Genomic DNA, 110,158 nt, shown 5'->3' on the forward strand with positions numbered 1-110,158 from the left:
GTTTTGCGCGGTGATCACCGCATGCGCGCAAGCGACGGGCTCCGCCATTCGCCGAAACAGGTCGTACTCGCCGTCGCCCAAGGTGTGGTGCATCAACGCCCGGGCGTTCTGCACCTTCAGGTTCGGCGTGCCGACCAGATGAAACACCGGCAGGTGTTCGGCATAAGCGCCGGCGATGCCATTGATTGCGCTGAGTTCGCCCACGCCATAGGTGGTGCACACCGCCGCCATGCCCTTGATGCGCGCATAGCCATCCGCCGCGTAGGCAGCGTTCAGTTCATTGCTGCAACCCACCCAGCGCTGTCGCGAGGAGGTGCAGACAGCATCGCTGATGGAGAAGGAATAATCGCCCGGCACACCAAAGACATCGGCAATGCCAAGATCGGCCAAGCGGCCTAATACATGCTGGATGACGGTTGTGGTCATGGGATAGAAACCTGAAATTGCTGCGTTTGAGGGAGGCGAGCCCGGTCTGTCCGGGCCAACCTTCTCGCGTCGTCAAACGGTTGAGCGGTAAATCAGGAAATGCTCATCCGTTCGATTTCCGATTGTTGCTGCGCGCCAAAAACATCACGTTCATTCATGGACCCCGAAATGATGGGTCGATCAATGGTGATCTTGATCGCGTTGCAACTGTGCACCGCAAAAGTGCCGACCACGTTTTTCTCATCCAGCCTGAGCGTGCCGGCAATGGCCGGCGGGCTGAAAGCGTTCGAGCGCAGTGCCCGATCGAATGCCTGGTGGTCATTGAATATGATGTCGAACGTCAGTCTGTTGATGCCGGCATCCTTACTGCGAATGACCGAGGCGATGTCCATCAACTTGACGTTTTTATCGGCGCCGGGCGGCACTGCAACTTCAGCGATTACCGACAGTTTCCGCTCGTCAATCAGCCCGGCGTAGTTTTTGATGCCGATGTCGGTGTATCGGGCTCTGTCTTCGCCCGCCGGTGACCAGTGGGAACCTTCGGCCAGAAAATAATGAATGGGAAACAACTGCTGCTTAATGAAATCTTCATTGGTGAACAAGTGATACAACGACCACTCATAGGCGTCATCCGTGTCCAGATTGATCAGTGACGCTTCACCGATGTCTGCAACCGTGCGGATCGCTGCTACCTGTGCGTCATGATCGGCCGTGATGGATTCGGCATTTTGCCCCGTGGTTCTGATGAGAACGACGGGCGCGGAGGCTGTCGCATCGACAATGGTGAAGGCCGCATTGGTCAGGGCGTCGGGGAATTCCTCGGTGATCAGTTTGATCACTGCCTTCTTTATCATGTCGTAGTTTTTAAAAAACACCGGGTCCCGCGTGCCACTGGGGACCACCGCCCCAAAGGAACCATCGGCTCTTCGGAAACTGATCAAGTTGGGTGAAATGGGGTAGGCAATGTTGCCCGCCGTTGCCTTGCGACCGGGATACCCGTAATGCACCAGGTAATGGGTCAGCAGGCTTGCCAACTCGATGGCGGCATCGGCGCTATCGGCGGTTGTTTCGATAATGATGCCCAGCTCGGCTTCACCTTCTTCCACATGGCGTGCCTGGACGCCATTGCGGCCATAAACCATTACATCGTCAGGAATACGAGAAAGTGCCGCTGGATCGATATGGAGCAGTGAAACCCTTCGAGCGCCCACCCGGGTCGAGCCTTCCAGCTTGATACTCAAAGGCCACGGCTTTCCAGCGTGGACGAACTGACTGCCGCGTATGCCCGCGGTAAAAGCATCGTTGGTAAAGAATTCCGTACCCTCCATGGCCAATACACCCTCTGGGTAATATTGCAGTTGCGGGTGACTTTCTTCGTAGAGTGAATGGGCTGCAATTGAATCAGCGGTACAGCGCCGTTCCTGATTGGGCGCGATGAAAATGGCTGAATTATCGTCGTATATTTCTGCAATCAGGCAATCGGACGGTGATCCCGGCGTACAGGCCAGTGCGCCACATTCCAAAACATGTCCCACGTGATAGGCCAGACCCGGGTCGATCTTTTTAAGAATCATGTCGGCGGCAAACAGCGCAACATCACAGGCGCGCCCTGCAAAAATATATTTCGCGCCTGCTTCAATCGCGCACATCAAGGGATGAATGCCCAGTTGGCCGACTATCGTACTGTTGCGCAGGGCCTGTTCATTCAGGGTCGGCCCATCACCCGTTGGCAAAAGTTTGCCGGCCTTGAATTCTTTAATGACAATCTCGGGGTCAAGTTCGGAAGAGATAGTCGCCACCTTTACACCGCTGATACCCAGCTCTTCAAACACTTCTTTGGCAACGTCGAGCATCCATTGCAGATTCTTATCGCCGCCCGCCATGCCACAACTGCCCAGAATGACCGGGCCAGCAATTTTTTGGCCGGCTTGCGCCATATGACGGAAATCCTGTTTGACCGCCTCGCGCTCGAAATACTGTTTACCCGTTCCCAGGTAATAAGGACCGGCGTCCATTGAGCCTGCGTCGGAAACGATGGCATCCAGGCCACCTTCCAGGGCCTTATCCAGAGATTCTTTGGGGAAGCCATAACCAAGAGCCCCACAGGCCGAAACTACGCGATAGATTACTTTGCCCATTCCAATTTCGCCCCTATGACAAAACGAAATAACTTTGGCCGAACCGCACCGTTTTTAAATCCGGATATACGCTCCGCGAGTTTGTCAGGCCTGTCAAAGCACTTTTTACTATATGTAATACCGGAGTGATGAAGGCTTTTAATGGTTATTAATCGTTGTGCCAAATATCTAGTGAAAGGTGCGCGGCATTCTTAATGCCAGACCACCAGCCATTGCATTAAATAGCGTTATTAATCCTGCTGTTAGTTTGCAGTCATGGCGGACTTTGTTTCGCACGTACAACAATAGCCGCCATTCCAATCGCTCTATCACGCACCTGTCGCCATTGGCGAGAAGGTGCGTGGGTCGAAGCTTTTAGCCCAGATCATCCGCCTGATGCCGTTCGGCTACCTGGCTCGCCTCATCGCCCCAGGTACGGTTGACGCGCTGGCCACGGATGACCGCCGGCCGGTCGGCGATAGCCTGCGCCCAGCGCTGCACGTGGGTGTATTGGTCGGCGGAGAGAAACTCGGCCGCCGAGTACACGTTGTTACGCACCAATTCGCCGTACCAGGGCCAGACCGCGATGTCGGCGATGGTGTAGCGGTCACCGGCCAGATAGGGGCTTTCGCTCAGGCGGCGGTCGAGCACATCCAGTTGACGCTTGGTTTCCATGGTAAAGCGGTTGATCGGGTACTCCAGTTTCTCCGGCGCATAGGCATAGAAATGCCCGAAGCCGCCGCCCAGGTAGGGCGCGGCACCCATCTGCCAGAACAGCCAGTTCAACGTTTCGGTGCGTCCTGCCGGGTCGGCAGGCAAGAAGGCGCCAAACTTTTCCGCGAGGTACAGCAGGATCGAACCGGACTCGAAGACGCGGATCGGCGGTTCCACACTGCGGTCCAGCAGCGCCGGGATTTTCGAGTTCGGGTTGATCTCGACAAAGCCGTTGGAGAACTGGTCGCCGTCGCTGATGCGGATCAACCATGCGTCGTACTCGGCGTCGGCATGCCCCAGCGCCAGCAGTTCCTCCAGCAGGATGGTGACCTTCACGCCATTGGGCGTGGCCAGCGAATATAACTGCAACGGATGCTTGCCGACCGGCAGCACCCGGTCATGGGTCGGCCCGGCAGTCGGGCGATTGATGCTGGCGAACTGGCCGCCAGACGCGGCGTCATTTTTCCAGACCTTGGGCGGAACGTAAGGGGCGTTGCTCACAAGTGGAACCTCCTGATGGGTTTGATGGCGAAGATTAGCCAGTGCGATGTTCACGCGGCGCGCGACGGTTGGCAGGCCAGCAGCGGGGGCAACATAAACGGCTCAACTTTTCGTCCCGGTGGCGGCCACTTCCTGCTCCAGCCAGTCAAGAAACTCGCAAAACCCGGTTGAACGCTTGACCCGCTTTGGATAAACCATGGTGTAACGTGCGCCGGTCACGATGCTGCCGGCATGCACGCGCACCAGCTGGTTTGTCTGCAACTCATCGCGTGCGAGCACGGCGTCGACCAGCGCGATGCCCTGGCCACATTTGACCGCGACGATGGCGGACTCCAGCGTATCGAAGGTCAGGTGCGCGTTATCGGGCCCGGTGGTGTCCGGGTAGCACTCGTCCCAGCGGCGCCAGTCCAGGCGGTCCATGCTCGAATCCACCAGCCGCGCGGTCTTGAGCACGTCTTGCGCGGTCGTATCGACGAGCAATTCGGGCGAGCACACGGGAATCAGTTCCTCCTCCCACAATTCCAACGCTTCGAAGTCGGGCCAGGTGGCGGTGCCGTAGGCGATCATCGCGTCGACGGATTCAAACGCAAAATCCGGAAAGCGGTGATACACCGTGTCGACAGTGACGGTCACCTGCGGGTTCAACCGATAAAACGCGGTCAGCCTTGGAATCAGCCAGCGCGCCGCCATGGTCGGGTGCGCGCGCAGGCTGACGCTTCGGCCCACGGTGGCGAGCATGTGCGAGGCGTCCGAGAGCAGGCCGATGACCTGTTCCGCCACGGGCACCAGTGACCGGCCTTCGGTGGTCAGCACGATTTTGCGCGTGTGGCGCTCGAACAGGCGGCTGTCCAGCCGCGCTTCCAGTTGCGCGACCTGCCGGCTCACCGCGCTCTGGCTCAGGTTCAGTTGCTCACCCGCCTTGCCAAAATTGCCCGTTTTCGCAACGGTCAGGAAAGCCTGTAAAAGCTCGATGGATGGCAGTTGGCGGCTCATGTTTCTATGCGCTCCTCGCATGGGATTAATGCAGATACATCGCTGTTCTTTCGAATGTTCGGGGCACATTCTTAGCTCAAACCCCGACGCTGCGCTACGCGTCATTCATAACTTGACGGTTCCCCCTCATGAATAATCCTGCAGCGGCATTTGCAAACGGGTCGGCGTCGCGCAATGACCTCCTGCCTCGTGAAGTCGACGTGGTGATCATCGGCGGCGGCCTGATGGGGTGTGCGTGCGCCTATTACCTGAGTAAAGCGGGCGCCAAAGTGCTGCTCCTGGAAAAAAGCGTGTTGGCCGGCCAGCAGTCGTCACGCGCCTGGGGCTTTGTTCGCCAGCAATCGCGCGACGAGGCCGAAGTGCCGCTGATGCAAGCGAGCATCGAACTCTGGCGCTCGCTGGAACACGAACTCCAATCTGACCTGGGCTGGCGCAATGACGGTTGTCTGTTCGTCGCCGGCAATGAGGTCGAGCGTGACGGCTACGAATCGTGGCTGTCCGTCGCCCGCAGTTTTTCGGTCGACACGGTGATGCTGTCGCCGCGCGAAGTGGCCAAGAAACTGCCGGGTTACGCCGTGCCGCAACTGGGTGGCTTGTTTACCGCCAGCGACGGTCAGGCGGAACCGACTCTCGTGGCGCGCGCCTTTGCGATGCGGGCCCGGGAACTGGGCGCGCACATTGTTGAGCAGTGCGGGGCCAAAGGCATCGATGTCGCCGCCGGCCAGGTCATTGGCGTTGAAACCGAACGCGGCTACGTCAAGGCAAAAACCGTGGTGTGCGCCGCAGGCGTCACCACCTTCCGCCTGCTGAAGATGCTGGGTATTTCCTTGCCGCAGCAACTGGTCAGGGGCACGGTGGCGCGGACCACGGCCGGGCCAACCCTGAGCGGTATTTCCACCATCGCCAACGGTGTGGGCTTTCGGCAACGGCTGGACGGCAGTTTCAATATCGCCGACGACGCCCATGTCGATGTCGACATGACGCTGGGCCATCTGCGGGCGCTTCATTGGTATGCGCCTTCGCTGTGGGCGCAACGTAAATCCTTTCGCTTTCACCTCAACGGCGCGTGCCTGACCGATCTGCACCAACGCATGCCGTGGTCGCAAGCGTCGCGGCTCGGTCCGGGGATTCACGAGCGTGATCCGCAGATCCACCCCAATGAAAAGGGTTTGGGTAACGCCATGCGCGCACTCAAGGCCGCGTTCCCCGATCAGGTGAATACACAGATTGCCGATCGCTGGGCCGGCGCCATCGACGTGTTGCCGGACGGCATTCCGGTCATCGACGCGCAAACGTCACCGCGCGGCCTGGCGGTCGCTACCGGTTTCTGCGGCCACGGCTTTGCCATGGGCCCCATCGTCGGCAAGACCCTGGCTGACTGGATCCACTCCGGAAATCCCGGGCTGGATATGCACCAGCTGCGCCTGGCGCGATTTGCCGAGGGTGACGTCAAGCCGCCTTCTTCACTGTTCTAGCCGACACCCGCTTTTCAACGCTCACGCCTCAACGCTCACGCCTCAACGCTCACGCCACACGGGGGGAAACACGGTGAAACGACCGAATACACCAAACACCTATTACGATCCTGCGTCGGTGGCCGGTAAAGCGCCGCCCATCAGCGACGAAACCGATATTCTCATCGTCGGCGCTGGCCCGGCGGGCCTGGCGGCCGCATTGAGCGCCGCTGGCCGGGGCCTGCGTGTCACGCTGGTGGACGAAAATCCAGTGCCGCTCGACACCATGGGCGAAGATGTGCCGCTGCATTTTGGTGGGCGAATGGGCGCCGCCGTGTCGAACCGCAACAGCGTGTTGCAGTCCTTGCTCGACGCCCGGCCGGAGATTGCCGATGCGCTCGAAGCCGGTGTCGACGTACGCCTGGGCACAGCGGTCTGGGGTCTGTTTCCACAGCAACGCACCACGGCGTGGATCGAAGGTCCGGTCGCTGGCCTGGCCGATGACGAAAACGCCTCGCTGCTGCGTTTCAAGCAGGTGATCGTCGCCGCTGGACGGCGCGACATGGGCCTGGCCTTTGATGGCTGGGACCGTCCCGGCGTCATGGGCGTGAGTGCCGCGCATCGGCTGGCAACGGTTTACGAAGCGCTGGATTGCAAGCGCGCCGTGCTGGTCGGCAGCGACACGCAAGCGTTGGTGTCGGCTCATGCGCTGATCGGCAAAGGCGTACAGATCGCGGCCATCATTGAACAAGCCTCAAGCATCAGCGGTGATCCCGCGCTGCTCGAGCTGCTGGTCGAGCAGGGCGCTCAGATCCTGACGGGGCATGTGGTGCGCGAAGCGGTGGGCGATGCCTTCGGCGTCAAGCGCATCAGCGCTGTCGCCGTGGACTCGGCAGGACGTCCCGTCAGCGGGTCGTCGCAGGCGATCGAGTGCGACACCGTGCTGCTGGGCGTGGCTGCCATTCCGGCCATCGAACTGGTCGAGGCCGCGGGCTGCCGCACATCCTTTCAGGCCGACCGTGGCGGCCATGTCACCGATACGGACGCCGCGCAACGCACGTCGTTGCCGTTCATTCTGGTGGCCGGTGACTGCGCCGGTGTCTGGGCGTCGAAAAGCCTCGACGAAAACATCGCTCGACGTGAAGGCCGGATCGCCGCGCACACCGCATTGACTGCGTTGGGTGTCGAGATCGCCCAAGAGGAAATTGCGCCGCTGCCCGACCAACCTGCCGGTGATGTGGCCGCCAATCGCGCCGCTTGGGTGCTTGCGTCCACCGTATACGCACAGAACGAACCCTTCGTGTGTCAGTGCGAAGAGGTCACGGCCAGCGAAATTCTGGACCAGCAGCCGCCGCGTTACCTTGAGTGGACGCCCACCGACGCTGCGTTGCAGAGCACGATGATCAACGCCTCGCCCAACCCGGACGTGACCAAGCGCCTGACCCGCGCCTGCATGGGCCCTTGTCAGGGACGCCGTTGCCGCGAACAGGTGGCAACGTTGCTCGGCATCGGCGCCGGTGTGAGTGTCGCCGACATTGCGCTGGCCTCGTTTCGTCCGCCGGTGCGGCCACTGTCCTTGCACCAGGTTGGTCAGGTCGAGGAAACACCGAACCTGCAAGGCCACTGGGATGCCTGGTTTGACATGCCGTCGCAATGGACGCCGTTCTGGCTGTGCACCGGGCAGCAGACCGTCGCCAAGCGCCCGCTAGACGCGGCCCTTCCTACCCCTGCGCCGCATAACGAGGGCTGACACCATGGCAATTACCAAATCGTCTAATCATGCTTCTGTCGTCATCGTCGGCGGTGGCGTGACCGGATTGAGCGCCGCCTGGTGGCTGGCTCGCGATGGCGTCGATGTGTTGGTGCTCGACGCAGGTCTGATCGGTTGGGGCGCTTCGGGCCGTAACGGCGGAGGTTGCTCGCATCACCACAGCCCGCTCTTTCTCGAAGAACAGCGGCTCTGGCCATTGATGGACGAATTGCTCGGTTACCCGACCGAGTATCGCCCGGACCGCATCAGTATCGACCTCACCGAACACCAGGTTTCGATCGATGAAAAAGTCGTCGACGAAGTGACCCACTACGGGTCGCGCGTTGATCGTCTGGACCCGCAACAAGTTCGGGATCTGGTGCCCTTTGCCGGTGATAACGTGCTGGCCGGCTACTACTACCATTTCGGCGGCCACGCCAACCCGCACCGCACCCTGCAGGCCTATGCGTGGGCTCTGAAAAATCTGGGCGGGCGTGTGCTCGAACACACCCCCGTGATCACCATCGAACGCCAAGGCGACCGCGTGACGGGCGTGCGCACCGCACAAGGCTTGATTTCCTGCGACCACCTGGTGATTGCCGCCGGTCCGCATACCGGTGAATTGGCGGCCCAACTCGGCATCGACATTCCGCTCGTCACCGCACGCGCCGAGATGATCGTCACCGAACCGCTGCCGTTGTTGGAAGTCGGCGGTGTCGATGGCAACGGCTTGTATGGCCGGCAAACCCTACGTGGCAACCTGGCGTATGGCGGCGGTCCGCACGAATGGGTCGATCTCGCCGATGTGCGTGGCACGCGGGCGCACTCGACGCCTTTGCAGTGCAGCATCGCCAAACGGCTCGCCGACCTGTTCCCCAAGGTCGCGCACAAACGGGTGATTCGCAGCTGGGCCGGGTTCATCGAAAATACGCCGGACGGGCGCCCGGTCATTGATCGCCCGGCGGCGCTGGATAACGTTACGGTGGCGACCATGTCCGGTGTCGGTTTCGGGCTGTCGCCAGCGAGCGGGCATGCCATTCGCGACCTGGTCGTCGACGGCACCTGCAGTTTCACCGACTTGTCGACGTTCTCGCTCTCGCGTTTTTCGGCGCTGGAGTCTGACTGGCAAGCCATCCAGGGATGGGTTCCATTGCCCGTGCCGGGCGCCTAGAAAGCTGATTTAAAGTGATGCACGCAGTAGAACCGTTACAGGCAACCCTCCTACTAAAAAGAAGGCATTGATCATGAAACGAATGTTCCGCAATTTCGCTTTGCTGGCCACTATCGGCATGACGTTGTGTTCCCTTGCGACGCCCGCCAGCGCTGCACAGGAAAAGTTGCGTTTCGGCGTCGCCGCCGAACCGTATCCGCCGTTTCTGGTCAAGACTCCCACTGGTCAATACACCGGCTTCGAGCCTGACCTGATCCGCGCACTCTGCGATCAGCTCAAAGCCGAGTGCGAGATCAAGGAGGTGGCGTGGGACGGCATTATTCCAGCGCTGCTCGCCAACAAATTCGACGTGCTTTTCAACTCGATGGGCATCAGCCCGGAACGGCAGAAAGTCATCGCCTTCTCGCGTCCTTACTATGAAACCACTGGTATTTTCGTCGCCCAGAAAGACGCGAAGCTGACGCTGACCCCGGAAGGCCTGGCCGGTAAATCCATCGGCGTGCAGGGCTCGACCACCAACGCCGAGTTCGTTCGCACCGCTTACGGCGCCACGTCGAACATCCGTATCTACACCACGCAAGACGACTGCAACGCCGATTTGCTGGCGGGCCGCATCGACGTCATGTTCCTCGACAAACTCGGCGACATCGACTTCCTGAAATCCAAAGAAGGCCAGGATTACGCGGAAATCGGCACCGGCAGCGTCAAGATGGACCCGCTGCTGTATGGCTTGGGTGTCGGCGCGGGCCTGCGTCCGGGTGATACCGCGCTCAAGGCGCGCATCGATCAGGCTCTGACGCAGTTGTATGATTCGGGCAAGTACACGCAACTGTCGCAAAAGTATTTTGAGAAAGATCTCTGGCCACATTGATATCGGCCACACAGGGTGATCGCGGGTGAGGGTGGAAGGCGCCAGCACCCGCTGAGGTCAATGCTTTGAACACGCGACAGGCGAACGGGCCTGTCGTGCTTCTGCCCGTACCACCAGCCAGATGCCGACGCCGGACACCGCCATCCCCGAGGCCATTTGCCAGGACAGCGGTTCGTCGAACATGGCCCAGGCCCACAGCATGGTAATGGGCGGGCTCAGGTACAACACGCTGGCGACCCGGGTCGCTGTCGCGCGGCGCAGGCAAATCCAGTAGAGCCCATAACCGCCCAGGGTCGACAAACCCACCGTCCATAAAACGCTTAAGGCAAACCCGGCGCCGGGTATCGGCTCCAGGCTGCCTTGCGCACCTTCGACAACTGCGAAGACCACGCTCGACACGCAACATTGCAGCCAGAGGTTGGGCAGCAGGCCCATTGCTGCCGAGGCGGGCAAATGCTTCTGCCACAGTGTCGCGACGGCGAGCGACAGCATGCCGAGCAACGGCAGGCCATACGCCCATAAAGGCGCATGACCCCACGCCAGCGCGCCATGCGTTACCAGCATCACCCCAGCCAGACCGATGCTCAGCCCGATCCAGATTTGCCAGCCCAGGCGTTGCCCCAGGACCACGGCTGCCAGCAATGCCATGCCCATCGGCAGCAGGTCGGCGAACAGCGCGGCAAGTCCGGCCGGCACACCCAGGGCGATGCCTTGTGTGACACCCGCCAGGTAGCCCGCCATCGCCAGCAGGCCGATGCCGGCATTTTTCAGCAGTACGGCCAGCGGGGTCCGCCGTAATGATTTGGCGACGAAGGGGAACAGCAGGAGCGTGACCACCACGCAGCGCCAGAACACCACCAACAAGGCCGGCGCGTAATCAATCGAAAATCGTGCGCCGATGAACCCGGAACTCCAGGTCAGCAGCAAGCCTGCCTCAAGCAGCGGCAGTGGCAGTGTCTGGCGCCAGTCAGGCGGGGTTTTCTGGTCGCTGGCAAGCGTGATGGGCAAGTTCATTGCCACAGACTACGAAGTTGCCGTGGTCTAACAAATCAAAATATAGTGCAGCACTCATTCATGAAGATTGAACAATGGCAGCGATCCTCGACATCGAGCTGGTACGGACTTTTCACGCGGTGGCGCGTATCGGCAAATTCAGTGCGGCAGCCTTGCAGCTGCACAAGAGCCCGGCGGCTGTGAGCGTGCACATCCAGCGCCTGGAAACCATCGCGGGCGGCCGTTTGCTCAACCGCGATAATCAGTCGGTGTCCCTGACAGCGCTGGGCAAGCGATTGCTGGTGTCCAGCGCGGAACTGCTGGCCACCCATGACCGGGTGCTGGCCGACCTGCAGGGCAAGCATTTGGCCGGACGCATCACGTTGGGGGTGCCCGATGAATACGCCACCCATGTCATCCGCGACATCCTCCCGACCTTTGCGGCCGCGTGGCCCAACGTGGTGCTGGAACTGAAAACCGAACCCAGTGACGCACTGCGTGATCTGGTACAGCGTGGCAAGCTGCAAGCAGCGGTGATTGCCCAACCCAAAGGGCAACTGACTGCGGATGCCCTCGTGCTGGTCTCGACCACACCGGTCTGGGTCGGGCCCGCCAACGCGACACTGGCCTCGATGGACCCGCTGCCATTGGCCGTGCATGCGGCGCAATGCCCTTATCGGCAAGCCATGCTGGCGTCCCTCCAGCACAGCGGCCGCCGGACCCGCGTCGTGCTCGAAAGCCCCTCCAACCAGGCCGTCAAGGCGTGCGTGGAGGCCGGTCTGGCAATCAGCCTGATCGACCGCGCCGGTGTGACCGCAGACATGCAGATACTCGACGGATTACCCGCCATTGCCGAGCATGAAGTGCTGTTCTTGCGCTCGCCGTCAGCCGCGGACGACGAGGCGGTGAACCTGCTTTCGCGTGCCATGCAGCACGCTTTCCGGTTGTAGGCTCGGGGGCTGCTTTATACGGCCAGTTGCCGGTTACCGTCGTGGATGAAGTTCACCAAGGCGCGCAGCGGGTAGGGCAGGCAACCGTGTCCCGAATCAGTGCCCGACCACCATGTGCGTGAACGGTGCTACGTAGGCCTGCAACGTCACCAGCCCGCCAACCAGAATCGCCAGGATGATCGAGTGGAAGAACACGTACCGCAGAATCTCCCCCTCGTGCCCATACCAACGCGTTGCCGTTGAAGCGACGACGATGGATTGCGCATCGACCATCTTGCCCATGACCCCGCCGGAGCTGTTGGCCGCCGCCATCAACACCGGGCTGATGCCCAATTGCTCGGACGTTACCCGTTGCAAGCCGCCGAACAGCACGTTGGAGGCGGTGTCCGAGCCGGTCAGTGCCACGCCGAGCCAACCGAGGAGGGTGCCGAACATCGGATAGAAAATACCGGTCGCGGCGAATGCCAGGCCCATGGTTGCGTCGAGTCCCGAATAGCGCGTGAGGTAACCCAGGGCCAGCATCGCGGCAATGGTGATCAGCGAGTAGCGCACCACCCATATCGTGCGCAGGTATTGGCGCGCCAGTTGCGGGATCGAATAGCCCATCAGCAGGCCGCCGAGGATCGCGGACAGCAGGATGCCGCTGCCAGTGGCGGTGAACCAGGTGAACTTGTAAATCGCCTCTTCGGTTTTCGGCGCAGGCACCACCGGCGGCACTTTTTCGACTTGCAGGTGCAGGGTGGTGAAGGTCACGGCCGGCGAGAAGATTGGGTTGGCCTCGCGCATCGGTTTGCCCTGCGGGTCGAGCTTGGCCGAACTGGTTTGCGGGTCGATGGCCGGGCGCGTATCGAACATGTTTTTGAAGCCTTGAGTGCCCCAGGCGAAGACGAAAATGGTGAGGATGATCCACGGCATCCAGGCGCGCATCACCGCCGGTTTTGCATCGCTGGAAAAGGTCGCGCTGGCCTCGGTTTTCTGTTCGTGCTCCGGGTCGATTTTCGAGTTGTCGACGCGCCCCGACAGCGCGGCGGAGGTGTGCACCGTGGCGGGTTTCCAGACTTTGAGGAACAAGGTCAGGCACGCCATGGAAATCAGCGCGGCAATCACGTCCACCAGCATCGGCCCGTGGTAGTTCGAGACCAGGAACTGTGGCACCGCGAAGCTGACCCCGGCGACGAGGATCGCCGGCCAGATCTCCAGCATCTTGCGCCAGCCGGCGAACGCCCAGATCAACCAGAACGGGACGATTACCGAGAAGAACGGCAACTGCCGCCCGACCATCATCGACAGCTCCATCTCGTCCAGCCCGGTCACTTTGGCCAGGGTAATGATCGGCGTGCCCAAGGCGCCAAATGCGACTGGTGCGGTGTTGGCGATCAACGCCAGGCCCGAAGCGGCCAGCGGCGAGAAGCCGAGCCCGATGAGGATGGCGCCGGTCACTGCCACGGGGGTGCCGAAACCCGCCGCGCCCTCGAAGAACGCCCCGAAGCAGAAGGCAATCAGCAGCAATTGCAGACGTCGGTCGTCGGTGATGCGCGCCAGGGAATCCTGCAACACCTTGAACGAACCGTTCTCGGTGGTCAGGCGGTGCAGGAAGATGATGTTGAGCACGATCCAGCCAATCGGCAGCAGCCCGTTGACGGCGCCGAACAGCGCCGCCGAGCCCGCCATGTTGGCCGGCATGCCGAACGCAAAAATCGCGATCAACAAGGCGGACGCCAGCGCGAGCAACGCCGCCATGTGCGCCTTGATATGGAAAAATGCCAGGGAGGCCAGCATCACCACCACCGGCACGGCGGCCATGACGGTTGAAAGCACTGGGTTATTGAACGGATCGTAGATTTGCTGCCAGACCATGTTCCACCTCTGCTTTTTATTGTGGGTAGCGCAGGCCCCGGGCGGGGTTGGTGGAATGGAGTATAGGTGGCATTACGCCGCTGTCTTGTCGGTCCTCATCGACCGGGAAATCCTCAAAAAGGCGCGCAGGCCACTTCAACGGGGTGAGCCGCCATCCACTCTTTGAGATGCGCGACAAAACTGCGCACGGTGGGCGCGATATTTTCTCGGGAGGGATAGACCGCATAAATGCCGCTCTGCGGCTCAATGCTCCAGTCGGCTAAAGCCTCCACCAGCACGCCCGAGCGCAGGTCATCGCCGACATGCCAATCCGCAAGCAGCGCCACGCCATGGCCGGCGACGGCCATCTGGCGGACGACTTCGCCCATGCCCGATTCGAAACGGCTGCGCATCTTCACGGTTTTTTCGACGCCAGCTCGGGCGAAACTCCAGCGATTTTCCTTGCCGATAATCAGCCCGTCACACGTCGCCAGGTCCTTGGGCGAAGTGGGCATGCCGTGTTTTTCCCAATAAGTCGGCGCCGCGCAGATCAGCCGTCGCGATGGCGAAATCTTCTGGGCAATCAGTGTCGAGTCCGCCATGACGCCGTGGCGAATGGCGAGGTCGATGCCTTCTGCTACCAGATCAACCATGCGGTCTGTCGGGTGCAGCTCGACGATGACTTTCGGGTAGCGCGTCAGGTAATGGCTGAGCGCGCTGGATAAATAACCTCGGGCAAACGTTGCCGAGGCGGTGATTTTCAGGCGACCGGTGATCTCGGTGGCATTGGACAAACCGCGTTCGGCATCCTGCACGCTGGCGAGAATGGCTTGTGCGTGTTCGTAGAGGGTCTGGCCATCCGGCGTCGGGCTGAGCTTGCGCGTGGTGCGATTGAACAGCCGTCGCCCGAGGCGATCCTCCAGCGACAGCAGGCGCTTGCTGCCACCGGCGGCGGTCATTCCCAGGCGTTCCGACGCCGCCCGGATGGAGCCTTCTTCAAACACCGCGCTGAACAAGCGCAACTCGTCAATGGAATCGAGCATTCAATTAGCAACCAATAGGACCGAAAGATTCAATAACTATCGCCTATTACATTCTTTTTTTCGATGATAAATTTTGTTGATCTTGCAATGTCATCGAATGGAAAGAGGATCGACCCATGAGTAATTCCCATGTAGCGCTGGTGGTAGGCTCCAGCGGCATTATTGGCACCGCGCTAGTGGAAGCACTGGTCAGCGCGCCGGGCTGGACCGTGCGCGCGCTGCGCAAGACGTCGGTCGAAGGCGTCGAGACGATTGATTGCGATCTCAGCGATGCGCAGGCGACCCGCGCCGCACTGGCCGCCGCTGCCGACACCACGCACGTGTTCTACGCCGCGTTGCAGGCTGATCCGGACCTGGCGCGCGAGTCCGAACTCAATACCGTCATGCTGCGCAATGTGCTCGATGGCCTGAAAGCCGTCGGCGCACCGCTTGAGCGCGTGGTGCACTTTCAGGGCGCCAAGGTCTATGGCGTGCATTTGGGGGCCGGCGTGGCGCCGTTTTATGAGGACGATGCGCGGCACATTGCGCCGAACTTTTATTACGCCCAGGAAGACCTGTTGCGTGAACGTCAAGCCAGCGAAGGCCTCGATTGGACCATCCTGCGGCCGGACGTGGTGGTGGGCGATATCGCCGGCAACCCGATGAACATTGCGCTGGTGATCGCCGTGTTCGCGGCATTGAGCAAGCAGGCCGGCGTGCCGTTGCGCTTTCCGGGCTCGATGCGCACCTATCGCGAAGTGATTGCGCAATTCACCGATGCCCATTGGCTCGCACGGGCCAGTCTGTGGGCCGCCCTGGCCCCGACGGCGCGCAATGAAGCATTCAATCTGGTGGGCGAACCGTTCCGCTGGGAACGCCTGTGGCGCACTGCGGCCCAAACACTAGGCATGGACGTCGCGCCGCCGCAGCCGTTCTCCCTCGCGCGGCACATGCCCGGCAAAGCGGCGGATTGGGAACGCCTGGCCAAAGCGCACAACCTGAGCACCTTGCCGTACGACAAGCTGGTGGGCTGGCCGTTTGGTGATTTCATCTTCAACACCGAGTTCGACATGATCTCGGACATGAACAAGATTCGTCGTGCGGGGTTCACCGAAGTCGTCAACAATGAAGAGGTCATGATCAACGCATTGAAACGGCTGGTGGAGAAGGGGGTTATTCCGGGTTAACCCTTGTCGATCTGTTAACGATCAGAGGAATACGTGATGACTGAGCGCCATATCGAGCACAAGGAAACGCTGTCCAACGGCTGCACCATCGAGGTGAAAGCCGAGATTTTGCGGGATGGCTCCCTCAAGATGTTCATCGGCGTGTACAAGCCCGATGGCTCGGTCATCGAAGAAGACCACAACCCGTCCCCGCATTTGCTGGACATGGAAGACGCGATGCAGTGGGCCATCGAGAAAGGCAAAACCATCGGCAACACCCAGCAGACGTTGTAAGAGCGGTGCAGCACCGCTCTTACCGTTGTTCTCACTGCGTGCCGAACATCGCGGTCCAGTAGATGCCGGCGTCGCTCTTCGGATCGGTCGCGTAGGCGGCGCCCAGTTCGCGGAACTGCGGGTTCATCAGGTTGGCGCAATGACCGGGGCTGGCCAGCCAGCCATCCACCACTTTGCGCACGGTGTCCTGGCCGGCGGCGATGTTCTCGCCGATCTGCTGATAGGTGTAACCCGCCAGCTCCGCCCGGTCGCCCGGCGTATGCCCATCCTGGTCCTGATGATCAAAGTAGTTTTTGTTGGCCATGGCCCGGGAGTTGGCTTCGGCGGCGGACGCCAGTGTCGCGTTCCAGGCCAGCGGGGTCGTCGCGGCAAACGGCTGGCCGCCGCACTGACGCGGTTGGGTACGAGCCGCGTTCAGCGCTTGCAGCAACTTCTGGCCTTCCTCGGCGGTGCTGCCCAAACGTGCCGCCAACAGCGGACGCGCCAGCACAATGCGCCAGTCGCGGCCTTCGTGGCTGATGCCGACATCGATAAATTGCGGGTTCAACACGACCTGGCAGAAGCTTTCCTGGATGGCTTGCATGGCGGACTGCGCATCACGCGGGCCGTTCAGGGTGATCGCTTGCACATGGGCCATCGGGTACGACGCCCGCGCCATCGCCTGTTGCAAGTCGACGGCGCCGGTGGCCGCCAGAATCAGTCGCGGATCGCTGGTCAGCGGCGGCAACTCCGGCGAGGCCTGGCCGGCGCAACGCTGCACCTGGCTGCGATAGACGTTGATCGAGTCGGCCAGCTGCGTGTCTTCGGACGCGATGGCCGTGGCGGCAACGACCAGGCCCAACGACAACGCCGTAAAACGCAAAACGGATGATAAGACGTGCATGAAAACCCCCTAGGACGGACTGCGCCCATGATGCGCGAAATCACCCCGTGGATGGCAATGCCTTTTTGCACGTTGTCACGGAACCTCTGACATGATTTGGCTACTACACTGAATCGACCTTCCCAGAGTGCTTCCACCATGTCCGTTAAATGGATAGCTGCCTTCCTCGCCATCAGCGTTTTTGCCGGATACGCCACCGCCGACGACCTCGAGCAAAAAAAAGAAGTGGCTGAAGACAAGGCTCAAGTGCTTGAGCAAAAAGCCGCGGAGAAAGGCAGCGACGTGCCGGTGCCCAAATCCCAGGCGATCACCCAATCCGAAGTCCAGGCCGTCGACCCGGCCGGCAAGGCACCGCTGGACGATGCGATCACCTGCATGGCCCGCTCCATTTACTGGGAAGCCAAAGGCAAGGACACCGCCGACATGGAAGCGGTCGCCAACGTGGTCATGAACCGTCTCGGTCACGAAGGTTTTCCCGACACCGTGTGCGCGGTGGTCAAACAAGGTTCGGAAAAACATGCCTGCCAGTTTTCATGGTGGTGCGATGGCAAAGCGGACACGGTCCAGGAAGAAGCCGAATATGCGCTGGCCAAGGAAATCGCGCGCAAGGCCCTGAACAAACAACTGCCGGATCACACCGGTGGCGCGATGTATTTCCATGACCGGACCGTGAGGCCGGACTGGGCCGACAAATACACCAAAACCGCGAGCATTGGCAGGTTCCAGTTCTACAAGCCGCGTGATGGGGCGGCGAAGTAGCGACGGTGCTGCGCAAGCGCCATTCTGGTGCTGTTCGTGCGCCGACGAATCACCCCGCAGAACCGTGATGTTCGTTTAAAAACAATCAGATACGGGCTTGCCGAGTGCCACGAAGCGACGTGGCACGCACCTTGCTAAATTTCCGATGCACCGCTTCTGGTGCGCTTGATCCGGGACGACCCGGAGGCCTCACGGCTCTGCGATATCTGGACGACCAGGTGACATTTTGACTAATCATCAGGAGGTTACTTATGGCGCCCACGCCTCGAATTACCCCTCACGCAGCGTTCGATTCCTTGCCCCTCGTGGACATCCACGGGTTGTTTTCGAGCGTCGAAGCTGAACGCCTGACCGCCGCCGATGCGCTGGGAGCCGCCGCCTCGCAAGCCGGTTTTTTGTATGTGACCGGTCACGGCGTCGACCCGCACATCATCCAGAGGCTCAAGCAACGGACGGTGGAATATTTTGCGCAGTCGACCGAGCAGAAGATGCAGGATTACATCGGCCTTTCGAGTAACCACAGCGGTTATGTGCCCGAAGGCGAAGAGCAATTTGTCGAGGGCAGCATCGATCACAAGGAAGCGTTCGACGTCGGGTTCGACTATCGACGGCTGGGCGGGCAGCGGCCGATGCTCGGCGCCAATCGCTGGCCGACGCTGCCGGGGTTCAAGGACGACATCAAGGCTTACTACGACGCCGTGTTCAATCTCAGCCTGACCCTGTTTCGAGGCTTCGCGCTGGCGTTGGGCTTGCCGGAAGACGCCATCAGTCAACGGGTGAATAACCCACCCAGCCAGTTGCGGCTGATCCATTACCCGTTCTCGCCGGACGCGCCGGTCGACCGTCCAGGGATCGGCGCGCACACCGATTACGAGTGCTTCACCATCCTGCTGCCGACTGCGCCGGGCCTCGAAGTCATGAACGGGGCAGGGCAGTGGATCGACGTGCCACTGGTGGACGGCGCGTTTGTGATCAACATCGGCGACATGATGGAAGTGTTGAGCAACGGCACCTACGTCGCCACCGCGCATCGCGTGCGCAAAGTCGGCCAGGAGCGGTATGCGTTTCCGATGTTTTGCGCCTGTGATTACGACACGGTGATCGAGCCCATCGCGCAACTGGTCGACCCGGCGACACCGAGCCGCTATGGGCCGGTTGTCTGCGGCGATCACCTGTACGCGCAAACCCTGCAAACGTTCCGCTACCTCAAGCAACGCTTGGCGGCCGGCGAGTTGCGCTTGCCTGACGGCGCAAAAGGGCTGTCGTCGTTTGGTCGTGTCGCCGTCGCGGAGGAGGTCTGACATGCACTTGCTTGAGCTCGTTGCCCGCCACCCACAACAGCCGACCCACGGCGTTCCGGACTGGATGCTCGGCTTCTACAAACGCCGTGCGATCAGCTTCGCCAACGGCCTGACCGATACACAAACCCACGTCTGCTGGTTTCAAAGCCGCACGTTCACCATCGACCTGCGCCTGCCACTGGAAGACCGGCAAGTGCCGGCCAGAGCATTGCCGGAATACAGCGCGCAAGAGTTGCAGACCCTGGCCAATTACGAAGGCTGGGAGGCGTTGTGTTCGTGGGAAGGCGAGGTGTTGAGTTGGCACACCGATACCTCGTTGCAGGTGCACAACCGCTGGCCGGAACCCGGAGTGTTGAAGCGCATCGGCAATTGCATGATCGAGTTCGCGCCCAGCGGTGCCTATGTCGAAGACTGGCGATTGCAGTCATCGGCGCCGGGCGCTTTGATCGGTCTTCGTTTGATCGAAGACAAGGCGCTGGAAAGCGGCATCGTTCAGCACCGTGGCGGTGGTCTGATTGTCTGCGGCGAGCATGCGGCCATGGTGCTCGGGCGCGCCGACCCACTGCCGGCCAGCCCGGACGGCGAACCGTTACGCGACTTGGTCGCCCGCCACGCCGACGATCCGACGTGGCTCAAGCGCGCTTTCAATTTCGAGACCTCGGTGGCTCAGGGTGCCCTCGAAACAGGCTTCGGCGTGACGCTGTCGACCTGCGCCGGACGGCTTGGACAACCCCTGACCCCACTGGACGGTTTCGAGGTGTTGGCCGACGGCAAACACGTCACCCAAAACCTGATCATCGACGGTGTTGCCCGACAACGACTGTTCGTGATCGACACGCTGGAACCGACCGTCAGTTTTGCCCAGGCCACCGGTTTCACTTGCGGCGCCGCGCAGTGGTACGAGCGTGAATCCCCGACCTTGAGCCGCTACACCCAGCCGCTCGTTTGATTTCAACGCGTCACCCATTTCATAACCCGTGAGGTTTCCATGAAGGCATTTTCGTGCGTGTTTTACCGTATCGCAGCGGTGTTGCTGGCCGTTTTCTGTCTCGCGTCCGGCGCTTCGGCGGCCGAGAAGAAACAGGAGTTCAAAGTCGCCTGGTCGATCTATTCCGGCTGGATGCCGTGGGGCTATGCCAGTGAGCACGGGATCATCGATAAATGGGCGAAGAAGTACGGGATCAAGATCGAGTTGGTGCAGCTCAACGATTACATCGAGTCGATCAACCAATACGCTGCCGGTGCGTTCGATGCCTGCGGCATGACCAACATGGATGCCCTGACCATCCCGAGTGCCAACGGGGTCGACACCACCGGGCTGATCCTCGGTGACTACTCCAACGGCAACGACGCCATCGTGCTCAAACACGGCAAGACCTTCGCCGACATCAAGGGCCAGCAGGTCAATTTGGTGGAGCTGTCGGTCTCTGATTACCTGATGTCCCGCGCCCTGGACATTCACGGCTTGTCGCAGCGTGACATCAAGATCATGAACACCTCGGATGCCGACGCGGTGGCCTCGTTCACCACGCCCGGCGTGACCGCCGCCGCGTTGTGGAATCCGCAACTGAGCATGGTGATGAAGCAGTCGCCGACGGCGGTTCAAGTCTTCACCTCCAAGGAAATCCCGGGCGAGATCATCGACATGATGGCGGTGAACACCGAGACCCTGAAAGCCAACCCGGAGCTGGGCAAGGCGTTGGTCGGCGCCTGGTTCGAGACGCTGCAATTGATGTCCGGTGACAACGGCCAAGCCATTGCCGCACGGACCTCGATGGCGGAACGTTCCGGCACCGACCTTAAAGGCTACGAGGAACAACTGACCCAAACCATGCTGTTTTACACGCCGACCACCGCGTTCGCGTTCGCCAACTCCGACGCCATCCGCCACACCATGGACAAGGTCCGCACCTTCTCCTTCGCCAAAGGCCTGCTCGGTCAGGCAGCGACCAGCGCCGATGCCGTGGGCATGCAGTTCGCCGATGGCTCGACGCTGGGTGACGCGAACAACATCAAGCTCCGGTTCGACACGCGGTTCGTGAACATGGCGATGGCTAACCAGCTCTGATCGGGGAGCTACGCATGGGCGTTCGACCGAACGCCCATGGGCTTAGAACTTCGCGTAGTTCAAGGCGTCGACAATCGCCGAACCGCCGATCCCGGTCAGTGAAAGCAGGAGCGCCCTGATCAGCGGGTCTTCGGAATAGCGGGAAAAAGAGCCGGTGTTCAACGTCGCGATGCGGTCGCGGATCATGCGGAATTTGTCGTAGTTCGGTGTCGTCTCCGGTGTCTTCAGCAGATAGGCATCGACGCGTCGCAAGGCAACGGTGCGCGCCTTTTCTGCGGCGCGGCGCAACGACAGCGCGGAGCCGAGCAAGATCAGCGCGGTCAGCAGGAAGGTAATGACGATGCTCGGCGGTGTCGGCCAGTTATCGAACAGACTGCTGCGCGACGCCAGCAGGATCAGCATCACTACAGTGGGTGCGTAGATGAGGCGATTGACGGCTGACGTGCGCTTGGCAATCAGTTGCACATCCACCCATTCATCGATGCAGGGATGTTTAAGCACGCCGAAAATTTCCTTGTGCTCCAACTGCAGGCTGCCGGGCCAGATCGCATAGTGCGCGCTCAAGTGGCGAATGAATCGTGTCAGTAGCAGATTGGCGTCCACCACCCAGAACACCAGCAGTTGAAACAGCAGGGTGGGCACCAGCCAGCTCGTCCTCCAGATATCCGATTCGCCGCGTACGGGGATACCCTCCATGGGCCAGACGACAAAGAGCACGCTGGTGACCACCAGGAAAACCCAGGTGGCCAGCAACGCCCGCAGCATCCGCGCACCGAACGAGCCGCAGATGCAGTGCTCGCCCCAGAAGCGCGCGATGGAGATCATCTTGCGACCGTCCATGCAACTCGCCTGGGCCGACGTGCCACGCTTCAACCAGTCTTCATTGGCATTGAGCAGCGGAAAAAAAATCTGCATCAGCCGTTGCCCCAGTTCGTTGCTCCAGCGACGAAAGTTCCAGTCTTTCCCTTCACGGTGAAAACGCTGGATCTGCCCCCACAGACTCATCTGATACCGGCGCATGTGCAGGCGCAGGTGGTAGGAGGCTTCGATCTCGTCCCGGTTGACGCGCAGGTTGCGCCACCCCCAGGCCAGCGCTGCAACGCAGATCAGCGCCGCCAGCAGGCGCAGCGCCACGGTTGGCCAGGCGCTGATCCCTTCAAACAGAAACATCGGCTCACCCAGGCCGTTGTCCGTCAAGTCGCTGCGCATTTGATACGCCAGCATCAATGCAAGGATAAAGAACACCAACGGGACCACGACATACCACGCCGACGCGGTCGGCAAGACTTTCAGGTCGCTGCCGGTTTTGCCATCGGTGCGCGCCAGTTGCCGGTCGGATCGGCGGATGAAATTCGACGAGGCAATGCCCAGCAGGATCATCGCGAACGTGATCCAGAAAAACTCCACGCGCCAGAAACGCGTGGCGATGTAGGCGCACAGCACGGCCACCATGTACAACGTCATCGGTATGCCGCGTACCCAGTCCAGCGCCGATTCGCGTTTGCTGTCCTGCGGGTTTTGCAGAAGCCTGGACGTTGGCGGGACCGCTTGAGGGATTTCTATTCGCCGCCAGACGATGAATGCCGCGATCAACAGCAGCGTGAAGGTCAGTGGCCCGGCCCAGAAGAATGATTGCATGTTCCGGAATTGTTCCCGTGCCGATGGCGAAGCCTCAGGGTAGGGCGGTGGCGAGGGATCCTGCAGGCAGCGCAGTGCCATGAGGTCGTGTGGACGCACACCCCGATCAGACCGCGACAGCAGCGTCGGGGCTTCGCAGTTGGCGGGACGCGATTCGGTGAGCTTGCTGGCCAGGGGAATAAAGCCGCTGATGCCCACCTCGTAGATGCCGGGTGAGAGCATTTCGGATTTCGAGTAGTCGAATTTTGCGCGCTTGGCGTCGAAGGACTGCGGCGCCAGCGCGGCCAGCACCGAGACAAACACCGAGGTTTGCAGGCTGTCGCGAAACGGCGGTACGTCCTGTTGCAAGGCGCGCGTCAGCGTCAGTCCGTAGGGCGCGGCCAACACCAGGTTGCGTGTCGTTTCGGCCTGGCCACGTTGCAACATCCGTGCGTCGAGATCAGTGGAAAAGTACACCTTGTACGGCAGCCGGCTTTTCAGCGCCTGCAACACCAACAGTTTGTCGTAGGCATCCACGCCCAGGATGCCGATGGCGCCAATGCCGCTTTCACCGTTTCGTCGATACCTCGCGTCCTCGCTGGCGATGTGGTCGGCCAGGCGTCGCAAGTAATCGAGTTGAGAGTTGCCGTCGGCCTTTTCCAGCGGACTGAGGTCGATCTTGTTCGCGTCGGCTTTGTTTTTGCCGGTATCGACCGTTGCCGATTTGTCACTGCTGGCGGCTTCCTCTGGCAGACGGCCGTCCAGGCCGCGCAAATAGCTGAAGCGCAGGATCCACTGGTTGACCACTGCTTTTTCCTTGTCGTCGCGCAAATTGGCGTCGTCGACCACCTGGGCCTTGAAGCTTTCGATCAGCGCGCGGCTGTAAAAACTGTCCCATTCCGAGATCAGCGCGACGCGGTCGGCCCGCGGAAAACCGGACTCTGTGCACGTCGACCCGACCCGCTGCAAGCTGCCTTTGTTGCAACGCAGCCCGGTTGCCGGATCGACGTGGCGCAGTTTCAGTTCTTCCAGGAGTAATTGCATCATCGTGCCGTCGTCGCTGACGGTGCGCAGCAACTTCATTCGTTTGCGGTCGGGAAGCGATGAGGAGAGGGTTTTCAAGCCGCGTTCCAGGGTCTGGTTGTCGGCCGTGGCCAAGGGCGAGTAAATCTCGATATTGGCTTTTGCCCCCCCATGGCTCTCTTCCTTGAACATGTCCCGCAGCACCGTTGAAGTGGCGGGGCCGATGACTTTCAACTCGGCATCGTCGGCATCGTCGGCGCGCTCAGGGCAATCACCGGGGGTGCACCCCGAGTGCAGTTGGGTGTTCAAAGTCTTGTTCAATCGATCGAGCATCTTCAGAGGCTCGGTATTCAGCGCGTCCTGTTTCAACCACAACACCAGGGTTCGACGGGGAAGCCCTGTGGTGTTTTCCACATTTAGCGGTGGATCGAGTGGGTTATCGACAAACGTTTCATAGGGGATGTCGATGAAGTTGGTTTTTGTTGGCAGGTCAGTGGAAAGATCGCCGGCAAGTTTCAGGCACTGTATGAATTGCTCTTGGTCGGGCACCCGGTTGGAGTTCTTGAAACCCGCCAGCAAGGCATATCGAATCCGTCGCCGCCGTTCAACTTCATCGGCATAAGGGCCACCCTCAACGAGCGCCACCATGATGTCTGGAGTGTCTTCATTCGGATGCTGCACGATGGCTGAGCCGCACAGTTGGTCGGCCTGATCGCTCTTACTGTCGACGAGTTTCTTGCGATAGCGCTCCAGCGCATCAAAAGGGTCTTGCCATAACCGCGCCTCGATAGGCAATTGCGCTTGAAACTGCGCGCCAATCGGTCGTGGTTCGAGAAAAGGTTCGCGGGTCAGTGCGAATGTCGATATCACGAGGCTGAGAATGACTGCACTACCTGGCAACCAGAATGCGAGGTTGGCGCCTGAGTCCTTATTGTTATCCATGGCCTTTCCCTCGAATGGCCGTCGATCAGAAGTTAGTTATAGACCCAAATAACAAGTGTGTTGGAGTTCAATGCTTAGTTATTTGATTGGCTGTTGTTATTGCAGCGGTAAGTTGTAACGCGGGTAAGACACAATCCGCCAATGATATTAACCGTTGATCTTGCCATTCTTTAAAACAGGGCGCGTTGGCGTAGAGTGGCTTGAAAATCGTCATGACACCTTTTCGGCCATAGCAGAGGCAACCCGTGCATCACATCGGACTTATCGTTTACCCCGGCTTCCAGGTCCTCGGCCTTGCGATGTGCGCCACGTTCGAGTTGGCCAACAGCGTTGCCGAGGAACCGGTGTACCGCATTTTCTTGTTGTCCGAGCACGGCGGCACGGTGCAGACCTCCGCCGGGTTCGGCGTGGAAACCACGGCGTTCGACCAGCGCCCGTTCGACACGCTGCTGGTGATGGGGGATAACCTGATCCGACCGGTTTCACCGGGCCTGGTGGCGTTTCTGCGCAACGCCAGCCAGAGCACCCGGCGTGTGGGTTCGATTTGTACCGGCGCGATTGCCTTGGCCGAAGCCGGTTTGCTGGATGGTCGGCGGGCGACCACGCATTGGTGCCACGCCCCGGCGTTGCAGCGGGCGTATCCCAAGGTCAACGTCGAAGAAGACCGCATCTTCATCAATGACGGCAACGTCTGGACGGCTGCCGGCATGAGCGCGTGCGTCGATCTGGCCCTGGCGTTGGTGGAAAAGGATTGCGGCGCCGAAGTGGCGCGCAATGTCGCCCGGCAACTGGTGGTGTATCACCGGCGTGCGGGCGGCCAGTCGCAGTTTTCGGTGATGCTGGCCCTCGAACCGAAAACCGACCGTATCCAGGCCGCGCTGACCTACGCCAAACAACACCTGAAATCGGCGTTGTCGGTGGAAGAGCTGGCCGGCGCCGCCAACCTCAGCCCTCGGCAGTTCAGCCGGGTGTTCCATGCCGAAACCGGACAATCACCGGCCAAAGCGATCGAAAACCTGCGGGTAGAGGCCGCGCGGCTGATGATGGAGACCGGTCGGCATTCGATAGATGTGGTCGCCACCGACACCGGTTTTGGTGACCGTGAGCGCATGCGCCGGGCGTTTATCCGCGCGTTCGGCCAGCCGCCGCAGGTGATTCAGCGCGCCAATCGAGCGTAGAAGGCGTATGTCCTAAAAGGTGGTGTATTCGGCATTTGAGACAAAATATGATTGGCGTAATCTTTATCTCGTCGAAGCCCAATCCCTCAATGAGATCACCGCCATGACCATCGTCAAAGCCGCTGCCGTTCAAATCGCCCCTGTGCTCTACAGCCGTGAAGGCACGGTAGAAAAGGTCGTTAACAAGATTCGCGAACTCGGGGAAAAGGGCGTGCAGTTTGCCGTTTTCCCGGAAACCATCGTGCCGTACTACCCCTACTTTTCTTTTGTGCAGAGTCCGTTCGAAATGGGTTCCGAGCACTACAAATTGCTCGATCAAGCCGTGGTTGTGCCGTCGGCGACCACCGAGGCCATCGGTCAAGCCGCCAAAGACGCGAATATGGTGGTGTCGATCGGCGTCAACGAGCGCGATGGCAGCACCCTCTACAACACGCAGTTACTGTTTGATGCCGACGGCACGCTGATTCAGGCCCGGCGCAAGATTTCACCGACGTATCACGAACGGATGATCTGGGGCATGGGCGATGGGTCCGGCCTGCGCGCCACCGACAGCGCGGTCGGCCGTATCGGCCAACTGGCTTGCTGGGAACATTACAACCCGTTGGCGCGTTACGCCTTGATCGAAGACGGCGAACAGATTCACGCCTCGATGTACCCAGGCTCGTTCGCCGGTGATTTGTTCACCCGCCAGATGGAAGTCAGCATCCGCATGCACGCCCTGGAATCAGCTTGCTTCGTGGTCAACTCGACCGCCTGGCTGTACCCGGAACAGCAGGCCCAGATCATGGCCGCCACCGGTTGCGACATTGGCCCGATCTCCGGCGGTTGCTACACCGCGATCATCGACCCGCAGGGTGAAGTCGTCGGCGCATTGACCGAAGGCGAGGGTGAAGTGATTGCCGACATCGACCTGTTCCAGATCGAAATCCGTAAACGTCAGATGGACGGCCGTGGCCACTACAGCCGCCCGGAAATCCTCAGCCTGAACATCGACCGCACGCCGCATCGCCACGTGCATGAGCGCAACTCGCAGCCGAAACTGGCCGTGACCGATCCATCGCAAGCGTAATCCTGTCGACGCTACACACAAAAAAGGCACCTGGTTCAGGTGCCTTTTTTTGCGTGGACGGGGCCTTACAGCTCCATGCCCAGGAAGATCAACGTATTGCCATGGGCCTCTGCCGCCGCGCGCTGGTTGTAGCTTTCGCGGTGGGAGCAGTTGAAACCGTGTTGGGCTTCCGGGTACACGACTATTTCCACGTTGTCGTTGGTGTCGAAACGTTCGGCGATTTTCTCCACGTCTTCCAGCGAAATGTGGCTGTCCTGTTCACCGAAGTGCATCAGCAGCGGCACCTGGATCTCGTCGGCGCGGTCGAGATGGTTCTGGATGCCGCCGCCGTAATAGGCGATGGCCACTTCCACCAGGCCGTTGGCGGCCGTGAGGTAGGACAGCAAGCCGCCGAAGCAATAGCCGATGGAGGCGATGCCGCCGTCCAGGCCCGGTTGAGCGTCGAGCGCGTCGATGGCCAGTTTGATATCGGCCTGGGCCTTGGTGATGTCGGTGGCGTTCATCAACTCGACGGCGCGTTTCCAGCCGGCTTCGTCGTAAGTCAGTTCGATGCGATGGCCGCTGCGCCAGAACAGGTCCGGCACGATCACCAGATACCCGTCGGCGGCGTATTGTTCGGCGACGGAACGGATGTGCTCGTTGACGCCGAAGATCTCCTGGATCAGTACGATCCCCGGGCCTTTCTGGGTGTGCGGAATGGCCAGGTAGGCGCCGAATTTACCTTCGTCGCTGTCGATTTCGATCCATTGGGTGGTCACGCTCATGGTGGCTCCTGTCTACGCAAGTGAGGTGGAAGGTGAAGGTTGCCACGGTAGCATTTCAGCGGTTGTTGCGGCGCCAGAAAAATTGGCCCAGCCATGCATCAAGGCTCAACTTGCCGGCACCCGAGAGCAACAGCGGCACCAGCGCGGCGAGGTAGATCAGCGGCAGTTTGAAATTACCGTGGCCCTTGTTGCTGATGGCATAACCCTGGGCAAGTTCACTCAATGTAGACCAATCGGCCGGCCAGTGAACGGCAGCGGTGGCGACCACCGTGACCACGATCAGCACGATGGCCGACAGCCGCGTGCCCAGGCCGATGAGGATGGCGAGGGCACAAATCAGCTCGGCCCACATCGACAGCTCCCAGTTCAGCGTGGCTGGCACATGGTTGAAGGGAAACGGAAAGCGGTCCTGGATGTCGGCGAACCAGTTTTCACCCTGCCATTTCTCCAGGCCCGACTCGAAAAACTCCCAGGCGATAAACAACCGCAAGGTCATGGGCGCGAGCCAGTTGCCGGCGCGGTCGAGGTTCAGGTGCAGGCTTTTCAGCGCCGATGAGAACGCAATGTTCATGGTGTGGATCTCCGATCAGTCAGTGGGCTGGACAGGCACAGTTGACCCGGCGGGTGTATCGGCGATGTGTCATGGGTGCGCCGGTTGATGGGTCTATTGTGTCGGGGAGGCTTCGGTACACACACCGATACACATCCAACACCAATCAAAGTGTGGGAGCGGGCTTGCTCGCGAAAGCGGTGTGTCATTAGCCATCAGTGTCGGCTGATACGCCGCTTTCGCGAGCAAGCCCGCTCCCACAAGGCCGCTGGTTTCAGCAATCTGTGATTCGCCGGCGGCCAGCGGCGTCTAGCGTCAGTGCCCCGCAATCCCATGGGGCGAGACTTCGGAAGCCCGCATGCAAGCGCTGTTGAACGAGATCCTTGACGCTGTCCGGCCGCTGATCGGTCAGGGCAAGGTGGCTGACTACATTCCGGCCCTCGGCACAGTGCCGGCCAATCAGTTGGGCATTGCCGTGTACGGCAACGACGGCGAGTTGTTCTGCGCCGGCGATGCCCAGACGCCGTTCTCGGTGCAGAGCATTTCCAAGGTGTTCAGCCTGGTGCAGGCCATCGACCACTCCGGCGAAGCCATCTGGGAGCGTCTTGGCCATGAACCGTCCGGCCAGCCGTTCAACTCGCTGGTGCAACTGGAGTTCGAGCGCGGCCGCCCGCGCAACCCGTTCATCAACGCCGGCGCGCTAGTGATCTGTGACATCAACCAGTCACGCTTCGCCGCGCCGGCGTTGTCGATGCGCGATTTTGTCCGCCGACTGTCCGGCAACCCGCAAGTCATGGTGGACGGCAAGGTCGCCGAATCCGAATACCAGCACCGTGCGCGCAACGCGGCGATGGCCTACCTGATGCAATCGTTCGGCAACTTCCACAACGACGTCGAAGCGGTGTTGCGCAGCTATTTCAGCCACTGCGCACTGCGCATGAACTGCATCGACCTGGCCCGCGCGTTCTGCTTCCTGGCCAACGACGGCTTCTGCAAACACAGCGGCGAGCAGATCCTCACCGCACGCCAGACCCAGCAGGTCAACTCGATCATGGCCACCAGCGGCCTGTATGACGAAGCCGGCAACTTCGCCTATCGTGTCGGCTTGCCGGGCAAGAGCGGCGTAGGCGGCGGGATTGTCGCGGTGGTGCCGGGGCAATTTACCGTGTGCGTCTGGTCTCCGGAATTGAACGCGGCGGGCAACTCGCTGGCGGGCATGGCGGCGCTGGAACTGCTGAGCCAGCGGATTGGCTGGTCGGTGTTCTGACAGTGGTCTGCCAGACTTTCGTCCGATTGGAGCTTTAACCCGGCGCCGCAGATTCGTATCTTCCGCGCTTTGACGCACTGCGTCGGGCTTGGTCGGGGGATGGGGATGAAATTGATATGGCGCAGGAAAACCCGCGAGCACGCCGCCGCGCCGCCAGCCTTGGTCGCCAGCGCGCCGGTGGCAACCGTTGCGAACGACGCGTTGCTGGCGACCCGTCACGCGGAGTTGCGCGAGCGTGACTTTTACCGTGGCCTGGCGCAGCACTTGCTGACCTGCGGCAAATCGATTTCGCCGGTCAGCGACGCATTTTCGATGCTCAACCAGCGCCTCAAGCGTAATCACCAACGAGCGGAAACCGTCGCTCGCGCGGCCATCGACAACCGTGAGCAGGTCAGCCATCTGCAGGAACAATCGCGAGTCATGGCGGCGGGGCTGGACGCGCTGGAAGACGTCATCACTCACCTGGTCGGACGCGCCAGTGAAATTGACCGCATCGTCGACCTGATCAGCGACATCGCCCGCAAGACCAACCTGTTGGCGCTCAATGCGGCCATCGAGGCCGCGCGCGCGGGCGACACCGGGCGCGGCTTTGCGGTGGTGGCCGGGGAAGTGCGGCTACTAGCCGAAAAGACCGCCGAAGCCACCCGGGAAATCGTCAAGGAAACTTCGGCCATCCAGCAGGAAATCGGTAACGCCAAACAGGCCATTTCGCAACAGAGCCAGGTGTCCAGTGCGTTCGGTGCGGTGATCGACAAAACCGCCGACGCCATGGCCGGCATGTACGGCGAAGCACAGCAGATGCAGCGCGACATCGACCAGTCGCACCTGTTGTCCAACGTTGAACTGGCCAACCTGCAAGAGCTGACGTTGAAAGTCACCGTGTATGACCGCTTGCTGAACCCCAAACCCCATTCACCCCTGACGCTGCCGGATGAAACCGAGTGCCTGTTCGGCCAGTGGTACTACGCAGAGCAGAACCAGAGCCGCCAGCGCGACGCCGATTTTCGCCGCATGGAGGTGCCGCATCGCCTTGTGCACAGCAACGGCCAGGCCGCGCTGGAGGCGCATGCCAAGGGCGAGCTGGAAGCGGCGCTGGTGCACGTCGGCCAGATGGAGGAGGCGAATGCGACGGTGATGCGCACGGTCAAAGGGCTATTGCAGGCGCGCGTGCAATAGCCGGCCTGGCGCGTGACGCTCCAGGGAAATTGCTATACATTTTCCGGCCGCCCACTGCATGGTGAAACCGCTTCATGTCTCTTGCGCTCGAACGTCTAGTCGCTGGCACGCCGATCCCTTTTGCCGGTAACCGTGTCACTGTCGTCAGCCCCGAACTGGCCGAGCGCTTTCAGCCCGGAGACCATCTGCTGGTAGAGCAGGTCAGCGGCGAATTGTTGCTGATTCCGGTGGCGGATCAGCACGCGGCAGCGGTTGCCATCGAGCGCGCTGAAGCGGCGTTCACCGCGATGTCCGCTGTCTCGGATCAGGCGATCAGCGCGTTCTTCGATCACTTTGCCCAACGCCTGGAAAACCCTGATTGCTGGGCGTTGATCGAGGCGGCGAACCTGGCCGATATCGAGCGCGCCAGATTGCGCGGGCGCTCCACCACGCGGTTGCTGGCCGATGAGCGCATGCGCCGCGACATGATCGCCGGCCTGCGAGCCTGGCGCGATGCGCTGGCGACTCGCGGCAAAGTGATCAGTTGCGTCGAGCACGAGGGCTGGAAAGTCGAACAAGTGGTCTCGCCGTTGGGCATTGTCGCGTTCGTCTTCGAAGGTCGGCCGAATGTGTTCGCCGACGCTGCCGGCGTGCTGCGTACCGGTAACACGGCGGTGTTGCGCATTGGCAGCGATGCGTTAGGCACTGCGCAAGCCATCGTCACCCATGCCTTGAATCCGGCACTGAGCGACGCGGGATTGCCGGCGGGCGCGGTGTCGCTGGTGGAAAGCGTCAATCACGCTGCCGGTTGGGCAATGTTCGCCGACCGGCGCCTGTCGCTGGCCGTGGCGCGCGGTTCGGGCCGCGCGGTCAGCCAACTCGGCAGCATCGCCCAACAAGCGGGTACGGCCGTCAGCCTGCACGGCACCGGTGGCGCCTGGCTGGTCGCCGACAAGGACGCCGACGCTACGCGTTTCGCCGCCGTGGTGCGCCACTCGCTGGACCGCAAGGTCTGCAACACCTTGAACGTTTGCCTGATCCAGCGCGAGCGCGCCGCCGAACTGGTGCCGTTGTTCCTCGATGCATTGCAACAGGCCGGCACCGCGCGGGGCCAGGGCTGCAAATTGCACATCGTCGAAGGCAGCGAACAGTGGTTGCCGAGCGAATGGCAAACCGCGAGCGTCGAGGTGTATCGAGCCGGCGGCTATCAAACCGAAGCGTTGGCCGAGCCGCTGGCCGAAGCTCAGCTGGGTCGGGAGTGGGAATGGGAAGAAACCCCGGAAGTCAGCCTGAAGATTGTCGATGACCTGGACAGCGCCATCGCCTTGTTCAATCGCTACAGCCCGCAGTTCACCGTGTCGTTGATCAGTGAAAAGGCGGAGGCTCATGAGCGCTTCTATAACGCCGTAAACGCGCCATTCGTGGGCAACGGGATAACCCGTTGGGTCGACGGACAATACGCGCTGAACAAACCGGAACTGGGCCTTTCGAACTGGGAAAGCGGCCGGTTGTTTGCCCGCAGCGCAATTCTCTCGGGTGACGGCGTGTTCACTGTTCGCAGCCGCATGACGCAGACCGATCTCGCCGTCAAACGCTGAGTCTTGAGCATCAGCGGCTGCCGCGAGCGGGTTGCAGGGAAAGGCGCCGACGCGAGGCGCTGCGTTGCTTCGACGCAAGACAACTGCCACTGCGCGGCGTCGGTGGCGTTTATGGATTAAATGTTGGGGACAACCGCGCCTTGCTCGGTGCCGTCAGTCATCCACGGATTGGCAGACGCCTTTGCTGCCCTTGCTGGTCGCGGTGACGGTAAGGGAGTCGTCCTCTTTGACGCTGATCGCGAGCGTCACGCCCGGGCCTTTGGCTTCGAAGGTGCGATCATCGATGGCTTTTGTTTCAGCTTCTTTGCCGTTGATCGTTACCGGGCCTTCCTGATCCGCATGTGCGATAACTTTTCCGGGACAGTCGACATCAAATGAAGGCAGGTTGGGAATGCTGTCTGCCTGGGCGGCGCCCACCATGCTCAACAACAGCAACAATGTCAGAGTATTTTTCATCGAACGGCTCCATTGCCCAAAAATGAATACGGATAACAATAGCTTCATTTGCCGCACAGAAGACAAACAAAAAAAGGCCCCGCTCGGTTAAACGAGCGGGGCCTTTTTAGTGTTGAACGATGGGTTAAACCCTTTCGGAATATCAGTAGAGGCGATCAATCACCCGAACTTCATTCTGATTCTGCAACGAGGCCCAGGCCTGTTTCAGCGTTTGCAGAACATTGCCGATGAAGTCCTTGTCGGCGGCAGCTTTCTTGCCGACATAACCCTGGCCGCGACGATACATCTTCAGGCGGGCCAGCAGGTTCTGGTGGTTCTGGTCGAACTCGGCTTCATGAGCATGCGGCGACAGGCAATCGATATGAACCTGGCCCGATTTGCTGATCCACAGAATGTGGCTGTCGTGGCTGTCTTTTTGCGCGGCGAACAGGTGAGCCAGTTCATCGACAGTAGGTTGATTGTTCAGATTCATAATGTGCCCCTTGACCATTTGGTGATCTTTCAAAGTTGGTTCGCTAATACAAGTAGCCCATCGGTTAGTTGATCCCTGGCACCGAAACCAGGACGTCAGCGGTCGGCCATCGAATTCGACGGGGTCTCGCGTCTGTTGCATGTAGTCGTGTTGAATAACTGCTACGCGTTAGCGTCACAACGAAGAGAAGCGGCGAAAACCTGGAGGCCACTGCCGACTTTTCAGGGTCGGCCACAAGCTTCATGAGGATTGATCGCCAGCGCTTCTCGTCCTTGTACTGGACGTTCGGGCCAGGTCAGCTTCTTCAATCTGCCTTGTGGGCAGCGTGTATCCGGGAAAAACAGCTCGGCGGTCAGACGAGCTTGCTCAAACATGTTGCTGTACTCCCGATCGGGGAGATGTCTGCATCATGCAAGGGCAAATCGAAGGCGTCAACCGTTATGTAGTGATTATTTTTAGTCACTACATATTGTCGGACAAAGCCGTTTGGAATTAAAAATGGGGATCGAAACGCGCCAGTCAGGACGATGGCGGCCAGCAATGAAAGCGGTAGAAGGTGCAGGGATATCCGTCTACCGAGCGTTGATGCAGGCTGAAATTAGCGCCGACGAATTCGGGAATTACCTTGGCCCAGAACAACCGTGCAGGCGGATTCGCGTCGACGTGGAAAATTTGCCATTGACCGGGGAATCGGCTCAAGAGGGTAGAAACGACAAACCTCGCGACACCTTGGCCACGAAAGCGGCGGCTGACGAACAAGTAGCCGATGTTGTACTCGGCGCCGTCAAGGTGCGTGACGTCGTCGACGGTGACGAAACCGGCAAGCTCGTCCTTCACGCGGATCAGAAACGCTCGTGTCCCGGGGCTGCGCCAGTAATCGGGCGATGGCCGAATATTGAAGAAACCATGCTCGGCGAGTGGCAGCGGCAGCCACTCACTGAAGTCGTACGTGTAGAACTGCATCAGGTTTTCGAGAGTGTCCAGATCGTCGCGGTGAGCGACGTGCAGTTCTACCGAGGGCATGCTGGGTTCGCTCCGGGTCGCAGGGCCGTCCGTGGCCCCTCAGGCATCACTCAGTGAGGTGCGAAGTCGTATTTCCCACCTTTTTTCAACGCGGCGATGTAAGCCGGGCGTGCCTGGAAGCGTTGAATCCATGCCGCTACGTGAGGGTAGCTGGCCAGCTTGCCCTGGGCTCGGGCGATTTCGCCAATGAAGCTCATCTGGATGTCGGCGGCGCTGAACTCATCACCGAGCAGGTAATCGGACTGGCTCAGCGCGTGGTCAAGGTAGGCGAGGTAGTTTGCCACTTCCGACTGGATGCGCGGTTGCAGCGGCGCACCGGCTTCACCCAGCCGCCCGACATACAGGTTCAACATCAGTGGCAGCATCGCCGAGCCTTCCGCGAAGTGCAGCCACTGCACGTACTCGTCGTAGGCAGCGGTGGACGGATCAGGTTGCAGCCGACCCTGGCCATGGCGGCGAATCAGGTAGTCGATGATGGCGGCGGACTCGATCAACGTCTGCGCGCCGTCTTCAATTACCGGCGATTTGCCCAAGGCGTTGATTGCTTTCAATTCGGGTGGTGCGAGGTTGGTTTTAGGGTCGCGCTGATAGAGTTTCAGTTCGTACGGGATGGCCAGTTCTTCCAGCAGCCAGAGAATCCGCTGGGAGCGGGAGTTGTTCAGGTGGTGCACGATAATCATGATCAAAATTCCTGTAGCGGCTTTCGACTGGAGCGAGGCAGCGATGGCTGTTCAGATAAAGGGCCGTCGCCGGGCTTGAAGAACACTAGACCATTGAGGTCCAGGCGAAGTGCCCTCAGACGTTGCTGGCCGGTTTAGCCGTGCGTTTGGCACTGGCGGCGGGTTTGCGTTGGGCGGGCTTGCGTTTGTTCTTCCAGGGTTTGGCGCCACGCCCGGCGGGGCTGGCGGGGCCGCTGATGGTCAGGTTCAAACCGGCGCAACGAGCGATGTGCTTGCTCATCCATGCGGCCTGTCTGGTGACGAACTCTTCCAGGCTCATTTCCCCGCTTTGCACCATGTCCAGCGCCTGCTCCCAGATGGCGGTGGTGCCGGGATCGGCGATGGCACGTGGCACGGCATCGATCAGGCTGAACGCTGCGGGCGTTGCTCCCAGGGCTTTGCCGTTCTTGATCAGGTAACCCCGGTCGAGCAGGCCTTGAATGATCGATGCACGGGTGGCTTCGGTGCCGATGCCGGTGGTGTCCTTGAGCTTTTGCTTGAGCAATGGGTCTTGCACTAGCTTGGCGACGTTTTTCATCGCCTTGATCAAGTCGCCTTCGGTGAATGGCTTTGGCGGTTGGGTCCAGAGGTCTTTGAGCTTTACGTCCGCCACCGTGCAGTCACGGCCTTCGGCCAGCCTGGGCAGCGTTTGCGGCGCCGGTGCTTCGCGGCCCTTGGCCGGGGCAAGGGCTTCAGGAAGGGCGCGCTTCCAGCCCGGCTCGATAATCTGCTTGCCGACGGCACGCAGCGCTTCACCGGCGCAGTCGAAGTCCACCTGGGTCCGGTCATATTCATGAGTGGGCAGGAACTGCGCGAGATAACGCGCGCGAATCAACGTGTAGACCGCTCTTTGCTTGCCCGCCAACCGGTCGAGGTTTTTCGTCGCTGCGGTCGGAATGATGCCGTGGTGCGCCGTGACCTTGGCGTCGTTCCACGCCCTTGAACGCTGCTTGGGGTCCAGGAATTCATTCAACGCGTCGAGGGACGGATCGGCTTGGCGCAACGCGGCGAGGATGCTCGACGCTTCGCTGTGCTGACTCAACGGCAGGAAGCCGCAATCGCTGCGCGGGTAGGTGATGACCTTGTGGGTTTCGTAGAGGGCCTGGGCAATGTCGAGGGTTTCCTGGGCGCCGAGCCCCAGCTTCTTCGAACAGATTTCCTGGAGGGTGCCCAGATCGAAGGGGAGCGGGGCCACTTCGCGCATGCGTTCGGTGCGCAACTTGATCACCCGTGCGATCGACGCGCCACGCATGGCCTCGGCCGCGTCCTGCGCCGTTGCCTGATTCAGGCAACGCTCCTGGTCATCGCAAGCATCCGCGGGCGCGCGCCATTGTGCGGTGAACGCGGTGCCCTCGCTCAGCAGTTGCACGTCGATGGCCCAATAGGCAACCGGCACAAAGTCGGCAATGCTTCGATCCCGATCCACCACCAGCCGCAAGGTTGGCGTCTGCACCCGACCCACCGGCAACACGCCTTGATAACCCGACTGTCGTCCCAGCAAAGTGAACAGCCGGCTCATGTTCATGCCGATCAACCAGTCGGCCCGCGAGCGTCCCAGCGCCGAATGATAGAGGCTGAAGGTCTCGGCCCCCGGCTTGAGCGCCGCCAATGCCTTGCGGATCGATGCGTCATCCAGCGCCGACAGCCACAATCGGCGGATCGGGCCACGATAACGGCAATGCTCCACCAACTCACGGGCGATCATTTCGCCCTCACGGTCGGCGTCGGTGGCGATCACCAGTTCATCGGCCTCGCCCAGCAAGCGTTTTACCGCTTTGTACTGGCTGGCGGTGCGCGGTTTGACCGTCATCTTCCATTTGTCCGGGATGATCGGCAGGTCCGTCAGCACCCAGCGCTTGTAACGGGCGTCATAGGCATCCGGCGGGGCGGTTTCCAGCAGATGGCCGATGCACCAGGTCACCGTGACGTCCGTCCCCAGCCAGCAGCCGTCCCCCCGGCGCCTGGCGCCGAGCACTGCTGCAATGTCTTTGGCCTGGGAAGGTTTTTCACAGAGGTACAACTGCATAGCCACCATCGTTCATCAAGTGCGCAAGAGGTGCACAGAATGGCCGGAGCAGCGCAATGGAGCAACCTTTATCTGTATGGATGTACAGCAAAAGCTGTTGCGGATGTTTGCAAGCCCGTTCAGCTGTAGAGCCGTCATCAATGCAAAATCTGCGTTATACCTGATAGTTCGTGGTCTCGGTTTTCGGGACCGCTGCGCGACCCATCGCGGGCAAGCCACGCTCCCACCGGTCTATCACTGTCATGAGGAACGTATTCCATGAAAAGCTCAGGTCCCAGTCCTGTCATTACCATCGCAGAGCAACCGGGCTTCCTGCTGGTGAAGTTCCACGGTATTCAAGTCGCTGCGTCTTCACACGCGTTGATACTGCTGGAGGCCAATTACCCGCCGGTGTATTACGTGCCGCGTGAGGACATCGACGAAAAATACTTTGCCCGTACCGACCACACGAGCTACTGCCCGTACAAGGGCGATGCCAGTTATTTCAGCCTGCAGGTTCCGGGACACGAAGGTGCCAATGCCGTGTGGAGTTATGAAAATCCCAAGGTCTCGGTCGAACAGATTAAGAACCACGTGGCTTTTTATCCGGATCAAGTGAAGTTCGAGATCATTGAAGAAGTGGTCTGACCCCAGCCAGAACGCCGCGCAATGACGCGGCGTTGTTCATGGCGGCTGTTGGTTCAGCCGAGTGCCTTGACCAGCGTCGATTCATCAATCTGACCAATCGACGTCACCCCGGTCAGCGTCATCGCCACGCGCATTTCCCTGGCGAAAATGTCCAGCATGTTTTCCACCCCGCGCTGGCCATCGGCGGCCAGTGCGTAGGCCATCGACCGCCCGAGCAACACGCCTTTCGCGCCCAGCGCCAGCATCCGCACCACATCGAGGCCCGAGCGAATCCCCGAGTCGACCAGCACGGTCAAATCGTTGCCCACCGCCTGCATGATCGGCGGCAGGGCCTTGGCCGTGGAAAGCACGCCGTCCAGCTGCCGTCCGCCGTGGTTCGACACCACAATCCCGTCCGCGCCAAAGCTCACAGCGTCTTTTGCATCCTGCGGGTCGAGAATGCCCTTGATGATCATCGGGCCTTTCCAGAACTCACGAATCCACTCCAGATCGCTCCAGCTGATCGACGGGTCGAAGTTATTGGCCAGCCAGCCCATGTAATCTTCGAGGGTCACGGCTTTGCCCAGGTACCTGGTGATATTGCCCAGATCGTGCGGGCGGCCCATGAGACCGACGTTGAATGCCCAGTCGGGTTTGGTCATGGCCTGCAGCATCCGCCGCGACGACGCAAAAGGCCCGGACATGCCCGAGTGCGCATCCCGATAGCGGGCACCGGGCGTGGGCATGTCGACGGTAAATACCAGGTTTTTGACCCCGGCGGCCTGCGCACGCTCAAGGGCGTTTTTCATGAAGCCCCGGTCTTTCAGCACGTACAGCTGAAACCAGATGGATTGCCCGGTCTGGCTTGTAACTTCCTCGATCGAACACACCGACACGGTGGAGAGACACAGCGGGATGCCCTTCTTTTCCGCCGCTTTGACCGCCTGCACTTCGCCACGGCGGGCGAACATGCCCGTCAGGCCGACCGGCGCCAGTATCACGGGCATTGAAAGCGGCTGATCGAAGAGGGTGGTTTCCAGACTCAGGGTTTCGACGTTTTTCAGAATCCGCTGGCGCAGGCTGATGCCCGCCAGATCGGCGCTGTTGGCTCGCAACGTATGCTCTGCATAAGCGCCGCCGTCGATGTAATCAAACAGAAACCGGGGGAGTTTGCGCCGTGCCGCTTCGCGATAGTCAGATGCCGATGAAATGATCATGGTGCGCTGGTGCCTCGTTCTGGTCAGTGGCGGGGCTGCTGGGTGCTGTGCCTCAGGTTAACGAAAACGCCCCGCGTGTGCGGGGCGTTTTTTCGGCGGTGGCGATCAGTTTTTATCGAGGTCGACGTTTTTGGTCTCTCGCAGGCAGATCAATCCGACGATGAGGCTCACCCCGGTAATCACCACCGGGTACCACAGCCCATAGAAGATGTCCCCGGTGTACACCACCAACGCAAACGACACGGTCGGCAGGAATCCGCCAAACCAGCCATTGCCGATGTGGTACGGCAACGACATCGAGGTATAGCGGATGCGCGTCGGGAACAGTTCGACCATCAGCGCCGCCAGCGGGCCGTAGCACATGGCGGAGATGATGATCAGCGCGACAATCAGCGCGACGATCATCGGTTTGTTGATTTGTTGCATATCGGCCTGTGACGGGTAGCCCGCCAGAGTCACCGCGCCGCGCAGGGCCGCTTCGTCGAAGCCGTCGATTTTCACGTCGCCGACACTGACCTGCACGCCACTGCCGGCAGGGGCCGTTGCGCTGGAATAGGGCAGGCCCTGCTTCACCAGGAAGGTTTTGACCTTGTCGCAAGGGCTGTCGAATTTCGCCTTGCCCACCGGGTCGAACTGGAAGGTGCAGGTCGCCGGGTCGGCCATGACGGTGATCGGTGCCTGGCGGCTGGCCTGATCAATCGCCGGGTTGGCGTAGTGGGCCAGGGTTTTGAAAATCGGAAAGTACAGCGCGGTGGCCAGCAGCAGGCCGAGCATCAATACCGGTTTGCGCCCGACCTTGTCCGATAGCCAGCCGAAGAAGATGAAGAACGGCGCGCCAATTATCACGCTGACGATCAACAGACTGTTGGCCAGCGCCGGGTCCATTTTCAGGAACTGCGTGAGGAAGAACAGCACATAAAACTGCGCGGCATAAAAGGTCACCGCTTGCCCGGCGTTGATGCTGAACAGCGCGATCAGCACCACTTTGAGGTTTTCCCATTTGCCGAAGGAATCGCGCAGCGGCTGCTTGCAGAGCTTGCCTTCCTCTTTCATTTTCACGAAGGCCGGCGACTCGTGCAGGCTCATGCGAATCCAGGTCGAAATGCCCAGCAGCACGATGGAAAACAGAAACGGAATCCGCCAGCCCCAGACTTCAAACTGGTCACCGGTGAAGTAACGGCAACCGAGCACCACCAGCAACGACAGCAGCAGGCCGAGGGTGGCGGTGGATTGAATCCAGCTGGTATGGAAGCCGCGCTTGCCCATCGGCGCGTGCTCTGCCACGTACGTTGCGGCGCCGCCATATTCGCCGCCCAGGGCCAGGCCTTGAAGCATGCGCAGCACCACGAGGATGATCGGCGCGGCAATGCCGATGCTCGCGTAGGTCGGCAGCAATCCGACGCAGAACGTCGCCAGGCCCATCAGGATGATGGTGGCGAGGAAGGTGTATTTACGCCCGATCATGTCCCCCAACCGACCGAACACCAACGCGCCAAACGGCCGCACGATGAAGCCGGCAGCAAACGCCATCAGCGCAAAGATGAACGCCGTGGTGTCGTTGACCCCGGCGAAAAACTGCTTGCTGATCACCGCCGCGAGGGCGCCATAGAGGAAAAAGTCGTACCACTCGAACACCGTGCCGAGTGACGAGGCGAAGATGACTTTGCGGGTGTCATGGCCGACTTCGGCGCGACCCACAGTGTTCAGCGGCTGAACATGTTCTGACATATCGGTATCCCTCACAGTGATTGTTTTTGTTGTTCCACTGGTGTTGCGTGTCCGTGAATCAGTTGCAGAACCCTAGTGGGAAATGCGATCCCCCTGTGGGGGCGGGCTCGCTCGCGAAAGCGTCGGCTCAGCCGACATCTGCGTCGACTGACCGGACGCCTTCGCGAGCAAGCCCGCTCCCACAGGTGTGGCGTGTACAGAAGGATTAAGGATCAGCTGCGCCGCTTTCTCGGCAATCATCAGCGTAGGCGAACAAGTGTTGCCCGAGGTGATGCGCGGCATGATCGAGGCATCGGCGATGCGCAGGCCGGGAATCCCGTGGACTCTCAGGTGTGCATCGACCACCGCATCGCCATCGTTGCCCATCCGGCAGGTGCCGACCGGGTGGAAAATGGTGGTGCCGATTCGCGCGGCGGCTTCGTGCAACTCTTCTTCACTTTGCAAACGGTCGCCAGGCAAATACTCCACCGGTTTGAACGCTTGCAGGGCCCGCGCGGTGACGATGCGCCGGGTCAGGCGAATGGCATCCGCCGCAATACGCAAATCTTCTGGATGGCTCAAGTAGTTGGGTTGAATCAGCGGCGCTTCCTGTGGATTGGCCGAGCGAATCTCGATTCGGCCTCGGCTCTGCGGCCGCAAATCACACACCGACGCGGTGAACGCCGGGAAGGCGTGCAACGGCTCGCCAAAGCGCTCCAGCGACAACGGTTGCACGTGGTATTCGAGATTGGCTGAGGTCTGCTCAGGCCCCGAGCGGGCAAATGCGCCGAGCTGACTTGGCGCCATCGACAGCGGACCACTGCGGTCATAGAGGTAGCGCAGGCCCATGCCCATCTTGCCCCACACGCTGCCGGCGATCTGGTTCAGGGTACGGGCGTTTTCCAGTTTGTAGATCAGGCGCAGTTGCAGGTGATCCTGCAAATTGCCGCCGACACCCGGCAGTTCGTGAGCCACGCCAATGCCGAGTTTTTCCAGCAGCGGGCGAGGGCCGATGCCCGAACGCTGGAGAATGGTTGGCGAACCGACGGAGCCGGCGCAGAGCACAATTTCCTTGCGCGCCTTGAAGGTTTTCGCCTGGCCCTGATAACGCGTGACGACCGCCGAGGCGCGTCCGTTGTCCAGCAACACGCGATCGACTTCGACTTCGGTCAGTACCGTGAGATTAGGGCGATTACGGATCGGTTTGAGAAAAGCCTTGGCCGCGTTCCAGCGAATCCCGGCCTTTTGATTGACCTGAAAATAGCCGCAGCCTTCGTTGTCGCCCTGGTTGAAATCGTCAACGCTGGCGATGCCGCTTTGCTCGGCGGCCGTGCGGAACGCATCCAGAATCGGCCACGACAGGCGCTGGCGTTCGATCCGCCATTCACCGGCGGCGCCGTGAAATTGCGAATCGCCGGCAAAGTGGTTTTCGCTTTTCTTGAACAGCGGCAGCACGTCGTTCCAGCTCCAGCCCGGATTGCCGTCGGCCGCCCAGCCGTCATAGTCGCCGGCCTGGCCACGCATGTAGATCATGCCGTTGATGGACGAACAGCCACCCAGGACTTTGCCGCGCGGATAGCTCAGGGCGCGACCTTGCAGGCCCGATTGTGCTTCGGTCTTGAAGCACCAGTCGGTGCGCGGGTTGCCGATGCAGAACAGATAGCCGACGGGGATGTGAATCCACGCATAGTTATCGCGGCCGCCGGCTTCGAGCAGCAACACCCGGTGTTGCGCATTGGCCGACAGCCGATTGGCCAGCAAACACCCGGCCGGCCCGGCGCCGACCACGATGTAGTCGAATTCATCAAGGGCAGTGTGCATCCCTTACCTCTTATTGTTGTTCTTGTTCTCGGTCATCCTAGTTGTTAGCTTTCGTTAAAAGAATGTTAGTTTTTACGCAGCCGCTGTGCGTTTTCACACAGTGCTCCAAACAGCGTAGACCCAAGGATGACCTATGTTCGACTGGAATGACCTGCGGTTTTTTCTCGAATTGCAGCGTAGCGGGCGTTTGCTGACCGCCGCCCGGCGTTTGAACACCACCCATGCCACCGTGGCGCGGCACATCGAGGCCATCGAGAAGAGCCTCGGCACCGCGTTGTTCGTGCAGCATGCCCAGGGCTACGAGATGACCCCGGCCGGCGAAGCGCTGCTTAAACATGCCGAAGCCATGGAAAACGTCGCGTTGCTGGCGCAGGAAGAAATCACCCAATCCACCGCGCCGCTGGGCAAGATCCGCGTCGGCGTGACCGAAGGGCTGGGCATCATGTTTCTCGCCAGCCGCATGAACGGGCTGTTCGAACGTTATCCGGGGCTGGAAGTGGAATTGGTCGCGGTGCCGCGCTTTGTCAGCATCCTCAACCGCGAAGCCGAGATCAGCATTCATCTGGAACGCCCGGCCGCAGACATGCTGGTCACGCGCAAACTCACCGACTACCGGCTGGCGCTGTATGCCAGCCAGACTTACCTGGACTCGGCGCCAGCGCTGCGCAGCCGCGAGGACCTTGGCCGCCATGCGTGGATCGGTTACGTCGATGACTTGCTGTTCAGTCAGGAGTTGATGTTCCTCAACAGCTTCTGCCGCAACCCGCGCGTGGTGTTTCACAGCACCAGCGTCATCGCCCAGCAACAGGCGGCGCGGTCGGGATTGGGGATTGCAGTGTTGCCGTGCTACATGGCCAATGCCGATCCTGAATTGGTGCCGCTGCTGCCGGATGAAAACATCCTGCGCAGTTACTGGATCAGCACCCGGCGAGAGCTGCACAAATCGGTGCGGCTGCGGGTGATGTGGGATTACGTGGTGCAGTTGTGTGAGCGCGAGCAGGGCCTGTTGCTTGGCCCCAATCCCGAGTAAACGCCAATCCTTTGTGGCAGCGGGCTTGCTCGCGAAGGCGTCTGGCCTGACAAATTGCATCATCGCGCTTCGCGGGCAAGTCGGATCGGCGCTTGCTCACTTACGCCTCAGAACGAGCCGACGCTCGATGTTTTGAACGTCAGCTTCACTTTGTTGTTTGGGTCGGGCTGCCAGTTCGGTGCATTGGTCGGCACGGCGTCGTTACGCTCGATACATTTCCATTCCACGTCTTTGCCGTCGTCCGCGCCCGGGAACAGTACTTTGCCAGTCCAGGTTGAGTCGGGATTGCGGTTGAGCTTTACGGCCTCGGCCGGACGCCAGTTGCCCAGCGCCGGATGGCTGCCGACCACGTACACGCTCTCGCCCATCTTTGGATTGGTTTGGTTGCACTGAAAAGTCACCTCGTCGCTCAGGGGCTGCCATTGGACACCGGCACCCCCCACGGCATCGCGCAACGCCGGCAGCATCGCCAACACGACAACGCCCAGCGGCAACAGGTATTGATTCCGAAACATGATAAACGCCTCAATTCGCTCCAGTGGGGGCAGCTTAGGGCGGGCGAATGTGAAAGTGACCTGTTAGAACTGACAGTTTTTTAGAGTTTTTGGCGATACCTCCAATCGTTGTGGGTTGATTGCAGGCTAGCCATGTATTCGGGGTCGTTCTCCGGGTGATGTGGGAAGAACCCGTCAGCTCGGAGATGCCAGGGGAAGGGGCACTTTGGGTGCCCCTTTGTTGGCGTGAGGTTGCGGTAATTCTGGCAACTGAGCGCGGCTCGATGGATCAGCGCACCAGACAAGGTTGCTTGTTGTTGTAGCTCCAGCCAGGAATCAGGAACTGCATCGCGACACTGTCATTCCGCACACCGAGGCCCATGCCTTTGTACAGTTCGTGCGCCTTGGCCACGGCGTCCATGTCGATGTCTACCCCCAGGCCATGCCTGGTTGGCACCTTGACGTAGCCGCCTTCAATTTTCAGCGGCGCCTTGGTCAGGCGCTGCCCGTCCTGCCAGATCCAATGCGTGTCGATGGCGGTGATCTCTCCCGGCGCGGCGGCCGCCACTTGCGTGAACATGGCCAGGGAGATATCGAAGTGATTGTTGGAATGTGAGCCCCAGGTCAGACCCCATTCGTGGCACATCTGGGCCACCCGGACTGAACCCTGCATCGTCCAGAAGTGCGGGTCGGCGAGCGGGATGTCGACCGACTGCAATTGAATCGCATGGCCCATTTCGCGCCAGTCGGTCGCGATCATGTTGGTGGCGGTTTTCAGCCCCGTGGCGCGGCGGAATTCAGCCATGACTTCGCGACCCGAATAGCCGTTTTCTGCGCCGCATGGGTCTTCCGCGTAGGCGAGGACATGATGCTGATCCCGGCACAAGCGGATGGCTTCTTTCAGCGACCAGGCGCCATTTGGGTCGAGGGTGATACGGGCGTCAGGAAAGCGTTCCGCCAGCGCAGTGACCGCTTCGATTTCTTCATCGCCGCTCAACACGCCGCCCTTGAGCTTGAAGTCGTTGAAACCGTATTTCGCTTTGGCGGCTTCAGCCAGGCGCACAACGGCTTCGGCGGTCATGGCTTTCTCGTGACGCAGTCGGAACCATTGGTCTTCAGCATCGGCTTCGTTGCGGTAGGCCAGGTCGGTAACATTGCGGTCGCCGATGTAAAACAGGTAGCCGAGCATTTTCACCGCATCGCGCTGTTGCCCTTCGCCCAGCAATGCCGCCACCGGAACCTCAAGGAATTGACCCAGCAGATCGAGCAGCGCGGCTTCCATGGCGGTCACGGCATGAATGGTGATGCGCAGGTCGAAGGTTTGCAGGCCGCGCCCCGCCGCGTCACGGGAGGCGAAGGTCGTACGCATCTGATTGAGAATGCGTTGGTATTGGCCGATGGGCTGGCCGAGCACCAAGCCACGCGCGTCTTCGAGCGTCTCACGGATGCGCTCGCCACCCGGTACTTCGCCCACGCCGGTATGACCGGAACTGTCCTTGAGAATGACGATGTTGCGGGTAAAGAACGGCCCGTGCGCACCGCTCAGGTTCAGCAACATGCTGTCGTGACCCGCTACGGGTATGACCTGAAAACTGGTGACGACGGGCGACTTGGTGGTGTTGGCAGTGTGTTCAGCGTTCATGGCAAGTTCCTAAAAATAAGGTCGTTCAGCGATCAATAGGGTCAGTGGGACTTGCTGACGGTCGCACCCGTTGGAGCGACGACCGGCGGCGTTATCAGGGGGGAGGCTTTTGGCGAAGTCTTGGCAAAGAACACCAGGATCGCGGCGAGTACCGAGGTGCCGGCCAGGCCATAGAGACCACCCTGGATCGACCCGGTTGTCTGTTCCAGGAAGCCGAAAGTCGTCGGTGCCACGAAACCACCCAGATTGCCGATCGAGTTGATCAACGCGATGACGGCGGCGGCGATTCGGGCATCCAGATAGCCCTGGGGAATTGGCCAGAACAACGAAGACGCGGACTTGAAGCCGATGGCAGCAAAGCAGATGGCGACGAACGCGAAGATCGGCCCACCGCTGGTGGACATGAACATGCCGGCTGCTGCAATCAACAGCGCGGTCGCGACCCAGGCCTGCTGAAACTTGAATTTGCTCGACAGCGAAGCGAAGGCGTACATGGCGATGATGGAGATCAGCCAGGGAATCGAGTTGAAGAAACCCACCTGCACATCACTCAGGTCGCCCATCTTCTTGATGATGCTGGGCAGCCAGAAAGTCGCTGCGTAGATGGTCAACTGAATGCAGAAGTACAAGGCGCAAAACAGCAGGATCTGGCGATCTTTAAGCAGCTTGCCAATGGTCGGTTTGACCGTGGTCAGCGCTTCACGCTCACGCTGTTCCTGATCGATGGCGCCCACCAGGGCATCCTTTTCTTCAAGGATCATCCATTTGGCGTCATGCGGTTTGGAGTCAAGCCAGAACCAGACAAAGAACCCCAGCGCGACAGAGGCCAGACCTTCGATGGCGAACATCCATTGCCAACCATGGAAGCCGAACCCTTCGATTTGCAGCAGGGCGCCTGACAGTGGGCCTGAAATCAGTGAAGCGACGGCTGAGCCACTGAGAAAAATGGCAATGGCTTTACCGCGTTCGACGCTTGGCAACCAGCGCGTGAAGTAATAGATCACACCAGGGAAGAAGCCTGCTTCGGCGACACCCAACAGAAAACGCAGAATGTAGAAATGGGTTTCGTTCTGGATGAAGGCCATCATCGTGGCGATGATGCCCCAGGTGAACATGATGCGGGTCAGCCAGATGCGTGCTCCGACTTTTTGCAGCAGCATGTTGGAAGGTACTTCGAAGAGGGCATAGCCGATGAAGAAGAGGCCTGCGCCCAGCCCGTAGGCGGCGGCGCCGATACCCAGGTCGTGTTCCATGTGCGTGCGCACGAAGCCGATATTGACCCGGTCGATGTAGTTCAGGATGAACATGATCACGAAAAGAGGCAGGACATGCCTCTTCACTTTGCTCACGGCGCGCGCGAGAACCGAATCACCTTCTGGAACGACGGATGCGTTGCTTGAATTGTTCACAATTCAAATCTCCCACTGATTATTTTTATGCGGGTTTGAGCGTGACGCCGGCGATTTGGCCGCCGGTTGGAGCAATCGAATGACTGAGTGCCGGGCTCCTTGGGCGAGGCATTCAGTTCTTCCATTTCATTGGCCAGCAGATCGGCCACTAGCGTTTTGTTGACAGACATCATACAAGTGCTTTTGCGACGTTCGCAATGCGGTAACTGGTATTTGTTTTCATAGCGAACGCGTGCGCCTAACGGATTTGGTTATTTTTGCCAATGTTTACTGGGGTTTTTAGCGGCTGTTATTGGATTTTTTCAGGGTTGTGTATCGGCTTGATGGAAATAGACTCGAGCGAGATGTAGTTTTATAGATGTGTTGTCATACAAGTTGAGGCGTTCAATCTACGAACGGAGTGCGTCCACGTTGGTCAGCGAGTGTCTGGCGGGTGGTAAGCTCTTCAACGCGAAATTCGGTGGACTCAAACCTATGCAAATTGAAAGTGGAATTCCTGTCCGTAGACGATCCAATAATCTGGCCCAGGGCGTGGTTGAAGCGCTGACCCAGCGAATTTTGCTCGGACAATTGAAGCCAGGCGAAAAGCTGCCTTCGGAATCCACCATCGTTCTCGAGCAGGGTGTGAGTCGCACCGTTGTCCGGGAGGCTATCTCCAAGCTACAAGCCTCGGGTTTGGTCGAGACACGACACGGCATTGGCACTTTTGTGTTGGCGCAACAGCCGCAGCTTGGGCTGCGCCTTCATGTGGATACCGTCGCCAGTGTCAGAAGCATGCTGGAACTGAGATTGGGCCTGGAGGTGCAGGCCGTGGCGCTGGCCGCTGTTCGCAGAACTGACGATCAGCTCACTCGCATGCGTCAGGCGTTGAGTGATTACCAGGCGTCGCTGGCTAACAACGACAGTTGCGTCGAGGAGGACAAGCGCTTTCACCAACTGATTGCCGAGGCTACGGGCAATACTTTTTTCACCGAAATCATGCAGCACTTGGGCAACGCCATGATTCCTCGTGCCCAGGTAAAGGGCGACGAACGTGGCGGCGCGGACTTTTCGCAACTGGGGTATTTGGCGAATCTGGAGCACGAAGCGATATTCAACGCCATCAAGCGGCAAGATCCCGATGCGGCTCGGGCTGCCATGGTCCTGCACTTAACGAATAGTCGGGACAGGTTTTCGGGAAGCTGAAGGTTGTCGCGGCAGCCTTTACGGATAGGGTCACTGACCGCTTCTGGTCAATCGGTGCTTGTCGCAAGCCCTTCCATCTGTCCGAAACGGACGCCGCCGCGCGCGGCACGTCACGCGAGGATTTCGAATGAGGTGCTGGCCAGGCGTTCGCCGTTTACCAAAATGTGCACGGCATGCACCCCCAGATAGTGCTTGCGAGTGGTCAACTCCTTGATCTGCTGCCCTCGGCTGACGAAGTCTTGCGCATGGCCGGGCAACGTCAAGGCTTTGAGCTTGAACACCTTCGCCGACGTGCCGCCATTGGCCTTGACGTAATCGATCGCATAGTCGATCACCAGTCGCTGACTGCCCGGCACCGTGGATTTCACGGTGAACGACAGATTGATTTTCTCCCCCAGACGAATCACCGCCGGCTCGACCTTGAGCCCGACAATCTCGACCTCGGCCTTGCCACTCGCGCCAATGATCGCCAGTGCCCGCTGATTGCCCTGTTTGATCAAACTGCGCAGCGCATGCTTGGCAATCCACGCGGTGTGTTTGTTTTCCAGCGACCAGCCTTCGATCAGGTCCAGCACCCAGTCGGGGTGGTCCTTGGTGATGTCGTTGAGGTGATTGGCCACGGACTTGCGTACGTAAAGGCTTTCGTCGGCCTTGAGGTTGTCGAGGATGCTGGCGGCGAGTGTCGGGTCGCGCTGAATCTGCTCCAGTCGAAACGACCACGGCAGGCGCGGGCGGCTGCCTTCGCTGGCCAAGCGCCGTACGTGTTCGTTGTCATCCCGCGACCATTGCTGCATCAGCGCCAGCGAACGCTTCAGGTCGCTGCGCAGAAAGTACCGGATCGCAAACTCCGCAGAGCCGAACGCGGTGAAGTATTTGAGCGCCGCCATCGATTGCTCGAAATCATGCGCGCCATACATCGCCACGTAGTGGGGCAGCGAGATGCTGACGAAACCGCTGTTCAAGCGAGGGGCGAGGGCGCGCAACACGATGAGCGACTCGTCATAGTCCAGCGGCAGCACCGCGTGCAGGCACTCGCTGACCCGGGCCATGCGCTGCATGATCGACAACTCGTCGAGGCCGTCGTTGGCCATTTTGAGGAAGGCTTTGGCGTTGAATGGCGGGTAAACCGCAGTCATCTCGGCCGCGATGTGCTTGAGGCGCTCGGCGTTGAAGATTTCCTTCAGCGCCGGGGCAGGTTGTTCGGCAGCGGTCATGGTCGGGTCCGTTCGAGGAGGCCGCTCAGGTTATCGGGGTGTTGATGAACGCCTCAAGCTTTTCCGCCTGCGCGGTGAATTGAGCGATGTGCGGGAAGCGCTCGGCATCGACCTGATCCGGCACGACCAGATGGGTGAAGCTCCAGGCGATAGCGACGCTGATGCCGTCTTGAGCGATCGAGGCGCCGTTCGCCAGAGGCTGCTTTTCCAGCTCGCGCTCAAGTGCTGAGTAAGCCGCCGCCAATTGGCCTTCGACCCGCTCCACCCAGGGTTGGTATTGAATTTCGGCCGGACGCAGGTTGCGCTCGTAATAAAGCTGCACCGATTTTTCGCAGGCGGCCAACGCAAGGCCAATCACGCGCAGGCTGCGCAAGCGTTGTTTGGGATCGCTGGGCATCAAGCGGTTGGCTGGCCCGGCGAGGGCCTGGAGGTAATCGATGATCAGCGTCGAGTCCATCAACACATCGCCGTCGTCCAGCACCAGCGTGGGCGCCTTGACCACCGGGTTGATTTGCTGGAATTGCTCGAAGTGGCGGAACACCGACACCGATTCGTGCTCAAGGTCGATGCCCAGGTATTTGGCGCAAATAGCGACGCGCCGCACGTAAGGCGAATCCAGCATGCCGATCAGCTTCATTGAACCGCTCCTTCAGATGTCCATGTCGGGACGAGCTACCTTAGCTGAGGTTCTGCCGCCTGCAAACGGGGCATCAGTCCTCGAAACCCGCTTGCTCGTGAATCTCGTCAACGTTCAGTTCCAGTCGCGAGGCGACGGCGATAAATAATGCCTGGCACAGGCACAACGTCGCACTCAAGGAGCGGAATGCAAACGAACTGCCTTCATTGACCAGCAACACGGCGTTGGCGCGTTTGGCCAGCGGCGACAGGTTGCTGTCGGTGATGATCAAGGTATGCGCCTGTTGCTGCCGGGCGATGCGCAGGCAGTGCTGCGTTTCCTTGGCGTATGGCGTGAAGCTGATCGCGATCACCAGGTCATTGCCGCGCACGCTGCGCATCTGCTCGCGGTAACTGCCACCGAGGCCCGAGACCAGGTGGATGCGTTTTTGAGTGTGTTGCAGGTTGTACACCAGGTAATCCGCGACCGCGAACGAACGGCGCACGCCGATCACATAGATGTTGTCGGCGTTGACCACCAGCTCCACGGCCTTGTCGAACGCCTGGTCGTCGAGCTCTCGTCCCAACCGCTCGATCCCCGACAGGGTTGCACTGATGCACTCGCGCGCCAGATCGCCGCCGATGGCCGGCGACTTGCTGGCGATCATGCTGCGAATGCGCTGCTGGTAATTCTGCACTGGCGTGGTTTTGTGCGTGTACGCCTCGCGAAACAACGCCTGCATCTCGCTGAAACCGCTAAACCCGAAACGCTGGGAGAAGCGCACGATGGCCGAAGGGTGCACTTCACACTCGCGGGCGATGTCGCTGATGCGGTCGACCATGATCCGGTCACTCTGCTGGCTCATGTAGCTGGCGATGCGTTTGAGCTGGCGTGGCAGGCTTTCGTATTCATGGGTGATCAGTTGCAGCAGGCGTTCGGCATTGATCGGGGGGCTTTGGAGGTCGCTCTCGGGCGTGCGCTCGGTGGTAGCCGGCTGATCGGTGTGGGGCATAAGTGATCCTTCTGGCTTATTCTTATAGGCAAGATTCATTGTGTCTTGCCCTGACAACAGGTGGGCTGCGCGCAGTCTACAGGGCGGACGATGGCAAATCTGCGGCGCCCGGCCCACTGGCGAAGCCGTTTGTCTTCTATATACAGCCGCCTGATTGAATTTCTTGCTATAAACGCACTCCGATAACCACAGCAAAGGCTGCCATAGAGCACTTTCGAAGCGTTGTCGGACAAATTCGCTGTCTTTTCAATTGCAGAGGCCTCAAGTCGGCCTTAGACTGCCGCCCCTCGTAAATTGAGTGCCGGGTGGCGCCTGGAATGGACGGCGCCCTTCCGATGGCCGAACCAGGTCAACCGGAACGCTCCCTAATTCGCCTTAATGCACGTTTTTTTATAGAGATATCAATGACAAAGGACAAGTTGCTGGCCATGCCGGCGGATGACTACATGAATGCCGAGCAACATGCTTTTTTCTTCGAGCTGTTGCAGAACATGAAAGTCGAAACCCATGAGCGCATCGAACAGAACCGCATCGCCATCGAGAGCCTGGACACGCCAGCCGATCCGGCCGACGCCGCTTCTGTCGAAGAAGAGCGCACCTGGCTGGTAAACGCGATCGATCGCGACCAGCGCATGCTGCCTCAGTTGGAACAGGCCCTGGAACGCATCAAGGAAGACAGCTTCGGCTGGTGCGATGACAGCGGCGAGGCGATCGGCCTGAAGCGCCTGCTGATCAGCCCGACCACCAAGTACTGCATCGAAGCTCAAGAGCGTCACGAACAGATCGACAAGCACCAGCGTCAGGCCTGATTGCGTAACGCCTGCATCGCGGGCAAGCCCGACTCCTCTTTTGAAGGAGCAAGGCTTGCCCGCGATGCTTTTTTTCGTCTGTGAAAAAGCGCCCGACCTTCTATTGATCTGTGCAACGTCTCCGACTAATGGACCATGGATAATGGCCTGATAGTGGCGTCTAATGCCGAGACAATAATTAGAAGCAACGTGGGGTGACGAAGATGACGAGAGACGGATCTCTGGTTGGGGCAGTGCCCGTACCAGCGCCAATGCCGAAAACCCGCTGGCTGACGCCGACCTTGCAGAGCATCGCCCTGGTGCTCTTGCTGTGTGGCATGTCGCTGGGGGGCTGGTCGCTTTACCTTGGCCTGCCGGCGGCGGTGCTGATTATCTGGTTGCCGCGCCTGCGTTCGCGTGTCTCGCCTGAGGCGCGCCCGGCTGATACCTCCAGCGCAATCGCCGAACTCACCCGCGATCTTTCCTACACCACCAGTCACAACGCCTTGTCGGCGGCTGGCGTTGCGTTTTCGGTCAAACAACTGGCCGACAAACTGCAATCGCAACTCGCTGCCGCCGCGCAGATCGTCAGCAATGCCGAAGTGATGATTGCCACGGAACAAGCCACCTCCAAGCTCAGCCGCGAAGCCCTCGGCGCAGCCAGTGAAGCTCATCAAAGCAGCGCGGCAGGGCGCACGGAGCTGGTCGAATCGATTGCGCGCATGCACCAGCTCAGCCTGCGGGCCAGCAGCAGTCGCGAGCTGATCGAAGCGCTGAGCCTGCGCAGTGACGATATCCAGCGAGTGACGCTGGTGATTCAGTCCATCGCCAGCCAGACCAATCTGTTGGCCTTGAACGCTGCGATTGAAGCGGCGCGGGCCGGGGAACACGGGCGCGGGTTTGCGGTGGTGGCCGACGAGGTGCGTGGCCTGGCGGCGCGCACGGCCACGGCGACCGGCGAAGTCGGCGAGATGGTGGCCGATATCCAGCAGCGTACTGCGCAGGTAGTGGAGCAGATCCGCCAACTGTCCAGCGACCTCGACGTGGGGGTGGGGCAGGTCGAGCACACCGGCCAGCATCTGGAAAATATTGCGCGACTGGCGGCTGGGGTCGAACAGCAGGTGGGTGAAATCGCCAAGGGCGCCGATAACAATCGCGAGCAACTCGATAGCTTGTTTCACGCCATCGAGCAGATGCGCAGCGATCTGGCGGTCAGCGATCAGCAAACCCGGCAGTTGGCGCAAGCGGCGGTGCAGATGGAGGGGCAGGCCGAAACCATCAGTGAACGCCTTGCCGAAGTCGGGCTGGATGACTATCACCAACGGGTCTACGACCTGGCCCGCGAAGGCGCGAGTCAGATTGCCGCACGCTTCGAAGCGGACATCGACGCGGGGCGCGTCAGCCTTGATGACCTGTTTGACCGTCATTACCAGGCGATTGCCAACACCAGCCCGGCCAAGTTTCAGACACGTTTCGATCGATACACCGATCAGGTGTTGCCAGCGATTCAGGAGCCGTTGCTGCCGCGCCATGAGGGATTGGTATTTGCCATCGCCTGCACGCAGCAAGGTTATGTACCGACTCACAACACCGTGTTCAGTCAACCGCTGACCGGCGATGCCCAAGTCGATGCCGTGCAGAATCGCACCAAGCGCAAGTTTGCCGACCGCACCGGCATCCGCTGCGGTAGCCATCAACAACCGGTGTTATTGCAGACGTATACCCGTGACACCGGTGAGCTGATGCACGACCTTTCGGTGCCGATCATGCTCAAGGGGCGGCATTGGGGCGGTTTGCGCCTGGGTTACAAGCCGCAAGCGCCTCGCTGACAGGGCGCATTGGCCAGGTGGCGAGCAACGAAGCGGTGCGGGGTCGTTGCTGGCCGAAGCGTGCAGGGCGGCCTGGTTGGCGCAACTGCATGCCGCAACCCAGGACAGCCTGCATTGATGGGGTGGGCTCAGTGAACCTGGTGCATGCGCAGGTTCAGGTCATCGACCACACGTGCCCAATCCGCATCTTCACGCAGTTGTTCCTTGAGGAAACCGGCTTGTTGCGGGGTCCAGAAATCAGCGTCGATCAGCTTCTTGTCGTCGGCCAGAGGTGAATGGCTGGCAATGAAATCGTCGATGGCCTTTTCGCTGGAGTCCAGACCGAGTTGGTCGAACAAGCCTTTGAGGTCATGTATAGGTGCATCCATCTTCATCTCCTTGCGGGTCGCGTTGTGTACGAGGTCTGAGTGCGGCTTCATTGCATCTGAGGCAGCCGCGCTTCAGGAGTTCGATAGCGATGTGCAAAAGCAGAAATGAGCATAGACGCTAAACCTGACGGTCAAGCTTTAAGCGCACCGTCATCGACCGCAAGCTTCAGGGCCTGCGCGGCTTCCTTGGCGGCAATGTCAGCAACTTCCGAGGTTTTGAACCAGCGGTCCTTTTCGACCTGGTGATAGGTGATGGCGGTCAACGGTGGTTTTGCACGCATGACAATGACTGCCTGGAATTCGCCATCGACTTCTCTGGCTTCGCCCCGGATAAAAAATTCACCGATATCAAATTCCGTCACGTAGCCGCCTTTCCTTGGAAATATTGTGTTGTATGGAACGCGTCCGGCTTTGGGACGGGTTTCATTGGCCGGCCAGTATGGCAGTAGTTGCCCGCCGACGGCTGAGTTAAGTCGTCGGCGTGACGAAACGTCTGTTGGCCGTTCGTATCAGTGACGCGACTCCAACGCGCGGGCGAGGACGCAGGCTTCGTTGTGGTTGGCGCGAAAACCTCTGACACGACCTGTAGACGTTTCCTTGATGTGGAAGAACGCGTTGCCCGCCGGAACCACCTGAAACCTCGGGCGAACCGCGTGTTCGCTGGCGAGCTGAAGGTATTGAAACGCTGGCGGACATACCATCGAAGTGTTATCCGAGTGCGGTGCCGGGGGAGTTGCAAAGTGTGTCATCGTGCACATATGAAATCCTTTTCGTGGTTTTGCCGACGTGCGTACGTGTTTTTGGCTGGTCGCGGCGAGCAGGGCTGCTCTAGAATCGTCGACATCGTCTGGCGATTGGCGTCCATCTAAAGCAATTTTTTATGGGCGATATGTCGGAAAAGTGCTTTTTTTAAAGAGAATTTTCCCTAAAGTTGGCAGTCCGGTTTTCTCTGTCGGTGAGAAGGGCGTTTTCCTTCAACATCTGACGACCTTCAGGGAGGACGGCGCGAGTGTTATTCCAGTAATCTCACTGACATCGCGATGGACGAGCGCTCTGCTCGTTACAGGATTTCAACCCGGGTCTTTTTGCAACACTGTCGGCATGGCCGGTTTTTTTGCTGGGCGCTTTTTCTGCGCGCGGTACCAATTTCAGATGTGGGGATGTTTCCTTGGCAGTAAGTAATCTCGATATGCATGCTTTGTTCGTGCTGGGTGATTTGCGCGCAAAGCTCGTCAAACAGTTCCAGTCACGCTTCGTCTACATCACCGAACAGAACGCCGAAGGCATTTACATTGCCGAGATCGACACCGAAGAGGCACTGGTCGTTGATGACAAACCAGGGCTCAAACTCAAGGTGGGTGATCATTTCAGTGCCTCGGTGCTGCCCAGCCGTGAAGGCGGCAAGCTGGACATCAAGTTCCGCGAAATCAAACTGACGGTGTACGGGTTGGGCGATTATGCTTTTGTCACCGCCGCCGAGGGCCAGGCAATTGTGTTCAAGGAAGGCCATAGCGTGGTGATGGTGTTCGCTGCCCATCAACAATTGCAGGAAGGCCTGACCAAAACCCTGAAAGCCGTGACGGCCAAAGCCGCCAAATGGCGAAAAGGCGAATTGGTGACCTTCAAGGCCAGCGAGTAATGAGCCTGACCCGCGCCGATTTTCACGAACAGAACCAGGCCAGTGCGCGCACTGAAGCCCTGCGTTTGTTCGAGCAGAAAGCGGTTTTGCAAAGGGCGTGGCTGAGTTGGGTCGCGGCACAGATTTACACGCTGCAGCCGGCAGCGTACGCGAGCATGGTCAGACGAGAGTTGGCCCGTTTGCAGGAAATTTCCGAAAATTGATTCGCCCCCCTCGAAAGCAGGAACCTCTACTACAGTCAGTTGACTGAGTATTCAGAGGCTTGCGGTCTTCGTCGCCAGGCCATCCTGCTATTGCTGTGAACAGCACGAGGTGCAAAAGCATGAAAGGATTTCGACGGTTGCTGGCTGCCTCCGTGGCCACCTTCGGTTTGTTGGGTTCGCCTGTCCCGGCATCGGCTGCCCAGGCGCCGATCCACTTCGCCGACCTGAATTGGGAAAGCGGCAGCCTGATCACCGATATCCTGCGGATCATCGTCGAGAAGGGCTACGGGCTGCCAACCGATACCTTGCCGGGGACGACCATCACCCTGGAGACCGCACTGGCCAACAATGACATTCAGGTCATTGGCGAAGAATGGGCAGGCCGCAGTCCGGTGTGGGTCAAGGCCGAGGCGGAAGGCAAAGTGGTGAGCCTGGGTGACACGGTCAAGGGCGCAACCGAGGGTTGGTGGGTGCCGGAATACGTGATCAAAGGCGATCCGGCCAAGGGCATCAGGCCGCTGGCGCCGGGCCTCAAGAGTGTCACCGACCTGCCCAGATACAAAGACGTGTTCAGCGACCCCGAAAGCCCGGGCAAGGGCCGCTTCCTCAACAGCCCTATCGGCTGGACGTCGGAAGTGGTGAACAAGCAGAAGCTCACCGCCTATGGCTTGAACGACAGCTACGTGAATTTCCGCAGCGGTTCGGGGGCGGCACTGGATGCGGAGATCAGTTCTTCGATTCGTCGCGGCAAGCCCATTCTGTTTTATTACTGGTCGCCGACGCCGTTGCTCGGCCGCTTCAAGCTCGTTCAGCTGGAAGAGCCGCCCTTCGACGCCGAAGCCTGGAAAACCCTGACCGACGCCGATAATCCTAATCCCAGGCCAACCCGTTCCCTGGCCTCGAAGTTGTCCATTGGCGTGTCCGCGCCTTTCCAGAAGCAGTATCCGCAGATCACCGATTTCTTCAGCAAGGTCGATTTACCGATTGGCCCGTTGAACAAGGCGCTGGCTGACATGAGTGAAAAACACACGGCGCCACGCCAGGCAGCGGAGGCGTTCATGAAGGCGCATCCGGACGTGTGGCAAGCGTGGGTGCCGAAGGAAGTGGCGGATAAAGTCAGCGCAAGTCTTCAATGATGCGGCAACGTTGATGCCGTCTTCGCGAGCAAGCCCGCTCCGACAGTAGTTCGCGTTCAACTGTGGAAATGGGCTTGCTTGCGAAGCGTTTACTCTTCAGAACTGACCCGCAACGTTACTCAGGTGGTAGGCGGTGCATCGGCGCGGGGAGGGTATCTGGCCGGTGAAGTCGGTGTGCCGGTCGAGCCTGTAACGGAGGAACATGGCGAACGCGTGCACGACGGCATGACGACTCTGATCCGCATCAATGACATTTGCGCTTACAAAAACCCTCAAGGAAGTTCATCCTTCGGCAACATTTCACGCAGGATGTCTGAATATGAGCCTATTGGTCGCGCAATGGATTGCCGCAATTTTCCTGTTGATCAGCCTCGTTCACCTGTATTGGGCGGCTGGCGGAAAATTGGGCAGCGACGCAGCGGTGCCACGCGTCCCCAGGGAAGACGGCGGGGAGTCGCAGCCGGCGTTTAAACCGTCGGGTTTTGCCACGCTGTTAGTGGCGGTCGGGTTGCTGCTGATTGCGATGCTGGTGTGTTTGCGGGTGGGGCTGTATTTGCCCACGGTGCATCACTGGTCGCTGCAATGGGTGATCAGCGCGATTGCGATGCTGATGTTCGCCCGGGCAATTGGCGATTCGAACCTCGTTGGGTTTTTCAAACAGGTCAAGGACTCTAAGTTTGCCCGACTGGATACCTGGGCGTATTCGCCATTGTGTGTGCTGTTGGGGGCCGGGTTGTTGGCAGTGGCCTGGATCTGAGCCGCCCACGCAATCGCGTTTCGCGGCCGGTTCGACTACCACAAACCTTGGAAATCAACCCTGATTCTCAGTCCTGCGGCTACTCACTTCCGCCGGCACATCATCGCCGGCCATGCGTTTGCGAAACAGTGCCGCCCGTGCCAGCAGCAATGTGGTCACCGGCACCGTGATCGACAACAGGATCGGAATCAGCCAGGCATGCAATACCGGCGAGGATTTGAGCGCCGAAAAGTAAATGATCGACGCCAGCGCCACGCACCAGGCGCCCAGCGTCGAGGCTAATGCCGGCGGGTGCATGCGCTGAAAATAGTCCTTCATCCGCACCAGCCCGACTGCGCCGATCAGTGCAAACAGGCCGCTGAGCACCAGCAGGATTGCCACCGGGATTTCCACCCACACAGACAGTTCCGCGTTCATTCGATCACCTCGCCACGCAGCAGGAATTTGGCCAGGGCAAACGAGCCGACAAAACCGAACAGCGCGATCAGCAGCGCCGCTTCGAAGTAGGTGTCACTGGCATAACGAATGCCCAGGGTCAGCATCATCAGCATCGCGATGATGTACAGATAATCCAGCGCCAGAACCCGGTCCTGGGCCGACGGCCCCTTGAACAGGCGAATCAGCGTCAGAATCATCGCCAGGGAAAAAATGAACAGGCTCAGCAAGATTGCGTTCGACAGCAAGGCGCTCATTCGAAGATCTCCATCAACGGGCGTTCGTACGTCGCCTTGAAGTGCTGGATGAACTGCGCTTCGTCATCCAGATCGAAAACGTGCAGCAGCAGAATGCTGCGATCCAGCGCCAGTTCCGACCACACCGTGCCGGGCACCACCGTCGTGATCATCGACAGCGCGGCCAGGCCATTGGCGTCACGCAGATCCAGCGGCACCTTGATAAACGCCGAACGCGGCGGACGTCGGCCCGCGTTGAGTACGCCCCAGGCTACGACCAGGTTCGAGATCACCACGTCACGACCGACCAGGAAGAACAATCGCAAGATCACACCGGGCCGGCGGATACGGATCGGCAATGGTCGCAGCTTGCGCATCATCAACGGCGCACACATCCCCAATATCGCGCCAAGCAGCAGATTGCCGGGGCTGATCGACAGGTTCAGCACCAACCACAGCAGCCACAGCGCCAGTGACAACCAGGGTGCCGGAAACAATCGCTTCATGGATGCACCTCCAGCAGCGCTGCGCGCGATTCAGGGCTGGGCACGACTCGAGTGCCCAGCACCGCCATCACGTACTGCTGCGGATTGTTCAAGGCGTCCGCGGTCGCCTGGGTAAAGCGCAGCAGCGGTTCGGCCTTGAACGTCAGCAAAATGCTCAGGCCCAGCAATGCAATGATCGGTACGCATTCAAAGCGGCGCAGCAACGGCGAAGGGCGCTCCTGCGGGGTCCAGAAACGCTGGATACCCATGCGCGAGAACGCGACCAGCGACGCCAGCCCCGACAGAATCAACAATGCCAGCAAGCCCCACGCCGCGTTCGACACCGGTTCATCAGCGCCCGTCCCGAGGCCCAGCGGGTTGAGCAGGGCGTGCAGCAAACCGAGCTTGCCGATAAATCCGGACAGCGGCGGCATGCCGATAATCAGCAGCGCGCAAGCAATGAAACTCAAGCCGAGGAAGGCCATGGTCCACGGGATGACCTGGCCGACCACGGCGTTCTGTTCGTCATCGAGGTTGATGCCTTTGGGCGGTTGCAGCGACTCCATCGGACGCGGCAACAGGTCACCGTCATCGAACAACGGCAGCTCATTGGCCGAGCGTGAGCGCTCGATCAACTCGGACAACAGGAACAGCGCGCTCAGCGCCAGCGTTGAACTGACCAGATAAAACAGCGCCGCGCCGATCAGGTTCGGCTGGGCGAAACCGATGGCCGACAGCAGGATGCCGGCCGACACCAGAATGCTCAGGCTGGCCAGGCGCTCCAGGCGTTGAGCGGCAAGAATCGCCACTGCCGCGCAAACGATGGTCGCCATGCCGCCGTAGATCAGCCATTCGCCGCCGAAGTAGGCCGATGCGCCGGCCTGTCCGGAGAACAGCAGCGTCCACAACCGCAGCAAGGTGTAGACGCCGACCTTGGTCATGATCGCGAACATCGCCGCCACGGGCGCGCTGGCCGAAGAATAGGCCGGCGCCAGCCAGAAGTTCAGCGGCCACATCCCGGCCTTGGCCAGGAACGCCACCGCGAGAATGCCCGCGCCGGCATGCAACAAACCGCGATCCGCTTCCGGCACCAGCGGGATTTTCAGCGCCAGATCCGCCATGTTCAAGGTGCCGGTGACGCCGTAGATCAGCGCCGCGCCAATCAGGAACAGCGAGGACGCGAGCAGGTTGATCGAGATGTAATGCAACCCCGCCGATACCCGCGCCCGGCCCGAGCCGTGAAGCATCAAGCCGTACGACGCCGCCAGCAGCACTTCAAAGAACACGAACAGGTTGAACAGGTCAGCCGTCAGGAACGCGCCATACAGGCCCATCAGTTGAATCTGGAACAGCGCGTGAAAACTCGAACCAGCCCCGTCCCAGCGCGCCATGGCGAACAGCAAGGCGCTGACGCCGATGATCCCGGTCAGCACCAGCATCAACGCCGACAGTCGATCCACCACCAGCACCATACCAAACGGCACCTGCCAGTTGCCGGGCAGGTACACGCCGATCGAGCCGGGCACGCCGGTGGTTTGCGTCCATTGCAGCAGCGCGACGGAAATACCCAGGCCCATCAGGCTGGAGAACAGGTTGATCCTGGCCTTCAGCGGGCGATGTTTCTCGCCCAGCATCAGCATGATCGCGGCGGTCAACAGCGGCAGCAGAATCGGTGCGGCGATCAGGTGCGTCATCGCATTCATTCTTTAGGCTCCCGGCCGTCCACATGGTCGGTGCCGGTCAAGCCTCGCGAGGCGAGCAATACGACAAGAAACAACGCGGTCATGGCGAAGCTGATCACGATGGCGGTCAGCACCAGCGCCTGCGGCAGGGGATCGGTGTAATGCAGCAAGTCCTGCGGCACGCCGTCCTTGATGATCGGCTCCTTGCCGATAAACAGACTGCCCATGCTGAAGATGAACAGATTGACGCCGTACGACAGCAGGCACAGGCCCATGACCACCTGGAAGGTCCGTGGTCGCAGGACCAGCCATACGCCGGACGCAGCGAGCACACCGATGGCGATAGCGATGACTTCTTCCATCAGACGGCTCCTTTGGCGGCAACGGATTTGGGCTGGGCCGCGGTTTTGTGGCCGCGTACCGATTGGTGGGCGAGGGCGGTGAGGATCAACAACGTCGAACCGACCACCACGGCATACACGCCAACGTCAAAGAACAAGGCGCTGGCGACGTGAATGTCGCCCAGCAGCGGCACGTCGAGGTGCCAGGTGTGCGTAGTCAGGAACGGATAACCGACCGCCATCGCCCCGAGCCCGGTGGAGATGGCGCACAGCAGCCCTGTGCCCATCCAGCGCAGCGGTCGCAGGCTCATTTGCGCCTCGACCCACTGTGTGCCGGCGACCATGTATTGCAGGATGAACGCCACCGACATCACCAGGCCCGCCACGAAACCGCCGCCCGGCTGATTGTGCCCGCGCATGAACAGGTAGAACGACACCACGAACGCGATCGGCAGCAGCAGGCGCACCAGCACCGCCGGGACCATCATGAAGCCCAGCGCGGTATCGCTGGCATGACGCGGGTTGACCAGGTCGGTGACCACGTCGGGCGCCAGCAAGCGCTGTTGGGCCGGCAGTTGCAGGCTTTCTTTGGGCGGGCGAAAGCGTCGCAGCAGGGCGAACACGGTCAGCGCCACAGCCACCAGCACAGTGATTTCACCGAGGGTGTCGAAGCCGCGGAAATCCACCAGCATCACGTTGACCACGTTGCTGCCGCCGCCTTCAGGCAGGGCGCGGCTTAAGTAGAACGAGGAAATGTCGTTGGGTGTCTGGCGTGTCAGCATCGAGTAGGACAACAACGCCATGCCGCCGCCGACCGCGGTCGACAGCAACAAGTCGCGGATGCGCCGGATGCGTGCCTTGCGCAACGAACTCGGCAGCGGCGACACCTCTTCGATCCTTCGCGGCAACCAGCGCAGGCCCAGCAGGATCAGCACCGTGGTCACCACTTCGACCACCAGTTGCGTCAGCGCCAGGTCTGGCGCCGAGAACCAGACAAACGTCACGCACGTCATCAGCCCGCAGACGCTGACCATCGTCAGGGCGGCGAGACGGTGATACTTGGCCTGCCACGCCGCGCCCAGGGCACAGGCAATCGCCAGCAGCCAGAGAGTGACGAACACGATAGAACCCGGAATCTTCGGCCGGTCGCCCCAGCTCACGCTGCTGTGCAGCATCGGGATCAGCCCTGCCAGCACGGCGGCGAGTACCACCAGGAATAACTGGGCTTGCAGGCGCCGAGTGCTGAGCCGTCGCTCGATGCGGCGCGCCAGGCGCATCATGATCACCAGGCTGCGCTCGAACAGGCGCTTGCCGTTGAGCCGGCCAATGATCGGTGGGTATTTGAAGCGGCCCCGCTTGAGCTGATTGCGCAGCAGCAGATAAAGGATGATGCCGCCGGACATGGCGATCAGGCTCATGATCATCGGCGCGTTCAGACCGTGCCAGATCGCCAGGCTGTATTCCGGCAGGGTCCCGCCAACGACCGGCAGTGCGGCGGCGGCCAGCAAGGGGCCGACCACTTGGGCCGGGAAGATCCCGACGAGCAGGCAGGTGAACACCAGCAATTCCACCGGGGCCCGCATCCAGCGTGGCGGTTCATGTGGGGTGTGCGGCAGGTCGGTGGCGGTCGGACCGAAGAACACATCGACTGTGAAACGCAGTGAGTAAGCGACGCTGAACGTGCCGGCAATGGTCGCCACGATGGGCAGGGTCATCTCGACCCAGGCCGTGGCGTTGATGAACACGGTCTCGGCGAAGAACATTTCCTTCGACAGGAAGCCGTTGAGCAGCGGCACGCCGGCCATCGAGGCACTGGCGACCATCGCCAGGGTCGCGGTGAACGGAATCAGTTTGAACAGACCGCTGAGCTTGCGGATGTCGCGGGTGCCGCTTTCGTGGTCGATGATCCCGGCGGCCATGAACAGCGAAGCCTTGAACGTGGCGTGGTTGAGGATGTGAAACACCGCAGCCACGGCTGCCAAAGGACTGTTCAGGCCCAGTAGCAAGGTGATCAGGCCGAGATGGCTGATGGTCGAATAGGCGAGCAGGCCCTTGAGGTCGTTCTGGAACATTGCGCAGTACGCGCCGAGCAACAGCGTGCACGCGCCGGCGCCGCTGACGATGTAGAACCATTCCTCGCTGCCGGACAGTGAAGGCCACAGCCGAGCGAGCAGGAACACCCCGGCTTTGACCATGGTGGCCGAGTGCAAGTAAGCCGAAACCGGTGTCGGTGCCGCCATGGCGTGGGGCAACCAGAAGTGAAAGGGGAATTGCGCGCTTTTGCTCAAGGCGCCGATCAGAATCAGTGGCAGCAAAACAGGGTAGAGGGCATGGGCGCGAATCAGATTGCCGGCGGCCAGGACCTTGTCCAGGTCATAGCTGCCGACCACATGGCCGAGCAGCATGACCCCCGCCAGCAAACACAAACCGCCCGCCCCGGTGACCATCAACGCCATATAGGCGCCGCGCCGCGCATCGGCGCGGTGGTGCCAATAACCGATCAACAGGAAGGAAAAGAGGCTGGTCAGTTCCCAGAAAAACACGATCTGGATCAGGTTGCCGGAGATCACCAGCCCGAGCATTGCGCCCATGAATGCCAGGAAAAACGCGAAGAAACGCGGCACCGGATCGTCCGGCGACATGTAATAGCGAGCGTATAAAGAGACCAGTGCGCCGATGCCCAGCACCAGCATCGAGAACAGCCAGGCGAAGCCATCCATGCGCAGGACGAAATTCAGGCCCAGGCTGGGCAACCAGAGAAACTCTTCGCGAATGACGCCGCCATGGGCGATCTGCGGGTACAAGAGGGCCACTTGAAGGGTGCCGATCAGGGCAACCAGCCCCGCCAGCAGCGATTCGGTATTACGCGCGTTGTGCGGCAGCAATGCCGCCACACAGCTGCCAATAAAAGGCAGAAGCAGTAGAACTATCAGGGACATAGGCTTCTAATCTGCGGAAGTTTGTGAAGCATCATACGTGCCAGTTCCCGGATCGCCAAACGCCAAGCTGTGGCAGGATCATACAAGGTAGGCGCAAAGACTGATTCACATTGTTTCACTCCCCCACATGGCGCGCATTCCAAAGGTGGGAGAGCGCCTGATCGCGAAAGCGCTCGATAAATATAAAAACCGCGCCTATCCCTGGGTTTCTCGCTCCAGCACTTGCGCAGACGCGGCAGCCTTACCCTTGGTCTTCAACTCGCTGACAATCACCGCCGCCACAATCAACCCCGCCCCGAGCAATGCAATCGCTGGCAACCGCTCCCCGGCGATTCGCCCGACAATCCCGGCCCACACCGGCTCGCCCGCATAAATCAACGTCGCCCGGGTCGCTGAAACACTCTTCTGCGCCCAGTTCATCGCCACCTGAATCGCCGCACTGGCCGCGCCGAGCCCCAATGCGCTGGCGAGCAGGAACCAGGAAAAGTCCGGAATCGCTTCTTGCGTCGGCACCACCATCAGAAACGCCAGCACTGACGTCGTCGCCAGTTGCACCACCGTCACCCGTCGCACATCCACCTGACCGGCATAGGTGCCGATCAAGATGATTTCCGCGGCAATTGCGATGGTGCTGATCAACGTGGCGATTTCACCCGGACTGAAATTGAACGACGCGCCCGCCGGCCCTGTTAGCAGCATCAACCCGGTAAATGCCAGCATGATGCCGATGCTTGGCATCAACCCCGGACGCCGGCCCAGCACCAGCCATTGCAGCAATGGCACGAAGGGCACGTACAACGCGGTAATAAACGCCGACTGGCTGCTGGGAATGCTCTGCAACCCGACGGTCTGCAAACCGTAGCCGAGCATGATTGCCATGCCGATAAAGGCCCCGGCCTTGAGTTCGAACAAGGTCAGTTCCCGCAGATGTCGCCAGGAGAACAGCGCCACGATACTCGCCGCGGCGGCGAAGCGCAGACCGACGAAAAACATCGGTCCGCTGACCGTCATCGCGTGCTGCACCAGCAAAAAGGTCCCGCCCCAGACCATGGTGATCACCACCAGCACACATTCGGCCTTGGTCAATCTTGGGAATCGGGAGGAAGTTTGAGGGGGGTTCACCGACTTCATGACCTTGCGTGCTACCTGAGGGCGACGCACAATGCGCCGAATGTTGCGCAGTATACTGCCCAACCCCACCGAGTGAGCAATATAGTGCACAAAGATTCTCCCCCAAGGGCTTCGGTGCTCCAGCACGTCAGCCTGAACGTTCGGCGCCTGCGCCACGCCGCCGACATGAGCCAGACGGTTTTGGCTGAAAAGTCCGGGGTCAGTCGCCGCATGCTGGTGGCCATCGAAGCTGGCGAGAAAAACGTCAGCCTGACCACCCTGGACCGTGTGGCCGAAGCGCTGGACGTGGCGTTCAGCGATCTGATCCAGGCCCCGGACGCCCGTGACCCGAGTCGCATCAACGAAGTTGCCTGGGCCGGAAAAATCTCCGGTAGCAAAGCCGTTTTACTGTCCAAAGCCACCGCCACCCGGGCTGTGGAGCAGTGGGAATGGTGCTTGCAACCGGGTGAGGTCTACCCGTCGCAACCGGATGCCGATGGCTGGAGTGAGCAGATTTTTGTGTTCGAAGGTTGCCTGACGCTGATGTTGGGCGACACGCCTCATGAAATTGCCGCCGGTGAGTTCTACATGTTTGCCAGCAACCAGCCGCACTCGTATCGCAATGACGGTTTGGTGGCGGCGCGTTTTGTGCGCAACGTGGTGATCTAACTGTTTGTCGATCAACACCGGTTCGACACTTTGCTGTTTTAAAGCTGCAAGTGTTTCTCGAATATCACATCAACTTATTGAAACTAAACGACATTAGTTTCAGGCACGACTCCTGCAAAAGCGCTGGTGCATTCACCAGAACCCCGGAGTCGGCCCATGACAGCCTCTGCCAACATCCCTAGCACCGCCCACGTTATCCGCTCGCAGGCCGAGGCCATTGCCGTCGTCCATACGCTCGCCGCACGCTTTGCGACTGAGGCCGACGGGCGCGACCGTGACCGCCGCCTGCCGTTCGACGAGTTCTGGACATATCACCTGATCGGCAACTTGCGCCTCAACGGCATTCATTCCCCGCGTTCCACCAACCCCACCAAGGGAGCCGTTTGATGGCCCGTGAAATTCGTCTCAACGCCTTCGACATGAACTGCGTCGGCCACCAGTCGCCGGGTTTATGGGCGCATCCGCGTGATCGTTCGTGGCAGTACAAAGACCTCGAATACTGGACCGACCTGGCGAAAATCCTTGAGCGGGGCAAGTTCGACGGCTTGTTCATCGCCGACGTGCTCGGTATCTACGATGTCTACAACGGCAACGGCGACGCGGCGATTCGCCAGGCGGCGCAGGTGCCGGTCAACGACCCGCTGCAACTGATCCCGCCGATGGCGCTGGTGACTGAACATCTGGGTTTCGGCCTGACCGCGTCGCTGTCATTCGAGCATCCGTACCCGTTCGCCCGACGCCTGTCGACGCTGGATCACCTGACCAAGGGCCGCGCGGGCTGGAACATTGTGACCTCGTACCTGGAAAGCGGCGCGAAGAACCTCGGCCAGAAAAACCAGACAGAACACGACGCGCGTTATGACTTCGCCGAGGAATACCTGGAGGTCTGCTACAAGCTCTGGGAAGGCAGTTGGGAAGAGGGCGCGATCCTGCGTGACCGCGAACGCCGGATCTTCAGCGACCCAAGCAAAATTCACGAGATCCAGCACGTCGGCAAGCATTTTCAGGTGCCGGGCATTCACCTCTGTGAGCCGTCGCCACAGCGCACGCCTGTGCTGTATCAGGCCGGCGCATCCAGTCGCGGCAAGCAGTTCGCCGCCGAGCACGCCGAATGCGTGTTTGTCGCGTCGCCGTCGAAGGTGCTGCTGAAGAAAACGGTGAGCGACATCCGCCGGCGTGCGGCCGAAGCCGGGCGCGATCCGTCGAAGATCCTGATTTTCAACTTGCAGACGGTGATCCTTGGCGAGACTGATGCCAAGGCCAAAGCCAAGTTCGAGGAATACAAAACCTGGGTCAGTTACGAAGGCGCGATGGCATTGATTTCGGGCTGGACCGGGATTGATTTCAGCCAGTTCAAACCCGATGAGCCACTCAAGCACGTGCACACCAACGCGATTCAATCGGCGGTGGAAGCGTTTTCCACGGCGGACCCGAACAAGGTCTGGACCCCCAACGAATTGGCGGACTGGGTGGGCATCGGCGGTTTTGGCCCGTTGTTTGTCGGCAGCCCCGAAACCGTTGCCGATCTGTTGCAGGAGTGGGTCGAGGAAACGGATGTCGATGGCTTCAACCTGGCGTATGCGCTGACTCACGAGACCTTCATCGACGCCGTGGAGTTGCTGGTGCCGGAGTTGCAGAAGCGTGGGGTGTACAAGACCGAATACGCGCGGGGGACCTTGCGCGAGAAGCTGTTCGGGCAAGGGCCGCGCTTGCCGGAAATTCATCCGGGGGCGGGATATCGGGATCTGGCGGCATTGCGCCAGCAGGAGCAGGCCGCCGCGACAGCCTGAATCAACCCCTGTGGGAGCGGGCTTGCTCGCGAAGAGGCCGGTACATTCAGCATGAGTGTCGCCAGACGGACCGCTTTCGCGAGCAAGCCCGCTCCCACAGTGGCGATGGGCTCCCCAACTTAACCGCGACGAACAGCTGAGCTTCCTGATCGCCGAGCAAAACATTAAGGTGGCACTCAGATACGCCTCCACCGCCGATGTCCCGGATACCGGACGCGTGGTGTTGTCGGCAGCGGCAATGAACGGCTGGCGCGGGGCGATCTGCATGATTTTTATCTGGGTAAACACTGATCTGTGAGAACGCCATGACTGACACCCCACGCGGACAGGCGACCGACGCCATCCGTCACGCGGACATTCTGATCGTCGGCGGTGGCCTCAGCGGCGCGATGCTGGCGGCGCAATTGTTGCGCTTGCCTGGCCGCCGCTCGGTGCTGGTGATCGAACCGCGCGCTGAACTGGGACGCGGCGAGGCCTACAGCGCGGTCGAGTTGGGCCATACGCTGAACGGCAACGCGGCGCGCATGAGCGTCGATCCGGACAACGCTGACGACTTGACGCAATGGCTGACCGAACACATCGCCGCCGGCGGCTGGCCCGAATCGGATCAGCAACACGTGCCGATCAGCGAGCTGTTCCCACCCCGGGGATTGTTCGGTGTGTATGTGCAGCAACGGCTGGCCGAGGCGCAAGCGGCAGGCGCGGTGAATGGCTCGACCGTCGAGCATGTGCGCGCCGAAGTGGTCGATCTGCTGGCCAACGATGACTCGGTGCGGCTGACCTTGAGTGACGGGCAACATTTGCAGGGCGCGTTTGCGGTGCTGGCGACCGGGATGTTTCCTGCCGCACGCACGCCGCAGACCGAATCCAGCGGCCTGAACGCGGCGGCGCTGGATCCTTGGGATATCGCGGCCATGCGGCCGCTCGATCCGCAGTCGACGGTGCTGATCATCGGTTCCGGCCTGACCATGGTCGATGCGGTGGTGTCGCTGGAACAGGCCGGGCATCGCGGGCCGATCGAAGTGTTTTCCCGGCATGGCTTGCTGCCGCATGTACGGCGCCAGCCGCCGGTGTGGGTGGATTTTCTCGCCGAGGACCACCGCATTCGCACCCCGAGGCAGTTGCTGCGTGAACTGCGCAAGCATTGCGCAGACGCCATCGCCCAGGGCATCGATTGGCAAGCGCCGCTCGATACGGTGCGGGCGCACATCGGTCGCTTGTGGCATCAGGCAACCGACGTGCAGCGCCGGCAGTTTGTGCGGCATGTGCGGCCGTGGTGGGAAAGTCATCATCACCGTTCGCCGCCGTTGAGCGCGGAACTGGTGGCGCGGTTGCACGGCGAAGGGCGCCTGCGGATTCAGGCGGCGTCGTTCAAAGGGCTGGAATCGACCGGTGACGGTCAGGTGAGTATCCGCATTCGACGGCGCGGGGAGGCACAAACCACCGTTGTCAGCGGTGCGGCGTTGATCAACTCCAGCGGCATCGAGTACGACTGGCGCCGGGTGGCTCGCCCGTTACCGCAGCAATTGCTGGCGCGCGGAATGATTCAGCCGGGGCCGTTGGCCTTGGGGATTGCGGCAGCGGCGGACGGTGCGGTGGTGAACGCCGACGGACAGGTCGCCCAGCGTTTGTTCGCGATGGGGCCGCCATTACGCGGCATGTGGTGGGAAAGCACGGCGGTGACGGATGTGGCGAGTCAAGCCAAGGCCTTGGCGGCGCGGCTCGCGGGTTAAGCGCCCAGTCAAAAGAAACCCCGGTTCGATTGGATCGACCCGGGGTTGCTTGTTTCAGACGGCTCACATCAAGCATCGATGCGTTGATACTTCGAACCGAACTCAGGACGGTTTTCCGCGACGAAGAGTTTGGTTTGTTCGGCGTTCTGTTGCAGGTTGACGCTGCCTTTGTGCTCGGTGTCGATACCGACGGTGTTGACGTTCAAGGTCGCCGGCTGGGTGACGTTGGCGTGGGGTGCGGCGATGGCCGAGGTGGCGCCAAGGACGGTCAGGGCAAAGGTGAGGCCGATGATGCGTTTCATGGTGATGCTCCAGAGTGGGGGAAGAAGATGTGGCCACTCTAGTGCTGGAGCGCGGCGATGAAAAAACACCCTTGCGCATAGTCGATATCAAGAGCATTGATCCCCGCTCTGCGTGCGCGGCGGTTGCCCTCTAGCGGGGTCATGGCGCTGCGTATCGCAGTGTATCTGGCGGCCGTTTCGATACCTTGCGTCGCACTTTCAAGGGTTCACGACACATGGCGGATACCTCTGGTCGATTGAATAGGTCCATCGAGACAAGATGACTTGCCTCGTCAACCGGTCAATGACTTGCAGGGGCATCACCATGAACATGAATGTGTTGAGCAGACCAACCAACGCTCGTCTTCGCCGTTTCGGTGGCCTAACGGTGCTGGGTTTCGCGCTGATGCAGTTCGCAGCGTTCGGCGCCGCGAATGTGCAAGCCGCGACGCCAGCGCCCGTTGCCGCCACCCTCAAGGCCGACCCGCTGGGCCCGCTGAAACATGTCAACGCCGGGTTGCTGGACGTGGCGTACGCCGAGGTCGGCCCGGCGGATGGCCCGGTGGTCATTCTGCTGCACGGCTGGCCCTACGACATTCACAGCTACAGCGACGTGGCGCCGTTACTGGCGGCCAAGGGCTACCGTGTGCTGATCCCGTATGCCCGCGGCTACGGCGACACGCATTTTCTGTCGGACAAGACCCTGCGCAACGGCCAGCCGGCTGCGCTGGCCAGTGATGTAGTCGACTTCATGGACGCGCTCCACATCAAGAAGGCAGTGCTCGGCGGCTACGACTGGGGCGCACGCTCGGCGGACATCGTCGCGGCGCTGTGGCCGGAGCGGGTCGAGGCGCTGGTCTCGGTGAGCGGTTACCTCATTGGCAATCAAGCGGCGGGCAAAAACCCGTTGCCGCCCAAGGCCGAGTTGCAATGGTGGTATCAGTTCTACTTCGCGACCGAACGCGGTCAGGCCGGCTACGAAAAAAATCGCCACGACTTCGCCAAGTTGATCTGGCAGACGGCCTCGCCGAAATGGGCCTTCGACGACGCCACGTTTGATCGCAGCGCTGTCGCTCTGGACAACCCGGACCATGTCGCGATTACGCTGTTCAACTATCGTTGGCGCCTGGGCATCGTCCAGGGCGAACCGCAATACGAAGCGCTGGAGCAACGGCTGGCAACGGTGCCGGTCATTACGGTGCCGACCATCACCATGGAAGGCGATGCCAACGGCGCGCCGCACCCGGCGGCCGAGGATTATGCCAAGCGCTTTTCCGGTAAATACGAGTACCGGCTGGTCAGCGGCGGTATTGGCCACAACCTGCCGCAGGAAGATCCGCAGGCGTTCGCCCAAGCGGTGATGGATGCTGATCACCTGTAAGGGGGTTAGTACCGGTGGTTAGGAGGATCCTGTGGTGAGGGGTTCTTGTGGCGAGGGGGCTTGCCCCCGTTCGGCTGCGGAGCAGTCGTAAATCTGCGATGTTGCCGAGATTTTTTTGGGGCCGCTTCGCAGCCCAACGGGGGCAAGCCCCCTCGCCACAGGAGTCCCCTTGCCACAGGAACCCCCTTGCCACAGGAGTCCCCTTGGCACAGGAGCCCACTCACCACAGGGAGCCAACTTGCCATAAGGGGCTCCCCCACAGGGAGCCCACTCACCACCGCGTTGCGGGGTGGTTTGTTATGCCACGACCTGATAACACGGCACGTATGCCGCGCCACCCGGCAGTTTCATCCGGTGTTGCGCAACGAATGCCTTGAGCAGTTGATCGAGCGGTTTCATCACCGCCGCATCGCCACGGATCTGGTAAGGCCCGTGTTCTTCGATCAGGCGTATGCCCTTGTCCTTGACGTTGCCGGCGACGATGCCGGAGAACGCGCGGCGCAGGTTGGCGGCCAGTTCGTGGGGTGGCAGGCTGCGGCTCAGTTTCAGGTTGGCCATGTTTTCGTGGGTCGGATCGAACGGGCGCTGGAAGCCTTCGTCGATCTTCAGCAGCCAGTTGAAGTGGAACGCATCGTTGCGCTCGCGGCGGAACTGCTTCACCGCTTTGAGGCCAGTCGTCATCTGCCGTGCGACTTCGGCCGGGTCGTCGATGATGATCTCGTAATGCTGCTTCGCCGCGTCACCCAGGGTGGCGCCGACGAACGCGTCCAGTTGCTCAAGGTACGGCGCGGCGTGTTTCGGCCCGGTGAGGATCACCGGGAACGGCAGGCCTTCGTTGTCCGGGTGCATCAGGATGCCGAGCAGGTACAGGAACTCTTCGGCCGTGCCCGCGCCGCCGGGGAAAATGATGATGCCGTGGCCGACCCGCACGAAGGCTTCCAGGCGTTTCTCGATGTCCGGCAGGATCACCAGTTCGTTGACGATCGGGTTCGGTGCTTCGGCGGCGATAATTCCCGGCTCGGTCAAGCCGAGGTAGCGACCGCCATGGATGCGCTGCTTGGCGTGGGCGATGGTTGCGCCTTTCATCGGGCCTTTCATCACGCCGGGACCGCAGCCGGTGCAGATGTCGAGGCTGCGCAGGCCCAGTTCGTGGCCGACCTTCTTGGTGTATTTGTATTCTTCGGTGTTGATCGAGTGGCCGCCCCAGCACACCACGATCTTCGGCTCGATGCCGGGCCGCAGGGTGCGGGCGTTGCGCAACAGGTGGAACACGTAGTCGCTGATGCCCTGGGAATTGCTCAGGTCGATGCGTTGGCTGTCGAGTTCGTTTTCGGTGTAGACAATGTCGCGCAGGGCGCTGAACAGCATCTCGCGGGTGCTGGCGATCATTTCGCCGTCGACGAAGGCGTCGGCCGGGGCGTTCAGCAGTTCGAGGCGCACGCCACGGTCCTGCTGGTGAATGCGGATTTCGAAGTCCTTGTAGGCTTCGAGGATGGTCTTGGCGTTATCAACGTGGGCGCCGGTGTTGAGGATGGCCAGGGCGCACTGGCGGAAGAGGGTGTAGGTGCTGCCGGAACCGGCTTCGCTCAGTTGCTGCACTTCGCGTTGGGAGAGGGTTTCCAGGCTGCCTTTTGGGCTGACGGAGGCGTTGATTACATGGCGTGGGGTCATTCAATGATCCTTAAAACGATGTCACTCACACAGGCTCTGGCAAATGGCATCCGAATAATGTGTATCCAAGAAAGAAGATGGCACGAACTGCACGGTATCGCCATTTCCCGTTTGACGATGAAAAGATGAAAAGGAGCCCCAGCATAGCTAAATCCCGCGCAGAGGCGATAATGCCCGCCAGTCTTTTTGCCCATGGCCCCAAGGAAACCCGACGCGATGTTCGACATCCAGCCGCAGAACGCCCAAACCTACCGACAACAGACGCGGCGCAGCACGGTGATCATCGCCCTGATTTTCGTCGCCCTGGCGATGGTGCTCTCCACCGCAGCCGTGGCAGTGTTCGGCGAACCGGGTGGCGACAATCTGCGGTTCAATGTCGGTGGCGTGTTTGTCGCGGTGCTGCTGATGGCAGCGCTGATGCGCGGCACGTTCTGGCATCAGCCGTGGATGGCAGCGGCGGTGTATGGCTGGCAGCTCAAGCGCAGCCTGATGAGTGTCACCAACGTCATGCACCAGGTGACGGCAGCGGTGGCGTTGGACGATCCGACGGCGATGAAGCTGCTGCGGTTCTACCACCTGGGCTTGACCCAGATGCACGATCTGGACGGGAACTCCAGCGATCACGGGCAATTGTGGCGGGAAATGGAGCAGCACAAAGAGCGGATGGAGGCGTTGGGGCTCGACACCCAACAGACCCGGCTGGACCCCCGCTGGCTTGAGGCGTTGAAGCAGACGCCGAAGTAATCGCCTATCGTAGGGATGCACCGCGCGGCGGTGGAAGGGCGGACGGGAAAATTCGCCATGTCATAACGATTAAGGGAGTGTCATGGGGCAACCGTCTGTAGATGACCGTCTTGAACACATTCGCCCTGTCACGCCGACGGTGGTCGGGCAGGTCGCGTCAACACTCAAGGTTCGGTACGCGGTTTTTCTGCTGTTGGCGGTGTGCGTGTCGATGTCGGCGATTGCGTTGTGGGAGAGCTGGAACTCCCGCCAGTACCATTTGCGCAACAGCGAAGTGGCCATGTCTAACCTGGCGCAGACCCTCGCGTCGCAGGCGCAAGCCTCGATCAAGCAAGCCGACACGCTGCTGTTTGCCTTGGTCGACCGTCTGGAAAACGAAGGTGTCGACCAGGCGCAACTCCCGCGCCTGAACCGTTTGCTTAACGCCCAGCGCGGTGAGCTGAGCCAGCTCCATGGCCTGTTCGTGTTCGACGAGCAGGGACGCTGGATCGCCAATTCCAATGGCGCGGACGTGCCGGGCGCCAACAACTCCGACCGGGAATACTTCATCTTCCACCGTGATCATCCTGACCGTGGCCCGCACATCGGTCCGTCGATCAAGAGTCGCTCCAGCGGCGAATGGATCATGACTGTGTCGCGCCGGGTCAATCATGCCGACGGCAGCTTTGCCGGGGTGGCATTGGCGACGATCTACCTCAACCACTTTCTGGGGCTTTACGACAGCATCGACCTGGGTAACGACGGCGTGATCAATCTGATCGCCGACAATGCAACCATCGTTGTGCGCCGGCCGTTCAACGACAAAGACATCGGCACCAGCGTGGCCAATGGTCCGCTGTTCACCCAGTTGCTGCCCAAGGGTAATTCGGGCACCGCGACCGTCAAGTCGGTGATGGATGGCGTGGAACGGGTGGTGGGGTTTCGGCGGGTCGAGGGTTATCCGCTGATCGTTTTCGCCGCCCTCGACAAGCAGGAAGTGCTGTCCGGCTGGCGCCAGGAAACACTGCTCAGTGCCGTCGTCGTTGCGTTATTGCTGGGGTTCCTGAGTGTGCTGGGCTATCGCCTGATCCGCCTCATGCAGCGGCAAAACCAGATCCAGAACATGATGTTCGAAGCTCAGGAAAAGCTGGTGCAAGTCAATCGCAGTCTCGAATTGCTGGCCCTCGAAGATGCGCTGACGGGGCTGTCCAACCGGCGCCAGTTCGACCTGTTCATGCTGGCCGAAATGGGCCGCGCGCGGCGTACCCAGACGCATCTGGCGTTGCTGATGCTGGATGTCGATCATTTCAAAAACTTCAATGATCAATACGGGCATGTGGCGGGCGATGACTGCTTGCGCAAGATCAGCGCGATCATCCAGGACAACATCAAGCGTCCCGGCGATTTGGCAGCGCGTTATGGCGGCGAAGAATTTACCGTGGTGCTGCCCGGCACCGATTACGTCGGCGCGTTTCTGGTGGCGGAAAAAATCCGCCGTGCGGTGCAGGAGGCGGCCATGGAACATCGGGAATCGGCCGAAGGCGTGGTGACCGTGAGCCTGGGGGTGTGCGCCTACGATTTTGCGTCACAGAATCAGCCGGACGATGTGATCAGCGCGGCAGACAAGGCGTTGTATGTGGCCAAGGCCAGTGGCCGCAACATGAGCGTGATTGCCAACTGAGTTCAGACGAAGCGGTCGCTGCCCTGAACCAGTTTCGTTGAAAGATAGGATTGCTTGAGCTTGTCCAGCCACCAGCCCAGCGCGCGGCCGTCATGATCGCCGCGCCAGCCGGCGTACAAAATGTTCGGCTCACGCGGGTCGGCCATCTGTTTTTCCACCAGGGTGCCGTTCTTCAACAGCGAAGCCACACGGTTTTTCGGCAACCAGCCCACGCCCAGGCCATCGCACTGGGCGAGGATCTTGGCGCGCATGGTCGGCACGGCGAGTACCGGTTGCCCGCCCGATACCCCATAAGTGCTGCCTTCGCTGCCCCGTGACGAATCCGCCACCACAATCGCCCGATGCCGGGTCACCGTTGCCCGTGAAATCGGCTCTCGGGCCTTGGCCAGCGGATGTTTGGGCGACACCGCGAACACCCACTCCATTTCCCCCAACTGCATCCAGCGCAGGCCTGGAATCGCCGGCGGTTCGTTAGTGGCGCCGATGATCAAGTCCGCGCGTCCTTCACGCAGCGCTTCCCACACCCCTTTGAGCACTTCCTGAGTGATGCGCAGCGGCACGCCGGATTGCAGCGCATCGAACTCGTGGATGACCGGGATCAAGGTGTCGAATTCGAGTAATTCGTCGGTAACGATCCACAAGCGGCTCTCCCAACCATTGGCCACTTGCTGCACCCGTTGGGTCAGGCGCGACACGTCCTGCATCAGTCGCGCCGCCTCGTTGACCAGCAATTCCCCGGCCGGTGTGAGCTGCAAGCGGTAGCGCCGCCGATCGAACAACAAGGCATCGAAGCGTTCTTCGAGCTGCCGCGCCGCGTAGGACACGGTTGAAGGCGCCTTACCCAAATGCGCCGCGGCCCGCGACAGGCTTCCGGTTTCGCGGATGGCTTCGAGCAACGACAGGTCTTCAATCGACAGCATGGTGCGCATCCTCGGATCGTTTTCAGCAAGCCCTGCGACCTTTCCATAACCGGATCAATCGCAGGTAAACCAGCCCGTTGACCGCTAAGACCACGCAAGCCAGCCCCAGTTGAATCGCCGGTGTCAGCCCGGCGGGGTAGATCACCGGCCAAAGGTAATGCTCGATAAACCCGCCGCCGTAACCGGTTTGCCCGGCGGCATGGCGCAGCCGGTTTTCCCATTCGGTCAGTGGGCACATCAGGTGCAACACTTCCACGCTTACGCCCCACGCGGCGGCGGGCAGGTGCCACCAGATCAAGCGGCGCCACTTGAGCACCAGCAACCCGCCAAACAGCACGAACAGAATGAACAGCAGATGAAACAACACCAGCCCATCGGCGGCGATCCGGTACAGCATGTCGACTCCCTGACGCGGTTTACTCGGGCGCGGTGCCGGGGGTTCAGCGCAAATCGCCGAACTCGGCGCGCATGCGCCCGTTGTGCTTGGCTTTGTACAGCAACTGGTCAACCTGTTCGACGAAGTCCAGCGCCGTTGCTTCCTGCGCCGCCGTGATGGTGCCGACGCCCAGACTGAGGCTCAGCACCGCCGACACCGCCGAGGATTCATGAGGAATGTGCTGCTGACGAATAAGGTGCAGGCATTTGCGCGCCACCAGCCGGGCGGATTCGGCGTCGGTTTCGGGCAGCAGCCAGACGAATTCTTCGCCGCCGATGCGGGCGATGAAATCCCGTGGCCGGTTGGCCGCCAGCGCCAGGGTCTGGGCCACGCGGCGCAGGCATTCGTCGCCCTTGAGGTGGCCGTAGTGGTCGTTGAATTGCTTGAAGTAGTCGATATCCAGAATCAGCAGTGACAGCGGCAGGCCGGTGCGCTGGGCGCTGCTCCATTCACGTTCGAGCACGGTGTCGAACATGCGCCGGTTGGCGATGCCGGTGAGGCCGTCCTGGAACGAATATTCTTCGAGCTGTTTTTGCAGGCGCACCAGGTGTTCTTCGGTTTTCTTGCGCTCGCTGATATCGAACATGAAGCCGACCAGTGCTTCGACTTCGCCGTCCTTGCGCACCACGTGCACCACATCGCGGATCCACACGTAATCGCCGTTTTCGGTCAACGCGCGGTAATCCGCTTCGTGATCGACCCCGGCGCGGGATTGCGAGACGCAGAATTCCACCACGTAATCACGATCATCCGGGTGCATGCGCTCCACCCAGTCGTTGACCGACACCCAACTGTCCTGCTTCCAGCCGAGCAACGTCTCGATCTGCGGGCCGATGTAGCTGAAGGTCATGGTGGCCCAGTCGATTCGCCAGGGAATCGCGTTGGTCGATTCAAGCAGGGTTTTGTAGACGGCGCTGTCGGTGTCGACTGAACTCATGGCGGATCAGACCTCAATGAGAAATTCAGCGCCATCATGTTGCTACCACCGGGGCTAATCAAGCGTGCAGCCGATGAGTGGAAGCGATTTGCGGTCAACTGCGCAAGATTGTTCAAGCCAAAGGCCACGACTGCTGGCAAAGTTTGCGATCTTTCCCTCATTGCAGAGCGTTATGTCCAACTCACTTATGCCGCGCAGTGCGTTCCTGCGCGGCGCCGTGGCGATCATGCCGTTGTCCCTGGCGACCGCGCCGTGGGGCTTGCTCGCCGGTTCGATGGCCATTGAGGCCAATCTCACGCCCCTGCAAGGTCAGGGTTTGTCGAGCATCGTCTTTGCCGGTGCGGCGCAACTGGTGGCCATCGGCATGCTCAAGGGCGGTGCCGGGATCTTTTCGATTCTGCTGACCACCTTGTTGCTGACTTCGCAACATTTGCTGTACGGGATGAGCATGCGTTCGGTGATCGCGCCGTTGCCGGGGCGCTGGCGTGTCGGGTTGGGTTTTTTGCTCACCGATGAGCTGTTCGCCCTGACCAGCCAGCATGACCGACAGCAGTTCAATCGCTGGTATGCGCTGGGTATCGGCCTGACGTTTTACATCGCCTGGAACCTGTTCACGCTGGCCGGCATCGTGCTGGGCAGCAGCATTCCGGGTCTTGAGCATTTGGGCCTGGATTTCTCCATCGCCGCGACCTTCATCGCCTTGATCACGCCCGTGGTGCGTAACGTGCCGACGGTGGTGTGCGTGGCGGTGTCGCTGTTTTGCTCGGTGCTGTTCAGTTATTGGCAGTGGGGCTCGGCGTTGGTGCTGTCGGGACTGGCGGGCATGACCGCCGGGTTTATCTGCAACAAATTCTATGGAGGGCACACGGCATGATGGTCTGGGCAGTGATTATCGGCATGGGCGTGCTGGTCTTTCTCAACCGCTACGTGTTTCTGGAGCCGCGATTGCCGGTGCGTTTGAGCAGCAATGCCCGGCAGTTTCTGGGGTTTGCGGTGCCGGGCATGCTCACCGCGATTTGCGGGCCGATTGTGTTCATGCCCGACAAGCAGCTGAACCTGCAATGGGATAACCCGTACCTGATCAGCGCGCTGGTGGCGGTGGGGTTGGTGCTGTACACGCGCAATACCTTGCTCAGTATGTTGTTGAGCATGGGCTTTTTCTTTCTGCTGCGTTGGTGGTGGTGAGTCGGGTTTTGCCAATGGTCTACGCTTAATCAGCGTTCCATTAATCAGGTTCTTCAGGAAGAGAGGTGAGCATGGCAAATGAACCGAAGCAGCCGGAACTGGATGACGATGAGCCCTCGGAGGAGGAAATCAAGCGGCAAAGGCGTTCGACGCTGGATTGGAAGCACCCGGACGACGGAAAAGAACTGTCAGACCGCGACCGAGAGATTCCGCTGAAACCCTGACTGACATTCGCCAAAAAAAAGCCCCTCTATCAAGAGGGGCTTTTTTGAGAAGGCCTTGATGGCGGTTTGTTCAGTCTGTTGCCGAACTCAACCCGTGCATCAGTTCAAACGTCTTCCAACTGCGGGAATTCGGGATGGGCGGCCCGATAACCCAACGTCTTGTCGATCCAGGCATTCAGCTCGTTGACCATGACCGGGGCTTTGCCCGGATAGCCTTCGAGGGTTGAGCGCAGAATGTCGCCGATGTCGGGGATTGTTCGCAGGTTTCGGGTCTTTATGTATTGCCCGATAAAACAGTCAAGTTGATAGCGCTCTGTCGTCGATAGGTACACGCACTCCAGGCCGCTGACTTGCTTAATTACAAGATCGTCGCGCAACTTAGTTCTCTGCAAGGCTTGTTGAATTGTAGGGATTTCCTTGTTATTGACTCTTCGGTCAATTGGTCTGTGCCACTGGAAATGCGGCGCGCATGCTAGCTTTAGTAATTCAAAATGTATCTACGGCTCATGAATTGTCGGACAAGCGGTTAGTGCGTCAAACGGTCTCGGACAATGAATGTGTTTCTGCCTTGAAACAGTGCGTGTAACGTTTTGGCGTCATGTTTATTCGGCTAAAAAGTTGTATGTACAAGTTGATCCGCCTATACCCACGCCCATCAACCCAGCGGCTTGATCAGTGCAACTGCCCGGCGAAGGCACTTCACCGGCGCCAGCACGCCATGCTTCTGTGGGTGGCGAATTTGCGGGTCAGATCACGTGCGCCCGCTGCAATTGGGTCAACGACTCGGCCTTCAACTGCGCCAACAACGGATCACGCCGGTCACGCGGATGTGCCAGTTCCACCGCGAGTTCCTGACGAATGCTGCTGGGGCGGTTGTCCATCACCAGCACGCGATCACTGAGGTACAGCGCTTCATCGACATCGTGCGTCACCAGCAGCAAGGCGATGGCATGACGCTCGGCGAGTTGCAGCAACAGGTCCTGAAGCTTCATGCGGGTGAAGGCGTCGACCGCGCTGAACGGTTCGTCCAGCAGCAATACCTGCGGCCGCGAATACAGGCCGCGGGCAATCGCGACCCGCTGGGCCATGCCGCCGGACAACGCTTTGGGCAACGCTTGAGCGAAGCCTGCGAGGCCGACTTCTTCGATCAGTTGCGCCACCCAGGCCTTGTCGTACTGTCGGTCGGCACTGAAACCGATGTTCTGCTCGACCGTCAGCCACGGCATCAGGCGCGGTTCCTGAAACACGAAAGCAACTTCTGCGGCGTTGTTGCGCAATTCGCCCTGAAAATCCTTTTCCAGCCCGGCGACGATCCGCAGCAAGGTGCTTTTGCCGCAACCGCTGGGGCCGAGCAGGCTGACCGCTTCCCGTGGCTGCAACTGCAAGTGAATGTTTTTCAGGACCGTGGTGGCGGCAAAGGATTTGCGCTCGACGCGAATGTCCAGCAGGTGTCCGGTCATGCTCAATCTCCCGTGCTTTGGCCGTTGAAGGTATCGCGCCAGGCCAGGAAGCGTTTTTCCAGGCTGGCAAGGATGCCGTCGCTGAGTTTGCCCAGCAGCGCCAGAACGATGATCGCTGCCAGCACGATGTCCGGACGTGATGTTTCCCGGCCGTCACTGAGCAAATAACCGAGGCCCTTGGTGGCGGCGATCAATTCCGCTGCCACCAGAAACATCCACGCCAGGCTCATACCGCTGCGCAACCCGGTGAACAGGCCGGGCAGGGCGGCGGGCAGCAAAATTCGCCGCACCAGCCGTGGCCGGCTGAAGCCGTACATTTGCCCGACTTCCACCAGTTTGCGGTCGATGTCGCGTATTGCCGCGACGCCATTGAGGTACACCGGAAAAAACGCGCCGATGGCAATCAGGACGATTTTCGAGGTCTCGTCGATGCCCAGCCACAGCAACAACAGCGGCACCCAGGCCAGGCTTGGAATCGAGCGCAGGCCGGCAAACGTCGGCTCCAGATACGCTTCGGCCTCACGGCTCAACCCGACCCACGCGGCAAACACCAACGCCAGGCCGGCGCCAATCGCAAACCCCAGCAACACCCGCAACAGGCTGGCGCTGATGTGCTTCCACAGCGCGCCTTCGGCGAGTTCGCTCAGGGTCAGCGCCACCTCGCTCGGGGCGGGCATCTGATAGGACGGCAACCAGCCGATCCGCACCACCAATTCCAGCAGCAACACAATCAGCACCGGCAACGCCAGGCCCTTGAGGCGCAGGCGCCAGGCGTCGCTCAGGGCGAAACCCTTGCGCTGTGGTGTCGGCAGTGCGACGGGCAGGTCTTTGCTTTTGCTGCTCATGCGCGCATCCGTTACTGACGGGCCACGGTTTCTTTGAAACCGGTGTCGATCAATTGATCAATGACCTGATCGACGTTCACCCCACGGCGCACCAGCTCTTCAGAAACCAGAATCGGCGCGGCGGCCTTGGAGGCGAGCACGTCCTTGGCGGTCAATTGCGGACTGCTCAGGTCGGTGCGCGACAGTTGCAGCTTGGCCACTTCCAGCGGCAGACCAGATTCGCTGGCGAGCAATTTCGCAAACTCATCCGGATTTTTCAGCGCCCACTCGCGGGCCTGCTCGTAGGCCTTCAGCACGGTGTCGATGGTCTGCGGATGTTCCTTGGCGTAGGTGTCGGTGACGCTGACCACGCCATAACTGTTGAAGTCGGTGTTGCGATACAGCAAGCGCGAACCGGCCTGAACCTGGCTGGCCGCCATGTGCGGGTCGAGTCCGGCCCAGGCATCGACGTCACCTTTCTCCAGCGCAACGCGGCCGTCCGGGTGCTGCAAGTGCACCAGTTCGACATCGTCCTTGCTCAGGCCGGCCTGTTGCAGGCTGCGCAGCGTAAAGAGGTACGGGTCGGTGCCTTTGGTGGCGGCGATTTTCTTGCCTTTCAGGTCGGCGACGGTTTTGAGCGGCGAGTCTTTGCGCACCACCAACGCGGTCCATTCGGCGCGGCTGTAAACGTAAACCGATTTGATCGGGCTGCCGTTGGCGCGGCTCAATACCGCCGCGAGGCTGGCGGACGACGCAAAGTCGACGCCGCCGCTGTTGAGGTATTCCAGCGAACGGTTGCTGCCTTGGCTCAGCACCCAGCTGACTTTGGTGTCGGGCAGGGCTTTTTCCAGATAGCCGAAATGCTTGAGCACCAGGCTGACCGGCGAGTAATAGGCGTAATCCAGGTGCACTTCGGCGGGCGGTGCTTCCGCCGCTTGAGCGACAGGTTGCAGGCTCAGAGCCAATGCGCAGACGCCCAAAAGCGATCTGACGAGGGGGAAACGGGCGATGGGTTTCATGGGACAGCTCCGGGCAAGGCGGCGAGTTTCTTATGTCCAAATAATTATTTTTACGGAATGCATCCTGCATAAAAGGAATATTGCAGGCTCTGTGCCATTTCACGGATTACCCGTATTTACGGGGTTTTCAAGCCATCTGACCGACAGTGGGTGTTCGCTAGAAAACAGTCTGTCGAGTCACTGTTGCTGGGCAGACAGTGACAAAAAGACGTCATGAGCTTATGCATAAATCGAATTTATAAATGGCTTGGTAAGAGCGTTAGGGTCTATGGAAATAACGTTCCTGGAGCTTTCGATGAACTTCTCCCGATTCATGCGCCACCTGCTGACCAGCGCACTGCTTGCCGCACCCTTCGCCTACGCCGCCGAGCCCGTTGTCCTGCACGTCGGGGATCAGAATTACTACAACGTTCGCGCGTCGGTGGAGGCGTCGGGGGTGCTGAAAGGTGCGCCGTACACCGTCGACTGGAAGCACTTCCAGGCCGCTGCGCCACTGGCCGAAGCGTTGAATACCGGCGCGCTGGACCTGGGCTTTCTCGGTGATTCCGGTTTTCTGTTTCTGGCCGCCAAGCAGGCGCCGGTCAAGTTGATTGGCGTGTCGCGACAGAATCCGGACACGATTGCCTTATTGGTGCCCAAGGATTCACCGGTAAAAACCATCGCCGACCTCAAGGGCAAGAAAGTGGCCTATTGGCCCGGTGCGTGGAGTCAGCAACTGACCTTGCGCGCGTTGCAACAGGCCAATCTTCCGGAAGACTACGTCGACTTCATCAAACTGATGCCGATCGATGCAGCCGCCGCGTTACCTCAGGGCAGCATCGACGCGTTCCCGGTGTGGGAACCGTACATCTCGCAGCAGATTCTGTTTTCCGGCGCACGGCCGATTCTCACCGCGAAAAACCTGATGCCGGGCCTAAGCGCCATCGCCGCGTCAACGCCGTCCATCGACAGCAAGCGCGAAGCCATCGCCGATTTCCTCGGGCGCCTGAAAAAAGCCCGGGCCTGGGTCGACGCCAACACCGACGAGTACGCCGACCTCTGGGCGAAAAAGGCCAATTTGGATCAGGACGTTTCTCGGCACTGGTTGCGTCAGGCGCACATGACCGTCGGCCCGGTGGATGCGCAGGCCGCAGCGGACCTGCAAAGCACTGCGGACTTCCTGTTCAAGGTCAAAGCGCTGCCGACGGCGTTGGCCACCGCGCCGATTATCGACAACTCCTTTGAGCAGGCATTGGCGCACTGAAGCGAGGAGGGTGAGCGCTGGAACCAAACACTGTGTACCCTGTTCCAACTTCGGCTCGCAGCGATCTGCGGGCCGACAATGGATGAATGGGCGAAGGGTTTTTGCCGTTTAACGTGATGACCGCAACGGTCTGGCCAAGGCAAAACATGAAACAGCTGTTCAAGGTTCTCTCTGCGCTCACCCTGGTCATCGGGTTGGCAGGTTGCATCGCGTCACCCATCGCGCTCACCCCGCAAACCGAGCAACGGCTCCAGGCACAGGCGCCGGTTCGATTTCTGCTGACCTTCGACGATGGCCCCAGCGCGTCGAGTTTCTGGAACCCGAGCATGACCGTGCTCGACAGCCTCGCGCAGAACCCGCTGCAACCGGGTATCAAAGCAGTGTTTTTCGTGCAGACCGGCGCGCCACGGGCCGGCGACAGTGACATCGGCCGCGAGGTGATGCGCCGCGAACACGCCGAAGGGCATGTGTTGGGTTTTCATACCGCAACGTACTGGCACACCAATCACCGCTTGCTGAACCCTGAGGAACTGGAGCAGTCGCTGGCCAAGGGCAGCGCCGACATCGCCGCGATTACCGGCGCGCCGCCGACGCTGGTGCGCCCGCCGTTCTGGAATTACGACAAACGTGTGTTTGCCGCCTATCAGCGCCATGGGATGCATGTGTTGCTGACCGATTTGAGCGCCAACGACGGCAAGATCTGGGGTTTCAATGCAAGCCCCCGGCGCCGCGCCAATCTGTTGAGTCAACTTTCGCAAGTCCGCGAGCGCATTGCCCAAGGTGAGCTGCCGACTGTCGATGGCGTCATTCCGGTGGTGGTGACCTTCCATGACCTCAACCGCTACAGCGCCCGCCATGCCCGGGAGTATCTGCAAATCTTGCTCGACAGCGCCCGTTCCACCGGCGTGCCGTTGGCGTCCAAGCCGTTTTACGACGACACCGCAGCGCTGCAACGGGCGGCCATGGCCCGTACTGTCAATAGCACGACGGAGTCAGTGGCGTTGCCGGGGATCTGGAACTGGATATGGGATGGCGATTCGCACTGAAAACTGTCGAATATGCGAACCGACTAACACTAATTAATGCGAGCCGTCGAAGCGGGTTGCTGAAAGGGCATCTATCCTGAAGCGGATCCAATCCGATCAACTCGCACCGGGTCGCCCGACATGGTCTCAATTTCAGAGCTTTGCCGCATTGTGGAGTCCGGTTTTCAGCCGTTGTCCTGCCAGTGCACGCTAAACCCCGACGGCTCGTTGCGGATCAAGGTGTACGATCCTGCCACCGGCCGCATCGACCTGCTGATCACCGGTGTCTCGCCCGCTCACCTGAACAGTGTTCGCGAGATTTCCAACCTGATTGGTGAACTGCGCATCGAAATGCGCGCCGGCCGCCGGGCGTTCGCTGGCTGATGTCCGGTGGTGAGGGGGCTTGCCCCCGTTGGCTGTGCCGCAGTCCCAAATCCATGTTTGCTGTGGTAGTGAAGACTTTTGATCGCGGTGTTTGGGGCCGCTTCGCAGCCCAACGGGGCAAGCCCCCTCGCCACAAAAGCCCCCCCACAGAAGTCCTCCACAGAAGCCCTCCCACAGAAGTCCCTTTCCACAGAAGTCCTCCACACAGAAGTCCTCCACACAGAAGCCGTCCCACAGAAGTCCCTTCCCATAGAAGACTCGGCCCTTTTGCGATTCTGCAGCGCAGTCAGGGGTGTAGAAACTTCACAGGCGACGTTGAAACGCTTTGACGATTTTTAGCGTGGCGTCGCTGGTGCTCAGGTTCTGCACCGCATCCAGCGGATACCAGATGCAATCGAAGATTTCATTTTGTGGCCGGGCCTGGTCCAGATTCTCCACCGAGGCCTCGTAGACATGGTGCCGAGTGCCCCCCATATCGAGCTGCATCAGATACAGCATGCCATCCGCGTCAAGGCCGGTTTCTTCCTGAAGTTCACGCTGGGCGGCACCGACCGTGGTTTCGCCGGGCTCGACTTTGCCTCCGGGCAAATTCCAGCGGCACCTTGGTTTGCGCACCAGGAGAACGTGGCGATCCTGCTCGCAAATGACGGTTGCACGTATTTTCATGTGTTACCTGCGTGCTCGTTGTCATGAAACAGTCATGAAAATGCAACATTCGGGCCGAGCCCGTGGTTTCAAGGGTTGGAGCCACGCCAGCGCCGAAAAGTGCCATGTGCTGCTGGAATACTGGCGCGACGTCTGGTCGGCATTGCGCAAGGAGGCGGGTGTAAGGTAGCGAGGTCAATCGTGGCTGATCATTGCCGAACAGGAGGTGACTATGAGCGTTCCGGTTCTGAACAAAATGCACATGAACGGTTATGACGTACTGAGCGTTAACAACGGCCCTTGGCGTGTGTGCACCAAAGGTGACCGACTCGGCTCTTTTACCAGCAGAGAAGAAGCATTGGCGTATGCGGCGGCGCTTCCCGGCTATCGAGCCAGGGCAGGGCGATCACCGCTCAACCAGAAGACCGAGTGAAGACGACGAAGCCCCGCGATGCCGGGGCTTTTTTTGTCGTCGAATCGGCAGCGGGAGGATTTTAAACACGGCAGCCGGGTGATAGGGTGGCGGCTTTTAAATCCAGGGAGGAACTCATGTTGAAAGGGCTGTGGATCACACTGGCGGCGACCTGCGCGCTCAGTTTTGTTGGCGCAAGTCAGGCGCAGATCTCATTGCCATCCAACGCGACAGTCTGCGACGCCTTCCGCATTTTGGCGGGTTCGATCATGCAGTCGCGTCAGAATGGCGAGTCCAAAGCAAGTCTGCTAGCCATCAAGTCGGGCAATCCGGACCATGACAAGTTGGGAGCCATGCTGATCAACGAGGCGTACAACCAACCCATTGTTGAGTCTGCGGATGGCCAAGGCGCCGCCATCATGGCGTTCGCGGATAAGTGGCGTGCGACGTGCTTAAAACCGGTGTCCAGCTGACTCAAACTTTTTCCCGGCGAATGGTCTTGGCTTTGACCTCTTCGGCGTAGCCCGCCAGTCGCCCTTCATCACCCTGGAACAGGTCGCACAGTTTCAGCGCGGCTTGCGCGTCGACCTCATTACCGGCCTGGCGCAATTGCTCCGCAATCCGCAAGAGCTCCACGGCCGACCACCTCAGGTCCGATGCAACGCCTTGCAGATCTCGACGAAGTTGGTTTTCCGCATCGTTGAGTCTCATGTCTGTCTCCTTGAAATGACCCGCTAGAAAGAATAGTCGCGATTGGCGGCGGCGGACGTTTGTTCGTCCGACGCTCAAGGTGTGCCATCTGTCGGAAGGATGAACGCTAACGAGCCGCATTGATGTCGTACGAAATAGTAAATTCCGCTAGGGCGAGGCGACCTCAAATGACGACCACCGATGACTTCAGATTCCATGCCCATCAACTGGTTGTTGATCTGGACGCGGCCACTACCGAGATGATGATGCTGATATCGGCTCATCAAATGAGCGGCCCTGAATGGGAGCGAGTCACGCAATGGCAGCACGAAGCGTATGAACGATGGATGACGTACCTCAATGAAAGGAGTTATCCGGATAAGGACCCAGGCACAGACCCTGATCCGTCCGGTAAAACCTGAGGATATTTGTGTAACAGATGGATGTCCGGGCGACGACAGGCTACATTTCGTTTTTTTCAGGATAAGGAAGCGTCATGCGGATGTTGATCGGGGGCATCGCCCTGGCGATGCTGGCAGGTTGTTCGTTGCCAGCGTCATTGGTGCCGGGTGAGCCTAACGTCAGTAAGTACAGCAGCAAGGTGCCAAAAGACTACGCCGCGTGCATATTGCCGCTGTGGCAGCAGCAAGTCTCCAGAACGGCACAGACCTCGATATCCAATGGTTACCGGATCAACGCTCCGAGCGTTATCACCGCTGACGAGATTCTGGACGTCGTGAAATACAAGGATGGCAGTCGGATTTCGCTGTATCAGGGCCCGCCGTGGGCCAAATCTGCAGCGATGCGCAAAGCGGTCAAGGATTGCCTCTGAAACCTCTTCGAACATTGCCGTAGGTGCCACGCCAGACGTTACGGCAATTCCTCCCAGATAACCTGTGTCAGGCCGGATTCTTGCGCATGGTTGCGCAGTACATCGTGGTTCTGATGATCGTGATTGTCTCCATACGTAAGCCCGATGCCGGAATGCAGGCAGGCGTAATACCACGCGTCTGCATCGGACATGTGTGAGTCAGGCTGCACAAAGACATGCCGGCCTTTTTTGAAGCGATAGGTGATCTGAAAGTGGCGAGGGCGAGTCATCCGATTCTCCAGGTGCTGCCACTACGACATTGATGGCGTAGTGCCAGTTCCGTTTATTTTTTCGGACTTTTCTCGCTGAACAAACGACGGATCTTTCAGTCAGTCAGGCACGCGATCAGGGCGAGTTGACGAAGGGACGCTCGGCGAGCATGCATTGCAAGCACTCGGCATTCAGTTGCTGGCACTCATGCTCGGCGTCCTGCCGTGTCGAATAGCTGGTGGGTAGCCGCCGTTTTTCCTCGTTGTCATAGAGGTTGAAACCGATCGGCGCGGTTTTGCAGTAAAAGCGCGATCCGCTGCGCATCGATCCCGTCTCCGTGGGGATTGCAGGAACAACAACGAATCTTGAAATCATCTTCGTGTACCCCTTCCAGACTCACTTACAGGGATAGCGGCTACGTGCCACTAGCGCAAGCGAGCGGTTGAACAATCCGATGAACAGGGCGCCCCTTCAGGAAGTCGGATGGCGTCGATCACTACCGGCGCCGTTGCCGCTATTTATCAATCGTCGTTCTGCCAGGATGTTTTGCAACGCCTGCCGGGCGTCGGGGTTGAGCTGATGTTCTCTGGCTTTCAGTTCGAGCAGGATGGGGCTGGACCAGGCACGGTAGGTTCTTTCGGCTTTTTTGATCGGCGACATTCATCTCTCCTTGAGCAGGGCCCGTCGAGCGGCGGGGCATGTCGATGGGTATGAACCCTAGTCGAGGAAACGATTTTTTGCCAAGTCGTTGCACTGCGATGGTGCGATTAGCGTTATTGCCGACGCTGCGCGCGGTTGGTCTGAAAATTTGGGGATGGTCGGGCTATCAGGCTCAAACAAACCCCGTAAGAGCCGAGCTTGCCAGCGAAGGCGCTTTCAGTGGCGCCTCGCTGCGTGGGAGTCGTTGGCCGCTGACGTCAGACCCCGTAACCGATGGTCTGCGCGGGCTTGCTGTCTTGCACTCCGGCAATGAGATGCAGCGGGACGCTTTGCTGCTCATCCACGCTGATGATTTCAATACTAGTTACTCGATGAAGGTGTCGCTCATTCAGCCCGGTCGACTCTTCTTCCTTTGCCTTTGCCATTCTCGCGTGGTTCGCTGCGATTTCATTGAGAGTTGACACGTTACATCTCCGGTGACTGACCAAGCGTATCGCTGGTGTCCTTAAACGTTGGTTGAATGCTGCCGCGTCAGAATAATGTCGATCTGGGGCCGCTGGATCGAGCTGTGCAAAGCCTGCGCCAGCGAGGGTCAGGTATTTGGCACTTCAAGGGTCAATGCGACGAATGGTGCAGCCTGGCAAAAGTGAACTGCGAGCACTGGAATGCGTCGAACGCATACAGGTGATCGAGCAAGATTTCGCTGAGGCGGGAGGGCGTCATGGGAAGAGGGGCAATGCTGAAGTTCTTCGCCGCTTATGTGTTTATTTGCGCGCTTCTGCAGTGGGGCGTTGCTCAGGCTTCTCCTTGGATCGCCACTCATGTCCTGCTGAAATGGATGCTGTAGCGCGCTCAGTCCCTAGTGCGCTTCGGCAATAAAAAAGCCCTGAATAATCAGGGCTTTTTCGTTTAAGGAATTAGTTGGCCGCGCCGGTATTGCTGTTCTTTTGCGATGTCTCAAACGAGGTGAGTTTTACTCGCGCCTCAGAGTCGACAAGGCGACTAAAAGAACGACGTTCGCTGGTTTTTGAAGTGGCGCGGGGAAGATCTGGAGACAAATGCCTGAATGCCTTGAGAGCTTGTTCAGTGTCTCCAGATTTTTTCCGGTTACTGTTTAGCCTTCGTTGCTTTCAGCGTGTCGACAAAAGAGCCTTGCGCGTTCTGGGTACAGGCTTCAATCACCTTCGGGGTGACTTTGAGAGTGCCGTCTACATCCATCACGGCATCGACGGGCTTGCCTGACTTAGTAAAACCCTCGGCGAAGAAGATGGCATTAGGCTGATACGTCTCATCCATCTCCAGGAAGTCGCCACACGTCCACTTGTCGACAGGCTTGGCGGGCGGCTTAGCCGCCAATACAGCCGAACTGGCCAAAATAGCGAGGGTGGCTACAAACACTTGTTTTGCATTCATTGTTTTATCCCCGATACGGAGCTGAGTGGTTAAGAGCGTGAACCTTAGTGTAGGAATTCACAGGGACACACTATAGGTCTTCACTCGATTTATGGCTGCACTTTTTCAGGCGACGCGGTGTATCGCTGATAACCGTCGACGCGATGAAGGAGAAGAGGGGCAGTTTTTACTGGCGGTCTGTTTCCTGGCTTGGCCGGCATCAAGCATGCTGGCAATGCCAGCCGCGCTCCCGAAGAAACTACGGCGCTAGAGGCAAATCACGAACCGCCTCGCGCCGCCCGGAATGAATCCCGAGCGGAGGCTTACGGAGGATTAGATGCTGAAACTATTCATTTTTATAGCGAGGTTTTCCGAGAGTTTTCGCAGCGCCTGACATCTATCCCTGCAAATCTGGATATCGCTGCTTGTCAGGCCGGCTAAATCGGCAATGCCCTGCACATTGCGATTGATTTCCTCTGTTACTGAAGACTGCTCTTCGGTTGCTGTAGCTGCCTGTTGATTCATGTCGCTGATCTGTTCGATACGCGTGGCTATCCTTTGTAGCAGTTGGTTCGTGTTGTGGCTTGCTTCTACACCAGTAGATGTCGCCACCTGCCCGGAGCGCATGGACGTTACTGCGTTTTCAGCCCCCTGCTTGAGGCTGGCAATCATATGCTGGATCTCATCGGTTGATCGCTGAGCTCTGCTTGCCAACGTACGAACTTCGTCGGCAACCACGGCAAACCCACGGCCCATTTCTCCAGCACGAGCTGCTTCGATGGCGGCGTTGAGTGCGAGTAAGTTGGTTTGCTCAGAAATGTTGCGAATAACAGCCAGTACCTGGTCAATAGAAGCGACCTGTTCAGCCAGCTGGCTCACTACATTGGACGCTGTTCCTATATCACTGGCCATCACTTCAATCTGAGTGCAGGAATTTTGTACGGTTGTGCTGGCCTGCTGCGAATCGTTCAGCGCCTCTCGAGTGACCTGGGCTGTATTATTTGCACTGCGGGCAATTTCTTGTACGGTTAGCCCCATTTCATTTACGGCAGTGGCCACCAAATCGGTCATTTCATTTTGCTGGCTAGTGCGGTCGCTGGTGTTATCGATCATTTGTGCCACATCATCGATGGCAAGCACTAGTTGTTGGCTGGTATTGAGTGCTGCTCCAATCAATAACTTGAGTTTATCGTTCATCATCCCCAAGTTGCTCATGACACTGCCAGCAGGTGCCTGAGGTATATGCGTCGTCAAGTTACCAGCGGCCAACTCGTTTACCACTGCATCCACTTCTGCGGGTGCTGCTCCAAGTTGATTCAGGAGCCTGCGGTGGCTTAGATAGATCAGCAAGCCGATTTCCGCGAACAGTAAAAAAATGAAAATCAGAAACATATACTGAGCGTTTGCCAGATTTCCGTCTGCCACGTTGACGGCGTTGGCTGTGCGTCGGTCGAGCAGGACGAAAAAATCGTCCAGCGGCGCCATGATTTTTCCCTTGAAACGGTGATAATCCGAGCTATGCAGGAGGTTCCTGGCTAGCGCCATATCGGGCTCGTTCTTGACTGTGTAGTTCCCCTGCGAATCGATAAATTCCCCTTTAACCGCATGCATCGCTCGGACTTCAAGCTGCACCAGATCATTAGAGTTAGCCTGCGCCTGTTGTAATTTGACGAATTCAGATTCGGCGAATCCAGCTTTTTTCATCAATTCATCGAGTGAAATGGCGGGGCCGTCAGGCCGCGGCTTGGCATTCCCGGCAGCAACGAAATCCCAATAAATACGCTGATATTCTTGTGGGCGGGGGGCCTTGCCGTTACGGATGTCGAGTATATGGAGGTACTGACGCTCGTACTCCGGGTCTGCGGTCACCACATAGGTGCGAGCGAGTCGGGTCAAGTCGTCGGAACTCTGGCGAAGTTCATCCGCTAGAAGATAAGACTCATAACGTTGTTCGGTAATGTCCCGCAATTCTATGGACGCCTGCTTCATAGCGAAGAATGCGTAGAGCAGTGCGGCTAGAGTAGCGGCAAGAACAACCATGAGTATTTGAATTGACTTCGCACGCATTGCATGAGCCCCTAATGGAAACAGTGATCCCGCATGTACATCGATGTTTGCCTGCAACAGATCGACAACTTCTCTTGTGCCGATCAGGCGAGTTATCCAAACGTATTGATTCTGCTGCCACCTAATCTGGCAACACAAAGGGGCAACAAGGCGAGGATTTGCACTTTCAAGGACTTTTCGACAATCATCGGAAGATACCCATGGCAGGAATGAGACACGCCCAATCGAGGCGTGGAAAGTGTCCGAACATCCCTGTCTGCGGCATCGGCTTTTAGCAGATACGTGCACCGTGACTTAACTGTGATCGGCGCACCAGAATGGTTCTTTAGAAAAAAATCTGACCGTTGGCGGTGCAATCGTTTGCGGCGCTTTAATTTTCACAAAATCGTCATGACGCTATGCGATGAACCTGAAAAAACCGCGAAAGGCGCCTCCCTTGCGAGCAAGGTGGTGTTTAACCTCAGCATGATGTGTTTTTTCGAAAGTGGGTTTTCTCGATCCTCGATGTAGGCGCGTTTTGCTACCGGTAGCATCTGCGGGGAGCAGGATGGACGTTGTTTCGCGATGGCCGACTCGATGGCTCAGTACGCCCTCCACCTCGACCCCATTGGCGCCGCGAGGGGGTGCGGAGCGAGAGCGCAAATCCATGCGTTGCAAGGACGGGCTTCAATTCCTCGTTGATGTCTTCCCAGAGGGCTCCTATGCTCTGAAGCCCTCTAGAATCAAGGGGTGGCAGTTTACTTGCGGAAACGAAATCGGCCTGCTTTTAGGCGGCTATCGGGTTGGTTTTACGATCTCGCCGACGCGGCGATACACCGTCTCGGTGATGCGCTTGTCGGTATGCCCAAGCAGCCGGCTGGCGTCGCCCAGGTCGTCGATTTCACTGGCCGCTTTCGGCCGGATATCCCGGAACTGAAACTGCCGAATACCCGAGCAGCCATGCGAGTCGGTGGCAGGTGAAACGCTGACCCTTGACCTTGTATAGCGGTAGCCGTCGGGATTCAGATATCCCGCTACAGCGCCGGTCATCCATGTAGGCGTCGAACACATCAATGGAAACATCGCTTTCCATGTAAGTGATCTTCGTTTCCACCTGGTTGCGGAGGCACCACTCCATGAATTGCGCTTCGGTGATTTCGTCGTCGTACTCCGACAGGTAGTCGGGATGCGACCACCAGCCATCTACATCGCGCTCAACCGGCAGTGGTCGGATCAAAACAGTTTCTTCAGGCATGACTGTTCCTTTGCCGCTATAGCGGCTTTCAATTTCACAATGGGGAGAGGTATCGTGCCGCCAACATTAGGTGGAGGTGCGATATGGTCATACACGGAGTTGAATACCGGTTCTTTCGTGCTTCAAGCGTTGTTGAAGGTCACGATGGCCTGGCGCTGGAGTGCTGGCGAGGTGAGAAGGGGCCGGTATTTGAGATATTTCGAAACGATGAAACATTGCGTTTTGAGGTAACTCTGTTCGAGCAGAACGTTCCACTTGAATTGCTTGAGTACGCCATTTCGGACGTCCGTGAGGAGCTTGGTGATTTCGATCCGCTATAGCGGCTGACTTTGAAGGGGGTGTACTGCTGCTGCGCGATAGACCCGTTAGTACTAGCTGATGATCAGCGGTCCTGATACGGAGGGGATTTCGCCGTTGGAGAATAATCGTGGATAATGCAGCAGATAATTTATTTGGAGTGTTTGCATGTTAGGGAAAAACGAGTGGTCAATGTTCTTGGATAATCTCGGCAAAGTAGCTGCCTGTTCCGTTGTTTTGGTTGGTTTATCCTTCTGTGCTGGTTATTTTTCTTTAAAGGGATATCTTGACTCATTAGGGGCTTACTGGTTTTTGGGGTTTTATGCAGCTACTGAATTTATAGTTGGTGGTATGTGGTATGCATCTTTTTTATTCATGGCTATGGTTCTAACGCTGCTTTTTGCTAATTTGAACTGGCCATCTCATTTGGAACTGAGAAGAGCTAGCTTTGTATTAATGGTATTGTTTATTCTGGCTAGTATGGCTCTTGTTATATGCTTGGGTGATCGGGAAGCTATGAAATATTTGGGTGGGGGTTGGTCGTTTTCTCTGATTACAATAATTTCTGCAATAAATATCTCTATTTCTGTCCATGAGAAAAGTGGTGGGACGCCATATTATAGGTTTCTTGGGTTGGTATCTGGTGCGATTTTTATTTTGGTTATGATTGTGATCATACCGTTGCTAAATGGCCAGTCATCCGCTCAACTACTGCGTAATAAAGATGCAAGAGTCATGAGCTACGTTTACAAAGTAGACGGTGAAAAAACACACATCCTGGTATCTGTTGGTGGAGGTAAGATGTTATTGGTCGATGCCGATATGATAACTTTTAGTGTTGTTGACCCAGCTACCGTTTGGGGCGTCAGATAAAATCATTCGGGATATTCAGCGTTGTTCAGCATATTTCGATTCATCCCCAAAATTAGTTCAAATCAGATAACCAATAATGGGTCTGCTGTAGATGCATTTATAATGCGGCCACTTTTGGAACGTACGTCAGCGTGCCATTTAGGATCGCTTCCTTGATGGCTTCGAACTCCCAGGCGTAATACTGGGATTCGACGTAGACGCGCATCTCGCCGTAGTCGTGCTTTTTACGCCGAATGAAAGCCTCGGCGGCTTCCTTGGTGAAGTGGCTGTTCACGATCTTCCTACGCTTATTCCATCCGGTGACAGTATGATCGTCGAGTTCGCTGAGCAGCTCCCACTGAGCGTCGGTGTCGAGCTCTAGGAAGCCGCATTCGTTATCTTCCTGCACCTTGGCGTTCAACTCCGCCTGATCCTCTTCGTCGCAGTCCTCCCAGTATTCTTCAGGGCTGAACCAGAACAGTCCTCACGACACACTACCAATCCTTCCGCATAGTCCGGCTCGAAGCCGTAATCGATACGTTTGGTCTGCACGGTGAAAAGCGCGGCAGCTGTGTGGTGCCATTTAACGCCGGCGCCGTTGCAGTCATAGCGAAGGCGCTCTACGAAGTCGGTCCAGGTTGCCGTATTGAGTTCGGCGCCGGTCGCCAAGCTCGGTAGCGGCTCGTCCGGTTTGTTTTCTGTGGGCATGGGGCGTCCTATGCCGGGTCATGCCCGGGCGGTGGAGGGTGGTGAGGGATCAGCTACAGTTCAGCGATCAGCCAAACGGAGGTGGATATGGAATGCTTTATTTGCGGTGCGGTTGCCAAAACGCGGGCGCTTGAATTGGGCGGCCACTCTATTGACTGCCCTACCTGTGGCCTTTTCGAGGCACAAGGTGATTTCTCTAAGGCTTACCAGGTTGCGGCCACTGGCATGAGGGCTATCTTGGATTTACAGCGCCAACAGGGGATAACGTTGCCGGTTATTTCTGGGCAGTCAGCCTTTGAGTTGTGTCTGCTGAGTCGAATTTCGGTAAATGGTGAGCCGTTGGTGAGGTTCTAACTATAAAGCCTCAATCAGGCGCAGGATTCTGCGCCCGATCCACCGTACTACCAGCACCGCCTTGCTGTTTCCGATCGCCTTGTAGCGCGGGCCGTCCGGACATTCGCTGGCGGGCTTGCCGCGCCAAGGGATGAGCGTGTAGTCGTCGGGCTGGCCCTGGAGTTGCTCGCATTCAACTGGCGTGAGTCGGCGCACGGCAGAATCAATCAGTGCATGCGCTTTATCGCCACCACCACCGGATGCTCACTTCACCGCCCAGCTCAGCTGTCCCGCCAACAGCTTGGCGGCAGCCTCTTCTCGTTCAACGGCAGACTTGTGCAGCGTTTCCAGCTGCTCAATAGCGTTATCGCGAGCGATGGTGGTGTCGGAGGAGGGGCGGCTAAATCGCTAAAGGAACCAGCGAGCTGGGCCGATATGTCTTGGCATTAATGCCAAATACCTGATCTGGAGATATGAATGTTCCTAACTAAAGTTCGCACTGGTACGGCCATCGCGATAATTGCCTTCGCTTATGTCGGTTCAGCTCCGGCCGCAAGCGACGTTGTCGCGGACCACAACACTGCGGTTATGGCTGTCGCATCCACCCAGGCGTGCGCAAAAAAGCATCCAGAAGCAGGGATCACTTTAGAAAAATTCCTGACGGAGCAGAAAGAGGGCATGACTGACGAGATGGCGAAACACATCCGTGATGTTGCTACAAATCCTAAATACGAAATGGAGGTGAAGCAGTCGACTGAATTCTTCAACTCCAAAGGCGGCCAGGATTTGCTGGACAGTCTTTGTGGTGGATTTATTACTGCGAAGTAATCGCCCCCACTAGCTCACTTTGCCGTGATTCATACCCTGGTGCAGGTGGGCGGTTACCTGTGGTCATCACTGAAGAACTGGAGGTTGCTGATGAGCAACATTGACTGGTCGTTGTTGATCACCAACGGCATGAAAGAGGCGGAGGCTGCGTCGTACATTTTCACCAGGCCGAAGATGTTCTCCCGAGCGCTGCGCAGTTGCAGATTCAACTCCTGGACTTCGTTTTCCAGCATCAGCTTGTAATGGGTGATGGTTTCCAGTTCAGTCGGGCATCCAAGCCAGTCGCTGGTGTCTTCGATGTCGGAGGGTTCCACGGCCATTCAGATCCGCGCTGCTCGACCCAATTCGTTAGCTCCATGATGGCGGCTTCGAGGGCGAGCTGGTTTTTGTTGATCTTGAAAAGCAGGGAAGGGAGCAGGTCTGAGTTCGGCATTTAAATATCCTCCGTGATGAGGATAGGGCAGCAGTTTGGAAATGTGGGGTTCGAGTGGCAGGACGCCGTAGAAGGAAGTAGATGTAAAAATATTTATCGGAGGGTTGTAATAGGCCAGTTGCGGAAATAGCCAAAAACGTGCGGAAACGACCACTAAGGCAGCACGGGAGATTTCCAAGCGCCAGAAACGAAAAAGCCCTGAATAATCAGGGCTTTTTCGTACATAAGATGGCGGAGGCGATGGGATTCGAACTCATGGACCTGTTACAGTCGACGGTTTTCAAGACCGTTGCCTTAAACCACTCGGCCACACCTCCGTTTGTGTTGCGGGCGCCATAATACCTGAATGAAACACACTGTCAAACTCTCGGCATAGCTTGTTACAGAGCGTCTGTTATGATCTTGCGACTGAACGTTTCAAACCAACAGGAGTGTCGCCATGCGCGAACAGGATTACGCAGTTAATAACGGCGTGCAGGTCGAGCAGCTAGAGGTTAGCCGCGTCCTGCGCAATACATACGGCTTGCTCGCTCTCACCCTTGCATTCAGCGGCGTGATGGCGTTCGTGGCTCAGCAGATGCGTGTCGGCTACCCGAATATTTTCGTGGTGCTGATCGGTTTCTACGGGCTCTTCTTCCTTACCAACAAACTCCGCGATTCGGCTTGGGGCCTGGTGTCTGCTTTTGCCCTGACCGGTTTCATGGGTTTCTTGCTCGGCCCGATCCTCAATCGTTACCTGGGCATGCAGGGCGGCGCTGAAGTCGTCAGCTCGGCCTTCGCGATGACGGCGCTGGTGTTTGGTGGTCTGTCGGCTTACGTGTTGATTACCCGCAAGGACATGAGCTTCCTGGGTGGCTTCATCACCGCAGGTTTCTTCGTTCTGCTGGGCGCGACGCTGGCGAGCTTTTTCTTCCAGATCAGCGGGCTGCAACTGGCGATCAGCGCAGGTTTCGTGCTGTTCTCTTCGGTCTGCATTCTGTTCCAGACCAGCGCCATCATTCAGGGCGGCGAGCGGAACTACATTATGGCGACCATCAGCCTGTATGTATCGATCTACAACCTGTTCATCAGCTTGTTGCAGATCTTCGGCATCATGAGCCGCGATGATTAATCGCAGGCGTTAAGTAAAAAACCCGCTTACGCGGGTTTTTTATTGCCTGTAATTGCGTAATCACTCGGTGACGATGATGCTGCCATCGGCTTGCTGCCGGTAGATGGTATAGGGCAGCAGCAAGGTGTCGAGTGCGCCGGAGATCACCACATCGATCAGCACGATGGCCGGAGCGTTGTCATGTTCCTGCGCATCCCGGCCTTTTTCAAGAGGGGCATTGAGGGTACAAAAATCGTAGGTCACGCCGCTGTAGATTCTTGGAACCGCGCCGCAATAGCTCTTTTGTTCCTTAAGGCTTTTGGCCGCCACTTCGTCCCCACGCACCACCGTTTGAATCGTGCCGCAACCCGCGAGCATCAGCGTCGCGAGTAACATTGCCTGAGTTTTCATACCGCCAATCCTTCGCCGGAAACCGTCAATCTACACCTTTGAGATCTAAACGACACTCATGTCATCGGGGGCAAGCGGCGTTTGACCGGCGTCTTCTTGACGATTGCCGTGTTGGTTTCAGCATGGGTATTAAGTCGGTCGAGCAGCGTGTCCAACTGCTCCATCGAGCGCACATGCAAACGCGCGATGAAGCAATCGTCGCCGGTGACTTTGTCGCACTCGGTGAATTCAGGGATGGCCTGGATCTGCCGCTCAACTTTCTGCAACTGACCGGGCAAAGGGCGGATACGCACGATCGCCTGGAGCTGATAGCCGAAGCATTTGGGGTCGATCTCAACGGTGTAGCCCTTGAGCACGCCACGCTCCTCGAGCCGACGCAGGCGCTCGGCGACACTGGGTGACGACAGGCCACTGATCTGCGCCAAGGCCTTGAGCGAGCGGCGTGAGTCTTCCATCAATGCGCTGATCAGCACTTGGTCGATGTCATCGGTCATGGCGAACCCCTGTTAGGCAGTTTTTTCAAATTGCCTTGATAAAAAAGGCAGAAGCCGAGTTTAGCCTGCTTTTTGCGCTGGAGAAGCCCCTCGGCGCATTGGCATAATTTGCGCTCAAACACAGGAGTCTGACGATGGACAACACACTACGTCGCGGGTCATTCGAGATGACCGCCGCCATGCTGATTTCCGGGACCATCGGCTGGTTCGTGCTGGTGTCAGGGCAACCGGTGCTGGACGTGGTGTTCTGGCGTTGCGTATTCGGCGCCGGCACCTTGCTGTTGATTTGCGCAGGGTTCGGCTTTCTGCGACCGGGTATTCTGACCCGTACCACGTTCTTGCTCGCGGTGCTCAGCGGCATGGCGATTGTCGGCAACTGGCTGCTGTTGTTTGCGTCGTATTCCCGCGCATCGATTGCCATCGGCACTGCGGTGTATAACGTTCAGCCGTTCATGCTGGTCGGTCTCGCAGCGCTGTTTCTCAATGAAAAGATCACCCTGCAGAAGCTGTTCTGGCTGGGCATTTCGTTTCTCGGGATGCTGGCGATTGTCAGTGCGCACGGGCAACAGGGCGAGGGCGGTACGCAATACTTGATGGGCATCGGTCTGGCATTGGGGGCGGCGTTTCTCTACGCGATTGCAGCGTTGATCATCAAGCGCCTGACCGGCACGCCGCCGCACTTGATCGCCTTGATCCAGGTCTGCACTGGAGTGCTGCTGCTCGCGCCTTTTGCGCACTTTTCGGCGCTGCCACAAGCCGCTGGCGCCTGGGCCAGCCTGGTGACGTTGGGCATCGTCCATACCGGCGTGATGTATGTATTGCTGTACGGCGCGATTCAGAAACTGCCGACCGCACTGACCGGCGCACTGTCGTTCATCTACCCGATTGCGGCGATTTTCGTCGACTGGTTTGCCTTTGGCCACCGTCTGCAGTTGCTGCAATGGATTGGCGTCGCCGCGATACTGCTGGCCGCCGCCGGCATGCAACAAGGTTGGGGCCTGAAAATGCGTCGGGCCGTGACCCAATAATCAGATGTTCCAGCGCGACGCCGTCTTCGCGAGCTCCTGGCGCAGTTCGCCAACATTCAGGGCGAACTGCCGAATCAGTGACCGATAGCCCTCCAGCGGGTAATAAACCGCAGCATCAAGGGTTGAGTTAACCGCTGGTTCGAGCGGCCGCTTGAGTCGTTGCGTAGCGCCGGTTTTCAGCGCCCGCGCCATACCGATCAGTTGCACCCGAATCTGCTGGTGCTCGGCGTTCATGCTCGCTTGCAAATGCGCCATGACCTCGGGATCGCTAGCGTCCGGGCGGGTGTTGCCGAGGATTTCCAGGGTGCAGATGCACATGCGCAAATGGCGTTGAACGGCATCGAGTTCGTTCATCGACATCTTCACTTCCTTGGATACCGATGGCATCAGCGACCGCTGTTGCACCATGAGCGCATTCAGCCGGTTCATCAATTTCACGTGCTCGTCATCTGAAACGGGCTGGCCGGCGATGATGCGCCCATAAATCGTTGCGCAATCGCGCAGCGAATCGGCGAGGTTGTAGCGCCAGGAATAGACCGCATACGACGGCAACGCGAAGGAAAACGTCAACGCCAGGGCAATGCCGATGAGAATGTCCACCCCGCGCCACAGACCGTCGCTGACCGGGTTGTCGCCATGGCCGGCGACGATGAACACTGTGATCCCCGCCAGCAGCGCGGTGTAACCGCCCTTGCCGATGGCGTGATACGAGAAGAACCCGCACACCACACACATGACCAAATAGGTCAGCCACTGCATGCCGAGCCAGGCCTGTTGCGCGATCAGCAGCAAGCCGATAGCGGCGCCGAGCAAGGTGCCGATAGCGCGTTCAGCGGCTTTTTTGCCGATGTTGCCGTGGTGTTGCAAACCACCGATCACCACCAGCATCGTCACCGACGCCCATTCACCGTGGGGCAGGTTGATGCCGGTGGTCAGCAGGATTGTCGCCAACAAACCCAACGACACGCGCACCGCGTGGATCAGTTTCGCGTAGCGAAAGCGCCGATACGGGTCCAGCAACGGACGCAGGATTCGGCGCAGCAGTGGTGGCAGTCGGTGGGTGTTGAAGGTGCTCAGGCTGGTCTCCTCAGAAGATGTAGTCGGTGGTCAGGAAGCTCGAATCGCGTCCGCGAATGATCTCGCTGATGAGCGATTTGTTGCTGTCCTGGAATTTGGTCGCCACCAGGGTCCGGATCGAAAACACCCGCAGCGCATCATGCACCGACAGCGTGCCTTCGGCGGAGTTTTTGCGGCCGTTGAACGGGAAGGTGTCCGGGCCGCGCTGGCACTGGGCGTTGAGGTTGATCCGTCCGACCTGGTTGGCGAACGTGTCGACCAGACGGCCGACCGCTACCGGGTTGGTGCCGAAGATACTCAACTGCTGGCCGAAGTCGGATTCCAGAACGTAGTCGATCACCGTGTCCAGATGCCGGTAAGGCACGATTGGAACGACCGGGCCGAACTGTTCTTCCTGGTACACGCGCATCTGCGGGTTCACCGGGTACAGCACCGCCGGGTAGAAGAACGACGCCCGCGCTGCACCGCCATTCGGATTAACCACCGTCGCGCCTTTGCTCACGGCGTCCGCCACCAGCCCGTGCAAGTAGTCGACCTTGCTCGCTTCCGGCAACGGCGTCAGCGACACACCGCTGTCCCACGGCATACCGGGTTTGAGCGTGGCGAGCCTGGCGTTGAATTTCTCGATGAACGACTCGACCACGTCTTCGTGGACGAAGAGGATTTTCAGCGCGGTGCAGCGCTGGCCGTTGAACGACAGCGAGCCCGTCAAGGCTTCGCTGACCGCGTTGTCCAGATCGACCTCCGGCAAGACGATGCCGGGGTTTTTCGCATCCAGGCCCAAGGCCGCACGCAAGCGGTGGGGTTTGGGGTGGAGTTTTTTCAGGTCGCTGGCGGCTTTGTTGGTGCCGATAAACGCAAAGATGTCGATCTTGCCGCTGGCCATCAGCGCGCTGACCGTCTCGCGGCCGCTGCCATAGATGACGTTGATCACTCCGGGCGGGAAGCTGTCGCGGAACGCTTCCAGCAACGGACGAATCAGCAGCACGCCGAGTTTGGCCGGTTTGAACACCACGGTGTTGCCCATGATCAGCGCCGGAATCAGCGTGGTGAAGGTTTCGTTCAGCGGGTAGTTGTAAGGGCCCATGCACAGCGCCACGCCGAGCGGCACGCGACGGATCTGCCCGAGGGTGTCCTGTTCCAGCTCGAACCGGCTGGAGCGGCGGTCGAGTTCCTTGAGCGCGTTGATGGTGTCGACGATGTAATCGCAGGTGCGGTCGAATTCTTTTTCCGAGTCCTTGAGGTTCTTGCCGATCTCCCACATCAGCAACTTGACCACCGCTTCGCGCTGCTGACGCATATGGCCGAGGAACGTTTCGACGTGCTGGATACGTTCGGCCACGCGCATCGTCGGCCACAAACCCTGGCCCCGGTCATAGGCGCGCACGGCGGCGTCGAGGGCGGTGAGGGCGGTTTCGGCGTCCAGCAGCGGCGTGCTGCCGAGGATGACTTGTTCGTCGCCATTCGCGCCGGTCAGGTACACCGGGCTGCGGACCTGGGCGAGCGGACCGGCCCAGGTTTTCAGTGCGCCATCGACCAGGTAGTCGCGCTGCTCGATATGGCCGTCGAAGCGGTATTTTTCCGGGATGTCGGCGTGGCTTGGGAACAGATTGTCGAGAATATTCGCTGTGGTCATGTCGCTACCCCGTCTGGATTGGGTGATGCACCGATGAAACGTTTTAGCAGACCTCGGCCTCGCTTGTCATGACTCACTCACCGATTTTGCCGCCAGGCGTTGTGCGAGGCCTGTTCGGTCGTGGCCTCGGATGTCCCCCTTGTTGGCCCCCAATGCCCTCAACCCGGCAGCGTAGGTGCCTTAGTGTTGAACCTCTCCTTGATCACAATAAAAAGGTGCACCTGCCGAGGGGCGCCACACGAGAGGACAACCATGCGGGCCAGTCGATTCACTGAAAAGCCTAGCCTTTGTTTCGCCGTGGTGGGCTGCGTCGTCGCGCTGCTCAGCGGTTGTGGCGACGAACCGAAAAACCCGGCGACGCGCAGCGAGGCGGCCACTGCCAGGCCTGCCGACACCGCACTGGCGCAGGTCTACGACAACAGCTGCAAGCTCTGTCACGCCAATCCGGCGGCCGGCGCACCGTTGACCGGCGACCGAAAAGCCTGGGAGCCACGGGTGCAGCAAGGCGCCGACACGCTGCTCGATCACGCGATCAACGGCTACAACGGCATGCCGCCGATGGGCATGTGCATGCAGTGTTCCGAAGAACAGTTTCTGGCGCTGATTGCCTTCATGTCCGGCCAGCCACTCCAACAATAAGAACGGCAAGGTGCAATTCATGACGATGGACTTAACACGGCGTCAGTTGCTGCAACGGGCGAGTGTCATTGGCGCTTTCACCGCGCTCGGCTCCACGCCGGCGCTGGCCGAGTTGCTGCGCGCGCCGCGACTGATTCCCTGGCGCAACTGGTCGGGTGGCCAGAGTTGCCTGCCGGCGGCGCGGCTGGCACCGAAGACGCTGGATGAGTTGACTCAGGTGGTGCGCGAAGCGCCCGGCAAGATCCGCCCGGTCGGCTCTGCGCATTCTTTCAGTGCGCTGGTACCCACCGACGGCACGCTGCTGTCGCTGAGCTTTTTCACCGGGCTGCTCGATCACGACCCGACAACGCTGCAAGCCGAATTCGCAGCCGGCACGCCGATGTCGCGCATGGGCACGCCGCTCAAAGACGTCGGCCAGGCCCTGCAAAACATGGCCGATATCGATTACCAGACGCTCGCCGGAGCCATTTCGACCTCGACCCACGGCACCGGCAAAAACTTTCAATCCTATTCGGCCCACGTCTGCGGCCTGCAACTGGTGACCGCCACCGGTGAGGTGCTGGACTGCGACAGCGCGCACCATCCTGAAGTGTTCAGCGCCGCGCGGGTCTCGTTGGGGGCGCTCGGCGTGGCCACCAAAGTGCGCCTGCAAAATCGTCCGGCGTATCGCTTGAGAGAGCGCCAGTGGATCGCCAAGACTGAAGAATTGCTCGAAGACATCGACAAGAACACCCAAGAGAACCAGCACTGGGAAATGCTGGTGGTGACGCACTCCGATTACGCGTTATCGATTGCCCTCAACGAAACCACCGACCCGGCCACCCCCCCGATTCCGGCGGACGAAGAGGGCGGCAACGAGTTCGTGACGCTGATCGAGAAGATCGACAAATACGGCAGCGACTTCCCGGACCTGCGCCGCACGATGCTCAACAATCTGCGGCACCTGGCCAGTTTCGATGACCGGGTCGGCGACTCCTTCGACATCTACGCCAACGTGCGCACGGTGCGGTTCAGCGAGATGGAATATTCAGTGCCGGCGGAATACGGCCCGGCGTGTCTGCGCGAGATTCTCCAGCTGATTCAGGACAAGGACCTGCGCACCTGGTTTCCCATCGAGTACCGCTACGTCAAGGCCGACGACATTCCACTGAGCATGTTCGAGGGCCGCGACAGTTGTTCGATCTCGGTGCACCAGCATTACCAGATGGATCACCACAATTTTTTCGCCGCCGTCGAGCCGATTTTCTGGAAGTACAACGGCCGGCCGCACTGGGGCAAGTTGCACACGCTCAACGCGAAAAACCTGCAACCGCTGTACCCGCGCTGGCAGGAATTCATTGAAGTGCGGCAGGCACTCGACCCCAGCGGCAAATTCCTCAACGCGCATTTGTCGTCGATTCTGGGGGTGAGCTGATGGCCGTCAATCGCCGTGACTTCCTGATCGGCAGCGTGGGTGTCGGCGCGTTGCTGGTGGGCGTGGGCGCGTGGTTGAGGCCGGGCGATCATGGCGCTCCGTACAGTGATTACTTCCGCGCCCTGAACCATGAACTCAAAACGTCCGGGCCGATGCGGCCGGTGATGTTGATCGATCTGGACCGCCTCGATCACAACATCGATGTGGTGATGCTGTCAGTGAAACGCGGCGGCAAACACCTGCGGCTGGTGGAGAAATCACTGCCGGCGCCGGGGCTGCTGAGTTACATCGCCCAGCGTGCCGGCACCCAGCGCTTGATGTCGTTCCATCAGCCGTTTCTCAACCATGACGCGGTGCAGTTTCCCGAGTCCGACATCCTGTTGGGCAAGCCGCTGCCCGTGCGGTCGGCCGAGCTGTTTTATCAGACGCACAAGGGGCCGTTCGATCCGTCGAAGCAATTGCAATGGCTGCTCGATACGCCGCAGCGACTTCAGCAATACCTGGCGCTGGCGCAGGGTTTGGGCACGCGATTGCGGGTGAACATCGAGCTGGATGTGGGTTTGCATCGAGGTGGTGTCAGCGATTTGGCCGAGTTGGGGCAAATGCTGACGTTGATCAGCGCGAACCCGCAACACCTGGAATTCGCCGGTTTCATGGGCTACGACCCGTTTGTGGGCATGGGTGTGCCGGGGATTCTGGGCTCGCCCGAAGAACTGTTCGCCAAGGTGATGGTGATTTACAACCGCTGCGTCGACTTCACTCGTCAGCAATATCCGGGGTTATGGCGTGAAGGGCTGACGCTCAATACCGCCGGCAGCCCGAGTTATCGCATGCATGAACATGAAAACCTCAGCAGCGAGGTCTCGGTCGGTACGGCGATGCTCAAGCCGACGCACTACGATTTGCCGTCGCTGGCGGAGCATGTGCCGGCGGCCTACATCGCCACGCCGGTGTTGAAGCGTACGGGGGCGGTGAACATCCCGGCGCTGGATGGCGCCTCGACAGTGTTTTCGTGGTGGGACACCAATCAGCGGCAGACTTTCTTTGTTTATGGCGGCAACTGGATGGCGGAATTCGAGTCGCCATCGGGGCTGCAGAGCAACGGGGTGTATGGCCGCAGTTCGAATCAGGAAATGGTGAATGGCTCGACGGCGGTAGGGCTTGGAGTCGAGGATCAGGTGTTTTTGCGGCCGACCCAGACGGAGTCGGTGTTGTTGCAGTTCGGAGATTTGCTGGCGGTTCGCGGTGGGCGGATTGTTGATACCTGGCCGGTGTATTCCTGACAGTTAATGGGTGTTTGTTCCGACGCCTTCGCGAGCAAGCCCGCTCCCACAGTGCAATGCATTCTGGCAGAAACATGCAATCCAAATGTGGGAGCGAGCTTGCTCGCGATGGCGTCAGTTCAGTCAAAACGCATACGGAATACTGACTTTGGCCCACAGCATTTCACCCTCGGGCCGGTTCTCCACATCGAACTCCTTGGCCCAGCGAATCTCGGCGCTGGCGTACTTGAGAAAGGTCCAATGCAACGCCGGGCCAATCGCGAACACCTGGCCACGCACGCCGTCATTCACGTCCTCGCCATTGAACTGCACGGTGTGGCCGTATTGCTTGTCGTCGGTGGTCTGCTTCAGGTAGTAGCCGTTCAACCCGAGCATCAAGTCGTCGGTGATTTTGTAGCTCGCCGAATAATCGAAGTGGAAAATCTGCCCCGATTTGTAATCGGTGTCCTTGTTCTTCTCGTTGAAGCTGTACGTGGTCTTCATCGACACCTCGGTGTTTTCCGTCGGCAGCCAGGTGAAGGAGAACAGCGGTTTGTAGGTGTAGAAGTTGTTGCTGGTGTTGGCCAGGCGATCAACGCTGTATTCGCCGGTCGGCACGGTGATTTCCAGCGCGGCGCCAAGGGTCAGGTTCTTGCCCATGTCCCACAGGATGATCGGCGCGACGGTGGTGTCGCCCATGCCTTCGCGGGTGTCTTGCAAACCGAACACCGAGACTTCCTGCTTCAGCCACGGCTGCGCGATGTAACCCGCCAACCGGCCCCCGAACACCCGCACCGGGCTGAGGTAATCCAGGCGCGGGATGACCGCCGTGGATTCGATCTCGACATTCGGCACTTTGCCGCCGAGGGAGCTGATGTTCAGCTTCGTCGACTTGTAGTGGTTGTAGTAGAGGTTGAACGCAACCATGTTGTCCGGAAGGCTGTTGACGTCCAGCGGCAACATGAAAAAGCCGTCGGTGCCAGGGCCGATGTTGTCGACGCCAGCCTCGGTGGCCAGCGCCGGCTGGATGGCGCAGACGCCGGCCAGGCTCAGGGCCAACAGGGGAAATGTCGTGCGGGTCGGGTTCATTTTTGTACTCGTTATTATTGTTAGCGGGCATTCCTTTGGCCACACGAGGGCCGCCCCATAGAAATAAGCGGTCTGCGCGGTGCGGGGCAGGGTATTGGCGGCCATTTAGGGGGACTTCTGCGGACAGCCTGTCAACGCTGTGCTAACTTCCTTCGACATAACCGGTAACAAATAATAAGAATGCTGCCTGATCCGGAATGTAAGCCCCATGCAGATGAAAGTCATCGATCCCACCTTTGAACTGGCGCTGGTGTCGCCGTTTCTGTTGCAAACCCTGGCCGAAGTCGCGCAGCAAAAAGGCGTCAACCCTGACAACCTCTGCCGGGGACTGGGCTTCACGTTTGAAGACCTGCAAGACCCGGCGCAACGCATTTCCTATCGCCAGGCCGTGGCCATGATTCAGCGCGCACTCAAGGTCTTGCCCAATCAGGGCCTGGGTTTGTGGGTCGGCGCGCAAAACGTGCTTGGCACCCTGGGTTTGCTCGGGCATGTGTTGTCGCTGTGCAAGACCTTGCGCGATGCCTTTGAGCTGGGGATTCGGCATCAACACACTTCCGGCGGGATTGTGGTGTCGAGCGTGGAGGAGGCGGGTGATCGGGTGTTCGTTGATGTCGAATGCCGCTTGCCGTTTGCCGACGTGCAGTTATTCGCGGTCGAAGAGTTTTTCGCCAGTTTGCTGGTGTACGGGCGGGCGCTGGTCGGGGTGGATTTCAAGCCGATGGCCGTCGAGTTCATGCACGCCGCGCCGGACTATCTCAGCGAATACCAGCGTCTGCTCGGCCCGGACGTGCGCTTCGGTTGCCTGCAAAATCGCATGCTGATCGCCGCGCATTGGCTGGACGTGCATTTGCCCAATCACCATTCCCTGGCCTTGCGTCAGGCGGTCAAGTTGCTTGAGCTTGAAGCGACGCAGGTGCACCAGAAAATGGATTTGATCCAGGCGGTGGAACGGGCGATTGCCCGGGACCTGACCGAGGGCAGCCACATCGAAAAAATCGCCTGCGACTTGAACATGAGCAGCCGCACCTTGCGCCGTCGCCTCACCGAACATGCGCTGACGTTCGAGACCCTGCTGGAACAAGTGCGCCAGGCCCGCACCATGAGCCTGCTGGCCAACCCGCAGATGTCTATCGAACGGATCACCGAAGAAGTCGGCTACAGCGACGTGCGCAGCTTTCGCCGCGCCTTCAAACGCTGGACGGGTATGAGTCCCAGCGCGTTTCGGAACGAGAGCCCGGCCTGAGCTGGTGGTTTGTGGTGAGCAGGCTTTGGTAGACGGTATGACTGGGGAATGCAGGGGAGTGCTTCGCACTCCAACGGGGGCAAGCCCCCTCACCACAGGCAGACCCTCTCACCACAGGCAAACCCCCTTACTACAGGCAAACCCTCTTACCACAGGCAAACGCCATCACCACAGGCAAACCCTCTCTCCGCAGGCCAGCCTCTCACCACAGGCATAGCGTCTGATGCCACACAAATTCTCTGGCTCCGGTTAAACTCCGCGCTCTTTTTAAGGAGTTCATATGAGTTACTACCAGCCGGGCATTCTCGCCACCCCTGTTCCGCCTCAAGCCCGCCATATGTTCTTCGCCCTCGAATCCGTCGAAGCGCTGCCGGCCGCGATCGACAACTTGATGCAACTGGTGGATGGGAAATCGGCGGTGGTCGGCTTCGGTGAATCCCTGGTCAGGGCGCTGCACGCGCAAATCGATGGCCTGCGCGCCTTTCCTGCCATGACCGGCGTCGGCGTCGATAACCCGTCGACTCAACATGCGTTGTGGTGCTGGCTGCACGGCGTCGACCGGGGTGAATTGCTCAATCGCAGCCACGCCATCGAAGCCGCGCTGGCTCCGGCGCTGCGCCTGGTACAGATGAACGAAACCTTCCGCCACCTCACCGGCCATGACCTCACGGGCTACGAAGACGGCACTGAAAACCCGCATGACGAAGCCGCCGTGGCCGCCGCGCTGCTGGGCGAAGGTGCTGACGGCTTGGTCGGTGGCAGTTTTGCCGCGATCCAGCAATGGCAGCATGACTTGAAGGGTTTCAACGCGATGCCGTCCCATGAAAAGGACAACATCATGGGGCGCCGCCTGAGCGACAACGAAGAAATCGACGACGCGCCGATCTCCGCTCACGTCAAACGCACCGCCCAGGAAAGCTTCGCCCCCGAGGCGTTCGTGGTCCGTCGTTCAATGCCGTGGATCGAAGGTGATCGCGCCGGCCTGATGTTCCTCGCGTTCGGTTTTTCCCTTGACGCGTTCGAGGCGCAACTGCGGCGCATGAGCGGTCTGGAAGACGGCATCACCGACGGCCTGTACCGCATGAGCCGGCCGATCACCGGCGGTTATTACTGGTGCCCGCCGCTCAAGGACGGTCATCTGGACCTGCGCGCCTTGCGCATCGGCTAACCGACAGGGAGTGAATATGGACGTGGTGCGCTGGGGCATGATCGGTTGTGGCAGCGTCGCTGAACGCAAAAGCGCGCCGGCGTTTTACAAGGCCCCGGGTTCGGCGCTGGTGGCCGTGATGGGCCGGCGCCTGGACGCGGTAACCGATTACGCCACGCGCCATGGCATCGCCAGGGTCTACACCGATGCGCAAGCACTGATCGATGATCCGCAAGTGGACGCGGTGTACATCGCCACGCCCCCCGACAGGCACCACGCCTATAGCGTGATGGTCGCAGCGGCCGGCAAGCATTGTTGCGTTGAAAAGCCGATGGCGCTGAATGCCGGGCAAAGCCTGGCCATGCAACAGGTCTTCGCCGACGCCGGTTTGCACCTGTTTGTTTCCTACTACCGACGTTCGCTGCCGCGCTTTCAACAGGTGCGGCAGTGGCTGGCGGACGGGCGCATTGGCGAGGTGCGCCACCTGAGCTGGACGCTGACCAAAGCGCCGTCCCCGGCTGATCTTGGCGGTGCCGATAACTGGCGGACCGACCCGACAATTGCTGGCGGCGGCTACTTTGCCGACTTGGCCAGTCACGGGTTCGACCTGTTTCAGCACCTGCTGGGCGACATCGTCGAAGTCGCCGGTTTCACCGCACGGCAGGCCGGTTTGTATGCCGCCGAAGACGCCGTCAGCGCCAGTTGGCGCTTTGCGTCGGGCGCGACGGGCATGGGCTGCTGGAACTTCGTGGCGGACCGCCGTGAGGACCGGGTCGAGCTGATCGGCAGCCAGGGCCGGATCAGTTTTTCGGTGTTTGACGAGCATCCGGTACAACTTGACGCCGCTGAAACCCTCAGCCTGCACATCGACCATCACGAGCATATCCAGTGGCACCACGTGCTGGGCATGAACGCCCATATCCGGGGTGAAGCGCAGCATCCGGCGCTGGCCGCACAAGCGCTGAAAACCGACTGGGTGATGGACCAGATCCTCAAACGTTAAAAAATCGCAGCCTGACCTTATTCCCAAGCAATGCGTAAACCTGTGGGAGCGGGCTTGCTCGCGAAGGCGTCGTGTCAGCCAACATCATTGCTGACTGTGCCAACGCTTTCGCGAGCAAGCCCGCTCCCACAGGTTTACGCATCTAACCTTATTCCCAAACAGTATTTCTCAACTCTTTCGTTAGAACTCTAAGATCACGTCATAACTCGTTATAACAAGTGATCAGCCATGACCGATAACGTTCTCTCCCTCAGCAGCGTGCCGCTGCACACTCAACTGCGCGACGTCCTGCGCAGCCGCATTCTCGATGGCGAATACCCGCAAGACAGTCAGATGCCGTCTGAAAGCGAACTCGGCGCACTGTTCAAAGTCAGCCGC

116 protein-coding genes, 1 tRNA gene and 4 pseudogenes (1 of these 121 cut by a window edge) are annotated in these 110,158 nt (G+C 59.5%); 57 read left to right on the forward strand and 64 right to left on the reverse strand.

Annotated elements, in window-relative coordinates; all coding sequences use genetic code 11:
- The 4 genes from ACQKP4_RS00005 to ACQKP4_RS00020 form a co-directional block, all read right to left on the reverse strand.
- A partial coding sequence (locus ACQKP4_RS00005) for a thiamine pyrophosphate-binding protein (RefSeq protein ID WP_427629210.1) occupies positions 1–426 on the reverse strand: 426 nt, incomplete at its 3' end.
- 92 nt (positions 427–518) lie between these two features.
- Positions 519–2,564 (reverse strand): DUF4387 family protein, encoded by a 2,046-nt coding sequence (locus ACQKP4_RS00010; RefSeq protein ID WP_427629212.1) that lies wholly within the window; start codon positions 2,562–2,564, stop codon positions 519–521.
- 354 nt (positions 2,565–2,918) lie between these two features.
- The gene (gene yghU / locus ACQKP4_RS00015; RefSeq protein WP_427629214.1) at positions 2,919–3,758 is read right to left on the reverse strand and encodes a glutathione-dependent disulfide-bond oxidoreductase; all 840 of its coding nucleotides are present in this window, start codon (positions 3,756–3,758) and stop codon (positions 2,919–2,921) included.
- Between the two features lie 102 nt (positions 3,759–3,860).
- Positions 3,861–4,751: a LysR substrate-binding domain-containing protein gene (locus ACQKP4_RS00020; protein ID WP_427629216.1), complete on the reverse strand. Its 891-nt coding sequence runs from the start codon at positions 4,749–4,751 to the stop codon at positions 3,861–3,863.
- 128 nt (positions 4,752–4,879) lie between these two features.
- Between ACQKP4_RS00020 and ACQKP4_RS00025 the strand changes: the two genes are divergently transcribed.
- The 4 genes from ACQKP4_RS00025 (at position 4,880) to ACQKP4_RS00040 (ending at position 9,997) form a co-directional block, all read left to right on the forward strand.
- The gene (locus tag ACQKP4_RS00025; RefSeq protein ID WP_427629218.1) at positions 4,880–6,226 is read left to right on the forward strand and encodes an NAD(P)/FAD-dependent oxidoreductase; all 1,347 of its coding nucleotides are present in this window, start codon (positions 4,880–4,882) and stop codon (positions 6,224–6,226) included.
- 73 nt (positions 6,227–6,299) lie between these two features.
- Positions 6,300–7,955, forward strand: a complete 1,656-nt coding sequence (locus ACQKP4_RS00030) for an FAD-dependent oxidoreductase (protein ID WP_427629220.1) — start codon at positions 6,300–6,302, stop codon at positions 7,953–7,955.
- A gap of 4 nt (positions 7,956–7,959) precedes the next feature.
- Positions 7,960–9,126, forward strand: coding sequence for an NAD(P)/FAD-dependent oxidoreductase (locus ACQKP4_RS00035; protein WP_427629222.1), 1,167 nt, complete (start codon positions 7,960–7,962; stop codon positions 9,124–9,126).
- Between the two features lie 73 nt (positions 9,127–9,199).
- Positions 9,200–9,997 carry a transporter substrate-binding domain-containing protein gene (locus tag ACQKP4_RS00040; RefSeq protein WP_427629224.1) on the forward strand — a complete coding sequence of 266 codons (798 nt, stop codon included), beginning with the start codon at positions 9,200–9,202 and terminating at the stop codon, positions 9,995–9,997.
- A gap of 57 nt (positions 9,998–10,054) precedes the next feature.
- Here the strand turns inward: ACQKP4_RS00040 and ACQKP4_RS00045 are convergent, their stop codons facing one another.
- Positions 10,055–11,011 carry a DMT family transporter gene (locus ACQKP4_RS00045; RefSeq protein WP_427629226.1) on the reverse strand — a complete coding sequence of 319 codons (957 nt, stop codon included), beginning with the start codon at positions 11,009–11,011 and terminating at the stop codon, positions 10,055–10,057.
- A gap of 74 nt (positions 11,012–11,085) precedes the next feature.
- Between ACQKP4_RS00045 and ACQKP4_RS00050 the strand changes: the two genes are divergently transcribed.
- Positions 11,086–11,940, forward strand: coding sequence for a LysR family transcriptional regulator (locus ACQKP4_RS00050; RefSeq protein WP_427629228.1), 855 nt, complete (start codon positions 11,086–11,088; stop codon positions 11,938–11,940).
- 96 nt (positions 11,941–12,036) lie between these two features.
- Here ACQKP4_RS00050 and ACQKP4_RS00055 read toward each other — a convergent pair whose 3' ends face one another.
- Together ACQKP4_RS00055 and ACQKP4_RS00060 are read right to left on the reverse strand one after the other, a co-directional pair.
- Positions 12,037–13,797, reverse strand: coding sequence for an L-lactate permease (locus ACQKP4_RS00055; RefSeq protein WP_427629230.1), 1,761 nt, complete (start codon positions 13,795–13,797; stop codon positions 12,037–12,039).
- A 113-nt stretch (positions 13,798–13,910) separates the two neighbouring features.
- Complete coding sequence (locus ACQKP4_RS00060) at positions 13,911–14,819, reverse strand: LysR family transcriptional regulator (protein WP_427629231.1); 909 nt, start codon at positions 14,817–14,819, stop codon at positions 13,911–13,913.
- A 116-nt stretch (positions 14,820–14,935) separates the two neighbouring features.
- On the opposite strand from ACQKP4_RS00060, the gene ACQKP4_RS00065 reads away from it, so the two are divergent.
- Both ACQKP4_RS00065 and ACQKP4_RS00070 read left to right on the forward strand, forming a co-directional pair.
- On the forward strand, positions 14,936–15,985 hold the full coding sequence (locus tag ACQKP4_RS00065; protein WP_427629233.1) for an SDR family oxidoreductase: 1,050 nt from the start codon (positions 14,936–14,938) through the stop codon (positions 15,983–15,985).
- Between the two features lie 36 nt (positions 15,986–16,021).
- Positions 16,022–16,258, forward strand: coding sequence for a hypothetical protein (locus ACQKP4_RS00070; protein ID WP_427629235.1), 237 nt, complete (start codon positions 16,022–16,024; stop codon positions 16,256–16,258).
- Between the two features lie 31 nt (positions 16,259–16,289).
- Here ACQKP4_RS00070 and ACQKP4_RS00075 read toward each other — a convergent pair whose 3' ends face one another.
- Positions 16,290–17,141 (reverse strand): CAP domain-containing protein, encoded by an 852-nt coding sequence (locus tag ACQKP4_RS00075; protein WP_427629237.1) that lies wholly within the window; start codon positions 17,139–17,141, stop codon positions 16,290–16,292.
- A 138-nt stretch (positions 17,142–17,279) separates the two neighbouring features.
- Here ACQKP4_RS00075 and ACQKP4_RS00080 point away from each other — a divergent pair, with 138 nt between their 5' ends.
- The 4 genes from ACQKP4_RS00080 to ACQKP4_RS00095 all read left to right on the forward strand — a co-directional run bounded on the left by ACQKP4_RS00080 (position 17,280) and on the right by ACQKP4_RS00095 (position 21,269).
- A complete protein-coding gene (locus ACQKP4_RS00080; RefSeq protein WP_427629239.1) occupies positions 17,280–17,900 on the forward strand; it encodes a cell wall hydrolase in 621 nt (206 codons plus the stop codon).
- A 251-nt stretch (positions 17,901–18,151) separates the two neighbouring features.
- Positions 18,152–19,201 carry an isopenicillin N synthase family dioxygenase gene (locus ACQKP4_RS00085; protein WP_427629241.1) on the forward strand — a complete coding sequence of 350 codons (1,050 nt, stop codon included), beginning with the start codon at positions 18,152–18,154 and terminating at the stop codon, positions 19,199–19,201.
- A gap of 1 nt (position 19,202) precedes the next feature.
- A complete protein-coding gene (locus ACQKP4_RS00090) occupies positions 19,203–20,150 on the forward strand; it encodes a hypothetical protein (protein ID WP_427629243.1) in 948 nt (315 codons plus the stop codon).
- Between the two features lie 39 nt (positions 20,151–20,189).
- Entirely contained in the window at positions 20,190–21,269 is a 1,080-nt protein-coding gene (locus tag ACQKP4_RS00095; RefSeq protein WP_427629245.1) for a putative urea ABC transporter substrate-binding protein, read from the forward strand.
- A 42-nt stretch (positions 21,270–21,311) separates the two neighbouring features.
- Here ACQKP4_RS00095 and ACQKP4_RS00100 read toward each other — a convergent pair whose 3' ends face one another.
- Positions 21,312–24,851 carry a hypothetical protein gene (locus ACQKP4_RS00100; RefSeq protein WP_427629247.1) on the reverse strand — a complete coding sequence of 1,180 codons (3,540 nt, stop codon included), beginning with the start codon at positions 24,849–24,851 and terminating at the stop codon, positions 21,312–21,314.
- Positions 24,852–25,096: 245 nt separating this feature from the next.
- On the opposite strand from ACQKP4_RS00100, the gene ACQKP4_RS00105 reads away from it, so the two are divergent.
- Together ACQKP4_RS00105 and ACQKP4_RS00110 are read left to right on the forward strand one after the other, a co-directional pair.
- Positions 25,097–26,029: a GlxA family transcriptional regulator gene (locus ACQKP4_RS00105; protein WP_427629249.1), complete on the forward strand. Its 933-nt coding sequence runs from the start codon at positions 25,097–25,099 to the stop codon at positions 26,027–26,029.
- Positions 26,030–26,132: 103 nt separating this feature from the next.
- The gene (locus ACQKP4_RS00110) at positions 26,133–27,098 is read left to right on the forward strand and encodes a nitrilase-related carbon-nitrogen hydrolase (RefSeq protein WP_427629251.1); all 966 of its coding nucleotides are present in this window, start codon (positions 26,133–26,135) and stop codon (positions 27,096–27,098) included.
- Between the two features lie 65 nt (positions 27,099–27,163).
- On the opposite strand, the gene ACQKP4_RS00115 is transcribed toward ACQKP4_RS00110, so the two are convergent.
- A complete protein-coding gene (locus ACQKP4_RS00115; protein WP_427629253.1) occupies positions 27,164–27,862 on the reverse strand; it encodes a dienelactone hydrolase family protein in 699 nt (232 codons plus the stop codon).
- A gap of 55 nt (positions 27,863–27,917) precedes the next feature.
- The gene (locus tag ACQKP4_RS00120; protein WP_427629255.1) at positions 27,918–28,433 is read right to left on the reverse strand and encodes a DoxX family protein; all 516 of its coding nucleotides are present in this window, start codon (positions 28,431–28,433) and stop codon (positions 27,918–27,920) included.
- A gap of 337 nt (positions 28,434–28,770) precedes the next feature.
- Between ACQKP4_RS00120 and glsB the strand changes: the two genes are divergently transcribed.
- The 4 genes and pseudogenes from glsB (at position 28,771) to ACQKP4_RS00140 (ending at position 32,432) form a co-directional block, all read left to right on the forward strand.
- The gene (gene glsB / locus ACQKP4_RS00125) at positions 28,771–29,679 is read left to right on the forward strand and encodes a glutaminase B (protein ID WP_427629256.1); all 909 of its coding nucleotides are present in this window, start codon (positions 28,771–28,773) and stop codon (positions 29,677–29,679) included.
- A 312-nt stretch (positions 29,680–29,991) separates the two neighbouring features.
- Positions 29,992–30,438, forward strand: a pseudogene (locus ACQKP4_RS00130) (methyl-accepting chemotaxis protein); the annotation flags it as partial.
- A gap of 39 nt (positions 30,439–30,477) precedes the next feature.
- On the forward strand, positions 30,478–30,855 hold the full coding sequence (locus tag ACQKP4_RS00135; RefSeq protein WP_427629487.1) for a CZB domain-containing protein: 378 nt from the start codon (positions 30,478–30,480) through the stop codon (positions 30,853–30,855).
- A gap of 74 nt (positions 30,856–30,929) precedes the next feature.
- Positions 30,930–32,432 carry an aldehyde dehydrogenase family protein gene (locus tag ACQKP4_RS00140; protein ID WP_427629258.1) on the forward strand — a complete coding sequence of 501 codons (1,503 nt, stop codon included), beginning with the start codon at positions 30,930–30,932 and terminating at the stop codon, positions 32,430–32,432.
- A gap of 153 nt (positions 32,433–32,585) precedes the next feature.
- Here ACQKP4_RS00140 and ACQKP4_RS00145 read toward each other — a convergent pair whose 3' ends face one another.
- From ACQKP4_RS00145 to ACQKP4_RS00165, 5 genes are all read right to left on the reverse strand, one after another.
- Entirely contained in the window at positions 32,586–32,888 is a 303-nt protein-coding gene (locus ACQKP4_RS00145; RefSeq protein ID WP_427629260.1) for a hypothetical protein, read from the reverse strand.
- 142 nt (positions 32,889–33,030) lie between these two features.
- Positions 33,031–33,360: a hypothetical protein gene (locus ACQKP4_RS00150; RefSeq protein ID WP_427629262.1), complete on the reverse strand. Its 330-nt coding sequence runs from the start codon at positions 33,358–33,360 to the stop codon at positions 33,031–33,033.
- A 519-nt stretch (positions 33,361–33,879) separates the two neighbouring features.
- Positions 33,880–34,383, reverse strand: a complete 504-nt coding sequence (locus ACQKP4_RS00155; RefSeq protein WP_427629264.1) for a GNAT family N-acetyltransferase — start codon at positions 34,381–34,383, stop codon at positions 33,880–33,882.
- Positions 34,384–34,433: 50 nt separating this feature from the next.
- Positions 34,434–35,063 carry a glutathione S-transferase family protein gene (locus ACQKP4_RS00160; RefSeq protein WP_427629266.1) on the reverse strand — a complete coding sequence of 210 codons (630 nt, stop codon included), beginning with the start codon at positions 35,061–35,063 and terminating at the stop codon, positions 34,434–34,436.
- Positions 35,064–35,178: 115 nt separating this feature from the next.
- Positions 35,179–37,128 carry a DNA topoisomerase III gene (locus ACQKP4_RS00165; protein ID WP_427629268.1) on the reverse strand — a complete coding sequence of 650 codons (1,950 nt, stop codon included), beginning with the start codon at positions 37,126–37,128 and terminating at the stop codon, positions 35,179–35,181.
- Positions 37,129–37,386: 258 nt separating this feature from the next.
- Between ACQKP4_RS00165 and ACQKP4_RS00170 the strand changes: the two genes are divergently transcribed.
- Entirely contained in the window at positions 37,387–37,755 is a 369-nt protein-coding gene (locus ACQKP4_RS00170; RefSeq protein ID WP_427629270.1) for a DUF427 domain-containing protein, read from the forward strand.
- Positions 37,756–37,808: 53 nt separating this feature from the next.
- Here ACQKP4_RS00170 and lldD read toward each other — a convergent pair whose 3' ends face one another.
- The 3 genes from lldD to ACQKP4_RS00185 all read right to left on the reverse strand — a co-directional run bounded on the left by lldD (position 37,809) and on the right by ACQKP4_RS00185 (position 42,479).
- Positions 37,809–38,951 (reverse strand): FMN-dependent L-lactate dehydrogenase LldD, encoded by a 1,143-nt coding sequence (lldD, locus tag ACQKP4_RS00175; protein WP_427629272.1) that lies wholly within the window; start codon positions 38,949–38,951, stop codon positions 37,809–37,811.
- Positions 38,952–39,056: 105 nt separating this feature from the next.
- On the reverse strand, positions 39,057–40,679 hold the full coding sequence (locus ACQKP4_RS00180) for an MFS transporter (RefSeq protein WP_427629274.1): 1,623 nt from the start codon (positions 40,677–40,679) through the stop codon (positions 39,057–39,059).
- Between the two features lie 72 nt (positions 40,680–40,751).
- On the reverse strand, positions 40,752–42,479 hold the full coding sequence (locus ACQKP4_RS00185; protein ID WP_427629276.1) for a GMC family oxidoreductase: 1,728 nt from the start codon (positions 42,477–42,479) through the stop codon (positions 40,752–40,754).
- 133 nt (positions 42,480–42,612) lie between these two features.
- Here ACQKP4_RS00185 and ACQKP4_RS00190 point away from each other — a divergent pair, with 133 nt between their 5' ends.
- Positions 42,613–43,509 carry a LysR family transcriptional regulator gene (locus tag ACQKP4_RS00190; protein WP_427629278.1) on the forward strand — a complete coding sequence of 299 codons (897 nt, stop codon included), beginning with the start codon at positions 42,613–42,615 and terminating at the stop codon, positions 43,507–43,509.
- Positions 43,510–43,616: 107 nt separating this feature from the next.
- Here ACQKP4_RS00190 and ACQKP4_RS00195 read toward each other — a convergent pair whose 3' ends face one another.
- From ACQKP4_RS00195 to ACQKP4_RS00205, 3 genes are all read right to left on the reverse strand, one after another.
- Positions 43,617–44,024: a carbohydrate-binding module family 20 domain-containing protein gene (locus tag ACQKP4_RS00195; protein ID WP_427629280.1), complete on the reverse strand. Its 408-nt coding sequence runs from the start codon at positions 44,022–44,024 to the stop codon at positions 43,617–43,619.
- 268 nt (positions 44,025–44,292) lie between these two features.
- Complete coding sequence (gudD, locus tag ACQKP4_RS00200; RefSeq protein ID WP_427629281.1) at positions 44,293–45,645, reverse strand: glucarate dehydratase; 1,353 nt, start codon at positions 45,643–45,645, stop codon at positions 44,293–44,295.
- A 41-nt stretch (positions 45,646–45,686) separates the two neighbouring features.
- Entirely contained in the window at positions 45,687–47,054 is a 1,368-nt protein-coding gene (locus ACQKP4_RS00205; RefSeq protein ID WP_427629283.1) for an MFS transporter, read from the reverse strand.
- 474 nt (positions 47,055–47,528) lie between these two features.
- Between ACQKP4_RS00205 and ACQKP4_RS00210 the strand changes: the two genes are divergently transcribed.
- Entirely contained in the window at positions 47,529–48,239 is a 711-nt protein-coding gene (locus ACQKP4_RS00210; RefSeq protein ID WP_427629285.1) for a FadR/GntR family transcriptional regulator, read from the forward strand.
- 110 nt (positions 48,240–48,349) lie between these two features.
- On the opposite strand, the gene ACQKP4_RS00215 is transcribed toward ACQKP4_RS00210, so the two are convergent.
- The 3 genes from ACQKP4_RS00215 to ACQKP4_RS00225 all read right to left on the reverse strand — a co-directional run bounded on the left by ACQKP4_RS00215 (position 48,350) and on the right by ACQKP4_RS00225 (position 51,081).
- Positions 48,350–49,453, reverse strand: coding sequence for a DNA alkylation repair protein (locus ACQKP4_RS00215; RefSeq protein ID WP_427629287.1), 1,104 nt, complete (start codon positions 49,451–49,453; stop codon positions 48,350–48,352).
- Between the two features lie 25 nt (positions 49,454–49,478).
- Positions 49,479–50,090, reverse strand: coding sequence for a glutathione S-transferase (locus ACQKP4_RS00220; protein WP_427629288.1), 612 nt, complete (start codon positions 50,088–50,090; stop codon positions 49,479–49,481).
- A gap of 73 nt (positions 50,091–50,163) precedes the next feature.
- Positions 50,164–51,081: a MurR/RpiR family transcriptional regulator gene (locus tag ACQKP4_RS00225; protein ID WP_427629290.1), complete on the reverse strand. Its 918-nt coding sequence runs from the start codon at positions 51,079–51,081 to the stop codon at positions 50,164–50,166.
- 404 nt (positions 51,082–51,485) lie between these two features.
- On the opposite strand from ACQKP4_RS00225, the gene ACQKP4_RS00230 reads away from it, so the two are divergent.
- Together ACQKP4_RS00230 and ACQKP4_RS00235 are read left to right on the forward strand one after the other, a co-directional pair.
- Positions 51,486–51,890: a TraR/DksA family transcriptional regulator gene (locus tag ACQKP4_RS00230; protein ID WP_074875645.1), complete on the forward strand. Its 405-nt coding sequence runs from the start codon at positions 51,486–51,488 to the stop codon at positions 51,888–51,890.
- 584 nt (positions 51,891–52,474) lie between these two features.
- Positions 52,475–53,698: a methyl-accepting chemotaxis protein gene (locus ACQKP4_RS00235; RefSeq protein ID WP_427629489.1), complete on the forward strand. Its 1,224-nt coding sequence runs from the start codon at positions 52,475–52,477 to the stop codon at positions 53,696–53,698.
- Between the two features lie 128 nt (positions 53,699–53,826).
- Here the strand turns inward: ACQKP4_RS00235 and ACQKP4_RS00240 are convergent, their stop codons facing one another.
- The 3 genes from ACQKP4_RS00240 to ACQKP4_RS00250 form a co-directional block, all read right to left on the reverse strand.
- Positions 53,827–54,066, reverse strand: coding sequence for a DUF2789 domain-containing protein (locus ACQKP4_RS00240; protein ID WP_427629292.1), 240 nt, complete (start codon positions 54,064–54,066; stop codon positions 53,827–53,829).
- A gap of 131 nt (positions 54,067–54,197) precedes the next feature.
- Positions 54,198–54,428: a hypothetical protein gene (locus tag ACQKP4_RS00245; RefSeq protein WP_427629294.1), complete on the reverse strand. Its 231-nt coding sequence runs from the start codon at positions 54,426–54,428 to the stop codon at positions 54,198–54,200.
- Positions 54,429–54,575: 147 nt separating this feature from the next.
- A complete protein-coding gene (locus ACQKP4_RS00250) occupies positions 54,576–54,767 on the reverse strand; it encodes a hypothetical protein (protein ID WP_427629296.1) in 192 nt (63 codons plus the stop codon).
- Between the two features lie 467 nt (positions 54,768–55,234).
- Here ACQKP4_RS00250 and ACQKP4_RS00255 point away from each other — a divergent pair, with 467 nt between their 5' ends.
- The 4 genes from ACQKP4_RS00255 to ACQKP4_RS00270 all read left to right on the forward strand — a co-directional run bounded on the left by ACQKP4_RS00255 (position 55,235) and on the right by ACQKP4_RS00270 (position 57,801).
- Entirely contained in the window at positions 55,235–55,705 is a 471-nt protein-coding gene (locus ACQKP4_RS00255; RefSeq protein WP_427629298.1) for a hypothetical protein, read from the forward strand.
- On the forward strand, positions 55,705–55,908 hold the full coding sequence (locus tag ACQKP4_RS00260; RefSeq protein ID WP_427629299.1) for a hypothetical protein: 204 nt from the start codon (positions 55,705–55,707) through the stop codon (positions 55,906–55,908). Before ACQKP4_RS00255 ends, ACQKP4_RS00260 begins: the two co-directional genes overlap by 1 nt.
- Positions 55,909–56,027: 119 nt before the next feature.
- Entirely contained in the window at positions 56,028–57,044 is a 1,017-nt protein-coding gene (locus tag ACQKP4_RS00265; RefSeq protein ID WP_427629301.1) for an ABC transporter substrate-binding protein, read from the forward strand.
- 319 nt (positions 57,045–57,363) lie between these two features.
- Positions 57,364–57,801, forward strand: coding sequence for a DUF3995 domain-containing protein (locus ACQKP4_RS00270; RefSeq protein WP_427629302.1), 438 nt, complete (start codon positions 57,364–57,366; stop codon positions 57,799–57,801).
- Positions 57,802–57,855: 54 nt separating this feature from the next.
- On the opposite strand, the gene ACQKP4_RS00275 is transcribed toward ACQKP4_RS00270, so the two are convergent.
- From ACQKP4_RS00275 to ACQKP4_RS00305, 7 genes are all read right to left on the reverse strand, one after another.
- Positions 57,856–58,218 carry a Na+/H+ antiporter subunit G gene (locus ACQKP4_RS00275; RefSeq protein WP_427629304.1) on the reverse strand — a complete coding sequence of 121 codons (363 nt, stop codon included), beginning with the start codon at positions 58,216–58,218 and terminating at the stop codon, positions 57,856–57,858.
- Positions 58,215–58,493 carry a K+/H+ antiporter subunit F gene (locus ACQKP4_RS00280; protein ID WP_054052807.1) on the reverse strand — a complete coding sequence of 93 codons (279 nt, stop codon included), beginning with the start codon at positions 58,491–58,493 and terminating at the stop codon, positions 58,215–58,217. The genes ACQKP4_RS00275 and ACQKP4_RS00280 overlap by 4 nt, the downstream gene beginning before the upstream one ends.
- Positions 58,490–58,978, reverse strand: a complete 489-nt coding sequence (locus tag ACQKP4_RS00285; protein ID WP_427629306.1) for a Na+/H+ antiporter subunit E — start codon at positions 58,976–58,978, stop codon at positions 58,490–58,492. Before ACQKP4_RS00285 ends, ACQKP4_RS00280 begins: the two co-directional genes overlap by 4 nt.
- Positions 58,975–60,660 carry a monovalent cation/H+ antiporter subunit D gene (locus ACQKP4_RS00290; protein WP_427629308.1) on the reverse strand — a complete coding sequence of 562 codons (1,686 nt, stop codon included), beginning with the start codon at positions 60,658–60,660 and terminating at the stop codon, positions 58,975–58,977. Before ACQKP4_RS00290 ends, ACQKP4_RS00285 begins: the two co-directional genes overlap by 4 nt.
- Positions 60,657–61,001 carry a Na+/H+ antiporter subunit C gene (locus ACQKP4_RS00295; protein WP_003202835.1) on the reverse strand — a complete coding sequence of 115 codons (345 nt, stop codon included), beginning with the start codon at positions 60,999–61,001 and terminating at the stop codon, positions 60,657–60,659. The genes ACQKP4_RS00290 and ACQKP4_RS00295 overlap by 4 nt, the downstream gene beginning before the upstream one ends.
- Entirely contained in the window at positions 61,001–63,919 is a 2,919-nt protein-coding gene (locus ACQKP4_RS00300) for a monovalent cation/H+ antiporter subunit A (protein ID WP_427629310.1), read from the reverse strand. The genes ACQKP4_RS00295 and ACQKP4_RS00300 overlap by 1 nt, the downstream gene beginning before the upstream one ends.
- 195 nt (positions 63,920–64,114) lie before the next feature.
- Complete coding sequence (locus ACQKP4_RS00305; protein ID WP_427629312.1) at positions 64,115–65,140, reverse strand: DMT family transporter; 1,026 nt, start codon at positions 65,138–65,140, stop codon at positions 64,115–64,117.
- On the opposite strand from ACQKP4_RS00305, the gene ACQKP4_RS00310 reads away from it, so the two are divergent.
- The 5 genes and pseudogenes from ACQKP4_RS00310 to ACQKP4_RS00330 all read left to right on the forward strand — a co-directional run bounded on the left by ACQKP4_RS00310 (position 65,135) and on the right by ACQKP4_RS00330 (position 69,221).
- Positions 65,135–65,698 carry a helix-turn-helix domain-containing protein gene (locus tag ACQKP4_RS00310; protein WP_427629314.1) on the forward strand — a complete coding sequence of 188 codons (564 nt, stop codon included), beginning with the start codon at positions 65,135–65,137 and terminating at the stop codon, positions 65,696–65,698. The genes ACQKP4_RS00305 and ACQKP4_RS00310 overlap by 6 nt on opposite strands.
- Before the next feature lie 156 nt (positions 65,699–65,854).
- The gene (locus ACQKP4_RS00315) at positions 65,855–66,085 is read left to right on the forward strand and encodes a hypothetical protein (protein ID WP_427629316.1); all 231 of its coding nucleotides are present in this window, start codon (positions 65,855–65,857) and stop codon (positions 66,083–66,085) included.
- Positions 66,085–67,488 (forward strand): LLM class flavin-dependent oxidoreductase, encoded by a 1,404-nt coding sequence (locus ACQKP4_RS00320; protein WP_427629318.1) that lies wholly within the window; start codon positions 66,085–66,087, stop codon positions 67,486–67,488. Before ACQKP4_RS00315 ends, ACQKP4_RS00320 begins: the two co-directional genes overlap by 1 nt.
- A 115-nt stretch (positions 67,489–67,603) precedes the next feature.
- Positions 67,604–67,779, forward strand: a pseudogene (locus tag ACQKP4_RS00325) (ABC transporter ATP-binding protein); the annotation flags it as partial.
- 14 nt (positions 67,780–67,793) lie between these two features.
- Positions 67,794–69,221 (forward strand): FAD/NAD(P)-binding protein, encoded by a 1,428-nt coding sequence (locus ACQKP4_RS00330; RefSeq protein WP_427629320.1) that lies wholly within the window; start codon positions 67,794–67,796, stop codon positions 69,219–69,221.
- A gap of 68 nt (positions 69,222–69,289) precedes the next feature.
- On the opposite strand, the gene ACQKP4_RS00335 is transcribed toward ACQKP4_RS00330, so the two are convergent.
- Positions 69,290–69,523, reverse strand: a complete 234-nt coding sequence (locus tag ACQKP4_RS00335; protein WP_427629322.1) for a hypothetical protein — start codon at positions 69,521–69,523, stop codon at positions 69,290–69,292.
- Positions 69,524–69,827: 304 nt separating this feature from the next.
- On the opposite strand from ACQKP4_RS00335, the gene ACQKP4_RS00340 reads away from it, so the two are divergent.
- Positions 69,828–70,883 carry an alpha/beta fold hydrolase gene (locus ACQKP4_RS00340; protein WP_427629324.1) on the forward strand — a complete coding sequence of 352 codons (1,056 nt, stop codon included), beginning with the start codon at positions 69,828–69,830 and terminating at the stop codon, positions 70,881–70,883.
- Positions 70,884–71,180: 297 nt separating this feature from the next.
- Here the strand turns inward: ACQKP4_RS00340 and ppnN are convergent, their stop codons facing one another.
- The gene (gene ppnN / locus ACQKP4_RS00345; RefSeq protein ID WP_427629326.1) at positions 71,181–72,554 is read right to left on the reverse strand and encodes a nucleotide 5'-monophosphate nucleosidase PpnN; all 1,374 of its coding nucleotides are present in this window, start codon (positions 72,552–72,554) and stop codon (positions 71,181–71,183) included.
- Between the two features lie 216 nt (positions 72,555–72,770).
- Between ppnN and ACQKP4_RS00350 the strand changes: the two genes are divergently transcribed.
- The gene (locus ACQKP4_RS00350) at positions 72,771–73,298 is read left to right on the forward strand and encodes a DUF3087 family protein (protein ID WP_427629328.1); all 528 of its coding nucleotides are present in this window, start codon (positions 72,771–72,773) and stop codon (positions 73,296–73,298) included.
- A gap of 82 nt (positions 73,299–73,380) precedes the next feature.
- The gene (locus ACQKP4_RS00355) at positions 73,381–74,958 is read left to right on the forward strand and encodes a sensor domain-containing diguanylate cyclase (RefSeq protein WP_427629330.1); all 1,578 of its coding nucleotides are present in this window, start codon (positions 73,381–73,383) and stop codon (positions 74,956–74,958) included.
- Positions 74,959–74,960: 2 nt separating this feature from the next.
- Here ACQKP4_RS00355 and ACQKP4_RS00360 read toward each other — a convergent pair whose 3' ends face one another.
- Genes ACQKP4_RS00360 through ACQKP4_RS00370 form a run of 3 tightly spaced genes read right to left on the reverse strand, consistent with a single transcriptional unit; the run spans position 74,961 to position 77,251 of the window.
- The gene (locus tag ACQKP4_RS00360; protein WP_427629332.1) at positions 74,961–75,878 is read right to left on the reverse strand and encodes a LysR family transcriptional regulator; all 918 of its coding nucleotides are present in this window, start codon (positions 75,876–75,878) and stop codon (positions 74,961–74,963) included.
- A gap of 22 nt (positions 75,879–75,900) precedes the next feature.
- Entirely contained in the window at positions 75,901–76,275 is a 375-nt protein-coding gene (locus ACQKP4_RS00365) for a DUF2784 domain-containing protein (protein ID WP_427629334.1), read from the reverse strand.
- 43 nt (positions 76,276–76,318) lie between these two features.
- Complete coding sequence (locus tag ACQKP4_RS00370) at positions 76,319–77,251, reverse strand: diguanylate cyclase domain-containing protein (protein WP_427629336.1); 933 nt, start codon at positions 77,249–77,251, stop codon at positions 76,319–76,321.
- A gap of 172 nt (positions 77,252–77,423) precedes the next feature.
- Here ACQKP4_RS00370 and ACQKP4_RS00375 point away from each other — a divergent pair, with 172 nt between their 5' ends.
- The 3 genes from ACQKP4_RS00375 (at position 77,424) to ACQKP4_RS00385 (ending at position 78,660) form a co-directional block, all read left to right on the forward strand.
- Positions 77,424–78,125, forward strand: a complete 702-nt coding sequence (locus ACQKP4_RS00375; RefSeq protein WP_427629339.1) for an AzlC family ABC transporter permease — start codon at positions 77,424–77,426, stop codon at positions 78,123–78,125.
- Entirely contained in the window at positions 78,125–78,436 is a 312-nt protein-coding gene (locus ACQKP4_RS00380; RefSeq protein WP_427629491.1) for an AzlD domain-containing protein, read from the forward strand. The genes ACQKP4_RS00375 and ACQKP4_RS00380 overlap by 1 nt, the downstream gene beginning before the upstream one ends.
- A gap of 71 nt (positions 78,437–78,507) precedes the next feature.
- Positions 78,508–78,660 carry a hypothetical protein gene (locus ACQKP4_RS00385; RefSeq protein ID WP_427629341.1) on the forward strand — a complete coding sequence of 51 codons (153 nt, stop codon included), beginning with the start codon at positions 78,508–78,510 and terminating at the stop codon, positions 78,658–78,660.
- 104 nt (positions 78,661–78,764) lie between these two features.
- Here the strand turns inward: ACQKP4_RS00385 and ACQKP4_RS00390 are convergent, their stop codons facing one another.
- The 4 genes from ACQKP4_RS00390 to ACQKP4_RS00405 all read right to left on the reverse strand — a co-directional run bounded on the left by ACQKP4_RS00390 (position 78,765) and on the right by ACQKP4_RS00405 (position 81,963).
- On the reverse strand, positions 78,765–79,037 hold the full coding sequence (locus tag ACQKP4_RS00390; RefSeq protein ID WP_427629342.1) for a hypothetical protein: 273 nt from the start codon (positions 79,035–79,037) through the stop codon (positions 78,765–78,767).
- Between the two features lie 369 nt (positions 79,038–79,406).
- Positions 79,407–80,120 (reverse strand): ABC transporter ATP-binding protein, encoded by a 714-nt coding sequence (locus ACQKP4_RS00395; RefSeq protein ID WP_427629344.1) that lies wholly within the window; start codon positions 80,118–80,120, stop codon positions 79,407–79,409.
- Positions 80,121–80,122: 2 nt separating this feature from the next.
- A complete protein-coding gene (locus tag ACQKP4_RS00400) occupies positions 80,123–80,965 on the reverse strand; it encodes an ABC transporter permease (protein ID WP_427629346.1) in 843 nt (280 codons plus the stop codon).
- 11 nt (positions 80,966–80,976) lie between these two features.
- Entirely contained in the window at positions 80,977–81,963 is a 987-nt protein-coding gene (locus tag ACQKP4_RS00405; protein WP_427629347.1) for an aliphatic sulfonate ABC transporter substrate-binding protein, read from the reverse strand.
- 295 nt (positions 81,964–82,258) lie between these two features.
- On the opposite strand from ACQKP4_RS00405, the gene ACQKP4_RS00410 reads away from it, so the two are divergent.
- The 3 genes from ACQKP4_RS00410 to ACQKP4_RS00420 all read left to right on the forward strand — a co-directional run bounded on the left by ACQKP4_RS00410 (position 82,259) and on the right by ACQKP4_RS00420 (position 84,615).
- Positions 82,259–83,206 (forward strand): ABC transporter substrate-binding protein, encoded by a 948-nt coding sequence (locus ACQKP4_RS00410; RefSeq protein WP_427629349.1) that lies wholly within the window; start codon positions 82,259–82,261, stop codon positions 83,204–83,206.
- A 146-nt stretch (positions 83,207–83,352) separates the two neighbouring features.
- Entirely contained in the window at positions 83,353–84,252 is a 900-nt protein-coding gene (locus ACQKP4_RS00415) for a polysaccharide deacetylase family protein (RefSeq protein ID WP_427629351.1), read from the forward strand.
- A 120-nt stretch (positions 84,253–84,372) separates the two neighbouring features.
- On the forward strand, positions 84,373–84,615 hold the full coding sequence (locus ACQKP4_RS00420; RefSeq protein WP_427629353.1) for a DUF1652 domain-containing protein: 243 nt from the start codon (positions 84,373–84,375) through the stop codon (positions 84,613–84,615).
- A 303-nt stretch (positions 84,616–84,918) separates the two neighbouring features.
- Here the strand turns inward: ACQKP4_RS00420 and ACQKP4_RS00425 are convergent, their stop codons facing one another.
- A complete protein-coding gene (locus ACQKP4_RS00425) occupies positions 84,919–85,281 on the reverse strand; it encodes an NUDIX hydrolase (protein WP_427629355.1) in 363 nt (120 codons plus the stop codon).
- Positions 85,282–85,315: 34 nt separating this feature from the next.
- Between ACQKP4_RS00425 and ACQKP4_RS00430 the strand changes: the two genes are divergently transcribed.
- From ACQKP4_RS00430 to ACQKP4_RS00440, 3 genes are all read left to right on the forward strand, one after another.
- The gene (locus ACQKP4_RS00430; protein WP_427629357.1) at positions 85,316–85,450 is read left to right on the forward strand and encodes a hypothetical protein; all 135 of its coding nucleotides are present in this window, start codon (positions 85,316–85,318) and stop codon (positions 85,448–85,450) included.
- A 42-nt stretch (positions 85,451–85,492) separates the two neighbouring features.
- Positions 85,493–85,693, forward strand: a complete 201-nt coding sequence (locus ACQKP4_RS00435; protein WP_427629359.1) for a DUF2188 domain-containing protein — start codon at positions 85,493–85,495, stop codon at positions 85,691–85,693.
- Between the two features lie 116 nt (positions 85,694–85,809).
- Positions 85,810–86,145, forward strand: a complete 336-nt coding sequence (locus ACQKP4_RS00440) for a hypothetical protein (RefSeq protein WP_427629361.1) — start codon at positions 85,810–85,812, stop codon at positions 86,143–86,145.
- A gap of 1 nt (position 86,146) precedes the next feature.
- Here the strand turns inward: ACQKP4_RS00440 and ACQKP4_RS00445 are convergent, their stop codons facing one another.
- Positions 86,147–86,383, reverse strand: a complete 237-nt coding sequence (locus ACQKP4_RS00445; protein WP_427629363.1) for a hypothetical protein — start codon at positions 86,381–86,383, stop codon at positions 86,147–86,149.
- Positions 86,384–86,550: 167 nt separating this feature from the next.
- On the opposite strand from ACQKP4_RS00445, the gene ACQKP4_RS00450 reads away from it, so the two are divergent.
- On the forward strand, positions 86,551–86,784 hold the full coding sequence (locus ACQKP4_RS00450; RefSeq protein ID WP_427629365.1) for a hypothetical protein: 234 nt from the start codon (positions 86,551–86,553) through the stop codon (positions 86,782–86,784).
- Positions 86,785–86,858: 74 nt separating this feature from the next.
- The gene (locus tag ACQKP4_RS00455) at positions 86,859–87,194 is read left to right on the forward strand and encodes a hypothetical protein (RefSeq protein ID WP_427629367.1); all 336 of its coding nucleotides are present in this window, start codon (positions 86,859–86,861) and stop codon (positions 87,192–87,194) included.
- A gap of 38 nt (positions 87,195–87,232) precedes the next feature.
- On the opposite strand, the gene ACQKP4_RS00460 is transcribed toward ACQKP4_RS00455, so the two are convergent.
- The 8 genes and pseudogenes from ACQKP4_RS00460 to ACQKP4_RS00495 all read right to left on the reverse strand — a co-directional run bounded on the left by ACQKP4_RS00460 (position 87,233) and on the right by ACQKP4_RS00495 (position 92,796).
- Positions 87,233–87,463, reverse strand: a complete 231-nt coding sequence (locus ACQKP4_RS00460; protein WP_427629369.1) for a DUF6555 family protein — start codon at positions 87,461–87,463, stop codon at positions 87,233–87,235.
- A 115-nt stretch (positions 87,464–87,578) separates the two neighbouring features.
- Positions 87,579–87,767: a hypothetical protein gene (locus ACQKP4_RS00465; RefSeq protein WP_427629371.1), complete on the reverse strand. Its 189-nt coding sequence runs from the start codon at positions 87,765–87,767 to the stop codon at positions 87,579–87,581.
- Between the two features lie 147 nt (positions 87,768–87,914).
- A complete protein-coding gene (locus ACQKP4_RS00470) occupies positions 87,915–88,103 on the reverse strand; it encodes a hypothetical protein (protein WP_427629373.1) in 189 nt (62 codons plus the stop codon).
- A 257-nt stretch (positions 88,104–88,360) separates the two neighbouring features.
- Entirely contained in the window at positions 88,361–88,567 is a 207-nt protein-coding gene (locus ACQKP4_RS00475) for a hypothetical protein (RefSeq protein WP_427629375.1), read from the reverse strand.
- Between the two features lie 643 nt (positions 88,568–89,210).
- Positions 89,211–89,516 (reverse strand): acid-activated periplasmic chaperone HdeA, encoded by a 306-nt coding sequence (hdeA, locus tag ACQKP4_RS00480; RefSeq protein WP_427629377.1) that lies wholly within the window; start codon positions 89,514–89,516, stop codon positions 89,211–89,213.
- Positions 89,517–89,828: 312 nt separating this feature from the next.
- Positions 89,829–91,562 carry a methyl-accepting chemotaxis protein gene (locus ACQKP4_RS00485; protein WP_427629379.1) on the reverse strand — a complete coding sequence of 578 codons (1,734 nt, stop codon included), beginning with the start codon at positions 91,560–91,562 and terminating at the stop codon, positions 89,829–89,831.
- A 774-nt stretch (positions 91,563–92,336) separates the two neighbouring features.
- Positions 92,337–92,495: pseudogene (locus ACQKP4_RS00490) on the reverse strand (integrase); the annotation flags it as partial.
- A complete protein-coding gene (locus ACQKP4_RS00495) occupies positions 92,443–92,796 on the reverse strand; it encodes a hypothetical protein (protein WP_427629381.1) in 354 nt (117 codons plus the stop codon). The gene ACQKP4_RS00495 and the pseudogene ACQKP4_RS00490, both read right to left, overlap by 53 nt.
- Positions 92,797–92,879: 83 nt before the next feature.
- Between ACQKP4_RS00495 and ACQKP4_RS00500 the strand changes: the two genes are divergently transcribed.
- Positions 92,880–93,116: a hypothetical protein gene (locus tag ACQKP4_RS00500; protein ID WP_427629382.1), complete on the forward strand. Its 237-nt coding sequence runs from the start codon at positions 92,880–92,882 to the stop codon at positions 93,114–93,116.
- Between the two features lie 169 nt (positions 93,117–93,285).
- Positions 93,286–93,966: a hypothetical protein gene (locus tag ACQKP4_RS00505; RefSeq protein WP_427629383.1), complete on the forward strand. Its 681-nt coding sequence runs from the start codon at positions 93,286–93,288 to the stop codon at positions 93,964–93,966.
- A 97-nt stretch (positions 93,967–94,063) separates the two neighbouring features.
- Here the strand turns inward: ACQKP4_RS00505 and ACQKP4_RS00510 are convergent, their stop codons facing one another.
- The 3 genes and pseudogenes from ACQKP4_RS00510 to ACQKP4_RS00520 form a co-directional block, all read right to left on the reverse strand.
- The gene (locus ACQKP4_RS00510; protein ID WP_427629385.1) at positions 94,064–94,366 is read right to left on the reverse strand and encodes a hypothetical protein; all 303 of its coding nucleotides are present in this window, start codon (positions 94,364–94,366) and stop codon (positions 94,064–94,066) included.
- On the reverse strand, positions 94,363–94,653 hold the full coding sequence (locus tag ACQKP4_RS00515; RefSeq protein ID WP_427629387.1) for a hypothetical protein: 291 nt from the start codon (positions 94,651–94,653) through the stop codon (positions 94,363–94,365). The genes ACQKP4_RS00510 and ACQKP4_RS00515 overlap by 4 nt, the downstream gene beginning before the upstream one ends.
- Positions 94,654–95,007: 354 nt before the next feature.
- A pseudogene (locus ACQKP4_RS00520) lies at positions 95,008–95,250 on the reverse strand (DNA cytosine methyltransferase); the annotation flags it as partial.
- Between the two features lie 213 nt (positions 95,251–95,463).
- On the opposite strand from ACQKP4_RS00520, the gene ACQKP4_RS00525 reads away from it, so the two are divergent.
- Positions 95,464–95,814, forward strand: coding sequence for a hypothetical protein (locus ACQKP4_RS00525; protein ID WP_427629388.1), 351 nt, complete (start codon positions 95,464–95,466; stop codon positions 95,812–95,814).
- 53 nt (positions 95,815–95,867) lie between these two features.
- Here the strand turns inward: ACQKP4_RS00525 and ACQKP4_RS00530 are convergent, their stop codons facing one another.
- On the reverse strand, positions 95,868–96,134 hold the full coding sequence (locus tag ACQKP4_RS00530; protein ID WP_427629390.1) for a hypothetical protein: 267 nt from the start codon (positions 96,132–96,134) through the stop codon (positions 95,868–95,870).
- A gap of 342 nt (positions 96,135–96,476) precedes the next feature.
- A tRNA-Ser gene (locus ACQKP4_RS00535) sits at positions 96,477–96,564 on the reverse strand.
- 122 nt (positions 96,565–96,686) lie between these two features.
- Between ACQKP4_RS00535 and ACQKP4_RS00540 the strand changes: the two genes are divergently transcribed.
- A complete protein-coding gene (locus ACQKP4_RS00540) occupies positions 96,687–97,358 on the forward strand; it encodes a Bax inhibitor-1/YccA family protein (RefSeq protein ID WP_427629392.1) in 672 nt (223 codons plus the stop codon).
- Positions 97,359–97,418: 60 nt separating this feature from the next.
- Here the strand turns inward: ACQKP4_RS00540 and ACQKP4_RS00545 are convergent, their stop codons facing one another.
- Both ACQKP4_RS00545 and ACQKP4_RS00550 read right to left on the reverse strand, forming a co-directional pair.
- Complete coding sequence (locus ACQKP4_RS00545) at positions 97,419–97,748, reverse strand: YceK/YidQ family lipoprotein (RefSeq protein ID WP_427629394.1); 330 nt, start codon at positions 97,746–97,748, stop codon at positions 97,419–97,421.
- 56 nt (positions 97,749–97,804) lie between these two features.
- A complete protein-coding gene (locus ACQKP4_RS00550; RefSeq protein ID WP_427629396.1) occupies positions 97,805–98,242 on the reverse strand; it encodes an Lrp/AsnC family transcriptional regulator in 438 nt (145 codons plus the stop codon).
- Positions 98,243–98,376: 134 nt separating this feature from the next.
- Here ACQKP4_RS00550 and ACQKP4_RS00555 point away from each other — a divergent pair, with 134 nt between their 5' ends.
- Positions 98,377–99,270 (forward strand): DMT family transporter, encoded by an 894-nt coding sequence (locus tag ACQKP4_RS00555; RefSeq protein WP_427629398.1) that lies wholly within the window; start codon positions 98,377–98,379, stop codon positions 99,268–99,270.
- Here the strand turns inward: ACQKP4_RS00555 and ACQKP4_RS00560 are convergent, their stop codons facing one another.
- Together ACQKP4_RS00560 and ACQKP4_RS00565 are read right to left on the reverse strand one after the other, a co-directional pair.
- The gene (locus ACQKP4_RS00560) at positions 99,271–100,290 is read right to left on the reverse strand and encodes an FUSC family protein (RefSeq protein WP_427629400.1); all 1,020 of its coding nucleotides are present in this window, start codon (positions 100,288–100,290) and stop codon (positions 99,271–99,273) included.
- A gap of 67 nt (positions 100,291–100,357) precedes the next feature.
- Entirely contained in the window at positions 100,358–101,983 is a 1,626-nt protein-coding gene (locus ACQKP4_RS00565; protein WP_427629402.1) for an NADP-dependent glyceraldehyde-3-phosphate dehydrogenase, read from the reverse strand.
- Between the two features lie 252 nt (positions 101,984–102,235).
- Here ACQKP4_RS00565 and ACQKP4_RS00570 point away from each other — a divergent pair, with 252 nt between their 5' ends.
- The 3 genes from ACQKP4_RS00570 to ACQKP4_RS00580 all read left to right on the forward strand — a co-directional run bounded on the left by ACQKP4_RS00570 (position 102,236) and on the right by ACQKP4_RS00580 (position 105,319).
- Positions 102,236–102,622 (forward strand): c-type cytochrome, encoded by a 387-nt coding sequence (locus ACQKP4_RS00570; protein ID WP_427629404.1) that lies wholly within the window; start codon positions 102,236–102,238, stop codon positions 102,620–102,622.
- 19 nt (positions 102,623–102,641) lie between these two features.
- Positions 102,642–104,036, forward strand: a complete 1,395-nt coding sequence (locus ACQKP4_RS00575; RefSeq protein ID WP_427629406.1) for a D-arabinono-1,4-lactone oxidase — start codon at positions 102,642–102,644, stop codon at positions 104,034–104,036.
- Positions 104,037–104,110: 74 nt separating this feature from the next.
- Positions 104,111–105,319 carry a DSD1 family PLP-dependent enzyme gene (locus tag ACQKP4_RS00580; protein ID WP_427629493.1) on the forward strand — a complete coding sequence of 403 codons (1,209 nt, stop codon included), beginning with the start codon at positions 104,111–104,113 and terminating at the stop codon, positions 105,317–105,319.
- 123 nt (positions 105,320–105,442) lie between these two features.
- On the opposite strand, the gene ACQKP4_RS00585 is transcribed toward ACQKP4_RS00580, so the two are convergent.
- Positions 105,443–106,387 (reverse strand): SphA family protein, encoded by a 945-nt coding sequence (locus ACQKP4_RS00585; RefSeq protein WP_427629408.1) that lies wholly within the window; start codon positions 106,385–106,387, stop codon positions 105,443–105,445.
- A gap of 208 nt (positions 106,388–106,595) precedes the next feature.
- Between ACQKP4_RS00585 and ACQKP4_RS00590 the strand changes: the two genes are divergently transcribed.
- The 4 genes from ACQKP4_RS00590 to ACQKP4_RS00605 all read left to right on the forward strand — a co-directional run.
- A complete protein-coding gene (locus ACQKP4_RS00590; RefSeq protein WP_427629409.1) occupies positions 106,596–107,630 on the forward strand; it encodes an AraC family transcriptional regulator in 1,035 nt (344 codons plus the stop codon).
- Between the two features lie 280 nt (positions 107,631–107,910).
- Entirely contained in the window at positions 107,911–108,798 is an 888-nt protein-coding gene (locus ACQKP4_RS00595; protein ID WP_427629411.1) for a Dyp-type peroxidase, read from the forward strand.
- Between the two features lie 16 nt (positions 108,799–108,814).
- A complete protein-coding gene (locus ACQKP4_RS00600; RefSeq protein ID WP_427629413.1) occupies positions 108,815–109,780 on the forward strand; it encodes a Gfo/Idh/MocA family protein in 966 nt (321 codons plus the stop codon).
- A 228-nt stretch (positions 109,781–110,008) separates the two neighbouring features.
- On the forward strand, positions 110,009–110,158 hold the 5' portion of the coding sequence (locus ACQKP4_RS00605) for a GntR family transcriptional regulator (protein WP_427629415.1). It continues 603 nt past the right edge of the window; 150 of the gene's 753 nt are visible here — the first part of the coding sequence; the start codon lies at positions 110,009–110,011; its stop codon lies off the right edge, out of view.

The sequence above is a fragment of the Pseudomonas sp. NPDC086278 genome (genome assembly GCF_050280905.1).
Lineage (GTDB): Bacteria > Pseudomonadota > Gammaproteobacteria > Pseudomonadales > Pseudomonadaceae > Aquipseudomonas.

Coding starts and splice junctions, on each gene's coding strand:
- ACQKP4_RS00010 (WP_427629212.1), bottom strand. CDS start 2,564: ATGGGCAAAGTAATCTATCGCGTAGTTTCGGCCTGTGGGGCTCTTGGT.
- ACQKP4_RS00020 (WP_427629216.1), bottom strand. CDS start 4,751: ATGAGCCGCCAACTGCCATCCATCGAGCTTTTACAGGCTTTCCTGACC.
- ACQKP4_RS00025 (WP_427629218.1), top strand. CDS start 4,880: ATGAATAATCCTGCAGCGGCATTTGCAAACGGGTCGGCGTCGCGCAAT.
- ACQKP4_RS00035 (WP_427629222.1), top strand. CDS start 7,960: ATGGCAATTACCAAATCGTCTAATCATGCTTCTGTCGTCATCGTCGGC.
- ACQKP4_RS00040 (WP_427629224.1), top strand. CDS start 9,200: ATGAAACGAATGTTCCGCAATTTCGCTTTGCTGGCCACTATCGGCATG.
- ACQKP4_RS00045 (WP_427629226.1), bottom strand. CDS start 11,011: ATGAACTTGCCCATCACGCTTGCCAGCGACCAGAAAACCCCGCCTGAC.
- ACQKP4_RS00050 (WP_427629228.1), top strand. CDS start 11,086: ATGGCAGCGATCCTCGACATCGAGCTGGTACGGACTTTTCACGCGGTG.
- ACQKP4_RS00055 (WP_427629230.1), bottom strand. CDS start 13,797: ATGGTCTGGCAGCAAATCTACGATCCGTTCAATAACCCAGTGCTTTCA.
- ACQKP4_RS00060 (WP_427629231.1), bottom strand. CDS start 14,819: ATGCTCGATTCCATTGACGAGTTGCGCTTGTTCAGCGCGGTGTTTGAA.
- ACQKP4_RS00065 (WP_427629233.1), top strand. CDS start 14,936: ATGAGTAATTCCCATGTAGCGCTGGTGGTAGGCTCCAGCGGCATTATT.
- ACQKP4_RS00070 (WP_427629235.1), top strand. CDS start 16,022: ATGACTGAGCGCCATATCGAGCACAAGGAAACGCTGTCCAACGGCTGC.
- ACQKP4_RS00075 (WP_427629237.1), bottom strand. CDS start 17,141: ATGCACGTCTTATCATCCGTTTTGCGTTTTACGGCGTTGTCGTTGGGC.
- ACQKP4_RS00080 (WP_427629239.1), top strand. CDS start 17,280: ATGTCCGTTAAATGGATAGCTGCCTTCCTCGCCATCAGCGTTTTTGCC.
- ACQKP4_RS00085 (WP_427629241.1), top strand. CDS start 18,152: ATGGCGCCCACGCCTCGAATTACCCCTCACGCAGCGTTCGATTCCTTG.
- ACQKP4_RS00090 (WP_427629243.1), top strand. CDS start 19,203: ATGCACTTGCTTGAGCTCGTTGCCCGCCACCCACAACAGCCGACCCAC.
- ACQKP4_RS00095 (WP_427629245.1), top strand. CDS start 20,190: ATGAAGGCATTTTCGTGCGTGTTTTACCGTATCGCAGCGGTGTTGCTG.
- ACQKP4_RS00100 (WP_427629247.1), bottom strand. CDS start 24,851: ATGGATAACAATAAGGACTCAGGCGCCAACCTCGCATTCTGGTTGCCA.
- ACQKP4_RS00110 (WP_427629251.1), top strand. CDS start 26,133: ATGACCATCGTCAAAGCCGCTGCCGTTCAAATCGCCCCTGTGCTCTAC.
- ACQKP4_RS00115 (WP_427629253.1), bottom strand. CDS start 27,862: ATGAGCGTGACCACCCAATGGATCGAAATCGACAGCGACGAAGGTAAA.
- ACQKP4_RS00120 (WP_427629255.1), bottom strand. CDS start 28,433: ATGAACATTGCGTTCTCATCGGCGCTGAAAAGCCTGCACCTGAACCTC.
- glsB (WP_427629256.1), top strand. CDS start 28,771: ATGCAAGCGCTGTTGAACGAGATCCTTGACGCTGTCCGGCCGCTGATC.
- ACQKP4_RS00135 (WP_427629487.1), top strand. CDS start 30,478: ATGCAGCGCGACATCGACCAGTCGCACCTGTTGTCCAACGTTGAACTG.
- ACQKP4_RS00140 (WP_427629258.1), top strand. CDS start 30,930: ATGTCTCTTGCGCTCGAACGTCTAGTCGCTGGCACGCCGATCCCTTTT.
- ACQKP4_RS00145 (WP_427629260.1), bottom strand. CDS start 32,888: ATGAAAAATACTCTGACATTGTTGCTGTTGTTGAGCATGGTGGGCGCC.
- ACQKP4_RS00150 (WP_427629262.1), bottom strand. CDS start 33,360: ATGAATCTGAACAATCAACCTACTGTCGATGAACTGGCTCACCTGTTC.
- ACQKP4_RS00155 (WP_427629264.1), bottom strand. CDS start 34,383: ATGCCCTCGGTAGAACTGCACGTCGCTCACCGCGACGATCTGGACACT.
- ACQKP4_RS00160 (WP_427629266.1), bottom strand. CDS start 35,063: ATGATTATCGTGCACCACCTGAACAACTCCCGCTCCCAGCGGATTCTC.
- ACQKP4_RS00165 (WP_427629268.1), bottom strand. CDS start 37,128: ATGCAGTTGTACCTCTGTGAAAAACCTTCCCAGGCCAAAGACATTGCA.
- ACQKP4_RS00170 (WP_427629270.1), top strand. CDS start 37,387: ATGAAAAGCTCAGGTCCCAGTCCTGTCATTACCATCGCAGAGCAACCG.
- lldD (WP_427629272.1), bottom strand. CDS start 38,951: ATGATCATTTCATCGGCATCTGACTATCGCGAAGCGGCACGGCGCAAA.
- ACQKP4_RS00180 (WP_427629274.1), bottom strand. CDS start 40,679: ATGTCAGAACATGTTCAGCCGCTGAACACTGTGGGTCGCGCCGAAGTC.
- ACQKP4_RS00185 (WP_427629276.1), bottom strand. CDS start 42,479: ATGCACACTGCCCTTGATGAATTCGACTACATCGTGGTCGGCGCCGGG.
- ACQKP4_RS00190 (WP_427629278.1), top strand. CDS start 42,613: ATGTTCGACTGGAATGACCTGCGGTTTTTTCTCGAATTGCAGCGTAGC.
- ACQKP4_RS00195 (WP_427629280.1), bottom strand. CDS start 44,024: ATGTTTCGGAATCAATACCTGTTGCCGCTGGGCGTTGTCGTGTTGGCG.
- gudD (WP_427629281.1), bottom strand. CDS start 45,645: ATGAACGCTGAACACACTGCCAACACCACCAAGTCGCCCGTCGTCACC.
- ACQKP4_RS00210 (WP_427629285.1), top strand. CDS start 47,529: ATGCAAATTGAAAGTGGAATTCCTGTCCGTAGACGATCCAATAATCTG.
- ACQKP4_RS00215 (WP_427629287.1), bottom strand. CDS start 49,453: ATGACCGCTGCCGAACAACCTGCCCCGGCGCTGAAGGAAATCTTCAAC.
- ACQKP4_RS00220 (WP_427629288.1), bottom strand. CDS start 50,090: ATGAAGCTGATCGGCATGCTGGATTCGCCTTACGTGCGGCGCGTCGCT.
- ACQKP4_RS00225 (WP_427629290.1), bottom strand. CDS start 51,081: ATGCCCCACACCGATCAGCCGGCTACCACCGAGCGCACGCCCGAGAGC.
- ACQKP4_RS00230 (WP_074875645.1), top strand. CDS start 51,486: ATGACAAAGGACAAGTTGCTGGCCATGCCGGCGGATGACTACATGAAT.
- ACQKP4_RS00235 (WP_427629489.1), top strand. CDS start 52,475: ATGATTGCCACGGAACAAGCCACCTCCAAGCTCAGCCGCGAAGCCCTC.
- ACQKP4_RS00240 (WP_427629292.1), bottom strand. CDS start 54,066: ATGGATGCACCTATACATGACCTCAAAGGCTTGTTCGACCAACTCGGT.
- ACQKP4_RS00250 (WP_427629296.1), bottom strand. CDS start 54,767: ATGGTATGTCCGCCAGCGTTTCAATACCTTCAGCTCGCCAGCGAACAC.
- ACQKP4_RS00260 (WP_427629299.1), top strand. CDS start 55,705: ATGAGCCTGACCCGCGCCGATTTTCACGAACAGAACCAGGCCAGTGCG.
- ACQKP4_RS00265 (WP_427629301.1), top strand. CDS start 56,028: ATGAAAGGATTTCGACGGTTGCTGGCTGCCTCCGTGGCCACCTTCGGT.
- ACQKP4_RS00270 (WP_427629302.1), top strand. CDS start 57,364: ATGAGCCTATTGGTCGCGCAATGGATTGCCGCAATTTTCCTGTTGATC.
- ACQKP4_RS00275 (WP_427629304.1), bottom strand. CDS start 58,218: ATGAACGCGGAACTGTCTGTGTGGGTGGAAATCCCGGTGGCAATCCTG.
- ACQKP4_RS00280 (WP_054052807.1), bottom strand. CDS start 58,493: ATGAGCGCCTTGCTGTCGAACGCAATCTTGCTGAGCCTGTTCATTTTT.
- ACQKP4_RS00285 (WP_427629306.1), bottom strand. CDS start 58,978: ATGAAGCGATTGTTTCCGGCACCCTGGTTGTCACTGGCGCTGTGGCTG.
- ACQKP4_RS00290 (WP_427629308.1), bottom strand. CDS start 60,660: ATGAATGCGATGACGCACCTGATCGCCGCACCGATTCTGCTGCCGCTG.
- ACQKP4_RS00295 (WP_003202835.1), bottom strand. CDS start 61,001: ATGGAAGAAGTCATCGCTATCGCCATCGGTGTGCTCGCTGCGTCCGGC.
- ACQKP4_RS00300 (WP_427629310.1), bottom strand. CDS start 63,919: ATGTCCCTGATAGTTCTACTGCTTCTGCCTTTTATTGGCAGCTGTGTG.
- ACQKP4_RS00315 (WP_427629316.1), top strand. CDS start 65,855: ATGACAGCCTCTGCCAACATCCCTAGCACCGCCCACGTTATCCGCTCG.
- ACQKP4_RS00320 (WP_427629318.1), top strand. CDS start 66,085: ATGGCCCGTGAAATTCGTCTCAACGCCTTCGACATGAACTGCGTCGGC.
- ACQKP4_RS00330 (WP_427629320.1), top strand. CDS start 67,794: ATGACTGACACCCCACGCGGACAGGCGACCGACGCCATCCGTCACGCG.
- ACQKP4_RS00335 (WP_427629322.1), bottom strand. CDS start 69,523: ATGAAACGCATCATCGGCCTCACCTTTGCCCTGACCGTCCTTGGCGCC.
- ACQKP4_RS00340 (WP_427629324.1), top strand. CDS start 69,828: ATGAACATGAATGTGTTGAGCAGACCAACCAACGCTCGTCTTCGCCGT.
- ppnN (WP_427629326.1), bottom strand. CDS start 72,554: ATGACCCCACGCCATGTAATCAACGCCTCCGTCAGCCCAAAAGGCAGC.
- ACQKP4_RS00350 (WP_427629328.1), top strand. CDS start 72,771: ATGTTCGACATCCAGCCGCAGAACGCCCAAACCTACCGACAACAGACG.
- ACQKP4_RS00355 (WP_427629330.1), top strand. CDS start 73,381: ATGGGGCAACCGTCTGTAGATGACCGTCTTGAACACATTCGCCCTGTC.
- ACQKP4_RS00360 (WP_427629332.1), bottom strand. CDS start 75,878: ATGCTGTCGATTGAAGACCTGTCGTTGCTCGAAGCCATCCGCGAAACC.
- ACQKP4_RS00365 (WP_427629334.1), bottom strand. CDS start 76,275: ATGCTGTACCGGATCGCCGCCGATGGGCTGGTGTTGTTTCATCTGCTG.
- ACQKP4_RS00370 (WP_427629336.1), bottom strand. CDS start 77,251: ATGAGTTCAGTCGACACCGACAGCGCCGTCTACAAAACCCTGCTTGAA.
- ACQKP4_RS00375 (WP_427629339.1), top strand. CDS start 77,424: ATGTCCAACTCACTTATGCCGCGCAGTGCGTTCCTGCGCGGCGCCGTG.
- ACQKP4_RS00380 (WP_427629491.1), top strand. CDS start 78,125: ATGGTCTGGGCAGTGATTATCGGCATGGGCGTGCTGGTCTTTCTCAAC.
- ACQKP4_RS00385 (WP_427629341.1), top strand. CDS start 78,508: ATGGCAAATGAACCGAAGCAGCCGGAACTGGATGACGATGAGCCCTCG.
- ACQKP4_RS00395 (WP_427629344.1), bottom strand. CDS start 80,120: ATGACCGGACACCTGCTGGACATTCGCGTCGAGCGCAAATCCTTTGCC.
- ACQKP4_RS00400 (WP_427629346.1), bottom strand. CDS start 80,965: ATGAGCAGCAAAAGCAAAGACCTGCCCGTCGCACTGCCGACACCACAG.
- ACQKP4_RS00405 (WP_427629347.1), bottom strand. CDS start 81,963: ATGAAACCCATCGCCCGTTTCCCCCTCGTCAGATCGCTTTTGGGCGTC.
- ACQKP4_RS00410 (WP_427629349.1), top strand. CDS start 82,259: ATGAACTTCTCCCGATTCATGCGCCACCTGCTGACCAGCGCACTGCTT.
- ACQKP4_RS00415 (WP_427629351.1), top strand. CDS start 83,353: ATGAAACAGCTGTTCAAGGTTCTCTCTGCGCTCACCCTGGTCATCGGG.
- ACQKP4_RS00420 (WP_427629353.1), top strand. CDS start 84,373: ATGGTCTCAATTTCAGAGCTTTGCCGCATTGTGGAGTCCGGTTTTCAG.
- ACQKP4_RS00425 (WP_427629355.1), bottom strand. CDS start 85,281: ATGAAAATACGTGCAACCGTCATTTGCGAGCAGGATCGCCACGTTCTC.
- ACQKP4_RS00430 (WP_427629357.1), top strand. CDS start 85,316: ATGAAAATGCAACATTCGGGCCGAGCCCGTGGTTTCAAGGGTTGGAGC.
- ACQKP4_RS00435 (WP_427629359.1), top strand. CDS start 85,493: ATGAGCGTTCCGGTTCTGAACAAAATGCACATGAACGGTTATGACGTA.
- ACQKP4_RS00440 (WP_427629361.1), top strand. CDS start 85,810: ATGTTGAAAGGGCTGTGGATCACACTGGCGGCGACCTGCGCGCTCAGT.
- ACQKP4_RS00445 (WP_427629363.1), bottom strand. CDS start 86,383: ATGAGACTCAACGATGCGGAAAACCAACTTCGTCGAGATCTGCAAGGC.
- ACQKP4_RS00450 (WP_427629365.1), top strand. CDS start 86,551: ATGACGACCACCGATGACTTCAGATTCCATGCCCATCAACTGGTTGTT.
- ACQKP4_RS00455 (WP_427629367.1), top strand. CDS start 86,859: ATGCGGATGTTGATCGGGGGCATCGCCCTGGCGATGCTGGCAGGTTGT.
- ACQKP4_RS00460 (WP_427629369.1), bottom strand. CDS start 87,463: ATGACTCGCCCTCGCCACTTTCAGATCACCTATCGCTTCAAAAAAGGC.
- ACQKP4_RS00465 (WP_427629371.1), bottom strand. CDS start 87,767: ATGCGCAGCGGATCGCGCTTTTACTGCAAAACCGCGCCGATCGGTTTC.
- ACQKP4_RS00470 (WP_427629373.1), bottom strand. CDS start 88,103: ATGTCGCCGATCAAAAAAGCCGAAAGAACCTACCGTGCCTGGTCCAGC.
- hdeA (WP_427629377.1), bottom strand. CDS start 89,516: ATGAATGCAAAACAAGTGTTTGTAGCCACCCTCGCTATTTTGGCCAGT.
- ACQKP4_RS00485 (WP_427629379.1), bottom strand. CDS start 91,562: ATGCGTGCGAAGTCAATTCAAATACTCATGGTTGTTCTTGCCGCTACT.
- ACQKP4_RS00495 (WP_427629381.1), bottom strand. CDS start 92,796: ATGCCTGAAGAAACTGTTTTGATCCGACCACTGCCGGTTGAGCGCGAT.
- ACQKP4_RS00500 (WP_427629382.1), top strand. CDS start 92,880: ATGGTCATACACGGAGTTGAATACCGGTTCTTTCGTGCTTCAAGCGTT.
- ACQKP4_RS00505 (WP_427629383.1), top strand. CDS start 93,286: ATGTTCTTGGATAATCTCGGCAAAGTAGCTGCCTGTTCCGTTGTTTTG.
- ACQKP4_RS00515 (WP_427629387.1), bottom strand. CDS start 94,653: ATGCCCACAGAAAACAAACCGGACGAGCCGCTACCGAGCTTGGCGACC.
- ACQKP4_RS00525 (WP_427629388.1), top strand. CDS start 95,464: ATGTTCCTAACTAAAGTTCGCACTGGTACGGCCATCGCGATAATTGCC.
- ACQKP4_RS00530 (WP_427629390.1), bottom strand. CDS start 96,134: ATGGCCGTGGAACCCTCCGACATCGAAGACACCAGCGACTGGCTTGGA.
- ACQKP4_RS00540 (WP_427629392.1), top strand. CDS start 96,687: ATGCGCGAACAGGATTACGCAGTTAATAACGGCGTGCAGGTCGAGCAG.
- ACQKP4_RS00545 (WP_427629394.1), bottom strand. CDS start 97,748: ATGAAAACTCAGGCAATGTTACTCGCGACGCTGATGCTCGCGGGTTGC.
- ACQKP4_RS00550 (WP_427629396.1), bottom strand. CDS start 98,242: ATGACCGATGACATCGACCAAGTGCTGATCAGCGCATTGATGGAAGAC.
- ACQKP4_RS00555 (WP_427629398.1), top strand. CDS start 98,377: ATGGACAACACACTACGTCGCGGGTCATTCGAGATGACCGCCGCCATG.
- ACQKP4_RS00565 (WP_427629402.1), bottom strand. CDS start 101,983: ATGACCACAGCGAATATTCTCGACAATCTGTTCCCAAGCCACGCCGAC.
- ACQKP4_RS00570 (WP_427629404.1), top strand. CDS start 102,236: ATGCGGGCCAGTCGATTCACTGAAAAGCCTAGCCTTTGTTTCGCCGTG.
- ACQKP4_RS00575 (WP_427629406.1), top strand. CDS start 102,642: ATGACGATGGACTTAACACGGCGTCAGTTGCTGCAACGGGCGAGTGTC.
- ACQKP4_RS00585 (WP_427629408.1), bottom strand. CDS start 106,387: ATGAACCCGACCCGCACGACATTTCCCCTGTTGGCCCTGAGCCTGGCC.
- ACQKP4_RS00590 (WP_427629409.1), top strand. CDS start 106,596: ATGCAGATGAAAGTCATCGATCCCACCTTTGAACTGGCGCTGGTGTCG.
- ACQKP4_RS00595 (WP_427629411.1), top strand. CDS start 107,911: ATGAGTTACTACCAGCCGGGCATTCTCGCCACCCCTGTTCCGCCTCAA.
- ACQKP4_RS00600 (WP_427629413.1), top strand. CDS start 108,815: ATGGACGTGGTGCGCTGGGGCATGATCGGTTGTGGCAGCGTCGCTGAA.